Raw genomic sequence first — 115,343 nt, forward strand, 5'->3', positions numbered from 1 at the left:
GAAGCCCCCATCAGAGACAATCAAGATCCCACTGATACGCCAGCATTTCAGCGCGATCCCCCGCTTGCCCTCCTGCCAGCTTTCAGCCTTGGCATTGACGAGAATAATTGGCTACGCGTAGCATGCAAAATCAGCATGCCGCGTATAGGCTAAAATTGCGCATAAGGATTTTCATGGCTAAAGACCTTTTCCTACAACGTAGACGCTTTCTCAAAGGTCTGACTTCTGCGGGAACGGCTGCCAGTATGGGCTTGGCTGGCCTGAGCCCTGCCCAGGCCATGTCTTTGCGCTTGTCCACCGGAGGCACTGACTGCTGCACAATCATTGATGTCGACCTCTGCACAGGCTGTGGCGCGTGCGTCTCCGCGTGCCGCTCCCGCAACCTTTCGCGCCTGCCCTTACCTCAAAAGCCTACTCCAGCCCCAACGCCAGCATGGATTCCCATCAGCGACTGGTCAGATCGCCGGCAGATAACGAACCGCCTGACGCCGTACAACTGGATTTACATCCAGAGCTGTACACTGCCTGCTTCGGACGGGTCACGGCGGGTCTTCATGCCACGCCGTTGCCTGCACTGCCTCAACCCGCAATGCGTAAGCCTGTGCCCTTCGGGGGCAGCCCGCCAAAGCCCCAGGGCGCAGCATATATTGATGAAAACATCTGTTTTGGCGACGGCCCATGCCAGAGAGCCTGTCCCTGGCTGATCCCCCAACGCCAGTCAGGTGTTGGGCCGTACCTAAAATTTGCCCCTCGTTATATTGGGTATGGCCTGGTTTTCAAGTGTGATTATTGCCACGAACTGCTGGCACAGGGGCAGCCGCCCGCCTGTGTTGCCGCCTGCCCAGCCAAGGCGCAACATTTCGGCATCAGAGACGAGATGATTGCCCAGGCGCAGGAAATGGCGCACCAAAGAAACGGTGAAATTTTTGGGCTCAAGGAAAATGGGGGCACCAATACGCTTTACGTTTCGTCAGTTCCCTTCCGCGATATTGAGGCTGCCATGCTGCAACAGGAGCAGGTTGGCTTTGGCAAACCGAGCTTACGCCCCGCAGGAGCCAGCATGAAAAAAGAAAACAGCCTGGTCGACATTGTGCTGGCTGCGCCATTGGCCGGGGTGGCCTTGGCTTCTCTGCGTCTTTGCCGCAACTGGCTGAAGGCTCGTAAGTCATGATGCGCTCTCAACGCACCCCAACCCGGCTTTTTTCGGGCACGTTCTGCGCGCTTTGGACAATCGCCCTTCTGACTGCGACGCTGTCCGGCTTGGCCCACCTGCCCGTGGCCGTTCGTTACAGCCTGATTAACATAGATAATCAGGCGACCGTATGGCACTACTATGCAGTAGCCTTACTGCTCATGCTTGAAACATATGCCGTCATTATCTGGTGGGTCCAGGGCAGAGGCATGTTTTCCTTTACACGCTGTGGAGCTATCCGCACGGCGCTGCTTGCCACACTGTCTGTTACAGGGCTGATACTCATGCTGCATAATCTGCCAGACGTGGCTGTTTTTGGGCGCGCATACACGACCGTAAAACTCTGTCACCTTTTCAGCGGCCTGCTGCTTGTACCCATTCTTCTGGTGCAATGCTGCCTGTGGCTTGCCGGAAAACCCAGCGCATTGAAAATTTGCGCATCTAAAAAAAACCGCTCCTCGCTGTAAACGGCAATGCAGTTTACAGTGCAAAGAGACGCCGTTTCTCACCGGAATAACGGATAAAAACATATTTCAGGTAATTTGAATGCACTTTTTTGCGCAGGGCAGCCGTTGAGCCTTGGGACGCAACGGCGGTTCTGAGTTTGATACAATTGTCGCGGTCATCTCTCCACAACGCATGTGACTTTTCGCTGGGCGGGCTTTTATGGACAACCTGCGAAAAGGCATAACTGTACTGCCCACATAGCCCGGAATTCTAGTTGTGGAAGCTGGCGAGCAACCTGTTAGAGCATTTTACCTTTAAAAAAATTTAATTGCTCTAACGCTGGCAAGAGGGCAACACGCCGCAACTCGACGTGAATCTTGCCGGAAATCACATTTTTCTGCAGAATGACAGAGTTGAGGTGAAATGCATTTCACAGCCAGTCTGCTCTAACGACACAAATGCAAAAGGGCGGAATACTCCGCCCTTTTGCATTGCACAGATTTGCACTGAGCCTTTTGCGCTGCCAATTTACTCTTTCAGAGACATAGGCAGGCTATAAACGTCTTATCTTATGCGCGCCTGACAAAATATATTGAAAGCGCGCCCGTGCGGCTCAGCGGTCCAACTGAACCATTCTTTCGCTATGAGCGGTAATCCGAGTTAAGCGTCACATACTCATGCCCCAGATCCGAAGCCTTGAAAGTGTACGCTCCCGTTCCGCTGCCAAGCTCGATGTCCACCTGCACATCCTTGCCCTTGAGCAGTGCAGCCAGCGCGTCTTCCTGATCTTCATTCACAGGACAGCCCTGCCGGAAACGCTCTATGCCGCAAAGCTTCATGCTGACTTTGGTGGGGTCAAACTTTGCGCCGCTGTAACCCACTGCCGTCACAATGCGCCCCCAGTTGGCATCGCCGCCATAGATGGCGGTTTTGACCAGCTGGGAATGCCCAACGCTGCGGGCCACAAGCTCTGCGTCGGCATCACTGCCTGCACCGCTCACCGTAATATGGATAACCTTGCTCGCGCCTTCGCCGTCCTTGACCAGCATATACGAAACCTGCGCCAGAATGGCCGTCAGGGCCTCTTCAAGCAAGGCCATATCGGCGGTACTTTGCGCGGCCACGCCAGAAGCCCCGTTGGCAAGCCCAAGGATGGTGTCGTTGGTGGAGGTGTCGCCGTCCACACTTACGCGGTTAAAGGTCTTGCCCACGGCGCGGCCAAACATGGCCTGCCAGGAATCTCGTTCCACCTGCGCGTCCGTGAGCGCGACACACAGCATGGTAGCCATGTTGGGGCAGATCATGCCTGCGCCCTTGGCCATAACCGTCAGGCGAACCGTACCGCCCGCAAGCGTGACTTCGCGCATGGCGAACTTGGGAAAGGCATCTGTGGTCATGAAGGAACGGGTGAAGCCTTCGGCATCACGAGTGCCAAGGCTTTTTACCAGTGCAGGCACAGCGTCGACCCAGCGTTCCATCTTGAGGTGGGCCCCAACCACGCCAGTGGAAAGAGGCAGTATTTCGTCCACTGCCAGCCCCGTAAGCCCGGCAACCATGCTTTGAGTGGCGCGGCAATTGGCAAGCCCTTCGTCGCCAGTGCAGGCATTGGCCTGCCCGGCATTGGCAAGCACGGCCCGCACGGTGCCAGCGCGGTTCAGTATTTCCTGACAGGCCAGCACAGGGGCGGCCTTGAAAAGATTTTGGGTAAACATGCCTGCCAGTACTGCGGGCGTGTCGGAAACTATGAGACCAAGGTCGTCCCGTCCAGCTTTCTTGAAATTGGCTGCAGCGGCTCCGGCCCTGAAGCCCTTTGGCAAATCGTTCTGCATGGCGCTCTCCTGAAAGTATGCCGTCCGCATTTGTTCCGGGCGTACGACCCAGCCTGCGGCTATGATGTACCGTACTTGATGCGGGGCATGGCCCGCGCCTGTTCCGTCAGATACCTTCTCACTGAAAGTATCTCTTTTCAATATATTCTGAACGCCTGTCTCACATTGAAAAACTCAAACTGCGCACAAAAAAATTCCGCAGCGGCACAGTCTCAGTGAGGAGAACGCGGGCTGTGCCTAACAGTTACGCCCACACGACGCGCAACCGCGAGATTCGTCATGATGCGGGATCACTTCCATGGCACCACAAAGCGGCCCAGGCCCCAAAAAAATGCATGCAGTGGTTCTAGTGCCTCGCCAATTGTCGGCTATGTTGGCGTGGGGATTTCTGCCCGGCAGCAGCCAGACCGTTGTGAAATTACTTCAGCCAAAACCAAGGGGAAGGAATCTCGCCTATTCGCCAGATGTCCTTCCCCTGTCTTCGTCCCTGTGGATGGCAAAGCCAGCCCGGACACGAAGGGTACGGGCCGACGCACCAAGATGCGCCGGCCCGTTTGATGCCTATGTTCTGCTCTTCTGAATTTCGTCAGAAATGGCCTGGGGCACCTTTTCGTAATGGTCAAACTGCATGGTGAAGGTGGCGCGGCCCTGAGTGCGCGAACGCAGGTCAGTGGCATAGCCGAACATGGAAGACAGCGGCACCTGGGCACGCACGCTCTGTGCGCCGCCAGCGCGGGCTTCCATGCTCTGCACACGGCCACGGCGGCCGTTGAGGTCGCCCATGACGTCGCCGAGGTATTCTTCAGGCGTAACCACTTCCACGTCCATGATGGGTTCCAGCAGCACAGGGCCAGCCTTGTGCATGCCGTCCTTGATGGCCATAGAACCAGCCACATAGAAGGCCTGTTCCGAAGAGTCAACTTCGTGGTAGGAGCCGAAGACCAGCTTGACCTTCACGTCAACCACGGGGAAGCCAGCCATAACACCGGACTTCAGGGCGTCGTTGATGCCCTTGTCCACCGCGGGGATGTATTCCTTGGGAATAACGCCGCCGGTGATGCCGTTGATGAACTCATAGCCCTTGCCCGGATTGGGCTCAATCTCGATAACGACGTGACCGTACTGGCCGCGACCACCGGACTGCTTGGCGTGCTTGAGGTCAGACTTGGCAGGCTTGGAAATGGTTTCGCGGTAAGCAACCTGGGGCTTGCCCACGTTGGCGTTAACGCCGAATTCACGGGTCAGGCGGTCAACGATGATTTCCAGATGCAGTTCGCCCATACCGGCGATAAGGGTCTGGTTGGTTTCTTCGTCGCCCTTGACGCGGAAAGAGGGGTCTTCCTTGGCCAGCTTGTTAAGAGCAGCGGAAAGAGCATCGCGGTCGGGCTTGGTCTTGGGCTCAATGGCCACTTCGATAACAGGCTCGGGGATATTCAGGGATTCCAGAATAACCGGGCGCTTTTCGTCGCACAGGGTGTCGCCGGTGGAAGCGTTCTTGAGGCCCACCAGAGCCACGATGTCGCCCGCGCCAGCCCATTTCACGTCTTCGCGCTTGTTGGCGTGCATCTTGAGGATACGGCCAATACGTTCGCGCTTGGTTGTGTTGGAGTTGTACACGGTCATGCCGGATTCAAGGAAGCCGGAATAAATACGGAAGAAGGACAGATGGCCGATAAAGGGGTCGGAGAAAAGCTTGAACACCAGGCCGGCAAAGGGTTCTTTGTCGTCGCAGCTGCATTCAATGACTTCGTCTTCCTTACCGGGCGCGTGGCCGGGCATGGGCGGAATGTCCACAGGGGAAGGCAGGTAGTCCACCACGGCGTCAAGCAGGGGCTGCACGCCCATGTTGCGGAAAGCGGAACCGCACATGACGGGCACGATGGTACGGGCGATGGTGGCCTTACGGATGCAGGAAATGATTTCCTCTTCCGTCAGGCTTTCACCGCTCAGGTACTTTTCGAGCAGCACTTCGTCTTCTTCGGCTACGGCTTCCACCATTTCGTGGTGCTTTTCTTCGTAAAGCTCCATCATGTCGGCAGGCACGTCTTCAACAACAAATTCAGCGCCCTTGGAGCTCTTGTCAAAGCGAATGGCCTTGCCGGTCACGAGGTCCAGCACGCCTTCAAACTTGTCTTCAGCGCCGATGGGCAACTGCAGGGGCACGGCCTTGGCGCCCAGGCGGTCGTGGATCATGCCCACGCAACGGAAGAAGTTGGCACCCAGGCGGTCCATCTTGTTCACGAAGCAGATACGGGGCACATGATAGCGGTCGGCCTGACGCCACACGGTTTCAGACTGGGGCTCAACGCCGGCAACGGCGTCGAACACGCAGACAGCGCCGTCGAGCACGCGCAGGGAGCGTTCAACTTCAATGGTGAAGTCCACGTGGCCGGGCGTGTCGATGATGTTGATGCGGCAGTCTTTCCAGAAGCAAGTGGTGGCAGCGGAGGTAATGGTGATGCCACGCTCCTGTTCCTGCTCCATCCAGTCCATGGTGGCCTGGCCTTCGTGCGTTTCACCAATTTTGTGGTTAACGCCGGTATAAAAAAGAATGCGCTCGGTGGTGGTGGTCTTGCCGGCGTCAATATGGGCCATAATGCCGATATTGCGCTGTTTGTTTACAGGAACGGTGCGGGACACAGGGTTATCCTCCATACTGCGGATGCGGTGTGGTGCAAAACCGACGCCGCTTCCTTACGGATGCGGCGTCGGGATACATTCATGAGAAAATAGGGACGGCCTCTTACCAGCGGTAATGAGAGAAGGCCTTGTTGGCATCAGCCATACGGTGGGTATCTTCGCGCTTTTTCACCGCGCCACCGCGCCCGTTGAAAGCATCCAGCAGTTCAGCGGCAAGCTTGGCAGTCATGCCCTTTTCGCCGCGCGAGCGGGCATAGTTGATGAGCCACCGGATAGACAGCGAAACCTGGCGTTCAGGACGCACTTCCATAGGAACCTGATAGGTCGCACCGCCAACGCGGCGAGCCTTGACTTCCATATGGGGCTTCACGTTATCCAGGGCCTTTTCAAAGGCGCGCATGGGATCTTCGCTGGTCTTTTCGGCCAGGGTTTCCAAAGCGCTGTAGAAAATCTTTTCGGCGGCGCCCTTTTTGCCGTCATACATAAGCCGATTCACGACTTTGGTGACGAGACGGCTGGAATAAAGCGGATCGGGCAGCACTTCCCTCTTGGGAACAGGACCTTTACGGGGCATGGGGTTTCTCCTTCATGCGGGTTTCGGCGTCACCAACCCCGCAACGCGCCGGCGCTCCGCAATAGCGGGCGGCCAGGCGCGCCGCATGGCGCACGCCGTACAATTAATAAAACCTTATTTGGGGCGCTTGGCGCCGTACTTGGAACGACTCTTGCGACGATCGGCCACACCGGAGGTATCCAGGGTACCGCGTACAATGTGGTAACGCACACCGGGCAAGTCTTTTACACGACCGCCGCGGATGATGACCACGGAGTGTTCCTGAAGGTTGTGACCTTCACCGGGGATGTAAGCCGTAACTTCAATGCCGTTGGTCAGGCGCACACGGGCAACCTTACGCAGAGCGGAGTTAGGCTTTTTAGGGGTGGTGGTGTAAACGCGGGTGCAAACACCACGACGCTGCGGGCAAGCCTGCAGGGCGGGCGTCTTTTTGCGTTTCAGCACGGCCTTCCGCTCAATGCGGATAAGCTGGTTAATAGTGGGCATTCTTTCTCTCCATATTGGAATATTGCTCTAAACTAAATCCTAAAAGAGGACAGGTCATAGCCTGCCTGTTAAGAACTGTCAATAGCGCCACAGCATTGAATGCCGTGGTTTCTTTTTCTGGAAAAGCAGAAAAAACATGTTTTTGCAGCCTGTTGCCGCCAGTCAATTTAATGCGGCATGGACCCAGAAAAAAAATGTATGACAAGAACGCCCATCACAATAAGGCCGAGGCCAAGACAGGCGGCCATGTCCAGCTTTTGCCCAAAAAGGGCAAAACCCATAACGGAAACAATGACAATGCCAATGCCACTCCAGATGCCGTACGATATGCCCATAGGCACCACCTTGAGCACCTGCGCCAGCAGGTAGAACGAGATGCCGTATCCGCTCAGGGCAGCCACGGTGGGCACAATGCGGCTCATACCGTTGGACTGCTTGAGGCAGGCCGTAGCCACCACTTCAAGCAGGATGGCGCCGCCCAGTTGCAGGTAGGCTATATTGGCGGGACTCATACTTCACTCTCTCACAGGCAGAGTCTGACACGATCTGGGTTACAAAATTCTTACAATCCACAAACTTTTACGAGCCATGCGCCTGTTGGGGCAGATTACTCTGCTGCAACCACAGGCGGACAATATACGTCACGCTTGCTATGGAGTTTGCCCGTGCAAAAAGCAGCCGTGCAGCTTGCGCGGCTGCCTTTGCCTTGCAGGGCCGGAAGCTGCCAATAGCTGCGATACCGTCTGCAAAACTGGTTTTGACGCGCCAAGGGCACGCCAATGCAGAGGCTTGCTGGCAAAGACGGGGAAAGGGATCGCACGGCCATCCCCTGCGGCAAAGCTCGCCGGGTCAAACCGCGCGCGCCCTTTCCCGTAATGTTTTTACCTTGCCGGAATTATTCCTCGCTCAAGGCCTCGGCAAAACGGGCGCGCAGCGCCTCCAGCTTGGCCTTGGCATCCAGCAGTTTTCCGGCGCGTTCACGCTCACGCTCAACCACATCGGCGGGCGCGCGGCTCACAAAGCTTTCATTACTGAGCTTCATGTTGACGCCCACAATGTCTTTTTCAAGCTTGGTCAGTTCCTTGTCCAGACGAACCAGCTCACCGTTGAGGTCCACGGCTCCGCGCAGGGGCACGATAACCTGGCAACCTTCAACCACGGCCGAGGCCGAAGCCTTGGGCGCGGACACGTCGGCACCGACGGTAAGCCCGTCAAGGCGAGCCAGGGTAAGAATAAGATCGCGGTTTTCTTCCAGCAGGCTCTGCTGAACCGCATCCACCGGGTGCAGCATCAGGCTGACGCGGTGAGCGGGGCTGATGCCCAGTTCAGCCTTGATGGTGCGAACGGCGACGATCACGCCCTGAATAAGCTCCATGCTGGCAGCTTCCGCAGGACGCACGCAGGCAGGACGCAGCACCGGGTACAGCTCGCGGGCCAGGTCAGTGGCTTTTTCGCCAGCAGGCACAGGCAGCGCGGCCCATATTTCGGCAGTGACAAAGGGCATGATGGGATGCAACAGCAAGAGAATTTCACGCAGGGCCACCCACAGCACGTACTGGGCCGCAGCCTTGCGTTGCTCGTCTTCGCTGTACATATCGGGCTTGATCAGCTCAAGATACCAGTCGCAGAACTCGTTCCACAGGAACTTGTAGCCCAGCTGGGCCGCATCGTTAAAGCGGTAGTCCGTGAGGGCCTGATCCATTTCCAGCTTGACCGTCTCAAGCCTGTGCAGCAGCCACTGGTGGTGCAGCCCCTGAACGCTGCCAAGGTCCACATGGGCCGGAGCTTCTTCAGGCAGGTTCATGAGGGCGAAGCGGGCTGCGTTCCAGAGCTTGTTGACAAAGTGGCGGTAGCCTTCAATGCGCTCTTCTGAAAGGCGGATGTCGCGTCCCATAGCCGCAAAGGCCGTTAGGGTGAAACGCAGGGAGTCGCAGCCGTATTTGTCGATCATTTCCAGCGGATTGATGACATTCCCCGTGGACTTGGACATCTTGCGGCCCGAAGCGTCGCGCACCAGCGCATGCAGATACACGTCGGCAAAGGGCGGCTTGCCCATAAAGTGGATGCCCATCATCATCATGCGGGCCACCCAGAAGAATATGATGTCAAAGCCAGTCACCAGCACGGACGTGGGGTACCAGCGGTGCAGTTCCTTGGTATCAGAAGGCCAGCCCATAGTGGAGAACGGCCAGAGAGCCGACGAGAACCAGGTGTCCAGCACGTCCTCGTCCTGCTTGAGGCTGGCACTGCCGCAGTGCGGGCAAACGTCCGGGGCTTCTTCGGCCACGATAAGCTGACTGCACGCCTCGCAGGTCCAGGCGGGAATGCGGTGCCCCCACCAGATCTGGCGGCTGATGCACCAGTCGCGGATGTTATCCAGCCAGTGATTGTACGTCTTGAGCCAGTTTTCAGGCAAGATGCGGGTCGTTTCGGGCACAGCGGCGCGGGCGGCAGGGGCCATTTTGGTGGCGGCCACAAACCACTGGGTCGACACATGCGGTTCCACAACCGTATGGCAGCGGTAGCAGTGCCCCACGGCGTGATCCAGCTCTTCAATGCCTTCAAGCTGTCCGGCGGCCTCAATATCGGCCACGATTTTTTCGCGGCAGGCTTCCTTGGTCAGACCTTCATAAATTCCGGCTTCGGCCTTCATGATGCCGTTTTCGTCAATGGCCTGAATAAAGAGCAGGTCGTGCTTTTTGCCGAGCATCCAGTCGTTGTGGTCGTGGCTGGGTGTCACCTTGAGCGCGCCCGTGCCGAATTCGCGGTCCACATAGGCATCGGCAATGACGGGAATTTCGCGTCCAAGCACGGGCACAAGCGCCGTCTTGCCTACCATGTGGGCGTAGCGCTCGTCTTCAGGGTGCACGCAAATGGCCGTGTCGCCAGGGATGGTTTCAGGCCGCGTGGTGGCAATGGTGATGGAACCGGAGCCGTCTTTCAGAAGGTAGCGCACCTTCCAGAGTTTGCCCCTGCTCTGCTCGTGTTCCACTTCGTCATCGGCCAGGGCCGTATGGCAGCGGGAGCACCAGTTGATGATATAATCGCCCTTATAAATAAGGTCTTCGTTGTAAAGCTGCACAAAAACCTTGCGCACGGCGGCAGAAAGGCCTTCGTCCATAGTGAAACGCAGGCGCGACCAGTCAACGGAAGCACCCAGCGCGCGAATTTGATCAAGAATGCGGTGACCGTAGTCTTCACGCCATTCCCACACGCGGTCGATAAAAGCCTCACGGCCAAGATCTTTGCGGCCCTTGCCTTCCTTGGCCAGAGCGCGCTCAACCACGTTCTGCGTGGCAATGCCCGCGTGGTCGGTACCGGGCACCCACAGCACATTTTTGCCCTTCTGGCGGGCATGACGGCAAAGCACGTCGATAAGCGTGACGTTGAGGGCATGACCGATGTGTAGCGCGCCAGTGACGTTTGGCGGCGGAATAACTATGGAATAAGGCTCGCCAGGGGCGTCCGGGTCAGGCGTGAAGGTCTTGTCTTCTTCCCAGTGTTTGCACCACCGGGCTTCCACGTCATGGGGCTCATAGCCCTTGGGGAGGGTATCCGCCATCTTGCATTCTCCGTAAAAGGCGGCAATAGTGCAGCACTATGCATGCTGCTCAGCCAATCTGTATTTTATGGGATTCGTCCCACATCTGGGGCCTCATGGCCTGGCGCGCTGTTCGCGCGATGGGACTGCCCTGCCGCCTGGTTAAGGGACAAGAAATAGCGCAAGGCGTTCTTTTAGGCAAGCCGCCCCGTTCTCAGGCCTCTGGCCAGAGCCAACGGGTTGCGCCCGCAGACAAAAATTCGGGTGGCCGCGCCGCCCTGCTGCTGGTTCCCGGCGGCAATGCGCGCCTCAAGGCTGCCGGATTGGGCGACGCGGGAAGGGATGCCGTACGTCAGTGGATGGAAGCTGGCGGCAATTATCTGGGATTTTGCGGCGGGGCCGGGTTGGCCCTGAGCCATGCCGCACCCCAGGAAGGCCTTGGCATCTGCCCCTGGTCACGGGCGGCCTACCCTGAAAGACTGCACCACCTCATTTCGGGCCATACGCGGGTGCGCCTGCTCAAGGGCGACGAGTTTTCCTTTTGCCCGCAGGAGCGCGCAGAAAGCAGCACAACAACAAACGCCCCGGCAGCAGACAGCGCCTCCAGCCCATGCGGCTGTAGCGCCCGTGCGGCGGCCTCGTCACCGGGCGGAGCATCAGCCGCCGAGGCTGCTCCCGCGTTTGTCCCGGCCTCTGAAACAACCCCGCGCGCGGCCCTTGCATCAACTTCAGCCCCTGCATCTGGCACGAAGTCTGCGCCAGCGCTTGAAAAATCCAGCGCATGCCCGAGCCAACGCCAGAACCAGCCGTCAATGGACCCCCCCCATGCCCCCAGTCTGCCCGTGTGGTGGCCGGGGCGCTTCGCCGCCGAAGAGAACCCGCAGGTGCGCGTTCTGGCGGCCTACGATGCGCCCGATGCCGATTTCTGGCTGGCCGACCTGCCCTTGCAGAGCATACCGCCGCACATATTTGAACAGTGGCAGAGCTTGTACGGCGTCAATCTTTCGGCAGATTTTCTTAAAGGCCAGCCCCTTGTGGTCAGCGGTGAATACGGCCAGGGACGCTATGTGCTGAGTTATTCCCATCTTGAAACGCCGCACAGCCCCGACGCCAACTTGTGGCTGGCCCAACTGCTGCAACAGCTCACAGGGCTGGAGCCATCCCGCGCCGACGTGCCGCTGTGGCAATTGCGCCACCCCTGCCATGCCTGGCCGGAAGGCAGCCGCAGCGCCGCCCTGCTGGACGCTTTGCGCCACATGCGCGGCCTGCTGGATCTGGCCGTTGAGCACCACCTCTTTTTTGGCCGCACCCACTGGCTGTGGGGCTGGCGCACGGGCCTGCCGGGGGCTGCCTGCAACAATCTGCACGCTGCCCTGTGTACGGCTGCCAGCCTTGCGCCCTCGCCTGCGGCACTGGCCTACTGGCAAGAAGTGGAGCCGCATTTCAGCAAGCTGGCCGACCTCTTCGCCGCCGGGGCCGAAGGGTATTTTCTGGCTTGCCGTCTAGCCGAGACCCTGCATCCCACATTGCCGGACGCCGTGGACAGGCACGGCCTGGACCATCAGAGGCAGGCGCTTTTCGGCCATCCAATGAGCGGCGGCGGCCTGATGGAAGAGTTGCTGGATATTACGGAAGAGCTGATTTTTCTGTCGCAGGATGCAACCCCCTGCGACCTCCAGTGAGGGATTGAGCCAAACGTGCGCGCACTCCCTTTCTGAAACGATTCAGGCAAAGAACAGCCCGGTTCGACCGAAAGTGTGTAAAAGCTCTTATGCCAGCACGCCCTGAAAGCAGATACCGCGCGCATTTCAGCAGCGCCTGCAATCAGGCCCGTTCAGCCCGCTGGTGTTGCTGGCGATACACCGTATGTAAGGTTCTTGTAGTACAAGACAGGTCTGTAATCAGCCCACGAACATAAACCACGGCATGACTATGTTTGCATTTGACTTGGGCCGCATCGGCTATCTTGACGCCTTTGCCCTGCAAGAGCAGGTGCAGGCGTGGGTACAGGCGGGCGGGGACGACGTCCTGCTTGTGCTGGAGCACCCGCCCACCGTGAGCGTGGGCAAAAACTCCGGCGCGGAAAATGTGCCGCCCCACCTTGAAGCCCTGTGCAAGGGCCATGTGGATGTGGTGCACAGCACCAGAGGCGGCAACGTGACCTGCCATTTTCCCGGCCAGCTGGTGGCCTACCCCATTATCAACCTGAAAAAACGTTCTGGCGGCATTCGCGCGTATGTGCACGACCTTGAAGAGGCTGCCATACACATGCTGGCATCTTTTCAGGTAGACGCCGCACGGCGCGAGGGCTTTCCCGGCGTGTGGACAGAAGGCAGAAAAATCGCCTCGCTGGGCATTGCCGTAAAAAGATACATCACCATGCACGGTCTGGCCCTCAACGTGGCCGAAGATCTTTCTCTTTTTAATTTTGTCACGCCCTGCGGGCTGGACGGCGTTTCAGCCACGTCCATCGCCAGAGAATCCGCACAGGCCGCGCCCCAAATGGATGCGGTCAAGCTGGCGTTCATCAAAGAATTTTACGCCGTTTTTCAGCCCGCTGCCCACGGGGAGCCGCCCGTCATGCAGCCAGGGCACAGGCTTATGACATTGCTTCACAGCGCATAAAGGACGGAAAAAGTGAACTGCAAAACCTCCGCCACCGCCCCTTGCGGCGCTGGCACGCAAAAGCCTCTGCGCATGCCCCCCTGGCTGCGCCGCCCCCTTGCCTCGGACAAGCGTTTTTTCACCACCACAGGTCTGGTGGATGATCTTGGCCTTTTCACCGTGTGCAAGGCGGCCAACTGCCCCAACAGGCAAGAATGCTATTCTTCGGGCACAGCCACATTTTTGATTCTGGGCGAAACCTGCACGCGCAACTGCCGCTTCTGCAACATCCACCCCGGCCAGACCGCCGCGCCCAGCCCTGACGAACCGGAGCGCGTGGCTAAGGCGGCTCTTGCCCTGGGGCTCAAGCACATTGTCATAACGTCCGTCACGCGGGATGATCTGGAAGACGGCGGCGCGGAGCACTTTGCCCTCACCATTGCAGCCGTCAGAAGCGCGTTGCCCAAAAGCAGCATCGAGGTGCTCATTCCCGATTTTCAGGGCAATGAAGCTGCCCTGCGCACAGTCATGACCGCCGCGCCCGACATTATCAATCACAACGTGGAAACCCATCCGGCCCTGTACAGCAGCGTGCGGCCTCAAGCCCGCTACGAGCAGAGCCTTGAACTGCTGCGCCGCGTGCATGCGGCAGGTCGTGTGGCAAAAAGCGGCCTTATGGTGGGATTGGGCGAAACGGACGATCAGGTGCGGCAGGTGGTGGACGACCTGCACGCGGCGGGCTGTTCCATCATCACCATCGGCCAGTATCTGCCGCCGAGCAAGGAACACCACCCGCTTGACCGCTATGTGACGCCGGAACAGTTTGAAGCCTATGCCGCTTACGGAAAATCCCTCGGCGTAAAGCATGTCTTTTCCGGCCCGCTGGTGCGCAGCAGTTATCAGGCAGGGAGTTTCATTTAATATTTTGTGGGAGGTAGAGTGTTTTGTGGGGGAGGGACCCTTTTGTAAAAGGATCCCTCCCCCACGCCCCCACCCCCTAAAACTTTTATTTTTTGTATAGCACGAAGCTTTCTGATTCGAAGCGGCCAGAGGCGGGGTTTAAGAGACGGCGATCTTCAGGCATCACGCGATCTCAAAAGTATCATGCTCTCGCGCTGCGGGGCAGGCATCTGCTGCCGCGAACATGCCACAGGCGGCATCCGCGCCACGGTGCTGTCGTCTGTGTAGGAATTGACATTTTGCGCCAAGGGAATAAGCTTACTTAACGGGGATGGAGTTCCCCTTGAACCGCATTTGCTGATAACTCCTATCACTGCTTCGGCGTTGGTAGGTATTTTTTTAGGTAACCACGCCCAAGGGTGTAGTTACCTTTTTTCATTGGAGCATCCCATGTTGCAAACTACCATGCCTGACTGGAGCACGCCTGTAACAACAGGAGCATATTTCCAACACACTGTAATACTAAATCCATCGTCAGTGCGGTGCGCCACGGGTACACATCAGGCGCAACCAGTTTGTATGCGCGGCAATGCGAACAGGAGCATTTTCATATGCTGAAATCAGTAATTGCCATAAGTGTGGGAGCATCCGCTGGCTCGGTTCTGCGCTGGGGGCTGGGGCTTATGCTCAATGCCTTGTTTCCGCCCATCCCTATGGGAACGCTTGTGGCCAACCTTATCGGGGGATACTGCATCGGCCTGGCCATCAGTTTTTTCGATTTTTTTCCTGCCTTGCCCCCAGAGTGGCGGTTACTGTGCATTACCGGATTTTTGGGCGGGCTGACGACGTTTTCCACATTTTCCGCAGAGGTGACCGTTCTGTTGCAGCAACAGCGTCTTGTTATGGCAGTGGGCGCAATTGCGCTGCACGTCTTCGGCTCCCTGTTGATGACGCTTTTGGGAATCGCCACATTCGCCCTGTTCAAAAACCTGCATGCTTAGGAGGTCGCCCATGCACGGCTATCAACTGACGTTCTTCACGCAGCAGACTCGCCTTCACGGTTCCCTCACCATTGCGGAATGGCTGACTGCTGAAGCCAAAAAACTTGGCATCAGCGGCGTAACGGTGACTGCGGCACAAAGCGGTTATGGCCGCGACGGCAAGCTGCATTCCGCTCATTTTTTCGATCTTGCCGAGCAGCCTGTGGAAATTACGATGGCTGTGGACACGGAAAAATCAGACCAGCTGTTTGCCAAAGTAGCCGCAGAAGGCCTTAAAATTTTTTATGTGAAAACACCCATTGAATTCGGCATCACCGGTGAAGAATAGCGCCGTTTGACCTGAGGAAAGTGCAACATGATAAACGGCATCTTCAATCTGCCGCGCAACATCTGGCTCATCGGCCTGATAAGTCTTTGCAATGACAGCGCGAGCGAGATGTTATACCCGGTCATTCCGCTATACCTGTCTTCTGTGCTGATGGCCGGGCCTCGCGCGCTTGGCGTCATTGAAGGAATAGCGGAGGCCACGGCAAGCCTGCTGAAACTGTTCTCTGGTGTCATCATGGACCGCACCCGTTCAGCGAAGCCGTGGATAATCCTGGGCTACAGCCTTGCGGGTTTTGGCCGACCCCTCATCGCCTTTGCCGGAAGCTGGGGCTGGCTTTTGCTCATCCGCTTTGCCGACAGGGTGGGTAAAGGACTGAGGACTTCTCCACGGGATGCGCTTTTAGCCTCCTGTGCGGCCCCCGGTCAGCGTGGGCTGGCCTTTGGCCTGCACAGGGCTATGGATAACGCAGGAGCCGTTATCGGTCCGTTGCTGGCCTTCGCGCTGCTGTCGTGGAAAGTTCCGCTTGAGCATATTTTCTTGCTGGCCGTTGTTCCCGCGCTCATTTGTCTTTTTCTTTCGCTGAAAATTCAGGAAGCCGCCCCGGCAAGGCCCGTGGCAAAACACGTTACTTTTGACTGGCGCTTGGGCGACATGCCGCCAGTATTCAAGAAATACCTGGTGGTTGTGGCTATTTTTACACTGGGCAATTCTTCAAACATGTTTCTGCTGCTTCGCGCCAGGGAAGTTGGCATGCCGTCAGAGTATGTGCCGCTGCTGTGGGCGGCGGTATCTGCGGTTGCCATGATTTTTTCCGTCCCGCTGGCGGCGTTGTCGGACAAGATCGGGCGCATCACGGTCCTGCTTTGCGGCTACACGGCCTACGGCATATTTTATTTTGGCGTCAGCGCCATAGACAACAGCACCAACATGCTTTTTCTTCTGTTCGGCTTTTACGGCCTGTTTATGGGGGCCACCGAAGGCGTTGAAAAAGCCCTGGTGGTTGATCTGGTGGCAGAAGACCGCCGGGGAACAGCCTTCGGCTGGTTCAATCTGACCGCGGGCCTGTTTCTTCTGCCCGCCTCCATAGTATTCGGCTTTTTATATCAGGGCATATCGCCAGCATGCGCATTTGTGTTTTCAGGCAGTTGCGCCATTGCGGCGGCCTTGTTGCTTGCATTTTTTGTGGGGAACAGGCGTGCGTCATGTACCTGCCCGCCACGATAATCCCCGGATAGCAGATACGGCGATAACGTCAGACGCCCGCCACGGATACAAGGCCGTGGCGGGCGTCTGTAATGGGCGGTTTTTCCGGGCATCCGTGACGGCATGACCGCCGCCGTGTTCCCTTCGTCAGGTGCAAAAAAATGTCCGGCAAGCCGGACATTTTTCCCGCAGACGCCTGCGTATATTTTTATGCGTCCTGCCCGCGCGAGGCGGTCAGGCATTCAAATCTCTCAGGTCTTAAAGCATACCCAGCGCGTGGAACAGCCACACAAAACCCGTCAGGGTCAAAATGCTTGCGCCATTGGTCACCACGGCTGTAAGCGCGGCCTCTTCAGGCACGGCGCTGTAAACCTGGGCAATAACACTGACCAGCAGGGCCGTTGCCGTTGCGCTGATAAGCACCGGAATAACCAGCCACAAACCCGTGATTCCCATAGCGTACATGATGCCCCAGCACAGCAGGGGATGCAGCACCAGCTTGCACAGGACGAACCATGCCTGACGAAGCACTACGCCGCCCTGCGCCCGGCGGGTAGCCACGGCAAGCTTTTGCCGCAAGTCCAGACCAAGGGCCAGCAGCATGCAGGGAGCCGCCGTGTAGCCCACAAGACTTATGGCGCGGTCCAACGGTTCCCACAGGCCGATCCGCGATACGGAAAGCACCACGCCCACCAGCGTGGAAAGCAGCAGAGGATTGCCCAGAATGAAAATACGCACCAGGCTGCCCGCAAACGTCAGTACACTGCCGCCCTTCCAGGCCAGAGAGCCAGCCAGAATGTCAAGCCGGCCCTGCGCCAGAATAATGACGACATTGGGTGTAAGAATGGCAAGTCCGGCCACAAGCATAGCTTCGCTGTTGCCGGGCCAGAGGTTGGATACAATGGGCAGGCCCACAAAAGCCGCGTTACAGGCCGAACAGGAAAAGCCGCTGATGACAGCGGGGCCGATTCCCCGGCGGCAGAACAGCTTGTCCCCCATATAGCCGAGCACATACATGACCAGCTGGGAGCCAATAAGGGCCAGCCAGAAGCCGCCTCTGCCCAGATCTTCGGGGCTCGCCCCGGCCAGCAGGTGCAGGATGAGCAGCGGCAGAGCCACCTTGAGCACATACACGCCAATCACGGGCCCGGTATTTTCGGGCAGCACGTCGCGCGCCCGGAGCAAAACGCCAAAGCCAATGATACAGAATACGGGAATCACTGCAAAAAGGGCATGAAACATATCAACTCTCGACCATTGCGAAAAGGTAAGATTTTTGGGGCAGGTTCACCTTGAAGCTGCTCTGGTTCTGCACACGCAGCCACCGCCACGCAGATGCAGGTTGAAACATTTTGTGTCGCCAAACGACGGGTGAGGTCTTACACCTCAGAAAACCAGCCGTCAAAGGCCATTTTTCTGTGCATATGAGGGCGCTTCGCCGCACGCGAAAAAGCATGCTCTTCCTTACAAGCTCTGTCCAGTATGGCACAGAAACGTAACATGAAACGGCCCCAGGCCTGTTTGCTCCAGCGCCAAAGAAAACCCCCGATCCTGACGACCGGGGGTTTTACTTTGTCGCTGTCCGGCATGAGCCGGTCACGAAAAACCGTGATGCGAAACTTATTTCTTTTCAGCGGGCTTGGCGGGCTTTTCAGCAGCCTTGTCCGCAGGCTTTTCAGCAGGAGCGGCGGCCTTGGGCGCTTCTACCGCGGGGGCAGCTGCGGCATCGGCAGCGCCTTCGGCGGCTGCGGGCTTGAAGTCCACCTTCTGCTTGTTCATGGCCGCGATGATGTCCGTGGTCACGTCAGCCTTGGGGTCAAAAGAAGCGGCGGCTTCAGAGCTGATAATAAGCGCGTAGCCCTTTTCGGTGCGGTAAGCGTTGATAATGCGCTGCATGGTGTCATACAGAACGTTAACCACGTTCTGCTGCTCAACCTGCATGCGCTGCTGCGACATCATGTAGACGGTCTGCAGCTCTTTCTGGGCGTCAGCGTCGTTGGCGTTCTTTTCCAGACGCCCCTGGATGGCGTTCAGCTGTTCCTGCATGTCGGCCTGAAGAGCTTCAAGGTGTTTCACCCCGGCCTTTCCGGCTTCGCTGTCGCGCATGATGCGCGTCATATCCACGACCGCCAGCTTGGGCTGGGAAGAGCCTTCGCCCTGTTGGCAGGCAATAAGCATAAGGCTCAACATCAGGGCCAGCGGCAGAAAATAACGAATTCGCATGGTAATGGATACTCCTCTCAGAATTGCCGCGTTACGCTAAGAAGCCCTCACGGCGTGTTGTCAATGGTGTACGTTGTTTTTATTGGCACCTCAACCGTTTTTTCCCTGCCAAACCCCGCTGTCCGTAAAAATATCCAGACAAAAAAATTACCGCATCCCCTTGCCCTCGGCCTGGGGGGCAAAAAGCCTGTTGTACGGGCTCGCCCCTATTGCAGGGCGGCATAATGCCCTTTCATACGGGCAACCTTGGCAACATAGGCACGGGTTTCGGCAACGGGAAGACGGTTGGTAAGGTCTTCGTACAATTGGTCGGCGGTCATACCGTTGATAACATCCACAGCTTCCTCGTTGGTCTTGCCAAAAAGCCGCAAAAAACGGTTGGGGCCCATATTGTACGCCGCCACAGCGCAGTATTCGCGGGCAAGCGGGTCATACACCCCGGCAAAGTAGCGTGTGAGCAGTATATGAAGATAGGTGGTGCCGTAGCGGATATTGATTTCCGGCACGCGCAATTCTTCAAAGCTCACGTCACCAGTATGACCATACAGATACTTATGCACTTCACCGCTGGCGGTGTCAGGCAGTATCTGCATGAGCCCCATGGCCGATTTGTGGCTTACGAGGGTGGTTGAAAAAGAACTTTCACTGTGAATGATGGCGTATACGAGTTCGGTACTGAGGTTGTACCGTCTGGCAAAATTTTCCACCAGTTGCTGATAACGGGCGGCTCTGGCAGGCAGGTTGCCGTAGCTCAAGTAGCTGTCGCCGGACAAAGCGCCGTCTCTTTCCATCTGGCCCGCACGCCCCTTGCTGCCTGCGCGGAAAATGACCGGGCTATAGCCCTCCAGCAGGGTTTCGGCGGCAAGCCAGCGCAACGGCTGCCCCCGGGAGTCCAGCGCGTCGCCATACTGCGGCGGCTGCATGGTCAAAAGAAAAGGCATGGAAACCCCGTCCAGCGCCAGCACAGAGGCAAGCTGCGCCGACGCCTCAGGAAGCTGCGAAAACAAGTCATCCTCCACACCGCTCGGCAACGCTGCTCCCGCCACAGCCACCACGGGTGAAACCGCCCGGCGCAGCGACCACTGCCGCGAGCCGTTGCTCCATGATACAATGGGCGTGGGCATGTCCTCTGGCCGCAGGCTGACGATTACGGGACTCGCCCGGCGTCGCAGTTCATGCCCTTCTTTTTGCGGCACAAAACCCGCCAAAAGCCCCAGAAGTAGCAATGCGCTGCCAAGGCAAGAGGCTATGATGAGAATGGTTTTGTGACGCTTCATGAGTATTCCTGAAATATACGGGCCGTGCCCTGAGCTTACGGTGTTTCTAACAAAATGGTTTGCTGCGCAGTCCGGTGAATGGCAGAGGTGTAGATCTTGTCCATGCCTGACCACGCCGCGCGCTATTGGCGCACGCGATTACCGCATATTATTGGCGCATGTAATTGCCCGGCGGCTTCATTGCCGCGCCCGCGCACAAAAGCACGTTGCGGGCCGCATTTCGTCAGTTGCAAATTCACTGCCATTTGAAAAATCAATTGTTTTTCAAGTGGGTTAAGAATCTCTCTCCAAGCTCTGCGGCAGCAGGGTCAAAATAATGAATGCCGTTGACCTGCCGACCATTCAGGACTATGCTTGGTAATCTGAGGTGAGCCCTGTTTTTGTCTGACATCAGGGCTTCAAGCCATAAAAAGCAGATCTGCCTCTCAATAAAACACGTCCAGGCGGCTGTGGCTTGACAAGGCCGCAGCCTTTTGTCTTTTTCTACCGCGGCCAAGGTCACCCTGCGGAAAATGGAGCACACAGTGCCACAGCACACCAAGGAATATATCCGCGAGGAGATCATTCGGCTTTTAAAATACGCCCCGCCCGAAATGCGCGCGGCAGTTCTGGGCCTGATTCCTGCCGCCAAGCGAACCCTTACGCAGGGCTACAGACCCTCGGTGCGCGGCGTGCCTCTGCGCAGCTGGCGCTGCCTGCTGCACCTGCTGTCTTCAGTAGCGTCCATGCAAAGCGATACGGAAATGCTGCTGCGGGTTTCAAGCGATCTGCTTGCCATTGCCGACCGCATGGCTCCTCCTGGTGAAGTGCTGCGCCAAAGTGCCGAAATTCTTGTGCATGCCATGCACGCTGAACTCTATGTCTGCCGCCTGCGCAATAAAGAAGGCGAATGGGTAGCGCGTTCAGCCAACCATGTGAACGGCAAATCCATTCCCATCGTGGCTCCCATGCTGGAAGAGTCCCTGCGCGAGCATCCTGTGATGAACGCCATTTTGCAGCGGCACACGCGCTATGTGGTCTCCAACAACCTTCAGGCCCTTGATAGAGGCGGCGACTCCTTTGACTGCGTGATCTACAAGGAGGGTTTCCGCTCGCGCCTAGCCTTTGTGCTGCGTGACCGCAGCGACAAACCGCCCTTCGGGCTTGTCATGCTGTACACCACAAGAGAGTATGGCTTTGAAAACTATGACGAACGCTTTCTGGCCAAGTGTGCCCGCCTGGTGTCTCTTACCGTGGGCCGCCGCATAGCCGTAGCCCGCGACGCCTTGGAAAAAGCCGCCGGAGCTATGGCCCATTACGGCAACAATGCCCTCAACGTCATGCGGAACCAGGCGGAATACTGCGGCGAGCTGGTGGAAGACATTGACGCCACCCAGGCCCGCGCCCTGCGCCTTACACGCGAGCTGATGGCCGAATTTGCCGAAGGCACCAGAGGCCGTATGCTGGCCCTGGAGCTGGAAAGCGCCCTTGCCCGGGCAGACCTTACCGAACTTGCGGGACACCTGGGCGGCGTGCTGGAAGGCACAAGGCGCATGACCCGCATCATCAATTCCCTGAAAAAATCCGTGGAGCGTCCGCGTCTCATGCATTACGCCCTGGGACATGACGTGCTGCGGCTGGAAGACGACCCGCCAAAGGAGGACTAGCATGCGCCTGACGGGCATCTTTCCTTTTCTGACGACACTAAAGACATACTCACCACGTGATTTCAAGGCAGACCTCATGGCTGCCGTCACAGTCACGCCCATGGCCGTTCCACAGGCTATGGCCTATGCCATTATTGCGGGCGTGCACCCGCAATACGGCATCTACGCGTGTATGCTGCCCGTCATTCTGGCGGCTCTGTGGGGATCGTCGCGCTTCATGGCCGCCGGGCCCACCAACGCCATTTCAATGGTGATCTTTTCCACTATGGCCACGGTGAGCGTGGGCGGCGTATACATCAGCAGTATGCCGGAAGAAGTGCGCATGACCTACATTTTCGGTCTTGCACTCTTTTGCGGGCTCATACAGGTGGGCATGGGGCTGGCGCGGTTGGGCGACCTTGCCAACTTTATTTCGCATTCGGTTATGGTGGCCTTTACCACAGGTGCGGCCCTGCTTATCGGCATGGGGCAGCTCAAAACGGTTCTCGGCATACCCGGTCCCAAGCAGGCGGGCTTTTTTTTCCAGATATTCGACGTGCTGCATGGGTTGCCGCAGGCCAATTACTGGTGCGCGGCGCTGGCTGGCCTGACCATTTTATTGGCCATAAGTTTCAAGCGTATTTCACGCCGCTTTCCCGCCTCGCTGGCCGCTTTGGCCGTAGTGACGGCCATTGCGTGGCTTTTCAGGGCAGACCAGTACGGCGTTCCCCTTGTGGGAGCCATCCCCAGTATTATCCCGCCGCTGTCTGTGCCTCCTGCCTTTGATCTCGCCGCCGTGCGCGACCTCTTTATGCCCGCACTGGCTCTGGCCCTGCTGGGTACGGTTGAATCTCTGGCCATCGGCAAGCAGCTTGCCAGCGTCAAGAACGACAATTTTGACGGCAGCCAGGAACTCATAGGCCAGGGGCTTGGCAACATGGCCGCAGGCATCACCTCCGGCATACCGGGCTGCGGTTCCTTTACGCGCAGCGCGCTCATGGTCACATCAGGCGGCCGCACCCGCATGGGCACGGTCTTTTCGGGCATACTGGCCTTGCCAATGCTCTTTGCCCTGGCCCCGTTCATCTCATGGTTGCCCTTGCCTGCCCTGGGCGGCATTTTGCTCATTATCGCTGCACGAATGATCGACATCGAGGCCATACGCCTGTGCCTTGTGGCCACGCGCATTGACCGCATCGTGCTGTCAATGACCTTTGCCTCCACCCTTATTTTCGACCTTGAAAAAGCCATTTTCATCGGTGTGCTGCTGTCTTTGGTGCTCTTCATTTATAAGACCGCCCACCCGCGCGTGCGGCGGCTGCGCGCCAACGACCCGCTGCTGCGCGACGCCCCCGCCGGGCTGCCCGAAGGCATCGCCGTGTATGTCATTGAAGGCACGCTCTTTTTCGGCGCTATCCACGAGCTGGAACGCCAGCTCTATGAGGAAGACGAAGAGCCCGCCCGCCTTGTGGTGCTGCACCTGAGCCGCGTTTTCTGGCTGGACGCCTCCGGCGCGCACGCCCTGTCGCAATTTGTTGAGCGCTGCTACGCCCGCAGCATCCCTGTTATCCTTGTGGTGGGCAGCCGGGCCGTGAGCCGCATCCTTGAACGCACGGGCATACTTGAGCACCTCAGCAACGGCTTTGTGGCCGAGACCACCAATGACGGGCTGCGTCAGGCGGCCTCCCTTCTGGACCGGGTCACCTGCCGTGACGGCCAGTGCGTCTATCCTGTGCCCGGCCTCGCGGTTCAGGCGGCGTCATCCGGTGCAACGGCGTCTTCACAGGCTGGCATTGTCACCTCCTCTACCGGGGATGGCAGTGAGGGCGAAGAAGAGGAACCGCCAGTTCTTAACGCAACAGAGGCTGGAGCTGCAGCCAGTACCGTACCCACGCAGATTGACCAGATGCCGCTGGATGTTCGCGAAGAGGCAAAGGCAGAAGAATCCCACGCCACTGGTGAAGCAAGCGAAGCGGATCAGGCAGATGGCGCGAGCGTGGAAGCTGCCCAAAGCAGCAGCGCACCCAGCAGGGCGGGCGACGACGCCCCTGACCTTTCGGGTGAAAACGCGCCCGGCCTGGCAGAAACGCAGGCAGCCCCCCAATCTGGCGTGACCGGAATGCCCGATCAGGTTGCCGAAGCCAGTATTACCATTGTCGGGCCGCGCCCTCCTGCGCCCTTTGCCGGAACAGATGAACTGCAAGGCCCGGCCATGCCCGCCGGAGAATCCGAAACCCCGAAAAAATAGCAAAAGGCATCAGGCCTGAGAGTTGCGTCAAAACCGCAAAAAAGCGCGGGTTGATGCCATACCTGTTTTCCGGCAAAATTGGCGCATCGCGTGCTGACGCTTTTGCGGCACTGCCTGCCGCCAATGCCTCAATGGCAGATCAACTCTGAAACACTTTGCGTTCAACGTTGTCCTTCTGCCGGGCAAGGCACTTTTGGCGGGATCTGCACTGCGAATCCACGCCGCGTCACGTCACGCTGCCCCTCATTCAGGGGCGGAGCACATAAATTTCAAAGTTAAAATGCCCACTACGACAAGGCTGTTACGCCACCGCACAGGGCAGCAGTCCGCACAACCGTATAACACAGACATTTGTCAGTAATTTTTAAGGATTCCCGTGAGCAAGGCCTTTTCTCTGCCCCCCTGCCCCTGCAACCCGCCAAGCCTGCCCATAGGCCGGGAGCATCCCTGGCTGGCCCCGTTGGCCGGATACAGCGACTTGCCCTTTCGCCTGCTCTGCCGCGAATACGGGGCCGCCGTCTGCGTGACGGAAATGGTCAGCGCCAAGGGGCTGGTCTATGAAAGTCCCGGCACCAACGAACTGTTGATGAGCCTGCCCGAAGACCAGCCGCTGGTGGTACAGCTTTTTGGAGCCGAAGCCTCCTTTCTGAGCCGGGCTGTCAGCCTGTTGCGTGAAGCCGGGTACGGCTGGTTTGACCTCAACATGGGCTGCTCTGTTTCAAAGGTGCTGCGTCAGGGCGCGGGCGCTGCAATGCTTGGTGATACAGACAACATCCTTGAGGTGGCCCGAGCCATGCTGGCCGCCGCCGGGCCGGGAAGGGTGGGCTTCAAGCTGCGTCTGGGCCTGGACGACGCGCGCCCCGTATTGCCAGATTTGGCACTGCGGTTGGAAGACGCGGGCGCTGGCTGGCTGGTGCTGCACCCGCGCACGGCCCGTCAGGGCTTTGGCGGCACAGCCCAGTGGCAGGCGCTGGCAGATCTGGCCCCGCGGCTGTCCATTCCGCTGATGGCCAGCGGCGACCTGTTCAGCGCCGCCGACGGCATGGCCTGCCTGGAACAGACAGGCGTTGCCGGGCTTATGTACGCACGCGGGGCCATGCACAACCCGGCCATTTTTGCCGACCATGCAGCCCTTTGCGCGGGCAGGCAGCCGCAAATTCAGGATGCAGACGGACTCAAGGCCATGATTTTACGCCATATGGAGCTTGCCCAGCTGCACTGCCCCGGCAAAGCGGCCATATGGAAAATGCGCAGCGTCGTGCCGCGTTACGTTCGCTCCTTGCCCGGTGCACGGGCGCTGCGGCAGGAACTCTGCCGCTGCTCAAGCTGGGAAGAGCTTGAAGAAGCACTGGACAGATGCCTGACTGTTTGAGACGCTGCCCTTCTACAGGAAAATTGATTGTGACGATCATGCCCGTCTTGCGGCGCAAAACGGCATCGGCACAGCAGGAGAACACATGAACGTTTGCCGCGCCAAAACAGCGGGTTTCTGCATGGGCGTCAGCCTGGCCCTGCAAAAGCTCAACTCCGCTCTTGAAGGATCTTCGGGACGGGTTAAGGGCGTGGAGCCGGGCCGCATATGCACGCTTGGCCCCATCATCCACAACCCGCAAGTACTGGCCGATTACGAAGCCCGTGGCGTTGTCTGCGTCAAGGACCCCTCGCAACTGCAACCGGGCGATGTTGCCGTCATCCGCGCGCACGGCATCACCCGGCAGGTGGAACGGCAGGTCTTTGAAAGCGGTGCAACCGTGGTGGACGCCACTTGCCCCAAGGTCAAAAAGGCGCAGCTTTCCATAGCGCGCGCCACTGCCCAGGGCGCAACCCTGCTGCTTTTCGGCGAAGAAGATCACCCCGAGGTACGCGGCCTTATTTCTTACGCCAGTGGCCCGGCCCATGTATTTGGCAATGCCGAGGAACTGGCGGCCCTGCATCTGGACCCGGCCTGCCCCTACGTTCTGGCCTCGCAAACCACACAGGACCGCGAAATTTTTACGGCCATACGCGAAACGCTGTCCAGCTCGCTCAAGGATCTTGCAATCCTGTCCACTATTTGCGATGCAACCCGCGAGCGGCAGGAAGAAGCCCGAAATATTGCCTCCTCGGTAGATGTCATGGTAGTCGTTGGAGGACGCCAGAGCGGTAATACGCGACGTCTGGCGGATGTGGCAGCCCTTAGCGGCATCGCCACCTACCATGTTGAAAGTGCCGAAGAGCTTGAAGCAGCAAATTTTGCAAATAAGTCGCAGGCAGGCCTTACGGCTGGCGCTTCTACGCCGAAAAGTCTTATAGACGCAGCCGAGGCATGGCTTTCGGCCCTCTAGAGCTGATTACCTTTGAAATGCAGCACATTTCAAAGTTTCAATGCCCTAGTACAGAGTAAAGTTGAAAATACGCATTCACAAAATTTAAGACACGCCCGTTCCGGCGCTTAACCGCGCAAATAAATTGCGCTTACGCTCCACGGCGGGCGTCTGCTCACGCAGCCGCCACAGCATTTCAAAAGTGAAATGCGCTAACGACCCGCCTGTGCGGCACGACCCTGGAGAGGCAGCATGTCCCAGTCCAATATTCTACTTGAAGCCGGCACCAACGAACTGGAAGTGGTGGAATTCTATCTAGACGAATTCGTTGCCCCTTCCGGCGAAGCCCCCCAGCTGGATGAAAACGGCCAGCCCGTTCCGGCACCCTCTTACCGTGGCTACTACGGCGTCAACGTGGCGAAAGTGCTGGAAATCATCCGTATGCCCAAGGTTACGGAACTGCCGGAAGTGCAGCACCCAAGCGTGCTTGGCGCGTTCAACCTGCGGTCGCGCATCATTCCGCTGGTGGATCTGGCCATGTGGCTTGGCAAGACCCATCCCATCAATGAAGAGCAGCCCAAGACCATCGTAACGGAATTCAACAACGTCACCACGGCCTTTATGGTGTCCGGCGTCAACCGCATCCACCGCATCAGCTGGGAGCAGGTAGAACCGCCGAACAAATATGTGGCCGCTGTTTCCAACAATACGGTCATCGGCGTGGTCAAACTTGAAGACCGCATCATTTTTCTGCTGGACCTTGAAAAGGTTGTGGCCAACCTCAATCCCAAACTGGGCCTGCGGCTGGACGACCTTGGCAAGGACTGGAGCAACTCCGGTTACCGTGCCCTGGTGGCGGACGACTCTGCCCTTGTGCGCGAAATGCTGCGCGACCTGATGGAAAAAGCGGGATTTACCGTTGAAGTCGTCTCCAACGGGCGTGCTGCCTGGGAAAGACTTGAGGACATCAAGCGCCGCTGCGAAGAAGACGGACAGCCCATTTCGGATTTTGTGCACGTTGTGGTTTCAGACATCGAAATGCCTGTGATGGACGGCCTCAACCTCACCCACCGCATCAAAACAGATCATGTGCTCAGCAAGCTGCCCGTGATCCTGTTTTCGTCACTCATTACGGACAAGCTCCGCCATAAGGGCGACAGCGTCGGTGCCGACGACCAGATATCCAAGCCCGAAGTTACCCAGCTGGCCCGCCGCGCTATGGTTCTTATCAAGGCGCGTGAAGAAGAGGCCGCTGCTGTTGCTGGCGGGAAACACATGACAAGCCAGGCGGTATAGCTACCGACGAATCGGTTTTGCTAACGCGACATGGAATCAAGATAAAAGCGGGGCGTTTTCGCCCCGCTTTTTGCGTTCCACTTCGCCAGCTTGCATAAAATCTGCCCCAACCTGGCTACATATTTTTCTTACGAAACTGCCTGATTTCAGAAAAACCGCACGGTATTTACCGCAAAAATCCAGATTTTCGCGCATTTGCAAATGGCCTTTACCGCATGCTATCTTGAGGCAACAACTTCAGGGGGTATCATATGGCTGTAGTGCTGGGCACAGCCGGTCATATCGACCACGGCAAAACATCATTGGTTCGGGCTCTTACCGGCATCGACTGCGATCGGCTGGAAGAGGAAAAGCGCCGGGGAATCACCATTGAGCTTGGCTTCGCCTGGGTAGACATGCCCAACGGCGAACGGCTGGGCATAGTGGACGTACCCGGACACGAACGATTTGTAAAAAATATGGTGGCCGGGGCCGCTGGCGTTGATTTTGTCATGCTGGTCATTGCGGCTGACGAAGGCGTTATGCCTCAAACCCGCGAACATCTTGAGATATGCTCTCTGCTCGGCATCCGTAACGGCTTTGTGGCTCTGACCAAGGCCGACATGGTGGAAGCCGACTGGCTGGACATGGTTACAGAAGACGTGCGCGGCTTTCTGGCTGGCAGCTTTCTTGAAGGCGCGCCCATTTTTCCCGTGTCGTCAGCCACGGGGCAAGGCGTGGACGCGCTGCGTGCGCACGTCTTTGAGCAGGCAAAAGATCTGCCCGCCCGTCGTCGCAGCGACATCTTCCGTCAGCCTGTGGACCGCGTGTTCAGCATGAAGGGCCACGGCACCGTGATTACGGGAACCGTTGTTTCCGGGGCCGTCAAAGTGGGCGATGAGGTGCGCTTCATGCCGCCAGACACCCCCACGAAAGCACGCGGCCTGCAACGCCACAGCAAAAGCGTGGACGAAGTGCAGGCAGGCCAGCGCTGCGCCACCAACGTGCAGGGCCTTGAAGTTGGCGACATAGAGCGCGGTCAGGTGCTGGCCCATCCCGGCGAGCTTTTCCCGGCCAAGCGCTGGCTCATGCGTCTCACCTGCCTTTCTTCCGCTCCGCGCGCCCTGCGTCAGAGAGTGGAAATACATTTTCACCACGGCACGCTGGAATGCCCGGCGCGCGTTGTTTTCTGGGACAGGGACAAACTGGCCCCCGGCGAAACAGCCTTGGCGGAAATCCGCTTCAAGGACGATATGGTGGGCATCTTTGGCGACCACTGCGTCGTGCGCGCCTATTCGCCCCTGCGCACCGTTGCGGGTGGCATTCTTTTAAGCCCGCTGCCGCCCGATCTGCGCCGCAAAGATCCGGGTTTGCAGGCAAAGCTGGCCCTGTTGCAAAAGCTGCCCGCTCTGGATCAGGAAATCGAAATGGCCCCGGCGGGCAAAGCCGGAGCCAAGGCGCGGGACGAAGCCAGGGCTGGCCTCATTGAAGCCGTGCTCACCCTGCGCGGAAGCGAAGGGGCAGACGAAGCCCGCCTGCGGGTGCTCACTGGCTTTCCCCGTTCTGCACTGGAATCGGGCCTGCAACTGCTTTCCACCCGAAGTTCGGCCCTGTGCTGGGACAAGGAAGGCCGCCTCTGGATTGCCAGGCAGCCTTTCGACAATCTGCTGCAAGCCTGCCTTGCCCGTGGTGCGGAGCTGCACCAGAAAGATCCTCTCAAGCCCGGCTTCACGCGCGGGGCCCTTTGCGCCGGTTGGAGCAAAACCCTGCCCCAGCGCCTCATTCAACGCGTGCTGGATACGGCGCTCAAGCAGGGGCAGCTTGCCCTTGAGGGCGAAGGACTACGGCTGGCGGAACACAAGGTCAGCCTTGCGGCCGATCAGGCGGGCCTGCGGCAAAAATTGCTTGATGCACACACCGCTTCCCCGCTCACGCCCCCCAACATCAAGGATGTTCTTGAAGAGCTGGGCGTCAGCGCCAAGGAGGCCGCCCCCGTGCTGCGCCTGCTTTGCGAAGAAGGCGCGCTGGTCAAGATCAAGGACGGCCTCTATTACCACGGCCCGGCCCTTACCGATATTCTTGAGCGTGTGCGGCGCTGGTTTGAAAGCAACGACAATCTGGACGTGGGCAGCCTCAAGGAAATACTGGGGCTTTCGCGCAAGTACCTTATCGCCTTGCTGGAATATATGGACAACGAACGCATCACCGTGCGCGTGGGCGACCAGCGCCGTTACCGGGGCCGCTGACATACCGCCAATCTGGCGGGGCAGCGCAGGCAAAGGCCAACTCAGCCAGACCATCCGCCTCGCCCTGGTCATAAAAATATCGGTTCCCTGCTACTGTTCCTGTTGCAAATCATGCTTAGAATACGTTAATAATGCTCATTTGCTCATAATACATTCACGTAAGGAGCGCAGAAATGTCTGAAAAAATTCTGGTAGTGGGCGGCGTTGCCCTTGGCCCCAAGGCTGCGGCCCGTTGCAAACGTCTTATGCCTGAAGCGGAAGTAACCCTGGTGGATGAAAACGTTTTCATCTCCTACGGAGGCTGCGGCATCCCCTACTATGTGTCGGGTGAAATCCAGAATCTGGACGATCTGCGCTCCACGCCCTACCACACGGTGCGCGACGCGGAGTTTTTCCGCGACATGAAAGGCGTCACCGTGCGCACACAGACCCGCGCAACAGCCATTGACCGCGCGGCCAAAACCCTTGCCGTAAAAAATGTCGTTACCGGGCAGGAAGAAAAGCTGCCGTATGACAAGCTGGTGCTGGCCACTGGCGCGACACCACGCGTGCCCCCCGTTGAGGGCAAAGACCTCAAAAACGTCCTTTCCCTGACCCGCCTGGAAGCTGCCGGGGCCATCCGCAGTGCCTGCCAGGAAGGCAAGATTACCGAGGCCGTTATTGTGGGTGGCGGTTTTATCGGCCTTGAGGCCGCCGTGGCTCTGGCCGACATGTGGGGCGTCAAATGCAGTGTAGTAGAAATGGTGGACCAGATTCTGCCCGGCGTGCTTTCGCATTCCGTGGCGCAGATGGCCGCGCATGACTGCGTTTCCCACAGCGTCGACGTGTACACGGACGAAAAGGTCGTACGCCTTGAAGGTAAAGACGGCACAGTAAGCAAGGTCGTAACCGACAAGCGTGAACTGAATGCCCAGCTGGTTATTTTTGCCGCTGGCTTTATTCCCAACGGGCAGATCGCCAAGGAAGCCGGGCTGGACGTGGCCCCCTTTGGCGCTATCGTCGTTGACCAACACATGCGCACCTCTGACCCGTCCATCTATGCGGGCGGCGACTGCGTTGCCATCAAAAATCTCATTACAGGCAAGCTGGGTTATCTGCCACTGGGCAGCATGGCCAACCGCCAGGGCCGCGTTATCGGCACCAATCTGGCTGGCGGCAAGGCCAACTTCCACGGCTATGTGGGCTCCTGGGCCGTCAAACTTTTTGATATGTCTTTCTGCGGCGTGGGCCTCACGGTGGATAATGCGCGCAAGGAAGGCTTTGACGCCATCAGCGTCAGTGTTGAACAGTTCGACCATGCCCACTTTTATCCCGAAAAGGCCATGATGACCCTGGAACTGGTGGTAGACAAAGCCACCAGCCGCGTGCTCGGCATGCAGGGGGCCTGCGCCGACGGCGACTCGCTCAAGGCGCGCGTGGACGCAGTAGCCGCTGCCCTGCAATACTCCAAACCTACAGTGGAAGACATTTCCAACCTTGAAATCGCCTATGCCCCGCCCTTTGCATCAGCTATGGACGTGGTCAATGTGGTGGGCAACGTGGCCGACAACGTTCTGGCCGGGCGCTTCACCCCTGTTACTGGCGACAAGTTTATGGAACTGTGGAAAAACCGCAAAGAAAACCATGTGTTTTTCATTGATGCCCGCCCCGCCGCCGCTGGCCGCGCCGTGCAGGAAAAACATCCTGACTGGCACGCTATTCCGCTGGAAGAAGTGGCCGCCCGCATCAATGAAGTTCCCAAGGACCGCCCGGTGGCCATCATCTGCAATACGGGCCTGCGCGCCTATGACAGCCTGCTGGTTCTGGCCCGTCACGGCGTCACCGATGTGGTGAACTCCACTGGCGGCATGCAAGCCGTGCTCAAGATGGGGCTTTCCGTCTAGACAGTCGCACGCAGCATCTGGCGCATACTTTCGCTAAAAATGCTCTGGGGAAGAGATCCTTTTGCTAAAGGGTCTCTTCCCCACTTCCATTAAAATCTTCTTATTTCATTTTGTTGGAAACATCCTTCCTTGGAACGGCGTTCTCAACAGCAATGCCTTCCACATACAAAGATAGAGCCAACTGGAGCGTTTTAACTTTTACCTGTGAATAAGTTTAAAAGAAATATGCTCTGGTCTGCTCTGGATTGCTCGGACCTTTCTTCATTTGGGCCGCCTCGCGGCGTGCGGCAGAGGGGGTCTGTCAGGGGCTTGCCGCCCCTCCGAGGCCCCCTCTGCACTCCCCCCGGACGACCCCGCTGGGATTTTCGTATATCTCCATCCTACGGGTTAGTTTTCAAGGGCTTTCCAAATTCCACCGTTCGCCGAGGGCTGCGCGGGCTTTGCTTCGGGAGCTTCCCTTCCTTTGGTCGGGTGATCTCCCTGCGCGCCGCGCAATGCCATCAACGGGCAAGCGCTGATGCTGTTGGAAAATGTAACGCAGCTGAATTCCATAAAATTGCATTTTTCGGCAGAACGACAACGTTACCATATGAAACTTTTTAACGTTAATATGCTCTGACTATGTCTTTTATACCGTTGCCAACAATAAAAGATTTGCGCGTACGCTTCCACGGCGGGCGTCTGCCTACGCAGCCACCTGAACATTTCATAGTTAAAATGCTTTAGAGTCTTTCAACATTGAAACACACTGCCTTCTGAAATCAGGCCAAAGAAAACCCGGCGTCCGTTTGTGCGGTCGCCGGGTTCTCAGGTATTTTACTGTAAATGCTGATGCCTTGCAGCGTTATTCCTGCGAAAAACGGTGCAGACGCACAGCCAGGGGTTGCATGCTGCCCTTGTTCATAGCAGAAACAACAAAGGCAAAGTCCTTGATTTGCCCGCTGGGTGGGCAGGGGCCACGGTAGTGGCGGGTCAAGCCGCCTTCAGGTATGGTACCGGAACCGTCGTTGTTCCATGTGCCGCCGCCAAGAAAAAGCTCCTGGGAATCACCGGTGAACTCCACCAGGCGCACATCAAAGTAATCCGTGCCATTGGGAGCTTCGGCCACAGTTATTTCAGGAGAAATACGCGAGCAGCGGTGAACGTCGCGCAAATTTACCATAATGGTCATGCCAACGGGAACCTCTTCGGTTTCCTTGGCAGCGCAGGCTGGCAGCAGCAGCGCCGCGCAGAGCGCGGGCATAAGGACGCGCAGGGCTTTGCCAAAAATATCAAAACTCATCAGAGCCTCCAAATGACATTTGCTTTGTGCAGCTTTTGGAAGCATAACCAATAGTCATGTCGAATACAACAACCACTGGGAGTCGTTTTATGTCTATTCTTGCCGAAAGCGTTGCCGGTTATCTTGAACACGCTTCCTGGATACGCCGCATGTTCGAAGCCGGGGGACAGCTCAAGGCCCGTTACGGAGCGGAAAATGTCTATGACTTCAGCCTCGGCAACCCCGACCTGCCCGCCCCGCCCGCTGTGGCTGAAGGCCTGAAAGCCTTCGCCGAGCACGCCCATGAACCTTTTGCCTTTGGCTATATGCCCAACGGCGGTTACCCGTGGGCACGAGAAAAACTGGCCGCCCACCTGAGCCACGAACAGGGCGCGCACATAGCGGCGGAAGACGTGATTCTTGGCTGCGGCGCGGCTGGTGTGCTCAACGCTTTCTTGCGCGCGGTGCTGAACCCCGGCGAAGAAATGCTCGCCTTTGCCCCCTATTTTGTGGAATACGGCTTCTACGTCTCCAACCACGGCGGCGTGTTCAAGGCCGTGCCTAGCAAGAAAGACACATTTGCTCCCGACCTTGATGCCCTTGAGGCAGCCATTACCGAAAAAACCCGCGTGGTGCTCATCAACTCGCCCCACAACCCCACGGGCGTCGTCTACAAGCGCAAGGAAGTAGCGGCCATTGCCGACCTTCTGCTCAACAAAAGCCAGCAATACGGCAAACCCATCTGGCTGATATCTGACGAGCCGTACCGCTTTCTGGCGTATGACGGCGTGGAAGTGCCTTCGGTGCTGCCTCTCTATCCTTATGCTGTTGCCATCAGCTCTTTTTCCAAGAGCCTTTCCCTGCCGGGCGAACGCCTGGGCTATGCCGCGGTTTCGCCTTTGTTGCCCAAGGAAGAAAAAGCCCAGCTCATGGCCGGACTCACCCTCACCAACCGTATTCTGGGCTTCGTCAACCCGCCTGTTGTGGGGCAGCACATCATGGCCGCCGCTCTGGGCTCGCAGGTAGACCTTTCCATCTACGCCGCCCGCCGCAAAGCCATGGCTGAAGTGCTCACGGAGGCAGGCTACGAATTCCAGATGCCCGCTGGCGCTTTTTACTTCTTCCCCAAGGCTCCCGGCGGAGACGACGTGTCCTTTGTAAACGCCCTGCTTGAAGAGCGCATTCTTGCCGTTCCTGGCACGGGCTTTGGTTGCCCCGGCCATTTCCGGCTGGCATTCTGCGTGGATGAAAGCGTCATTCGCAACGCTGCCGAAGGCTTTGCCAAGGCCCGCGCAACAGTGAAATAAACGAGGCAATTTTTCAGAGCATGTCTCCCGGAGCAAATGGGTTTTGAAATTGGCTGCCATTCCAAAGCAGACCGTCAGCTAAAAGCGAGGTCTTCGGATAAACCCACGATGCGTTGCGGCGAACGGCTCGGTCCACTACACCGAACGTTGCAGCATTTTAAACGTTGGAATGCTCTAAAATTGCAATGGAAGCATCATGAAAAACACTTTCCACCGTATCTCGGCCCATATTCTTTGTCTTCCGGCTCTGCTTGTGCTCGTACTGCTGGCGGTGCCCGCGCTGGCCAAGGATATCAGCGTGCAAGACGCTGACGCCCTGTTGAAAAATCCGCCTCAGGGGCTTGTTATCGTGGACGTGCGCACTCCGGCGGAATTCCGCGAGGGGCATCTGCCCGGCGCGGTAAATATGGACTACTTTGGTGGGCCTTTTGAAAGCCAGATTGAAAGCCTGCCGAAAAATGCCCCAGTGCTGCTTTACTGCCGCACTGGCAACCGCTCGGCCAGCGCGTATGAAACCATGACCAAGGCCGGCATAGGGAACATTTTGCATATGCACGAAGGCATCAGTGCATGGCAACGGCTTGGCTTGCCTGAAGAAAAATAATTTCAATATCTGGCATACTCTCTGCATTATTAGGGCGGGGAGGAATATTTTTCCTCCACCGCCCCTGCCTGACGACGCATCGGCATATTTTTCATATGGCCGGTTCGACCCGTCCTCGGCGGCATTGCCGCCAGACGAAAAGGCATAAAAACAGCGCATGGGTGCGGCAATGCCGCAGCCTGCCCGCAGTTTTCCGGATACGTTGACGTCGTCAACAGCCAGGGGCAGCAAGGGAATTACTTTCCTTGCCGCCCCTATTTTATTGGAGGCTAGCGTGAACTCGTCATTATACATAGGCGCCACTGGCATGAAGGGCCTGGCTGAGGGCATGAATGTTACCACAAATAACATCGCCAACATCAGCACCATTGGCTACAAGCAGCAGGGCATCCTTTTTTCCGACATTTTCTATGCCGAGCAAGGCGGCATGGGAAACTGGTGGAACGCGCAGCAAGGTTCCCGCGTGGCTCTGGGCCAGGTGGGCATGGGCCTCCAGGTTGAGTCTGTGCGCACGATGTTCGGCCAGGGCAGCTTTGACTCCAGCAATACCGTTACGGACATGGCCATCAGCGGCAAGGGCTTTTTTCAGGTCACGGACGGCGTGGACCTTTACTACACGCGTGCCGGAGACTTCCGCACGGACAACGAAGGCGTTTTGCGCACGCCCTCGGGCATGGCCCTCAACGGCTATAAGTACAATGCCGACGGCACCAAGGGGAGCCTGCAACAGGTCACCATCGACAAGTTCTCCAGCATGCCCGCCAAAACAACCACCGCTGTGGATATGCGCTTTAACCTCGGTCTGACCACGCAAAACTCGGTTGACGCTACCAATCCGTATTTCAGCCTTCTCGGCAACTATGACGCCACCAACTCACCGGCCATTTCCAACACGGCATACGGCTACGCGCAGGGCATTACCCTGTATGGCGCGGACGGCAGCCAGCAGCAGGCCACCATATACTTTGATTCCGCTGCCAGCAGCCAGCCCGGCAGCGTGGTGCAGTACCTCATCGCCACGGGCGATACAGCCAAGGACGGCAGTGCCACCGCAGGCACGGGCGCGCTTATGACAGGCACGCTGACCTTTGACTCCAAGGGGCAGCTGACCGACATGACGGCCTTCACGCCTTCCACGGCGGGCAGCACCGATCTCGCAAACTGGGTTCCTTCCGCGCTTTCGTCAGACGGCCTGCCGCAGATGACCGTGAACGGGGTTGCCACTACGGTGAACCTGGGCATCAGTTCGGCTGGCGGCTGGCAGAATGCCCCTGCCAACGCGGCGGCCGTGGGCACCAGTCAATCCGCTCTGGGCGGCATGGGCACTGGCGCAACCGTATCCGTTGATGCCACCACCAACTACATCGGTTCCTCTCCTGTCACACGGCGCAACACTCAGGACGGCTACCCGTCCGGAGCCCTGAGCACCATCAACATCACCAGTGACGGAACAGTCGTGGGGACGTTTTCCAACAACCAGAGCATGAACCTGTGGCAGATACCCGTCTGCCGTTTCACCAGCGAAGACGGCTTGCACCGCGAAGGCAACAATCTCTTCAGTGCCACCCCCGACGCCGGAAAGATGGAAATGGGCGAGGCCGGAACAGAAAACTACGGCACCATCCGCGCCTATAACACTGAAAACTCCAACGTGGACATGGCCACGGAAATGACCAATATGATCATCACCCAGCGCGGCTTCCAGTCCAACAGCAAGGTGGTCACGACAGCCGACCAGATGTTGCAGAAGGCCGTGGAACTGAAGCGCTAGCCAGACATTCGTTTCTGACGCTTTTTCTGACGCAGCGCAGAGCTGGGATGCCATGCCGCAACAAACGGTTTTTCATGAGCGCCGTTGCGGAAAAACAAAAATATGGCAGCCAGAAATGGCGATATATCCAATAAAACAGACTGTTAATGAATACATGGCACTTTCTATGTTTAAAGCCCCCTTTGAAGGGGGCTTTTTTATTATTTTCACAAATGGTATACTGGTGACACCGAATGCACAAAGCGCGGCATGTTGTGCAAAAATGTCAATTTTGATACGGGGTTGTTCTCATTGCACGAATGAGTTGCAACCCTGTCTTCGACAGTCTGCCCTTTCATCGGCGGGCCTGCCAGAACAACGCAAATAGAGTCGTGATTACTGGCGTAAACGTTATCCCGGGTCAGCCACGGGCCACACTGCCGCATCCATTTTTTTCAGACGGCGGCACGGCAATCAGCATGGAGAAGCCGAAGCCATGAATGCTTCCATTCCGTCAGACATCTCTTCATCAGGATCGAAACCTCTTCAGGCTGACCCACAAGCTGCCGCAGAAACAGTTCTTTACGGCGTCACGGGCTGGCCGCTGGCCCAAAGCCTTTCCCCTCTTTTGCACAATACGGGCTTCAGAACGCTTGGCCTGCCCGCCCTGTACCTGCGCTGGGAAATTCCGCCGCAGCGGCTGCCCGCTTTTGTAGACAGCGTGCGCACCCTGCGCATCGGCGGCTGCTCCGTCACCATTCCCCACAAGGTTGCCCTGCTGCCCCTGCTGGACGAGGTGAGCCCTCTGGCCCGTCAGGTGGGCGCGGTCAATACCATCTACTGGCACGACGACAAGCTTTGTGGCGAAAATACCGATGTGGCAGGATTTATGGCTCCACTGGCACAAGAAGACCTGCACGGCGCGGACGTGCTGCTGCTGGGCGCGGGGGGCGCGGCCAGAGCGGCTGCGGCGGGGCTCATGAGCCTTGCGAAAGACCGCAGGCCGGGCAACGTCTTCATCTGCACACCTTCTGATTCCTCGCATCTGCCCCTGGCCGAAGAATTTGGCCTGAGCCCCATACTGTGGGCACAGCGGCACGACATCCCGGCCCGGCTTGTGGTCAACACCACGCCTCTTGGCATGCGCGGCAAGGCCGAGGATGAGACACCCTACTTTTTTGATCTTGCGGATAAAAAAAACGGAAAAGATGCAGCCGAAACAACTACTTTGGCTTACGACATCGTGTACAACCCGCTGGAAACGCTGTTTTTGCGCGATGCCGCCCGCCACGGCAGACGCTGCCTCTCGGGTATGGACATGTTCTTCGGCCAGGGCGACGCCCAGTTTCGCCTGTGGACGGGGCGTAACCTGCCCCTAGAATCACGGCTCGCTCTGGAAGCGGCCCTGAACTCGAACTAGCGTATTTTTACTTTGAAAGAGTTTAGAAGCTCCAGCGCTGTATGAGTGTGCAGCGCGCCGTAACGAGGCGTGAAATTTTACCGGAAACTATATTTTCCGGCAAAATTGCAACGTTGAAAATGCTCCAAAGTCTGAGTGGCTGGACCATAACACCATTCCACAAGCGTGCTTGCGGCCGCCGTGGAGTACATACAGGGCGTAAAGCCCAGGCCGCCGGATGCCCCCCATCGTCGGTCAGACGCAAGCGAGGTTCATATGCGCATACTTATTTTGCATGGCGTCAACCTGAATATGTTCGGCAGGCGTGATCCCGCCCAGTACGGCAATGCCACGCTGGCCCAGATAGACTCCGGCCTGGAAGCGCTGGGCAGGGAGCTTGGCGTTACGGTGGAATGCTTTCAAACCAATCACGAAGGCGAAATGGTAGAACGCATCCACAAAGTTCTGGATGAAGAGGTTCAGGCTGTGGTCATCAATGCCGGAGCATGGACCCACTACAGCCACGCCATTGCTGATGCTCTGGCCATCTTGAAGATACCCGTGGTGGAAGTGCACATGTCCAATGTTCACGCCCGTGAAAGCTTCAGACACAATTCCGTACTGTCAGCCGTATGCACGGGCAGCATCTGTGGCTTTGGGCCAGCCAGCTATCTGCTTGGCCTTCGGGCCGCGCGCAATGCGGTCATACACATGAACAAATAGGCAAAAGCTAGTTCCAGTACATTCCACTGCACTGGAACTAGCTTTTTACATATTTCTGCGTTACTGATTATAATATTATCATTTGTCCAGGGGGTCCCCCTGTCAGCCTCTAACCAGAGAGTTCTCATGAACGACGCCATCAATCTGAGCCGGATGCGCGATACCGCCTTTACAGCGGAAGTGGAGGCGCTAAGCGGCCAAAACGTGTCTACCTGCTATCAGTGTGGCAACTGCACAGCCGGCTGTCCGGCAGGGCTCGCCTATGACCTTCAGGTCAACAAGATCATGCGCGCTGTGCAGCTTGGCCTCAGAGATGAAGTGCTCAATTCGCGCTCCATCTGGATGTGCCTTTCCTGTTCCACCTGTAGTCTCCGCTGCCCCAACAACATTGACGTTGCGGGCATAATGGAAACCCTGCGCCACATGGCCCGCAAGGAAGGCCGCGTGACCGTGCCCAAGGTGGAAAAGTTCTGGTTTTCCTTTCTGGACACCGTGCGCGCCTTTGGCCGCACCTATGAAATCGGCACGATGGCCCTGTTCATGATGCGCTCCATGCGAGTTTTCACCGACGTGGACCTGGCCCCAGAAGCCCTCAAAAAAGGCAAGCTTGGCCTCAAGCCCCATGTGCTGCCCCAGGGAGCCGCCCCGGTTTCACGCATTTTTGAGCGCTATAAAGAACGCGCCAAACGCGAGGGGGTACGCCCATGAATTTTGCCTACTACCCAGGCTGCTCGGCCAGGGGGTCTTCCAAGGACTACGAAATGTCCACTCAGGCCGTCTGCAAGGCCCTGGACATCAACCTTGTGGATATCCCGGACTGGAACTGCTGTGGTTCCACCCCGGCCCATGCCGTGGATACCGAACTTTCCGCCGCGCTCTGCGTGCGCAATCTGGACATAGCCGCCCAGCAGCAGGCCGAGCTTTTGCTCACGCCCTGCCCGAGCTGTTTGTCCAACCTCAAGCTGGCCGCCAACCGCATGCAGGACGCCGCCTTCCGCACACGTGTGGACGAACTGCTTGACGGCCCTTCGGCCAAAAACTTCCCGCCCGTGACCTCCGTCATGCAGGGTATTGCCGAAACCATTGATATGGACGCCATCGCCGCCCGCGTGCGCAAAAGCCTCAAGGGCTTGCGACTGGCCGCCTATTACGGCTGTCTCATGAGCCGCCCTGCGGAAATCATGAACTTCGGCGACCCGGAAAATCCCACGCTTATGGAAAGCATGCTGACTGCCTGTGGGGCAGAAATGGTGGACTTTCCCCTCAAGACGGCCTGTTGCGGCGCATCGTTCGGCATTCCCGAACGCGTCATGACGGCCCGTAACTCGGGCCGCATTCTTGACCTTGCCACCCAGCTTGGCGTGGACGCCGTTATCGTGGCCTGTCCTCTCTGCCAGATGAACCTTGACCTGCGCCAGCCGCAGGCCTCCAAGGAAATGGGCACGACCTTCAATCTGCCCGTGCTCTATTTTACTCAGATGATGGGCATAGCCTTTGGCCTTGACCACAAGGAACTGGGGCTCAGCAAGCTGCGCGTCAGTGCTGAAGGCCTCATCCGCAAGCTGGACGAACTGCGGCGTAACTCCGCCGCCGACTCCAAGGCCGCTGAAGGAGGCAGGTCATGAGAATAGGCGTTTTCATCTGCCACTGCGGCAGCAATATCGCAGGCACCGTCGACTGTGCCAAGGTGGCGGAAATTGCCCGCTCCTACCCTGATGTTGTCTATGCCGACGACCCCATGTACACCTGCGCCGAACCCGGCCAGGCCGCCATTGAAGCCGCCATTCACGAGCACAAGCTCGACGGCGTGGTGGTTGCCTCCTGTTCGCCCCGCATGCACGAACCCACCTTCCGTCGCACGGTGGAACGCGCGGGCCTGAACCGCTACATGCTTGAAATGGCCAACATCCGCGAACACGTTTCGTGGATTGGCCGCGACATGAACGCCAATACCAACAAGTCTGCGGAACTGGTGCTGCTGGCAGTGGAAAAGCTGCGTAACAACAGGCCCCTGCTGGCCAAGAGCTTTGACGTCAACAAGCGCGTGCTGGTCATCGGCGCCGGCGTGGCGGGCATTCAGGCCGCTCTTGACTGCGCCGACGGCGGCGTGCCCGTGGTGCTTGTCGAACGCGACGCCACCATTGGCGGCAAAATGGCCAAGCTGGACAAGACCTTCCCCACGGTAGACTGCTCGGCCTGTATTCTTGGCCCCAAGATGGTGGACGTGGCCCAGCACTCCAACATCACGCTCTACGCCTATTCCGAAGTGGAAGACATTTCGGGCTATGTGGGCAACTTCACGGTCAAGATCCGCAAACGCACCACCTATGTAGATTGGAACCTTTGCACGGGCTGCGGTGCCTGCACCGAAAAATGCCCCAGCAAAAAAACGCCCGACGGCTTTAATGAGCTCATAAGCAATACCACGGCCATCACCATCGCCTTCCCCCAGGCCATTCCCAAGAAGGCCGTCATCAACGCCGCCCATTGCCGCCAGTTCGTCAAGGGCAAATGCGGCGTGTGCGCCAAGATATGCCCCACCGGGGCCATCAAGTATGACATGGAAGACGAGATCATCACCGAAGAGGTGGGCAGCATCGTGGCCGCCACCGGGTATGATCTTATGGACTGGACCATATATCAGGAATACGGCGGCGGCGCGTACCCCGACGTTATCACGTCCTTGCAGTACGAGCGCCTGCTCAACGCCTCCGGCCCCACCGCCGGGCACATCAAGCGCCCCTCGGACGGCAAGGAACCCAAGAACATCGTTTTCGTGCAGTGCGTGGGTTCGCGCGACAAGTCCATCGGGCGTCCCTACTGCTCGGGCTTCTGCTGCATGTACACGGCCAAGCAGGCCATTCTGACCAAGGACCACATCCCCGATTCCCAGTCCTACGTCTTCTATATGGACATCCGCGCCGCAGGCAAGATGTACGACGAGTTCACCCGCCGCACCATGGAAGAATACGGCACGGAATATATCCGCGGGCGCGTCTCGCAGATTTATCCCGACGGGCAGGGCCAGCTTGTGGTTATGGGCGTGGACACGCTCATGGGTCAGGCCATTGAAGTCAAGGCCGACCTCGTGGTGCTTGCAGTGGGCATCGAGGCCAGCAAGGGCGCGCCCCAGCTGGCTGAAAAGCTGCGCATCTCTTACGACAGCTACGGCTTCTTTATGGAAAGCCATGTGAAGCTCAAGCCTGTGGAAACCAACACCGCAGGCGTATATCTGGCTGGCGTGTGCCAAGGCACCAAGGACATTCCCGCCTCCGTGGCCCAGGGGTCGGCGGCGGCGGCAAAGGTGCTGGCGCTCTTCTCCAAGGACAAGCTGGAAAGTGATCCGCAGATCGCCCAGGTGGACATGCGCCGCTGCGTCAACTGCGGCAAGTGCATCCAGTGCTGCCCCTTCGGGGCCATCAAGGAAGTGGAATTCCGGGGTGAGGGCAAGGCTCAGGTTATCGAAACCGTCTGCCAAGGCTGCGGCCTCTGCACGGCCACCTGCCCGCAGGGCGCCATTCAGCTTTCACACGCCACAGACAACCAGATCCTTGCGGAGGTTAACGCGCTATGCCAGTGTTAGAAGGCAAAGAATTGCGGATTGTGGGTTTTCTCTGCAACTGGTGCTCCTATGGCGGCGCCGACACTGCTGGTGTGGCCCGCGCCACACAGCCCACGGATCTGCGTATCATACGCGTGCCCTGCTCGGGCCGCATCGACCCCTTGTTCATCGTCAAAGCCCTGCTTAACGGGGCGGACGGCGTGCTGGTTTCCGGCTGCCATCCGCGTGACTGCCACTATGCGGCTGGCAACTTCTACGCCCGCCGCCGTCTTGAAGTGCTCAAGCAGTTTTTGCCCGTGCTCGGCATTGACGACCGCCGCTTTGAATACACCTGGGTTTCGGCTTCCGAAGGCCAGCGCTGGCAGCAGGTGGTAACGGTCTTTACCGACCGCATCCACAAGCTTGGCCCCGCGCCCAGCCTGGAAGACCCCGAACCGCTGCTCAAGATTGCCGACATGGCGCTGACCTCCCTGCGGCCTCTGGGCACAGGACAGGCATCGGCCCTTGGCGAACTCAAGGACGCAATCAAAGCCAAGCTGCCCGAACTGGATATGGTTCTCGGCTGGGGCGAAGGCTACGACGCCGCCCACACCGTGCCCATTTTCATGAAAAAGCCCGAAGACGTGGACAAGCTCGTGTGGGGGCCATTCAACGTCAACAACCTTGCCGTGTACCTGCCGTCCTTCAAGGGCAAAAAGGTGGGCATCGTGGTCAAGGGCTGTGACTCGCGCTCTGTGGTTGAGCTGCTTCAAGAAAAGCTCATCCGCCGCGAAGACGTGACCATCTTCGCCATGCCCTGCGAGGGCACGCTGGATATGGCCCGCGTCAATCAGGGCCTTGGCCGTTATACAAAGATCGACAAGGTGGAATATGACGAAGCCGGGGTTACCATCACGGCTGACGGCAAGCCCACCCGCTTCTGCATGACGGATTACGCGCAGGGCAAATGCTACGGCTGTACCACGCCTTCGGCTGTTCTGGCCGATACGCGCCTTGGCGTCCCCGCCAAGGTTGAAGCTGGCCCGTACACCCCGCCGGAACTGGCCCTGCTGGACTCAATGAGCCTTGAAGAGCGCATGGCCTTCTGGCGCGGCCAGATGGACCGTTGCCTGCGCTGCTATGCCTGCCGTAACGCCTGCCCCATGTGCGTCTGCCGCGACTTCTGCGTTTCTGACAGCCGCGACCCGCACTGGATGACGCAGGACGACAGCGTGAAGGAAAAACTGTTCTTCCAGACCATACACGCCATGCATCTTGCCGGGCGCTGCACGGGCTGCGGCGAATGCCAGCGGGCCTGCCCCGTGGGTATTCCCATTCTGGCCCTGCGTCAGCAGATCGGGCGCGCCGTGGGCCAGCTCTTTGACGGCTACAAGTCGGGCATCAATGCCGAGGCCGTGCCGCCGCTTCTGGGCTATGAAGTGGAAGAAAAGAACATCCATGAGAGGGACTGGAAATGAGCATGACCCGATTTGTAACCCCCGACGGTTTGCCCGCCTTTCTGGCCTTTCTCTCACAACAGGGCAACCGCGTGCTTGTGCCCGTGGAAAAGCCCGCGGCCAAGCGTTCCATAGTGTTTGAACCGTGGCGCGAAGGCATGCCCTTTACCCTTGAAAAGGCCACCGTGCCCGCCAAGGAAGCCGTGCTGCCCCAGAGTGAAACCCTGGTGCGCTACAAGAAAAGCAGAGACCCGGAAAATCCCAGCCGCATATCAATGCAGCTTGACGACAAACCCGAGGCCGAAGCCACAGTGGTTTTTGCCACACGTCCCTGTGACGCGCGTGGCTATGCCATCCTTGACCGGCCCTACCTCAAGGGTCCCTTTGCCGACCCTTACTACAAGGCCCGGCGCGAGGCGCTTACCGTCATCAGCCTGACCTGCAACTCCGGCTGCAACACCTGCTTCTGCCACTGGGTTGGCGGCGGCCCCACCTCGCCTGAAGGTTCGGACATTCTCATGACCGAAATCGAAGGCGGCTATGTGCTTCAGGGCATTACGCCCAAGGGTGAGGAACTGCTGGCTGCATCCACGCTGGAAGACGGCGCAGACCGCTTCTCCAAGGTTGAGGAAGTGCGCAAGGCGGCCTGGGCCAGTCTTGTGCCTGCCCCCAATATCAAGGAAGCCCCGGAAAAACTGGCGGCCATGTTTACGGATGTGGAGTTCTGGCAAGACCAGACCGACCGTTGCCTGTCCTGCGGCGCGTGCACCTACTTCTGCCCCACCTGCTACTGCTTCAACATCACCGACGAAGGTGAAGGTTTGAGCGAAAAAGGCGGACGCCGCCTGCGCAGCTGGGACAACTGCATGTCGTCGCTGTTCACGCGTGAGGCCAGCGGGCATAACCCCCGCACCATAAAGGCCTTCCGCATGCGCAACCGTGTTTCGCACAAGTACTCCACCTATCCTGAAAACTGGGGTTCATTCTCATGCAGCGGCTGTGGCCGGTGCATCAGCAACTGCCCCGTCTGTCTGGACATCCGCGCCATCGTACTGGCAGCGCTGGAAGCCAAGCAGCCCAAAGCCGAGTAGGAGCAGACATGGCAACCAAGAAGAATACTACCAAAGCCAAAAACGACTCCAAGGTGGCTGCTCCCGCAGCCGAGGCCAAGGCCGCTGAAGTTCAGACCAAGGCAGCCGAACCCGCGCCCGCCGCACAGGCGGCAGCGCCCAAAAACCAGCCCAAGGCCCAGGCCAAGGGCGGCATGCTGCGCGAAGTGACGGCCCGCCCGCAGCCTGCGGGCAACCCGTATCTGCCTATGACCGCCACCGTGGCTGAAGTCATTCAGGAAACAGGCAACATCCGCACCCTGCGCGTGGTGCTCGACGATGCCGAAGCCATGAAGAACTTCACCTACGAACCCGGTCAGGTGGGCCAGCTCTCGGTCTTTGGATCAGGCGAATCCACCTTTGTTATCAATTCGCCGCCGTCGCAGAAGAACTACCTGCAATTCTCGGTCATGCAGGCCGGGGAAGTAACCGCCGCCATCCACCGCCTGTCGCCCGGCGACAAGGTGGGCGTGCGCGCGCCCCTGGGCAACTACTTTCCCTACAATGACTGGAAGGGCAAAGACGTCTTCTTTGTGGGCGGCGGCATAGGCATGGCGCCCATCCGCACCATCATGATGCACGTGCTGGAAAACAGAAAGGACTACGGCAAGGTGAGCCTGCTTTACGGCGCGCGCACCCCCCGCGACATGGCCTTCAGCTATGAAACTGAAGACTGGCTGCGCCGCGATGACCTGGACTGCACGCTGTGCATCGACGCCCCCTTTGAAGGATGGGAACACAAGGTCGGCCTTATCCCCAACGTGCTCACCGAGCTGAACCCCGATCCCAAAAACTGCGTGGCCGTGCTTTGCGGCCCGCCGATCATGATAAAATTCACGGTGCAGGCTCTGGAAAAGCTGAACTTCGCTCCCGAGAACATCGTCACCACCCTTGAAAAGCGCATGAAGTGCGGCGTCGGCATCTGTGGCCGCTGCAACATCGGCGGGCGCTACGTTTGTGTGGACGGCCCGGTGTTCACCTGGAAGGAACTTCAGGAACTGCCGCCGGAAATGTAGAGAAGATTGATACTGGAATGACTTGTGGGGGAGGGGGCCTTTTTTAAAAGGGTCGCCTCCCCCACAAGTCACACCACCTAAAGCATTTATTCCTCTGACTGCCTCTTGCAGAAAGCCTGTGCCCCGGATCGGACGCGCAGAAGGCAGATCCGCCCATTCTTCAAAGACAAAAGTACCCTAATTAACAGTGATTTTTATCTCTCCACAAGGCAAGAGAAAAACACTGGAAATAATTCCTGAAATGTGTTTTCATACTAAAAAAGTATGAAAACACGCGGTCACACATCGCAACCACTACAGACGATTATGGAGGATACATGCGCCACCCCCACTCCACGGGTTACTCCACGGCTCAGGCCCTGCCCCGTTCTTTTGATTTTCAGCTTCGCGCTCTGGTTCTGACAGCTCTTGCCCTTTGCTGTGCGCTCTTTGCCGTTCCGGCTCACGCTGGCCCTTTTGGCAACCTGTTCAGCAGGGAAACCACACTTGAAATCAAGGACGGAACCGTTTCTCTGCCCGTGTCGGACATAAGCGCCAAGGCTTCGTTCTATAAAGTGAAAATCGAAGGCGTTGACGTCATCTTTTTTGCTCTGCTGGACTCCGCCGGAAAGGTGCGCGTGGCTCTGGATGTTTGCGACTCCTGCTGGCAGTCGGGCAAGGGCTACAAGCAGCAAGGCGATTCAATGGTCTGCCAGAACTGCGGTCTCGCCTTTCACAGTGACCGCATCGGCCTTCGCAAGGGCGGCTGCAATCCGCACCCGGTAGCCTATTCCCTTTCAGATAATTCCGTTGTCATTCCTGCGGCGGAACTGGAGCCAGGCGTCAAATTTTTCGGGTCCCGGTAAGACATGAACATCATAACCATCCCCTTACGCTGCCTGCGGCAGAAGTGGGGGCGCTCCGCTGCGCTGCTGTCAGTCTTTCTGCTTGGCGTGGCGGCCATTACTGCCCTCAACAATGTATCTTCCTCCGTGGCAGAAGGTTTTGAAAAAAAACTCAGCGCCTTCGGAGCCAACATCGCCATTACGCCCAAAAGGGAAACCTTGCAGATTTCCTATGGCGGCATTCCCCTTGGCAATGCCACGGTGGACAGCGGCTATATTCCACTGGCCGAAACCCTGCGCGCCATTGAGGGCATTCCCCTCAAGGACAGGATATCCGTGGTTGCTCCCAAGCTTGCGGGGCTTGTCTCCTTTGCAGGAAAAACGGGCGACGTCACGGTGCTTGTGCCTCTTGTGGGGGTAAATTTCGAATCTGAAGTGGAGCTGAAGCAGTTCTGGCATGTGCGGGGTTCCATCCCCGGCGTTGAAAATATGCATGCACCTGACCCGCTTATGCAGCGCCTGGAAGAACAGCACGCCAAGCATGCCGATCAGGCAGACATGGCCAGCGCAACAAATCAATCCAGCCCAATGAATTCTGGCAAGACTGCTCAGGCAGACAGCATGGGCCAAACTGCGCAGGACGCGCAGACAGATGTGGCAGCCCCGGCAGGCCAGTCTGAAAGCCCCGTCCCTGCCGCAAGCGGCATGCAGCAACACCAGACAGATGGTGATTACAGCGCCTTCTTTGCAGGCATAAACGAAGCGCAGCAGTTTCTTTATACCCCCGGCCCCATTGATTTTAGCAACCTTTCCACCGCCTCAGAAGCTGCTGGTTGCTCCGGCATGACGGGCGGCTCCACTGACTATGCCGGGCAATCTTCCCAAGCCGCACATCAGGGGCACGAGGCAGCGGGAACAGCCAACCTCAACGGCAACACGCAGCACGCCACTGACCCGACATCTATGATGGGAATTGCGCAGCATACCGGACAGGATGCAAGCCATAATCCCCAAGCCGCACTGCACGGCCAGACCCGTAATTCAAGTGAAGGCATCACACCCGGGCGTCATCTGCTGGCTGGAGCGTCCGTGGCAGAACGCTTGAATCTGGCTCCAGGTCAGACAATCTGGCTCAACGGGGGACAATTCCTTGTGGAAGGCGTGCTGCAATCCACAGGCAGCGATGACGACAACGTGCTCTTCGCCCACATGGCCGAAGCGCAGAAGCTTTTTCACGCGCCTGATGCCGCCAGCTTTATAGAAGTGGCCGCGCTTTGCTCCGGCTGCCCCATTGAAGACATCGTGGACGAATTGAGCGCATCCCTGCCCGGCCAGGATATACGGGCCTTGCGGCAGGTGGTGGCACAGCGCATGTATTCCATTTCCTTCGCACAGAACATGGCCCTTGTGGTTACTGTGGTCATTCTGTTCTCTGCGTGTGTTATGGTGGTTATGTCCATGCTGGTTTCCGTCAACGAGCGCCGTAAAGAAATCGGCTTGCTGCGAGCTGTGGGTTTTTCACGGCGGGCGGTCTTCTTTGTCTTTGCCGCCGAAGCGCTTGTTATCGGCTTTCTGGCAGGCACGACAGGGTACGCGGCGGGATATTTTGCGGGAAGCAAGGTTCTTGTGGCCATGCAGATAGAAGCCGCGGCCTATCCGGCTTTTTCCTTTGCGGCCCTGTTCGGATACGGCCTGATGGCAAGCGCCCTTGCTGTGCTGGCCGCCGCCTTTCCCGCGTGCAAGGCAGCCCGCGCCAACCCGGCGGAAGCGCTTACTTCACTGTAGCGCCTGCCAGAGTACCCTTGAGAAAATATTTCCTCAAAGTTACAGGCACGCCCGCTACGGCATTTTCACACGCAGACAAACTGCGTTTATGCCTGTTCGGCGAGTGTCTGCACGCAGCAGCCACAGCATTTCAGAACCGAAATGCATTAAAAGGATGCATATATGCTTGAAGCAGTTGATATAGTTAAATCCTACAGCGTGGGTGGACAGTCCACACCAGTGTTGCGCGGGGTGAACCTGCACATCAAGGAAGGCGAATTTGTGGCAGTAACAGGCCGCTCCGGGTCTGGAAAATCCACCATGCTCAACGTGCTTTCCACCCTTACGGAACCGGACAGCGGGCAGGTGCTGTTTCAGGGGGCCGACATTCGCGCCATGCGCGAAAAAGAGCGGGATCATCTGCGCAACAGCGCCTTTGCCATGATTTTTCAGGCGCACCACCTCATGCCCTATCTGTCGGTGCTGGAAAACGTTCTGCTGCCGGGGGCCAACAGGTTTCGCGGCATAAACGCCCAGCAGCGCCAAAGAGCCGCACATTGTCTTGAGCGTGTGGGGCTGGGGCACAAAAAAGACAGCCTGCCCTCCGCACTTTCAGGCGGCGAACAGCAGCGTGTGGCCATTGCCCGTGGTCTGGCATCCGACCCGCGCATGCTTTTTGCCGACGAACCCACGGGCAGCCTGGATATGGCCACCGGGGACTCCATCATGCAGCTTTTGCGAGAACTCAACGGCGAGGGCCTGACCATCGTTATGGTGACCCACAATCCCGATTATGCTGCGCTGGCTGGCCGTTGTGTTCAGATGCAGGAAGGAAGCGTGCTGTCCAACGGCAGTAACGGATAGCCGGCAGCGGCTCAGGTTCCGGAAGCAAAGAGAGAAAAGGCTGGCCGAAAATCTGTGCCCTGGGCAGCCGCCACAATTTGGCGCGTGGCGCGGTAGACGTGCTGGAGTGGCAGAAGCAGCCGTTATCGGATGCTTTTGCCAGTTGACAGATGCGCGCCTGTGAGTAATGGAAGAACAAGTCTTTCACCAAGGGAGTTTCCATGAAGAAAGTTCTTGTTCTCTGTTGCCTGCTGCTGGGCCTGCCTGTGGCGGCTCAGGCCGACAATGACAAAATCGCGCCCGATACCTTTATTTGCGCAGAACTTGTGACCATGCCCATGACGGACGGCGGCCAGCCGCCCATTTTTGAAGCGCTTCAAATCGACGGCTATGCCAGCGCCGGTCTGGGCGATACAGTGGCTCACCCCGACATTCTGGCCCCGCTTCTTACCGAAGTATATACGTACTGCCAGAGCCACCCCACCGATAAGGTGGCCGATGTCTGGACCAAGGCGCGCAAGGCGCAGACCATGCCAGAAGGCGACACCTGGCAGGCAGACAAGACCAAGTGCAGCGACTACAACGCCGACCCGGACAACGGCAGCGGCTTTGTGATCTGGCTTGACGGCTACAACCGGGGCAAGAATAAAACCGAGGCCTCTGTGCTGGAAAGCGACGACACCCTCAAGGCATTTCTTGACGCCTGCGTCAAGCAGCCCGACGCCCTTATGCTGGACGTAATGGCCAAGAGCGCCAAGTAGCTCATACGCAATATTTATTGCATGGAAAAAGGGGAGACATTGCTGTCTCCCCTTTTTCCATGCTGGTGCTTCTAGATCAGATTACTTTGAAGCGTAACATTTCAAAGCTGCTATCCTGTTGAACATGCACTCTCCGGCAACCCCAGGCCACGTTACAACGCCTATCACTCCGTGCAATATCCAGGTATTTAAGCATATTCAAGGGCAAGATGCTCTGCACCCATCTGCCCTTGACCCTAGGCCTGTTACGTTTACAAAGTCCGCATAGCGAGCTCTACAGACTGGGCCCGCACGGTAGCCAGAAGAGCTGTTCCGTCCGCCCTGCGGCTGGTCAGCCTGGCCGCGCCGCGGCTCATCACAAAATGGTCATATACAGCGGCACCGTAAAAATGCAGAGCATGGTCGACATGGTCACCGCCTGCGCGCCGAACTCCGCATCCGTGTGGTAATGGGCGCTCAAAATGGCGGTCTGGGCCATCACCGGCAGTGAAGCCTGCATGATGAAAACTTTGCTCATAAGGCCGCCCACAGGAAAGAACATCAGCAGCGTATACATGACCAGCGGACCGAGCATGATGCGGCCCGACAGGGCCAGGGCCATGTCGCGCGTGATCTTGATGCCCCGCAAGCCCATGTCATGCATGGTGATGCCTATGAATATGAGCGCCAGAGGCGTTGTCATATTACCAAGATAGCGGGCTGCATCCTGCAAAAAATAGGGCAATTCCACATTACAGATAATCAGCAGCACCCCGGTCAGAAAGCCCAGCAGCGGCGGCGAAAAAATCTGCATGACGCGGGTGCGCAGGGGAATCAGCCTTGCCTCGCCCTCAATGTCGCGGGTGATGGCGTACTGCCCCACTGTCCAGAAAAAGACGGTACTGGCGAAGTAGTACAGAAGCACATAGGGCACGGCTTCTTCGCCAAACAGGGCAAGGTTGACGGGAATACCCACGAAAATGGTATTGGAATTGGCCACACAGGCGCAAAAAAGTCCGAAGTGCTGCCGCTTCACTCTGGCGATCTTGCCCAGAATGATAGCCAGTATAAAGGTCAGAATAACTGAGGCCAGAGGCAGCAGCGCCCCCTGCATGAATTCCAGCAGGCCATCACGGTTGAAAGACCGCATGATGGTGGACATAAGGTAGGGTGGCAAAGCCACATAGGTGATGAGCCGGGGCAGTAGAATGCGCGTTTCAGGGCCAAACCAGCCCCTCCCCGCCAGAACATAACCCACCATGCCCATAAGAATGAGGCCAAACACGCCGCCCATTGCATGCAAAAAAGCCATGAACGTACTCCGTATAAGAACTTTCGCAGGCAAATCATGCCCGTCAACTCAAAACATCCCGGCAGGTTCGCCGAGCCGTTTCAGGCCGTCCTCCGCGAGGTTCTTCCAGGGGAGCGCGGTCGTAAAACCCCACGGGCACGGAGGCGCGTGGAGCTTAGAACTGTAAAAAAACAGAGGCACAGTCACGCGGGGCATATACGCCCTGTGCCACTGGGTCCTCAGGCGACTTTAGAACAAATTGTTTTTTACATTGCTCTTGGATCTGCATCTAACAAAACGATTTTACAGGAAATATCATTTTCGGCAGGATGGCAACTTTGAAATGCCGTACATTCCAAAGTCAACCTGCTCGAAAGGCAACTCTGGCGCTCCGGCGGAAGCAGCTATTCCGGCACAAAGCTTTCGCCTTGCCGCCAGTAAAACAGCTGCCTCCACCGCGTTGGAGCGCTGAAGAGCCTTTTTATATGAGCAAAGCTAAATGTCCCTGTATCTTGCGCCGTTGGCCGCAGAGCTCACAAGGTGGGCGTAGCGGCGCAGCACAGGATAGGGGCTGCGTTTTTCCACAGGTTTATGGCCCGCGCTGCGGCGTTCCAGTTCAGCTGCGTCAACCATAAGGTCCAGTTTGCGGTTGGGAATGTCGATATGGATCATGTCCCCTTCCTGCACCAGACCGATAATGCCGCCGTCTGCCGCTTCGGGCGAAATGTGCCCGATGGCAGCGCCATTGGTGCCGCCAGAGAAACGCCCGTCCGTCAGCAGGGCCACATCCTTGCCAAGGCCCATGCCTGTGATGGCCGCAGTGGGCGAAAGCATTTCGCGCATGCCGGGGCCGCCACGCGGGCCTTCATAGCGAATGACCACGCCGTCGCCGGCTTTGATCTTGCCGTCAAGAATGGCGGCCATTGCGTCTTCTTCAGACTCGAATACCCGCGCGCGCACGTCGCGGCACATCATTTCAGGAGCAACGGCAGACTGCTTGACCACAGCGCCGCCGGGGGCAAGGCTACCGCGCAGAATGGCTATACCACCCTGTTTGGAATAGGGATTTTCCACACTATGAATGACATCGCTGTCCAGCACACGGGCGTTCATGTCGCGCAGGTTTTCGCCCACGGTCTTGCCAGTGACGGTCATGCAGTCTTTATTGATGAGGTTCAGCTTGTCCAGCTCGGTCATGACCGCAGGAATGCCGCCCGCATTGTCCAGATCCACCATGTAGTGCTTGCCCGCAGGGGAAAGTTTGCACAGGTTGGGGCTCTTGCGGCTTACCTCGTCAAAAATTTCCAGGCCAAGGTCAAGCCCGGCTTCGCCGAACACGGCGGGCAGGTGCAGCACCGTGTTGGTGGAGCAACCCAGCGCCATATCCACGGCCACGGCGTTGGCCACAGCCTTGGGGGTGACGATGTCCCGGGGGCAGATGCCGCGTTCAAGCAGATCCATCACGCGCATGCCTGCCGTCTTGGCCAAACGGATGCGCGCGCCGCTCACGGCGGGGATGGTACCGTTGCCGGGCAGGGCCACGCCGATGGTTTCGGCCATGCAGTTCATCGAGTTGGCCGTAAACATGCCAGCACAGGCTCCGCAGCCGGGACACGCGCGTTCGGCCATATATTCCAGCTCTTCTTCCGTGATGGCACCGCTGCGTACCTTGCCCACAGCTTCAAACACGGTGATGAGGTCGCCGCGCTTGTTGGGGCCGATATTGCCAGGCAGCATCGGTCCGCCGGAAACCATGATGGAAGGAATATTCAGCCGCATCATGGCCATGAGCATGCCGGGCACGCATTTGTCGCAGTTGGGTATGAACACCAGAGCGTCAAAGGCGTGGCCCCGGGCCATAATTTCGATAGAATCCGCAATAAATTCGCGTGAGGGCAACGAAAAGCGCATGCCTTCATGGTTCATTGCCAGGCCGTCGCACACGGCAATAGCCGGAAACTGCAAGGGCGTGCCGCCGGCCATACGTACTCCGGCCTTGACCGCATCAGCTAGAGCATTGAGGTGCAGGTGACCCGGCACTACTTCACTGGCAGCATTGACCACGCCTACCAGAGGACGGTCCATTTCTTCTCTGGTCAGGCCCAGAGCGTAGAGCAGGGAGCGGTGGGGGGCTTTTTCAAGGCCGGACTTCATCTTTTTACTGCGGCTCTCATCCATGACGGCATCCTTACGTTGTGATAACGGGCTTTCCCGCCGCCACACGCGGCGTGCGGGCAACGGTCCAGTCATACGGCAAAAGATTGCGCGCGTAAACAATATCGGTTCCTGACGCCCCGCTGGGGACAGCCGCTCCGCAATAAAAACATATCCGCCGTATTTTTTTGCGTCAGAAGGCTGCGCGCTCTTGAGAGCCGGGAGGAAGTGGGATAGTTTCCGGGCATGCAAAGCTCCACCCCGACGCTGGCGCGCCGCTATATATTCAAGCTTCTGGCAAACATCGCTACCGTGCCCGTCTACCTGGTCATGGAGGCTATTTTGCCGCGTGCTCTGGGCCCCCAGATGTACGGCAACTACAGCTTTGCCACCAACCTTTTCCAGCAGCTTACCGGCTTTCTGGATATGGGCACCTCCACCTGCTTCTACAACGCCCTGTCCCGCCGGCAGAACGAAACCGGCCTGGTGGGCTTTTACGCTCGCGTGACGGTACTGGTATTCGGCATCATCCTGCTGGCGGCTCTGTTTCTGCAAGCACCCATGCTGGGCGATCTGCTCATGCCCGACGTGCCCCTGTGGCTGGCCCCTCTGGCTGCCCTGTGGGCCTTTCTTACATGGTGGGGGCGGGTGCTGCGCTCGATGAACGACGCCGTGGGAGCCACTGTTGCTTCAGAAATGGTGCGCACGGTGGTTTCACTCTTTATGGTGGCCCTGCTGGGCCTCATGTTCTGGCAGGACTGGCTGAACGTCCACACCCTTTTTGCCCAGCAGTATCTTATGCTGGGCCTCATGGCTCTTGGCTACTGGCTGGTGACGCGCCGCCACTGGCGCAGCCGCGAAGTAGCCCTGACGTTCAGCCTGCCTGACGGGCAGGGCAAAGCCTACCGCCGGGAATTTTTCAATTACAGCCACCCGCTTTTTGTTCAGGCGCTTTTGTCCTTCCTGTTGCTCACAGCCGAGCGCTGGCTTTTGCAGTGGTTTGACGGCAGCGTGCAGCAGGGGTTTTTTGCCTTGTCCCAAAAAGTGAGCATGGCCTGCTTCCTCTTTGTTTCGGCCATGACCCCGCTGATAATGCGCGAGCTTTCCATTGCCTGGGGCCACAATGACCGCGAGGCGATGGGAAGGCTGCTCACGCGGTTTGCCCCGCTGCTCTATGTGGTGGCGGCCTATTTTTCCTGTTTTACCCTGGTTGAAGGCTCTGCTCTGGTGGATTTTTTCGGCGGCGCGGAATTTGCCGCAGCCACCCTGCCCGTGCAGATTATGGCCCTCTACCCCCTGCATCAGGCATACGGCCAGCTGGCAGGGTCGGTCTTTCATGCCACGGGGCGCACGCGCGTGCTGCGCAACATGGCCGCCCTTGAGTGTGTTTACGGCTTCACTACCGCATGGTTTCTGCTGGCCCCGCCGGAGTATATGGGCCTGAATCTGGGTGCCGTGGGTCTGGCTATCAAAACCGTGGCCGTACAGATTATCACGGTCAACGTATACCTTTGGCTGGCCTCGCGCTTTCTGCCCCTGAGCTTCTGGCGCAACTTTGCGCATCAGATCTGGAGCCTTGCAGTTCTGCTTGCCCTGGCATGGCTATGCCGGGAAGGAACTATGATGGCAGGTCTGGGCGACCTCAATACCTTTTCGCGGTTTCTTATTTCAGGCGTGCTGTACAGCGTGGGCGTAGGGATGCTTTGTCTGGCACTGCCCGCTGTTCTCGGCCTTTCACGGCAGGATGTGCGCGAGCTTGTGGCACGCTTTAAAAAATCCCGCCAAAAGGCTGCATAAGGCTGCGCGCTGCTACTTTCTAAAAGAATGACGTCGTTTTTATGAAGCTATTCGTGCCCTGCGGGTACGACGGCTTTTCTTCTCTTTATTCCTGCCGCCTGCGCGGCGTGCGGCAGAGGGGGAGTGGCTGCGGGCGCAGTAGAAGAATGGCGTACTTTTTTATGAAGCCATTTATACCCTGCGGGTACGACGGCTTTTCTTCTCTTTAGTTCCGCCGCCTGCGCGGCGCGCGGCAAGGCGGGGTCGGTTATGGGGCTTCGCCCCCTTCTCGGCCCCCCTTGCATCCCCCCCGAAGCACCCCCTGTTCTACCCCGACCAATAACTGTTTTTTCGGTGGCTGCTGCGCACGAACCTCGCCGACGTGGCGGCTTCGGTTCTTTATGACGCCGCCCCCGGCAATGGCTCGTGCCTTGGTTGAGAAGCTGCAGTATCCCAGTCAAATTGCTTATGTAGGTGCACCCACAGCCTTCGAAAATTTGGGATTCACGATGGGAGTTTCCTTCTCTGGATACCCCAGTCCTGCTGAAAATTATCAGAATTCCCTTTGCACTCGAAAGTGGATGATGACATTACGCGGTGCAATTTTTTTCATAACTGGCTGCTCTCATTCCGCCCTCACTGACCCTTCTTAAAACAGCCATTCGCCTCCGACATATCCGTGCCTTCAAAACGCACTCCCCTCACAACACATTCCGAACTTTCACGCCCCCCCCAAGTCACCCAGACGCTCCCAACTTTCACTCAACGCGAAAACGCTCGATGGCATTGCGCGGCGCGAAGGGAGATCACCCGACCAGCGGGAGGGAAGCTCCCGAAGCAGATGCCGCGCAGCCCTCGTTAAACGATGGAATATGGAAAACCCTTGAAGGCTCACCCGTGGCCGCGAAATATACGAAAGCCCAGCGGGGTCGTCCGGGGGAGTGCAGAGGGGGCCTCGGAGGGGCGGCAGCCCCTAACAGGCCCCCTCGCCGCCCGCCGCGCAGGCGACCAAAACAACATAGACGAGAAAGCCTCCGTGCCCGCAGGGCACCAATCGTTCCCGCAAAAGCAACTTCATTCTTTCCCTTCCGCTCACCGCACAAGCCTGTTCCCACAGAGCACAACACTTTTATCTCAAAGACCAATCCCAAACCTTTGCGGCCCCCCAACCCAAACCAACGAGACTCCCCCAGCCCCTCACCCAACTTGAAAACACTCGATGGCATTGCGCGGCGCGCAGGGAGATCACCCGACCAGAGGGAAGGAAGCTCCCGAAGCAATAGCCGCGCAGCCCTCGCGCAATGATGGAATTTGGAAAACCCTTGAAGGCTCACTCATGGACGCGGAGATATACGGTAACCTAGCGGGGTCGTCCGGGGGGAGTGCAGAGGGGGCCTCGGAGGGGCGGCAGCCCCTAACAGGCCCCTTCTGCCGCACGCCGCGTAGGCGGCCAAAACGACAGAATCTGAAAAGCCTCCGTGCCCGCAGGGCACAAATCATCTCAGCAAAAACAACGCCATTCTTTGCCGCCCGCCGCGCAGGCGGCCCAAATGAAAGCAATCAAATCAAATGGACAGTAAAACAATTATTGTCACTGCAAAAACCTGCATCACTCGTCAAGCAAGCAATCTGCCCCCTCGACGGCTGCAGCATCGTCCCCAAGCCCATTACCTCTCCACGAAAAAAGGCCCCGCTACGCAGCGGGGCCTTTTTCATTATTCTATCAGGCTATGCCAATTCTCAACCATTGGCACTCAGGCTGGCAATAAGTTTTTCCAGTTCACCCGCCTGCTTGGACAGATCAGCGATGGCAATGGTGCACTGGGCCATGCCCTGATCCGTGGCGGCAGCAATACTACTGATGGAGCTGATGGCCTTATTGATTTCTTCTGACGTGGCAGACTGCTCTTCAGCCGCAGTGGCGATGGAATGCACCTGATCCCCGGCAGCTTCCACCATACGCACCACCTGGGCGATGGCTTCGCCCGAACGTTGCGCAAGGCTGGTAGCCTCGCTCACGCGCAGCACGGCAGCTTCCATTTGCGTTACGGCGTCCTTGGTGCCGTCCTGAATACCGCCGACCGCATGACGCACTTCGGTAGTGGCCTGAGCGGTTTTTTCGGCCAGCTTGCGCACTTCGTCGGCCACCACGGCAAATCCGCGCCCGGCCTCGCCCGCACGGGCGGCCTCGATGGCGGCGTTAAGCGCCAGCAGGTTTGTCTGGTCGGCTATGTCGGAAATAACGCCCATAACGGCCCCAATACCCCGGGCCTGCTCCCCAAGATTGTCCATTATACTGGTCAAACGCGAAGCTTCGTCATGAATGGACTGCACCGCAGCCGTTACTTCGGCCACCAGATGCGCGCCGCTTTGCGCTTCTTGCTTGGCGGCGTCTGCGCTTTGCGACGTGGCGGCAGCGTTTTGCGCTACTTCCATAATGGTGGCGTTCATTTCTTCCACAGCCGTGGCCGTTTGGTACACGCGGGAACTTTGCTCACGCGCGCCCTGACTGGAATGGTCGATTTGTTCCGAAAGCTGCTTGGACGCATCGGCCATATGCTCCACAACCTGCGCAGCCTCTACGGCTGCTCTGGCGATGGCTGCATTCTGGTCTTCAATACGGCTCTTCTGGGTGTAGATTTCTGTAAGATCGTTCCAGAAAGCTATGGACCCCAGCAGCGTGCCGTCAAGATTGTAGAAAGGCGTGGTGTGTACGTCTATGCGCAGCTGGCGTCCCGAAACGGTGGTGTAGTCGAACTCGTGCGTAAGGGCCTTGCGTTCCTTGATGGCATGGTCAGACAGGGTTTCACTGTTGGCGTCGTTCTGGAAGAACAGGCCGGAACGTTGCCCGATATAGGATTCGCGCGGCCCGGTCTTTTCAAGCAGACGGCATATTTCGTCATTGACCCAGATCATGTTGAAATCCGGTCCCACTATGCCACAAGGCGTGGGAATGCCGTCCAGTACCCCCTGCGAAAAACCAAGGCGCTTTTTGAGCTCTTCAACCATACTGTGCAGATACCCGGCAAAGGTCGCCATTTCTGCCCTGAACTGGCCGTGCATTTCTGCCTTGAGGTCGCCCGCAGCCACTTTGGCCGTAAATTCGGACAAAGCCCGCAAAGGCCGGAACAACAGGCGCTGGTTGATAAGTGTCAGCAGACCGGCCAGAAGCACGATGGCAAACAGCCCCACCGCACACAGCACTGTGCGCTGGGTCAAAGCGGGAGCAGCCAGTTCCGCGTCATAGGCGCTCATGCACACAAACCAGCCCGTGGCCGGAATGGGGGCCACGGTCATAAATTTTTTCTCGCCTTCCCATTGATATTCAATGGTGCCCAATTGAGCCTTCATGGCTTTTTGAACAAAATCCTGCCCTGAAAGGTCTGTCAGTATCAATTTTTTATTGGTGCTGTGGGCGATGATGCGCCCCTTGGTATCCAGAGCAAAGCCATAGCCCCGCTGCCCGAGACGGATGGGGTCAATGGTTTTTGCGGTAAAATCGCTCCAGCGGGGGCAAACAGCCACAGCGCCAAGCAGGCTGCCGTCAGGGGCATACACGGCCTTGGCCGCCACATACACCAGCACGCCCTCATGAGTGGTGGCCGTCATGACGCTGCCGCTGAAAGCCAGGCTTTTACCGCCGAAAATGGCTTTGCTGTAATCGCGGTCAAAACGGTCGCCGCCAGTCATGTCCTTGAGGTCGGCGTTCAGACCCGCAACAATGCGTCCCTTGGTATCAAAAACGAAAAAAGACCAGTAGGACGGAAAAGCCTTCACATAAGTATGCAAAAGCTGCTGCACATCCTGCGCGGCGAGGGTTGAACCATCCAGGGCATCGCGGACAGATTCCTGCCCAGCCAGGGCTGAAGCCACATCAACGGACTGCTCGATGTAGTTCTCGGCAGATTGGGCCACAATCCTGCCGGTCTGGTCCAGAGCCTCGCTCTGTACGCCAGACACCATCTGGTAAGAAGATGAAGACACATATACGATCAGAATCGCTATGATGACAAAAATGGATGCCGTTATGGACACTGTACAGATGGTATTGATGCGAAGCTGTCGCATTGTGCGCCCCCAGACGCTGAGGTGAATCAGGTACCCCCGCATGTATGCCAAGCCGAAGGCGTTGACAACTGCTTTTGATACGCAAAATCTAATATTTTCGGCAAACCCGGTGTTCATTCATATCGTTGAACTGCAAAAAAACATTAGACCCGGCAAAAAATCTCTCCTGGCTAGGCATTTTGCCCACAGGAGACACGGATTTTTATATGGCATTAACTGTAATTTCATGATTATATGGTCTGGCTTGCAAAAATGGCCCCAAGGGCAGCATACCAAGGCATAAAACAGGAGGGAGCATGAGTACACATGTAACGTGGGCACTGGTGGGCTTCGGCATCGCCCTACTCTTTATCTGGGTGTACCACATGCTCAAAAAACGCGGTTTCAAATTTTTCTGGTACCACCCGCTTTTTACTGGCCTGTTCCTGCTTTTTGTTCTCTATTTATTGGAACGCATTTTCGCCGACCTGTCAGATTTTGAAGTGCAGGAAAGCTGGAATATGCTGACGTACCTGGGCATTCCCCTGGCTGCGGCAGCCATTTTCTTTCTTTTCCGCAGCTGGAAAGCCAAAAAAAGGCAATAGCGCCGCCACCTCATTCTTTGTGTCGGGCACAGCCCAATGACAACACCACTGGAAGAGCAGGATACCCTGCTCTTCTTTTTTTCGGCATAACACTTGCAAATTGCCCGTTAATGCCCCGATGAAGCGGTACACGGCAGCCTGAATCAGGGCGCAACCACAGCGCGGCAAACCCGCAAATAATTTTGCGATCTTCAACTCGCTGTAGCGTAAGGAGAAATAGATATCATGCCGGCGCAACATCCCCCCACACTATTTGCCTGTTTTCTGCTGTAGGGCTTAGCTGGCAGAGTGGGAATGATGGCTTGCGCCAAATTTTCTACAATAATGTATAAACAATAACCGGACAGTAACATACTAATTTATAAAATTTTTTATTTAAATTACAGGAGGACAATTTTCCTAACCTAATATTTTTCTACATTAATGTATATATATTTAAACCGGCCTTCAAAGCTCTTATAAATGTAAACACTTAATGATTTTAGCTGGTTGTATAACCATTCAGCCCCAAAATCCGCCATTTGCCCTCGCCAGATAACATTTCGTTTTCGCAAAATTTTATTCAATAAAATTAGTTCTCTACTTGCATTAGTCCGTTTTTTCACAACATTTCTTCACCTGCGCTAGAAAGCACACCCCTGATTCTTTTCTGGCGACAACACATATTATCGCTATTTTCTACTGTTCCGTAACAACTTCAAGAATAAAACTACTGTTTAGTAGCTTTTTTTCATGCTTGTTTTTAATTACTCCTTTATTTTAAGCACATTACTAAAATGGAACCCTTCTTGCTTATGTGCATTCATGGATCGAATATTTCAATCCTGCACGTAAACCACTGGGAGGCTTTCATGAAATTGTTCAAGTTGGCGACTGCTTGTGCTCTGACACTCTTTATGGGGCAGGCGGCCCTTGCGGCGGAACAGCCCATCAAAATTGGCTTCCCTATTCCCCTTACGGGCGAAATTCCCAAGGTAGGCGAAGGTTCCAAGTTTGCAGCTGAAATGCTGAAGGAAGAAATCAACGCCAAGGGTGGCCTGAAGGTCGGCGACAAATATTATCCGCTTGAATTCATCTATGAGGACAATGAATCAAAGCCTGAATCTGCGGTTAACGTCACCCTCAAGCTGATCGAACGCGACAAGGTTCACGCCATCGTCGGCCCCCAGTCTTCGCGCCAGGCCGTGCCAGCAGGTGGCGTGGCCAATGACGAAGAAGTACCCCTCATCACCCCTTGGTCCACCAACCCTGATGCCACCAACGGTCGCCCCTGGGTGTTCCGCGGCGCGTTTCTTGACCCCTTCCAGGCTCCTGTAGCCGTGGATTTCGCCAGCAAGCAGTTTAAAGCCAAAAAAGCCGCGGTGCTCTTTGAAGTGTCCAACGACTATTCCAAAGGACTGGCCGACAACTTTAAGGACGCTTTCGAAAAAACACACGGCAAGGGTTCCGTGGTTGCTATGGAATCACACGGCCCCAAGGATCAGGACTTCTCTGCCCAGCTGACCAAGATCATCGCGGCCAAGCCCGACTTCATCTTTGTGCCTGAAAACTACAGCTTTGCAGCTCTTATCGTGCCGCAGGCGCGTGACCTTGGCTACAAAGGCCCCTTCATGGGTTCTGATGCCTGGGGTTCGGCGGAACTGTTCAACCTTTGCGGCAAAGACTGCGTGGACCAGTACTTCTCCACCCACTACACAGCCGAAGGCGCTACGGGCAAAACCAAGGAATTCATCGACAAGTACAAGGCCAAGTACGGCTATGTGCCTGACGACGTTGCCGCCCTTACCTGGGACTCCATCAACATCGTGCTGAAGGCCATTCAGAACGGCGGCAAGATCGACCCCGACCTCAAGAAGCAGCGTACGATCATTCGCGACAACATGGCCAACCTTGAAAACTTCGACGGCATTACCGGCAGCATGAAGTTCGACGCCAACCACGACCCCATCAAATGCGCCGTTATCGTGCGCGTTACTGACAGTGGCAGCTTCGCCTTTGTTGAATCAGTCTGCCCCAAATAGCCAGACCTGCTGACAAGCCTGGGATGGCAGGCCGTGTGTGCCCGCGGGGGGCGGGCACACACGGCGCACACTGCCTGAGGGTTCTTCCGGCACTGGCCGCGCATATGGGCAAAGGCCCATCCCCTCTGCGTGACCTGACGCCGCAACGAACCCCAACTGCTGATACCGAATCGGGTGCCCTATGGACTTTTTTTTGCAGCAGATGCTCAACGCACTGCAATGGGGAAGTTTTTACGCGCTTATAGCCTTGGGCTACACCCTGGTGTACGGGGTGCTGCGGCTCATTAACTTTGCCCACGGCGATATTTTCATGGTGGGCGCGTACATTGCTTTTTTTGTTTCAACCTGGCTCATTTCCGGCGACGGCCTTGGCCTGCCGCAACAAACAGTGCTCTGGCTGACCATTCCTCTTACAATGATACTCACGGCTTTTGTGGGTGTAACCATTGAGCGCGTGGCCTACAGGCCTCTGCGCCGCAAGGGCGCGCACCGCCTTTATGTGGTCATAACGGCACTTATGTGCGGCCTCATCCTTGAAAACGGCAACCTTGCGATTTTAGGTGCCACCAAACGCAAACTGCCGGAACTTATTGATAAGACGGTCTATTCCATCGGCCCTCTGGTTATCACCAACCTGAAGCTCTGGGTCATTGTGGCGGCCATTCTTGTCTTCATCGCTTTGCAAACCATAGTCACACGCACCAAGGTGGGCATGGCCATGCGCGCCGTGTCATGGGACCGTTTTGCCCTGCCCCTTATGGGCATTCCTTTGGACAGCGTTATTGTGGTCACATTTATTCTCGGCTCGGGCATCGCCGGGCTGGGGGGCATGCTCTTCGCCATGTGCTATCCCACGCTTGAACCTTACATGGGCGCAATGATCGGCTGGAAAGCCTTCATCGCCGCCGTTGTGGGAGGTATTGGCGACATACGTGGAGCATTTGTGGGCGGCTTTTTGCTGGCTTTTGTGGAGATTATGGTGGTGGCCTTTTTGCCATCTACCTATATGGACCTGTTCTCCTTCACAATCTTGCTGCTCATTCTGTGGATGCGGCCCACAGGCATTTTCGGAACCCCCCAAACGACCAAAATCTAGCCGGAGTCTGAGATGCTCACTATTGTGCAAACACTACTTGCGATCCTCGCCCTGCTCTGCTTCGGTTATGCCATAAAACGCGTCGTCAGCCAGAAAAAGCTCGATTGTCTGCTGTTCCTGATCGTCGGCGTGCTGTTTATCTGCGCCGAACAATTCTCGTGGCTGGACGGTTACTGGCTTTCAGTGCTCAAATTTATGGGAATAAACATCGTCTTTGCCGCCAGCCTCAACCTGGTTAACGGCTACATGGGCGAATTCTCATGTGGGCACGCGGGCTTTATGTGCGTGGGCGCCTATGTGGGCGGCCTCATTTCCGTCATTTTGTTTACCCAAAACAAGCTGCTTGGCGCACCCTTGCTGCCGCCAGAAATGGCCCCCCTGCTCTTTCCCTTAATCATTCTTATTGCAGGAGCCGCCGCCTCCATCTTCGGACTGCTGGTGGCCCTGCCCTCATTCAAAACCCGCGACGACTACCTGGCCATCATCACCATCGCGGCCAACTACATCATCATTGCCCTTATCATCAATATTGATCTGGTGGGCGGCCCGCGCGGCCTTTCGGGCATGCGTGCCACAGTGCGCGCAATGGAGCGCGTGGCAGACATCCCCTGGATGATGATCTGGGTTGTGCTGCTTGTAATGGTGTCTGTGATGATGCTCTATCGGCTGGTTAACAGCACTCTGGGCAAAGGCATTCCCGCTGTTTGCCAAAACGAGGTTGCCGCTGAAATCATGAGCGTCAACACCAAGAGGGTCAAACTTGTGGCCTTTATGGTGTCGGCGGGCATTGCGGGTATGGCGGGCGCGGTATACGCCCACATGTTCAGTTCCATTTACGCCAACAGTTTCGGCATCATGAAGTCCACCGAGGCTATGGTAATGGTTTACCTCGGCGGCATGGGCTCCCTTTCGGGCTCAGTGATGGCGGCCATTCTCTTTACCCTGCTCATCGAGGTGCTGCGCTTCGCCCTGCCCGCCCTGAGCGACCTCATGCACAATCTGCCCTTTGTGCCCGACAGCTTCATGATCAGCCAGGAATGGAAGTGGGTGCTCATTCCCCTTATTCTCATCCTGCTCATGCAGTTCCGTCCCGAAGGCCTTTTGGGCAACCGCGAACTTACCCAGGTCTTTCCCCGGCTGAAAAGACTGCTCACCACCGCGCGCGTGGAATAACCGGCGGCGGCAAATCTTGGTTGTACGGACAAAATCCTTGATGACCGACAACATACTGGGGGCAAACCTTGGCACTGCTTGAAATGAAGGACGTGACGCAACGCTTCGGCGGTCTTATCGCGCTGTCATGCTTCAACATACGTATTGAGGAAAACAGCCTGACGGGCCTTATCGGGCCCAACGGTGCTGGCAAAACAACGGTATTCAACCTGGCTTCAGGATTCTACCACGCAAGCGAAGGGGACATCGTTTTTGATAATTACGCCTATCACTCCAAGCTTGAACCGCATGAAGTGACCAATCTGGGCATGGCGCGCACCTTTCAGAACATCCGCCTGTGGAGCGACATGACTGTTCTGGACAACATCTGCGTGTCGCAATACAGCCGCCTGGGCTATGGCCTGCTGGACGCGTGGTTCAACACTGGCCGCTACGGGCGTGAAGAAAAACGGGTAAAAAACAAGGCTTCCCACATTCTTGAGGTAATGGAACTCAGTGATGTAGCGAACGAACTGCCCAAAAACCTGCCTTACGGCCTGCAACGCCGGGTGGAACTGGCCCGCGCGCTTTCCACAGACCCCAAGCTGCTTTTGCTGGACGAACCAGCCGCCGGGCTCAACTCTTCGGACGTGGACGGCCTTATCAAGCACATTGGCTGGATTTACGACCAGTTCAAAATCGCCATCTGGATGATCGAGCATCAGATGAAGGTGGTCATGTCCCTTTGCCAGCACATCACGGTGCTGGAGTTCGGGCAGATCATCGCCAGCGGCACGCCGCAGGAAATTCAAAGCAATCCCGATGTCATCAAGGCATATCTGGGCGACGAAAACGTGTAAGGGGGCCACATGTTGCTGGAAGTTGAAAATCTCTACGCGGGATACGGCAAGATCGAAGCCCTGCACGGCATATCCTTTCATGTGAACGAAGGCGAAATTGTCACGCTTATCGGGGCCAACGGCGCGGGAAAATCTACCACGCTCAAGGCCATCATGCGGCTCACGCCGCCAGAATCGCCCACGGTGTTCAGCGGCGACATCCGCTTTAAAGGCAAATCCATCCTAAAAACAGAAGCGCACAACATTGTGGCTCATCTGAAAATGGATCTTGTGCCCGAGGGCAGGCATATTTTCGGCAACCTCACCGTGCACGAAAATCTCAAGCTCGCCACCTGGACCCGCAAGGGCAGCGGCATTGAAAAGGACATGGACAGGGTTTTCGATCTCTTTCCCCGTCTCAAGGAACGCATGCACCAGCGCAGCGACACCCTTTCTGGCGGCGAACAGCAAATGCTGGCAGTGGGCCGGGCGCTAATGACAGACTGTTCGGTCATCCTGCTGGACGAACCCTCTATGGGCCTTTCACCCCTGCTTATGTACGACATGTTTCGCACGTTTAAAAAGCTCAACAGCGAAGGCCTTACTGTTATCGTGGTGGAGCAGAACGCCCGCCTGGCCCTTCAGGTTGCAGACCGCGGATATGTGCTGGACACAGGGGCCATTGTGGCTCAGGGCACTGCAGCGGAACTGGCCGACACACCTGAAATCAAGGCCGCCTATCTGGGCGCGTAACAGCAAACACCGTTGCCGGGTTTCGTTTTACCTTTCGCGAAATCCGGCAACGCTATACGGAGCCAGCATGCCTCCGCCCCGGCCGGGAGTTACAGCTTCCGTATACAGGGACGGCACAAAGGGGTATGCTGGCTCCGTTACATTTTCGTATTGAATTGAATTGTGAGCCTGTAACGCACCTGCCAACGGCGTCACAAAGCAAGCGGAGGAAGCATGAGCCAAGAACAAGCCCCCAATCCGGCCCTGACCCAGCTTACCGACTGGCTGCGCCAACGGCACAGCCAGGTAATGCAGGCTGAAGCGAAAGCTCTGCAATGCCTTGAAACTGGCGACACGCCCGGACACAATGCCTGCATGCGCCAGAAGGCCGAACTGCTGGCCTCTATGGCTGATGATGCCAAACCCATGCTCGAATTTCTGCCCGGGGAGCAGCGTTTTAATCTGGCGATGGCGCTTGAAAATTTTTCTGCCAGCGCCCGCATGTCCTTGCGCCTCAATTCGATCTTTTATATGGGTGCCCTGCTTTACCCAGATGACCACCAAAAGGGCGAGCCGGACAATCTGATTCGCTGCATCGAGCGTATGGAAAAAGAAGGGCCGGATTTTCGCCACGACTAGGCAGAGTTACACCACAAAGGCCGGGATACCGGCGCCCAGCAGGCTGGCCGCCTGACACGACACGTCGTTGGTGCAGTACACGGAATGCCGAAACTGCGTTTTCTGTGGGGGCACCTCTGAAACGCCCTGTTTTTCAAAGGTATGCTGTTTCAGTTTTGTGCTTCTGGCATCAGATTTTTGTTTCTGGCTTCAGCTGTTGGCTGACCGCACGGCGCATCGAATTTTTGCCGCCCACACGGGATACATCCCGAAAATAAAAAGCTGGCAAAACATCGGCACAAGAGGTTTATCGGAACACTTGTCAAAGCCTTTTACGAACTTATTTCAAAAGTAGATGGCTGTCTGCATGACAGCACACCCCCAAAACAGCACCGCCCGGCATGGGGCCGCGCGGCTTCAGAACATTCAAGGAGTACCGCATGACGCGCACCCTGCATTTGCCCGACATTTCAGCCCTGCTGAAAATATCTCTGCTTCCTCTGCTGGCGGCTCTCGTGCTTATGGCCTCCCCCAGCCACGCCATGCCCGGCATGGGCAGCGGTTCCGGCGGCATGGGCGACAAATTCAGCCAGATGGATGCTGATAAAGACGGAAAGGTCAGCCGCGAAGAATTCAAGGCGCTCTTTCCCAATATGCGTGAAGAAGCCTTTGTGGCCATCGACAAGGACGGCGACGGTTTCATCTCTGTTGACGAGTGGAACGGCTTCATGAAGGAGCACTCCTCCGGCATGCGCCCCAATACAATGAATGACGGCCCCATGCCCACCGTTCCCGGCAACCCGATGATGCCAAACCCCGGCAGTGCTGAACTGCCGCTGGTCATGCCCCCCAATGGCAACTAAGCGCTCTGCATCGGCCTTTTCCGAGCCCCGGCGTTCCACTGCGAATGCCGGGGCCGCTTCTGTTTCCGGCCCGAAACTCGGGAACGGGCAGCCTCTCTTCGTGCCTATGAGCGCTGAAGAAATGCATGCGCTCGGCTGGGACAGTCTGGACGTGCTCTTTGTCACTGGCGATGCCTATGTGGACCACCCCTCGTTCGGCAGCGTTCTGCTGGCCCGGTGGCTTATCCACCACGGCTACCGCGCGGGCATAGTGGCGCAGCCACGTTGGGAAAATCCCGAAGACCTGCTTGTTATGGGCAAACCCCGCCTGTTCGCTGGCGTCAGCGCCGGGGCGCTGGACTCCCTGCTGGCCCACTATACGGCATTTCGCAAAAAGCGTCATGACGATGCCTATACTCCGGGCGGCAAAGCTGGCGCACGGCCCAACAGGGCCTGCTTGGTGTACGCCAACCTGGCCCGCCGGGCTTTTCCCGGTTTGCCCCTGGTGCTCGGCGGCATTGAAGGCAGCCTGCGCCGTGTGAGCCACTACGATTTTTGGACAGATTCGCTGCGCAAGCCCATTCTTATGGACGCCAAGGCCGATCTGCTCATCTGGGGCATGGGCGAACGCGCCACGCTGGAATGCGCACAAAGGCTTGATGCTGGCGAAGATCTGCGCGGCATCCCCGGCACTGCATGGCTCGACAAGCTGGAGCAGACGCCCGAAGGGCCGCGTCCCGCCAATCTGCCAGAAAGCATGGCCCAAGCTCCCTGTATGCCGCTGCCCAGCCACGACGAAATTTTGGCTGATCCAGTACAACTGCTGACCATGACGCAGGAACTGGAGCGCCAGGTTCACAGGCTGGATGCCTGGGCCTTTCAGCCCGTGGGCGACCGTGCGCTGGTACTGGCCCGTCCGGCTCCGCCCCTGACAACGCAGGAAATGGACGCCCTGTACGAAATTCCCTTTACCCGGCGGCCCCACCCAAGCTACCGCGAAGCCATACCTGCGGCTGAAATGATGCGCACCAGCATTACCAGCCATCGGGGATGCGGGGGCGGCTGCTCCTTCTGCTCCCTGGCCCTGCATCAGGGCCGCCGCATCAGTTCCCGGTCTGAATCTTCCGTGCTGGAAGAAGCCCGCAGGCTTGGACAGGAAAATATGGACCGCGGCAAGGGGCCAGTGGCCATTTCAGACGTGGGCGGCCCCACGGCCAACATGTGGCAGGGGTACTGCGCTCTGGACAAGGCAACGGCAGAACGCGGCTCTTTCGAAGAAGCCGCTGATGCGTTGCCCAGGGAGCGCGGTGAAAACAACGCTGCGCACGCCCCGGCAGACGCGCCAGCCAAAAGCCGCTGCCGCAGGGCCAGCTGCTGTTATCCCACTGTCTGCAAGTTTTTCACGACGCCACAGAACAAGCATGTGAGCCTGCTGCGCAAGGTGGCGGCCCTGCCTGAAGTTAAACAGGCGCGCGTTGCCAGCGGCGTGCGCGCTGACCTTGCACTGCGTGACGCCGCCGCTCTGGCTGCCTACACGGGCGAATTCACAGGCGGGCAGCTCAAGGTTGCACCGGAACACTGCGCCACAGGCGTGCTGTCGCTTATGCGCAAGCCGCCTCTGGAGGTTTTTGAAGCTTTTCTGGCAAGCTTTGTGCGTCAAAGCAAGGCTGCGGGGCGCGAGCAGTATGTGGTGCCGTACCTCATGAGCGGCTTTCCCGGCTGTACGGACGACGACATGCGCACCCTTTCCAGCTGGCTGCGCCAGCGCAATTGGAATCCGCGCCAGACGCAGTGTTTTATCCCCACGCCCGGCACCATCGCCACTGCCATGTTTTACTGTGGCAAGAACGAGGCCGGGGAAGACATTTATGTGGCCCGTACCGATGCCCAGCGGCTGCGGCAACACGGCCTGCTCATGCCCGGCAGAAGTGCGGGCGATGAAGACGGCAACCGCCCGCGCCGCAGAGACGGCCAGGATCATACCCGCAAGGATGCGGGCCGGGGTGAAGGGCGGGATGCGGGCCGGAATGCGGCCAGGGGGGCGGCCAGAGATACGGACAGGGATGCGGGCAAGCCCCGGCAACGCACGCCCGGTAATCGGGACAGCCGCGATGCCCGTCGCGGCAGGGATGCGGATCAAAGCCGCAGACCCGCCGAAAGGCCGGGCCAAAAACCCGGCAAGCAGGGTGGGCGCTCCAATGAAAACAGGCAGGATAGCCGCAAACTTCCGGCCCCTGGACGCCGCGCCTAATGAACTGAAAAGTGACGGACAAGAGAATGCTGGGTAGGAGAATATATGTCGCAAAATCTTGATGATCGGCTTACTCGCCTGGAAGAACTGACCTTCTTTCAGGAAGAGCGCATTGAAAAACTTGACGCAGCCCTCACAGCCCAGCAGATGCAACTGGACAATGTGGAGCAGGAGCTGGCAAGCGCCCGTACGGTTATTCGCGCTTTGCGCGACAAGCTGTCCCAGCAGCCGGAAAACAGCCTGCCGCCCCACTCCATGCCCGAGCGCTGGTAAGTCCCTGCAGTGCGCTTCACGCTTGGCGGTGGCGTTCGCTTGTGATGCACACTATGCGGGTACAGCAAGCTCCATTGGGTACGGTGAGGCAAACAAATTGAGGGTGCTGTCATGATAAGAAAAGCCGTGCCTGGCGACGAGGCTGCCATTCGGGAATGCGCTGACCAAGCCTTTTCGGGCTATATTCCCCTGATAGGCCGCCAACCTGCTCCAATGACAGCAGACTTTTCAGCTCAAATTGCAGCGGGCCAGATATATGTGGCTTTGAATGATGACGGCGACCTGCTGGGCTACATAGCTTTTTTCCCACAGGGCAACCATATGAACCTCGACAGTATCGCGGTGCTGCCTGCTGCTTCCGGGCGCGGCATCGGCAAAAAATTGATTACGTTCTGTGAGGGTGAAGCCAGACGCCTAGGTCTTGAGGCGGTGCATCTTTATACCAATGAAATGATGACCGCCAATCTTTCCATCTATCCTCGCCTTGGCTACGTTGAAGTTGATCGCCGCACAGACGAAGGATTTAACCGCGTTTTCTTTCAAAAAAAGTTGGCCTGAATAAAAATCAGGCGACATATATCTCTGCAAAGCCGCGACCTGTTCGCCATTTTCGGCGCTGTTACCGGACGCAACAGCAAGAGGCCCGCACTTCTAACGAAGTGCGGGCGATTTACTTGATGACACCCGCGTTTTTCCAAACCGCTGGGTACGCCGCCATCGGCGGCCATGCCGCCGGGCGGAAAGGCACGAAAACGCCTCACTTACGGCGCGGCAAAGCCGCGACCTGTTCGCCATTTTCGGTGCTGCTGCATGACGCAACAGCAAGAGGCCCGCACTTCTAACGAAGTGCGGGCCTCTTTGAACAAGTTCAACTTTGAGATCGTTACCGTTTCAGAACAGAATATTCTTACAAAGTCGAAATAAAAATAAAATATCAAAACAGGGCACGGGAGAGGAGATCCTTTTTAAAAAGAACTCCTCCCCGCAAACGTCTCAAAGTAAACGCGCTCTAGAAACCAAAACCGTCCGAATTCGAGCCAGACGCGCCAAAGCCGAAATCATCGGGCACGGCATTTTCATCAAGGGCTTCAGCCACAGCTTCGTCGCCAGAAGCAGCCAGAGCCGCGCCAGCGCCACCAGCCATAACCATACCTTTAAGGCCGTCTTTGATGGCGTCCTTGATATTCAGGAGCAGGTCGTCGTGGTTAACGGCAACCTTGCCCTGGTATTCAGCCGTCTGACGGCGCAGGCCGCCGATGTCGGCATTCAGGGTCTTGATCTTGGCTTCCAGCTCATCAACCTTTTTGGACAGAGCTTCGGCACGGGCTTCAGCGGGCTCAAGGGCGCGCACGCGCTCTTCAAAAGCAGTGGCAGCGGAGGTCTGGGCGACCATGCTGTCATAAACTTCGCCCAAAAAGTCCAGCACCTGATCCACCATAGCCTTGGTGTGACCGTCCATGCTGGGAAGGGAAACATTGTCGCCAAGCAGGCTTCTGCCGTTGTTTACAAAAGCGTCCCAAGACTGGCCTTCTTTCCATTCCAGATCCATAAACTTGGGGAAACAACGGGCCAGCCAGGTAGCGGCGAAGGGGCCCACGGCCTTGGCGCAAGTGTCACAGACAACGGTGCGTCCGGCCACAAAACCGGCGATTTCCTTTACGTCCACGCCATCCTTGCCCACCACCAGGGCAAGCACGGACTCAACAGGAAAAACTTTGCGAGCTGTATCGGACATGGCGGCCTCCTCCTCGGAGATCGTTTTTTTATTCATGAAAACTCAGTTCCAACAGTCCAAACTTTGCCGTCGTTCCCGGCCAGCATGATAGCCAGCCGGGAGCCGTCGACTAACTTCTACCGTACATGCGTGCGTACAGCAGCGCCACCGTGCGGTATACAATATGCCCGAGCTTGGACCAGGGCAGATAGGCGAAAAGCATCCACACAAACACCAGGTGCAGGTAGTACACCAGGAAGGCGGGCACAATGGCGTCCGCCAGGCGGAAGCCCTGAGCCATAACGCCCGTAAGCGCCACTACCCAGATGATGCCAAGCAGATACCAGTCGTACCAGCTGGAGCCCTGGAACTTGGGATTCAGGCGCAGACGGCGAACCGTCAGCAGGCCCAGACCCAGCAGCAGCATGAATGCGCCAATGTTGGCCAGAATCTTCACCGGGAAGGTCAGCGGCATGGGGGTTTCGATCTTGATGAGCGGAATAACCTTGCCGCCCCAGTGCCCCAAAGCCACCACAGCCGTTACAAAGGCCAGAATGGCGAAGCTCCATACCAGCAGAAGGTGTCCGTTCTTGCGATTGGGCGTTTCCTTGCCGGTAACAGGGCCGTCTTCACAATCGTTGAACTTGCGGTGCGTGATGATTTCATCCCACAGCACGTCCCACAGATGCCATATCCAGCATTTTGTCTTGCCGATAACGGTCATCTTGCCTTCAGGCTTGAAGTGCGACCACAGCTTCATAGCCCCCCGCGCCAGAATGAACAGCGCGGTAAAGAAGGTCAGCATGAAGATGGGGTCGATGGTGTAATCGCCATAGAATATCTGGCCGAAAACAATGCGGCCATCGGCAGCGCGGGGGAACCACTGGCCGCCGTTAAAGCCGGCGCGGATCCACCACACGATAAGCCAAAGCACAGCGGGGATGGCGAAGAGAATGGGCAGGCCAGAAGGCTTGCTCATCCACTTGCCAACAATCGAAGGCTCAGTCAGATCTTTATAGATGACATTGCGGGCCGCGCCCATAAGATCGGCGGGCTTGGCGCCACGGGGACACAAGTCAGAGCAGTTACCGCAGTTGTGGCAGAGCCACAGGTCGATATCGCTGCGCAGCTTGTCCTTGAGGCCCCAGGAGGCCCACACCATTTCTTTGCGCGGATAGGGCGCATTGGCAGGAGCCAGGGGGCAGGCCACGGAACATGTGGCGCACTGGTAGCACTTCTTGAGGGACTCGCCCCCTGCTTCTTCCAGCGCCCTGGCAAACTCCAGGTCAGGTTTGATTGTAATTTGTGCCATTGCTGCCTTCCTCCTACATGCCCTTGAACGGGTTGGGGCCCATTGCCATGATGCGGTCCACAAAGCCGTCGATGAGGTTGGGGACCTTGTCGTATTCGTCAATGGCCACTTCAAGCAGTTCCACCCGTTCAGGCTGCACGCCCAGGCGGTTGAGAGTCTCGGCTATGTTGTCCTTGCGCTTGGCGCAGATTTCGGAGCCTTTCACAAAGTGGCACTGGTAGTCGTCGCCATACTTGCAGCCCAACAGCATCACGCCGTCATAGCCTTTGCTCATGGCGTCGGACACCCAAATGGCGTTCACCGAGCCGAGGCAACGAACCGGGATAATGCGGCAGTAGGGGCTCCAGGGCTTGTGACGTTCACCGGCCATATCCAGGGCAGGATAGGCGTCGTTTTCGCAAGCCAGGATGAGCACGCGCGGGCCTTCTTTCTTGAAGTCCTTGGGCACCTGCACTTCACGAATCATAGAGCCAATCTGGTCGATGTTGTAGTTCGCGAAGGAGATAACGCGCTCGGGGCAGGCACCAAAACAGGTGCCGCAACGGCGGCAACGCGTGGGGTTGAGCCTGGGCGTACCCTTTTCGTCATCGTCCAGCGCGCCGAAGGGGCATTCTTCAGTGCAACGCTTGCACTGCGTGCAGCGCACCATGTTGAACAGGGGGTACGACAGGTCGCCCGAACGGGGATGCACGGCAACGCCGTGGCTTGACGCTTCAATGCACTGCACGGCCTTGAGAACCGCGCCCTTGGCGTCTTCTTCGCAAGCGTCCATGGTCAGGGGCTGACGTACGCAACCCGCAGCGTACACGCCTGTGCGGCGCGTTTCGTAGGGGAAGCAGATGTAGTTTGAGTCGGCAAAGCCGTCAAACAATTCCAGATCGGGGAAGTCGGGGCCCTGACGGTAATCGAAATGGATGGTCACGTCCTTGGCCGTGGTGGGCACAAGGCCCGTAGGCAGAACAACCATGTCCACATCAAGGTCAAAGTCCATACCCAGCAGGGTATTTTTGCATTCCACAACCATGTGGCCGCCGGCTTCACGGATGTCCGTCACGTCGGCCTTGGTCATCATGACGCCCAGGCGGTCCTGCATCTTCTTGTAGAAGCGTTCCAGAATACCGGGAACTGTCATGTCCTTATAAAGGATGAAGGTCTGGCAGGCATCGTTGGTCTTTTCACAGACCGTATTGGCAAGGCGCAGCATGCCCACGCTGTTGACAGCGTTGGAGTAAGCCAGATGGCGGATGCTTTCGAGGTCTGCTTTCACAAAATCTTCTTCACCTTCCGCAGCGGCCGGAGCAGCTTCAGCAGGAGCAGTTTCGGCAGAGACCTCACCATCGAGGGGGCAGCCTTCCGCAGCCTTGGCCACGGCCTCTTCAGCCATGGTGGTGTCCAGCACAAAAGCAATGCGTGTGGCCTTCACCTGGTCGGCGACCAGCATTCTGCCAAAAGCGGCGGCATCCACCACCATCGGGGTTTTGTCGAGGCCCATGGGCGCAAGGTACTTGTGATCCAGAGGCACCCAGCCCGTAGCCAGCACAACAGCGCCCACTTCCACTTCCACCGTGCCGGTGGCTGTGGCGATGGCCGCTTTGAATTCGCCCGGCTGGCCTTCCAGCTTCTGCATCTGGGCGTTCATGTGAATTTTGATCTTGGGGCTGCCCATGGCCTCGCTGACCTTGGCAACGATGTTGGTGGGCTGCTTGTCTACCCAAGGAGAAGCCAGAGGCGACGCCATGGGAATGTTATTGGCTGCGCCGCCCAGCCTGTCGCTCTTTTCCACCAGCACAACTTCGTAGCCAGTGGCTGCAGCTTCAAGGGCCGCCGTAAGGCCGGTCCATCCGCCGCCGATAATCAGAATGCGCTGCACGCCCGGCACTGAAGCGGCTTCGGGGGCTTCACACTTTTGCAGCTTCACAACGCCCATGTTCACATAGTCGCGGGCCATGAGCGTCAGCAGTTCAGGCGCGCCCTTGGCAGTATCCGTAGGGCTTCTGTCAGGATTCTTGTAGGCCTGCACACACTGCTCGCGCAGGTTCACATGCTCTACCAGAACAGGCAGGCGATAAAGTTCGCCATCCACGCGCGGTGAAGCGCCGCACAGCAGCACGCCGTCCAGGCTCTGGGCCTCAATGTCGGCCTTTATTTCATCCAAGGCCAATGCCAGCACGGGAACAACCTTGACCACGGCAGTGAGATCGCCCCACTTTTGCGCGGTTTGTTCGGCAAGCGCCTGTATATCAAGGCCGCCGCCAATGTTCTGCTGGTCAAAATAGACGCCAATCTTTCCGGCCATGCCGCCTACCTCCCTTTCACCGTTTGTACCGCCTTCAGGGCGGCGGCTGTACCGGACTGGGCCGAACGCATCACATCCAGGGGCATGCGCGCGCAACCAGCAGCAAAAATACCGGCCTCTTCGCCGCCCGCCACAAAGCCTTCTTCATCAAGAGGCAGAGGCAGAGGCGCGTCTTCTCCGGCCAGCGAAGGCTGCATGCCCGTGGCCAGTACAACAAGGTCATAATCAAGGGTGAGCTTTTCAGCACTCACGGCGTCTTCGGCAGTGAGGCGAACCTTGTCGCCTTCGGCCTGCACGACGTCAGCCACCTTGCCCTTCACGAAGCGTACGTTGGGCATGGCCCTGACCTTTTCAAGCACTTTAACGTAGCGGCCAGGAGCACGCATATCGATGTAATACACCGTAATCTGCGTTTCGGGGCTTTGCTCGGCCAGGTACTGACACTGCTTGAGCGTGGCCATACAGCAAATGTAGGAACAGTAGTTCAGGTGATTCTGATCGCGTGAACCGGCGCACTGCACAAAGGCCACATGGTGGGGGCGGCGTCCATCGGTGGGGCGCACGATGCGTCCGTTGGTGGGGCCGCTGGGCGCGGCGAGGCGCTCAAGCTGCATGTTGGAAATGCAGTTCTTCACGTTGCCCGCGCCAAGGTTGGTGAGGCGGGTCACGTCATAGGGCTTCCAGCCAGTGGCTACAACGACAGCGCCCACGCTGAGGTCAATCTCGCGCGGCTCTTCATTCACGTTCAGGAACTGGTTTCCGGCAATGCGGGCCTTGTCGGCCTTGGAAAGAGCCTGCTTGTCCAGCGTGTAACGGCTGGGGAAGGCAAAGGGCATAGCCTTGAAAAGAGCCTTGCGCCGGGAAAGGCCAAGGTCAAATTCGCTGGGGGTTTCACCGTCCAGACTGGATGCCAGCAGGCTGAAATCCACGTTGTGGGGCGCCGTGTGGCGCGGTTCAATGCGCACCTTCACGGAATAATCGCCCTTGACCCCGCTGAAGCCGACGACTTCCGCCTGGGTAAAGAACTTTACACGCGGATTTTTCCTGATGCGCTGGAACTGGATTTCCAAGCCGCAGGAGGGAGGACAAAGTTTGGGAAAATATTTGTTGAGCTGAGCCACGCGGCCCCCGAGCCAGGGCGACTTTTCGACGATATAGACGTCGTGCCCCAGTTCCGCCGCTTCAATGGCGGCTGTAAGGCCTGCAAAGCCGCCGCCCACGACGAGAATGGCATTGGACATCCTGGATATCCTCCTGCGTTGTTGCATAGCGGCTTGAAGAAGTGCCAACGGCCTTCCGCCGCAGAAAAAGGAGTGGCCGCATCCGGCCGGTCCTTACGGGCTCCGGCTCAAACCGGCTGCCGTCAGTCAGCCGCATTGCATGAATGCGGCGACCCAGAGCCGTGCCCGATTGCCCTCAAGACGCTGTCTCCCCATAACCGGCAAAACTCCCGCTGGCATTTTCCGTCCAGCGGGGAGCGTGAAGGCCAAGCATAACACAAAGTTGCAGGCTTGGCATCCGGACTGAACGTGCCGGAGCCGGACCGCCGCCGCATCCACGGCAACGCCCTTGTCTTCACACTCTCTACGTTTTTTCGCACAAGATATGGCTGCGCATATGCTCCAGCCAAGGGGGCGGCCATAAGGCCGCCCCTTTAGTGCTACAATGCCGCCGACTAGTCGGGGATGATCTGGTGATAGGGCTTCTTGAAGATCTTGGTCTCGCCAGTGGCGGGATCATACTTGGAGTTCACGAAGCACTTCCACTTGGTGTCGTCCAGGGCCATGAAGTCCGCACGGTAGTAGAAGCCGGGGTAACGGGATTCTTCGCGGAAGGAGATGTGCTGCATGTGCAGGCGCACCGTCCACAGGCGATGATAGTTTTCCCAGCAGCGCAGAAGTTCATGCAGGTCACGGGAAGCCAGCTTGAGGGAGTCTTCTTCCATCATGGCAAGCAGGTTGAAGCCCGTGTCGAGCAGAGCCTTGGAGGTGGTGTAGTATGTGCTCACGCCACCGCCGTATTCGTCGGTGCACTTCACGAGACGCATCATGAAGTTCTTGGGCGTGATGTAGTGCGGGTTCACGACGGGGTCGGTGGAAGCGTCTTTGCCCGCCAGGAAGTTGTAGTAAGGACGGTAGATCAGCTTCTTCAGTTCGTCGGCGGTTTCCTTGAACTCGGGCTTGAAGTCCTTGTGATCAAGGCACCAGCGCACCATCTGCTTGCCGGCGATGCGGCCTTCAGCATGGGAACCGGAAGAGAACTTGTGGCCGGAAGCGCCCACGCCGTCGGCGCAGGTGAACAGACCTTCAACGGTGGTCATGCGGTTGTAGACCTTACCGTTGGCAGCGCGCACCTTGTAGTCTTCGGGCACCCAAGCTTCGTCGGGACCGGACACCCAGATGCCGCAGCAACCGGAGTGGGAGCCGAGCAGGTAGGGTTCGGTGGGCATGATTTCGGAACCGCGTTCTTCAGGAGCGGTATTGGTGCAGGCCCACAGGTTGGCCTGACCAACGCACATGTCGAGGAAGTCTTCCCAAGCTTCGGACTCAAGTTCCTTCTGCTGTTCTTCATTAAGAGTAGCAAAGGTGGTCTGCAGGGCAGTCTTGGTGTCCATGTAGATGGGGCCACGGCCTTCGCGCATTTCACGAAGCATCATGTGGTTACGCAGGCATGTCGGAATGACATGGCCCTTGGCGTAGCCGCGATCTTCGTAAGGCTTCAGCATGGCACGGTTGGTCACGCAGTAGTCTTCGCCCTTGCTGTTGGTGGCTTTGGCCTTGAACAGAAGGAACCACGCGCCCACGGGGCCGTAACCGTCCTTGAAGCGGGCGGGCACGAAGCGGTTTTCCATCATGGTCATTTCAGCGCCAACCTGAGCGCACATGGTGTAGGTGGAGCCGGAGTTCCACACGGGGTACCATGCACGGCCCATGCCTTCACCAGTGGAGCGGGGACGGTACACGTTCACCGCGCCGCCAGCGGCCACCATGATGGTGTTGGCTTTGAAGATGTGCACTTCGTTGGCGCGCAGGTTGAAGCCCACGGCGCCGGCGATGCGATTGGGGGTATTTTTGTCGAGCAGCAGCTTCACGATGAAGATGCGTTCCATGATGCGGTCTTCACCCAGCACGTTCTTGGCAGCTTCGGCCACGATGCACTTGTAGGATTCACCGTTGATCATGATCTGCCAGCGGCCGGAACGCACGGGGGCGTCGCCTTTGCGCAGGCTCTTGCCAGCGGCCTTGGCAGCGCCGCCGTTCATGTTGTGGCCGTCGTCACCCTTGATCCAGCAGGGCAGGCCCCAATCTTCGAACAGATGTACGGAGTCGTCAACGTGACGGCCGCAGTCGAAGATAAGGTCTTCGCGAACCAGGCCCATAAGGTCGGTGCGGACCATGCGCACATAGTCGTCAGCGCTGTTGTCACCCAGGTAGGTGTTGATGGCGGAAAGGCCCTGGGCCACGGCGCCGGAACGCTCGAGGGAAGCCTTGTCGCAAAGCAGAATTTTCAGGCCATGCTTTTCGCCCCAGCGCACTGCTTCGAAAGCGGTGCCGCAGGAACCCATGCCGCCGCCCACGATGAGCAGGTCAACCGCATGTTCTTTCACTTCGGGTTCGGCAATGGCTACGCCCTTGGTCGCTTCCTTGACGGGAATCATAGGCATAATGGTATCTCCTTATCGCACTAGCGGTTGCAAAAGCCTAGCGGCCAATTTCCATGCAGGTGAGAACCTTATCGGCTTCCAACATTTCAAACTTCTTGCCGAGCACTTCCTTGGGAGCAACCAAGGCGGTTTCGGTGAAGAGCAGTTCGTCTTCGATGTTGGCACCTTCGGGATGGCCTTCAAAAGGCTTGATGGAACCTTCCGGCGTGGTACGAATGGGGAACTTGAAACGCTTCACATTGCCGTTACGGAACTGAACCGTCCACATGATAGAGTCGGCCGAGCGCATGGGGATACAGGTTCCGCCCATGGGAGCGAAGTCAGCGTAGGGGCGAGCCGTAATGGCACCCTGGGGGCAGATCTTCACGCAGGAATAGCATTCCCAGCAGGCATCGGGTTCCTGGTTGTAGGCCTTCATTTCCTCTGCATCGAGGATCATGAGGTCGTTGGGGCAAATGTACATGCAGGCCGTCTTTTCGCCACCCTTGCAGCCGTCACATTTGGACGGATCGACATAAGTCGGCATACGTATCCTCCAACTCAGTAAAAGTGTTTGAAAACCCGCCGGGTTCGGCGTGGCGTGGCGGCAGAAACCGACACGCCGGGGTTAGCCGAGCGCTTTCGCAACGATTGTTGGGCGAATGGCTTGCGCAATTAGTAACAAGCACTTGGCGTCCGAGTCAACCCCCCTCTGCAAAATTTCGTGGAAACTTCACAACGCCAAACCACGAATAATCAATAAAACCGGTTAGATAACACTCTTGTGAAAAAAATTCTAAACCCCATTTCCAGACGCTCCCACGCAGAGTCCTCGCGAGCCAACCCTTGCAAGAGAAGCCATTTCAAGCTAACACGCTTGCACAGAGAAAGGAAGACTGTGACACCCTATTGTCACATATTTCCGCCAACCCTCTGGTATTTCTTACAACGTATACGCATTTGCGATACCCTTCCATTTTTCCTACAGGAAAGAGCATGACTGACCATTCCAACGATTCACGCGGCTCACGCCCCGCTCGTGACGCTCGCGATTCCCGCGATTCACGCGGCCCCCGTACTCCCCGAGACGCCCGCGACAGCCGCGATTCCCGAGGTCCCCGTCCCCATCGGGATGCCCGCGACGCACGCGACTCACGGGGCCGTGACGACGGAACGCAACGCCGCCCCCTGCGCGAAACTGTCTGCGAAATAGACCGCGACATCCTGCGCCTGCTGCTGCGCCGCCACAACATTCTGACCCGCATGCGCGGCGACAAATCACGGCTTGATTCCGCCGAAGAAAAAATGCTGCGCGAATCGTGGGAAGGCGCAGTGGCCCGCATCAGCCGCGACGCACGCCTTTCTGGCCACTTTTTCTCGCTGATGCAGGAAGTGGAATTTTTGCCCCGCCCCCTGGGCGAACGGCTGGTTGAAGCCGCTGAAGGCTCTGAGAATGGCGCAGGCCGCGATGGCGAAGCTCCTGCGGCCCAGGAAGGCCCCGACAAGCGTATTGCTTTTAACCTGGCTCCCCCTGCCAAACCTGTGCGCCTGCGCATGCAAGCGCCCCTGGCCTGCCGCGCCACCCGCGCGTGGCTTATGCTGGCCGCAGCAACAGGCCAGCCTACGCGCCTGAACCCCTGCCTGATGAACGATCCCATTGTGGACTGCGTCAAGATGCTTATTCAGGTGGGCGCTTCCCTTACCCGCGAGGACGACGGCGTCACCGCCCGGCCCGCCGTGGCCCTGGCCGCGCCCGACAAGGTTTTTTACGTAGGCGACAGCGCGTGGAACTTCTATCTCTTGCTGGGACACTATCTAGGCCGCCCCTCCCGCGCGAAGTTTATGGGCGAATCCAGCCTGAAGCTGGCTGATCTTTCCGCCGTGCGCCATTTTCTGCCCGTCATGGGCGCGCGCCTTGTGCATGTAGTGCCCAAGAGCGATGGCCTGCCCGCCCGGCTTGAGTGCTCGGGCATCATTCCCGATTCCGTGGTCATGCCTGCGGATACGCCCGCAGAACTGGCCGAAGGCATCCTGCTGGCCGCGCCCGGCTACGAACACAGCCTGATGATGGACCTCACGAACCATCCGGCCCAGAAGACCATTCTGGCCCGTACCCTGCCCATACTGCGCACGGCTGGCGCGGAAGTGAGCGTTGAGGGCGGCGTGGTGCGCATCCACCCGACAAAACTGGAGATTCCTGCGCAGCCCGAGCTGCCGATGGAACCGGAACTGGCCCTCTTTCTGCTGGCTCTGCCCCTTGCTCTGGGCGGCGAAACCAGCCTTGCCGGGCAGTGGCCCCAATGGCCGAACGCCGAGGCTGGCTGGAAGCTCCTGCACAGCCTGGGGCTTGACCTGCAGCAGTACAATGGCAAGGACGGCAACGAAGTCAAGGCTGCCAGCGCGGCTCCTCTCAAGGACTTCAGCCTCGCCGCACTGCCTGCTGATCTGCCTGCTGACTGGGCCCCGCTTGCTGTGGGTCTGGCCGCCTGTAGCGCCCTGCGTGGGGGACAACCCACTTTGCCCGAGCTTCCTCAGGGAACAGACCCGTATGAAGTGGAAAGTTTTCTTAATGCTTTGGGCCTGGAACAGACCAATGAAAGCAGATTGTGCAAAAATGAACAATCTGGAGTTAAGGCCGGCTGGAACGCCCCGTCTCCGGCATGGGCGATGGCCTTCTCATTGGCCGCTTGTGCCAAACAGCACCAGAAGCTCGGCAACCCCGGCGTCATGACTGGCCTGTTCCCGGCATTCTGGGTCTTGTACAACTCCTTGCCCGAACCCCAGCCGCGCCGCGCCGCTGCCGAAGCCGCCCCGACTGCTCCGCCCCGTCGGCGCATCATCACAGCCTCAGTGGCCGTGCCGCCAGAACTGAAGGAAGAAGACGATTATTAAAGGCTGGTCTCTAGAGCAGATTAACTTTGAAAATATGTATTTTCTAAGTTGAAATACTCTAGCGGATCCGCCCCGAATATAAAAAAGCGGCCCTTTTCATGACGGAAGAGTACTTTTGTACTCTTCCGTCATGAAAAGGGCCGCTTGACGTACAAACCAGATAAAACGTGCCAGAACAGATTATTTTTGAATGCCACACGATGCAAAGGAGTCATGCAGCCGAGCATACAATGTTCGGCATAATCCACACAATGTTGCGTCGCACGGCGCTTCCTACAGGGTCAGAGCATTTAGGTTTTTCAAGGTGAAGATGCTCTAAAACCGCTCCTGACCAGCTCGACGTCAAATTGCCAGAACATCCGGCAGCGTGCCATTGTCGCCTTCCGGCGGATTCGAAATCGCGTCCGCACACATATGGAGGCACAGCCTGCGAGGCTGCTGACGGTTCGCTGACTGTGCCCCTGCTTTATTGCTGCCTTACAGAAACATGTGTTACTTGGTCAGAACGTGGCTACGCCAGTTCCAGTATCACTGCAGCCCTCCAGAAGCCCTGTGACTAGGGTGTCCGCCGCCAAGAACAGCACGCGACGCTTCAACGAACGGACAAGCACACCTCGTTGAGAGTCAATCCAGAAGCCCGCTGCCCACACAGGAGAAGTGCCACCATGCCCTGCCGTCTCTTCAGGCCCGCCGCCTCAATCTGCATGTTTATTTTGTTTTTTTTGCTTGCTGCGCCCGCAGTGAAGGCCTGCACCCTGTGGGCAGCCGCAGGAAACGTTGTACAGGGCGGCGGCACGATTATAATAAAAAACAGAGACTGGACGCCGGGTGAAAGTCAGCGCCTTGAAATTTTCAGGCCAGCGGGCGGCTATTCCTATGCCGCGCTTATGGCCACGCGCGAGATAGTAAAATCCACGGGTAGGCAAGAAGAAATCGACCGCCCGGTGGCGGGCATTAACGAAAAAGGGCTCACGGTCATCAGCGCAGCGGCAAGCAGCCTGCCGCGCAGAGACCGGCAGGCCGCGGGCGGTAACACAAAGCTTATGGCGCAGATACTTAACCTGTGCGCCACAGTGGACGATGCTATGGCTCTGGATCGGTCCCGCTTTCGCGGCCCGCTTTTTCTGATGCTTGCAGACAAGAATAAAATAGCTGTTGTTGAGATTGGCCTGGAAGGAATGGTGGCTTGGCGCACACAGACAAACGGCGTGCTGTACCATACGAATCACTATCTTGAGCCTGCCCTGCAACGGTTCAACAGAAGCATCGGCGAAAGCAGCACCGCCCGGTACGCGCGTATTGCCGCTCTGCTGCAAAACAGTCCCACGCCCTACACTTTTTCCGACTTGCTGGCCTTTACACGCGACCAGGATGCCGGGCCGGACGACAGTATCTGGCGCACGGGGTCCACGCCGACATCTACACGGACAGTGGCGGTTTTTGCGGTTTCTCAGCCCAAATCCGGCGAAGCGGAAATCTATGTGCGTTTGCTTGAGGAAGGCAAACCGGAACATGAAGAAACGTATTCGCCGGATTCGCTGTTGCAGCCCGCTGGCAAAAGGCAGTAGGGGCTGATTCCAAACAAATAATTTTGTGCCAAGGGCAAGAAAAAGGGGAGTTTTACGGGCGAAGTGCACTCTCAGGGCACATCACTGAAGTAAAAACGGCCTTTTGACGCAGCCACCTAGACAAAAGAATTGTTTTGAGACAGCCCCTGCCCCGGCTCATGTAAAGATTTTCTGGCTCAACGGATAAAACTGACAAAACAACTTTGACAACAACGGCCTGTGCCTTCCTGTCATACAAGAAAACAGGCCGCAGCGGCATCCTGACGGCAATGCGCCCATGCAGCCTGCAGAAAATCCCAGCTTGGACGCTTGCCAGCGTTCAGGGGCCAACTCAGGCCGTTCTTGCCCTTAGCTCCTTCTGACCGCGCCTTCTCACACTACCCACGGCCTTAGAAATAGCCGACGCTGGCGAAAGTGACCGAAATTCCCTAGAGCAGATTAACTTTGAAATGCACTACATTTCAAAGTTGTCATTCTACCGAAAATGCGATTTTCGGCAGAATCCACGCCGCGTTGCGGCGCGCTACACGCTTGTGCAGCGTTAGAGCATTTAAACTTTTTCAAAGTTAAAATGCTCTAGGTAATGGCCGGACAGCTTTTGCCAATACATTTCCGCGTAAGGGGGTGTGTTCAGTTGCAACCAGACTGAAACGACAAAACCTCCGGGGTTGCCTTGTTGCGGCGATCCCGGAGGTTTTGCTGCTATAAAAACTTGTGGCGCAGACGCTTGAAACAAGCCTGCCCTGCGCAAATCAACGTTGAAAACCTGCCCCCGAGGCTCAAGGCACGCTTGTAGTACCGCTCATCGCGCAAATACAAAGCATTCACGCCGCCACGAAGGAACGACCGCTTGCGCAGCCCCAGAGCATTTCAGGGCAAAAAGGCTCTATTTCTTGGGTGCGGCCTTTCGTTGCCAAAGCGCAAAGTGCGCCAAAGCCATGCCGCCGTGGCCAAGCACATACAACGCCACAGACCACACAAAGAATTTGTGCACACTGAAGACGGTCAAAAGAGAGCGATCGTTGCTCCAGTCATCAAACCACCACAGGCCTGAAAAAATAGCCAGCAACAGGGCGCACATGCCAAGCCCCTGCACACAGGCGGGCAAGCCCTTGGGCCGGGGGCCGACGATCTTGAACTGCGCAGCCGTGCGCAAATCCTTGACCAGCTGGTCGGTGTCGCCCCAAAGATAGGGAAAAAAGTTGCGCAGGCCGCGCTTTTTAATGCTGAGCACCACAAGGCTGATACCCAGAACGCACAGAAACATGCCTATAATGATATGTATCCAGGCCAGGGGCGAGGGGCCGTAAGGCATCACGACCATGACCGTACTGAGCAAAAATTGCAGTAGTACCAGCACTATGACGCTGGCATGAATACAACGCAGCAGGGGCGGCTGAAAAAAACCCAAAAATTTCCACAGCAATGCGCCCTGATCCACAATTTTTTCTTTTACGGTCATGCATTTCTCCTGAGGTCCGGGGCCAGGCATTCATGCCGCCGCCAGCCGCTGTCCGATCGCGGCATGGCACCGTGTCGCAAGAAAGGCCGAGCCTGTTATTTGAAAGGCAATCCTCCACAATGACGCCATAAAATTTTGTTCCCGGCGGGACTGAGTCCGCCGGGGCAATTTTCAGTGCAGCAATACCCCGGCAAGCGCCGGAGCGTCGTTTATCGGAGGCCAGCCACTTCGTACTTGTGACCAGCCAAAAGAGCGGTAAGTTCTATGGCTCCGGGCAACTGCAACCGGAAGCATTTTACGCAAAATATTCCGGGTGCTTCCGTGGGCAGATCAGCTTTGAAATGCATTACATTTCATCGTTGTCACTCTGCCGAAAAATGCGATTCTTCGGCAGAATCCACGTCACGTTACGGCGCGCGTCACTCGTGTGCAGCGCTAGAACATGTAAACTTTTTCAAAGGTAACATGCTCTAGTGGCTGCAAGAGCAATGCAGCATATGCTCCATTTTTTCTTTCTTGGTGCGCAGGTAGTATTCGTTTTCAGGGCAGGCTTCCATTTCAATGGGCACGCGCTCGACAATTTCAATGCCATACCCTGAGAGACCTACGATCTTTTTGGGATTGTTGGTCAAAAGCCGTATTTTGTGGATGCCGAGGTCTACCAGCATCTGCGCGCCAGTGCCGTAGTCGCGCAAGTCCGGGGGAAAGCCCAGTTTGCGGTTGGCTTCAACGGTGTCGTAACCCTGGTCCTGCAAGGCATAGGCGCGGATTTTGTTGGCCAGGCCAATGCCTCGCCCTTCCTGACGCATATAAAGCAGCGCGCCGCGCCCTTCTTTTTCAATCTGGCGCAGGGCCGCGCCAAGCTGGCCGCCGCAGTCGCAACGCAAAGAGCCAAGAGCGTCGCCCGTGAGGCATTCGCTGTGCACGCGCGTGAGCACCGGTTCCGGCCCGCTAAGATCACCCTTGACCAGGGCCAGATGCGTGCCCTGCTCCATTTCGCTCTCATAGGCATATACGGTGAAGTCGCCGAATCTGGTGGGCAGATGCGCCTTGTCCACATTGCGCACGGAAACCTGACCGCGATTCAGGCGGTGACGAATGATGTCCTTCACTGCCGCTATCTTGAGGCCATGCTCTTCGGCAAAAATTTCCAGATCGGGCATGCGCGCCATAGTGCCGTCATCGCGCATGATCTCGCAGATAACCGAGGCGGGCTTGAGGCCTGCCATTTTTGAAAGATCCACGCCGCCTTCGGTCTGCCCGGCGCGTGAAAGCACGCCGCCCGCTCTGGCACGCAAAGGAAAGACGTGCCCTGGCGTCACGAGGTCTTCAGAACGCACGTTGTCAGCTACTGCCGCCAGAATGGTAGTGGCGCGGTCAGCAGCGGAAATACCAGTGGTAACGCCCTCACGGGCTTCGATGGATATGGTGAAGTTGGTGCCGAAGCGTGAACCGTTGCGCTGCGTCATCAGGGGCAGGTCTAGACGGTCAATGAGCTCTGGTGCCATTGGCAGGCAGATAAGACCACGCCCGTACTTGGCCATGAAATTGATGGCCTCGGGGGTCACAAACTCGGCGGCCATAGTCAGGTCGCCTTCATTCTCCCGACCTTCGTCGTCCACAAGAATGATCATCTTGCCCTGCCTGATATCGGCAATGGCTTCCTCAATGCTGCACAGTGGCATGATGCGTCCTTCGTTTAACCCGCACTCGGGCTGTGAATATTGTAATTTATCTAAACTATGGCTGGTGCGGCCTTCTGTCAACCGCGCGCCTGCCCTCAATTTTCTTCAGTGGCAGATGATGTGGGGCGCAGTCCCACTTCGGCCAGCAGATCCTGCAAAGGCCGGCCCAGAAGAAAAGGCAACAGGGCAGCAGGCACGCCAGCACGTTCTACGCAAAGCTGACGAAAGGCAGCGTCTGCACGCACAGCCTCGCCCAGATCACCCAGCAGGGCCTGCCGTTCCTCCCCTTCTTCCATCCCCTCGCCGTAGCCTTGTGTGCCGCGCGGGGTGAAACCAAGGCGGGCGGCTGCTTCAAGTACTGGAGCCACGAGGCTTTGCTCTTCGTGGGCGGCAATAAGGTCGGGCAAAAGTGCGCGCGTTCCCGCGTTGAGATCAGGAAAACCGGGCAATTGCGCTTCCCCGCCCAGGGCTTTGAGGGCTCCGGCACGGTCCAGCAAGGGTTCGCTGCCCAGCAGGGTTTCCAGCGGGGCCGTGTCCATACAGAAAAGCGCCGAACACTGGACCGGGCGCTGGGCATAAATGGCGCAGCCAGACCCGTCGCGGTAATAGCGGCAACGCCAGGGATGCGCCTGCCCGCCGAGACCAGCCACCTTGATGTGTTCTTTTTCCAGCGGGCGCAATTCACCGCGCGCGTCGTCACGCGCCCATTCGCCCACTCTCAGGCAGACCAGACTTTCCAGCGTCAAAACGCCGCCCACAAGGCGCGGGGCGTCTTCCACCATAAGAGTGGGGCCGCCACGCAGACAGCACATGCCGCAACGGCGGCAAACAGGGGCCTCAAGGGGCGAGGACATGTCTTGTGAAATCATTGTATCTCCGAATTGGCATGCCCGCCAAAGTTTGGGGGCAGCGCGCATGCCTGTGACAAGCCAACATATACGATAATTGCTCTAGGTGTAGCACCGCACAAACTTGCAGCGCGCCCTGAACATCGCTGAGGATACTATCCTCAACGCAAAAATTCCCTGGTTGGTCCGAGTGCCTACCCGCTTCACGGATTTACGGCAAGCCCCGGAACCGTCTTCCTTCACGGTTACACAGACGCGCCGTGCGCGGCATCGCCGCCCGCAGTGGTGCCAGTGCCGCTGTTCTTTCCGCCAGTTCCCGTGGTTTTGTGGAACCGCCCGCCCCAACGCTTGCCCAGGTCGCGCGAGAGCTTTTCCATATAATAATAGTAGACGGGCGTAATGTAGAGCGTGACTATCTGCGAAAAACACAGACCGCCAACCACTGCCATACCCAGAGGCCGCCGGGCCTCGGCCCCAGCGCCAATGCCGATGGCGATGGGCAGAGCGCCCATAAGCGCAGCCACTGTCGTCATCATGATAGGCCGAAAACGCACATGACAGCCGCGCGTAATGGCCTCCAGCGGTTCCATGGCCGGGTCATGCCGCTGCGCCTCAAGGGCGAAGTCCAGCATCATGATGGCGTTTTTCTTCACGATGCCCAACAGCATAATCACGCCCACAAATCCATAGAGGTTCAGGTCCATGCCGAACAGCCAGAGTGTCGCCAGTGCGCCAAAGCCAGCCGAAGGCAGACCTGAAAGAATGGTCAGCGGGTGAATGAAACTTTCATACAAGATGCCCAGCACCAGATAGATGACCACAATAGCCAGCACCAGCAGCCAGCCCATACCCGTCAGCGAGCTTTGAAACGCCTGGGCCGTGCCCTGGGATTCTGCGCTCACCGTGTCGGGTAGCAAGGGCTGCGCTGCGGCTTCAACTGCGGCAACGCCCTGCCCCAGCGATACGCCGGGGCGCAGGTTGTAGGAAATGGTCACCGAGGGGAACTGGCCGTTGTGGTTCACGGCAATGGGGCCTACGCCCGGCTCCATTTTGACAAGGGTATCCAGGGGCACAAGGCTGCCGTTGGCAGCGCGCACATATAGCCGCGACAAGGCCGAACTGTCTTGCTGAAACTTTTTCTGCAATTCCACAAAGACCGTGTAGTCGTTGGTGGGCGCGTAGATGGTGGAAATTTCACGCGAGCCGTAGGCCGATTGAAGCGCCAGATCTATCTGGTGCGGGCTGACGCCCAGCGCCGCCGCACGGTTACGGTCAATGGTGACGCGCAATTCGGGATTTTTCAGTTGCAGGTCGCTGTTCACGTCCTGCACCTGCGGCAGGGCGCGCAGGGCGTTTTCTATTTCCTGGGCGCTGTCGTACAAGGCTTCCATATCTGGCCCGGAAAGCGTGTATTGATAGAGCGCCTTGGACGAACGCCCTCCCAGATTGATGGCCGGGGGCACGCGCACAAAAACCCGCATGGAAGGCGAAATATTGAGTTCACGCCGCAGCTGTTCCGCCACCTGCTCAATGCCGGGCCTTTGGTCGTGGGGTTTGAGCGGCATAAGCAAAATGCCGTTGTTCATGCTTGGGCTGCCGCCAACAATGCCCACGATGGAATTGTACATGGCCAGATGCGGATTTTTTTCCAGCAGCGGATCAAGGCTGTGCTGCGCGCTGACCATGCCCTCGTAGGATACGCCCTGTTCCGCCTCGGTGCTGGCCACCAGCATGCCCAGATCCTCCACGGGCAAAAAGCCCTTAGGCATGGCCATGCCAAGCCAGACCGTAAGCGCCAGCAAAACCAGCGAAGCCGTGAGTGTTTTCAGGCGATGGTGCAGCACCACGTCCAGAGAGCGGGCATAGAGAAGGTTAAGGCGGTCAAAACCGCGTTCAAGCCAGCCGTACAGCCCCTGCCCGGCGCTGCGGCCAGCCTTGTGCGCCCCTTGCGCCTTGAGAAAGTACGCGCAGAGCATGGGCGTAAGCGTAAGCGACACCACGCCCGAAGCCAGAATGGCCGTGATGATGACCACGGCAAATTCCCGGAACAAACGCCCCACAATGCCGCCCATAAAAAGTACAGGAATAAACACCGCCGCCAGAGAAATAGTCATGGACACAATGGTGAAGCCAATTTCCGCCGAACCGTCGTAGGCCGCGGTGAGCGGATCCTTGCCCATCTCCTGATGGCGCACGATATTTTCCAGCATGACGATGGCGTCATCCACCACAAAGCCCACGGCCAGAGTAAGGGCCATTAGCGAAAGGTTGTCCAGGCTGTAGCCCAGCACGGCCATGATGGCAAAGGTAGATATGACCGACATGGGCAGGGCAAGGCTGGGAATAATGGTGGCGGGCAGATTGCGCAGAAAAATGAAGATAACAAGCACCACCAGAAAGACCGTGAGCACCAACGTAAATTTAACATCCGCCACAGAATGGCGGATGGACTCTGAACGATCATAAAAAACTTCCAGTGATACAGAAGGCGGCAACTGGCGCTCAAGACCCGGCAGCAGCGCGCGGATGGCGTCCACCACCTGCACGGTATTGGTGCCGGGCTGACGTTCCACGGCAAGGGTAATGCTTGGCACGCCGCCGTTGCCCCAGGTGATCTGCTTGTCCTGCTTGACGCTGTCCACCACCTGACCAAGATCGCTCAGGCGCACGGGCGCACCGTTGCGGTAGGCCACCACCGTATCCTGAAAGGCGCGGGCATTCAGCAGCTGGCCGGAAGATTTGATGGCGCTGGCCCTTTGCGCGCCTTCCAGCGCCCCAGTGGGCAGCATGCTGTTGGCAGCGGCAACAGCGTCAGCCACTTCATCAATACCCAGACCTCGTGAGGCCAGTTCGTCCGGGTCAAGCTGCACGCGCACGGCGTATTTTTTCTGCCCGTACACCACCACCTGCGCCACGCCGTCCACCATTGAAAGCCTTTGACCTATAAGGGTGTCGGCATATTCATTGAGGGCATACAGTGGCAGGGTCGAGGACGACACGCGCAAGTACAGGATGGGCATGTCAGCCGGGTTGACCTTGCGGAAGCTGGGCGGCGTGGTCATGCTGGACGGCATGCGCCGCTGGGCGAGGCCTATGGCCGATTGCACGTCCAGAGCCGCCGCATCGATATTGCGGTCAAGGGCAAACTGAATGGTAACGCGAGTCCGGCCTGTGGAGTTGACCGAAGAAATGGAATCAATGCCCGCAATGGTGAAAAATTCCTTTTCCAGCGGAGTGGCCACGGATGCCGCCATTGTTTCCGGGTCAGCTCCTGCCAGATCGGCCATGACCTGAATGGTGGGAAAGTCCACATTGGGCAGATGGTTGACGGGCAGATTTTTGTAGCCCGTCATGCCGAAGAAAAGCATGCCGAGCATAAGCAGCACCGTGGCTACGGGGCGGCGAATGAATATGGCGGCTATATTCATAATTTTTCCTACGTCAACTGAGTATCAGGCGCAAGAGCAAAAACAGTCCAAGACCGCAGCACAGGCCGCCAATAAGCTTGCGCAGCACTCCTGTGGGGATGCGTTTCGCCACGGCAACCCCGGCAAAAAGTCCCACAAGGGCCATGAGGCAAATGTAGGGCAAAATGGCAAAATCCACATGCCCGTCAGCCACGTTGCCAATGGTGCCAAACAGAGCCGTGGTCACCTGATAGGGCATGGCAAGCCCCACTGCCGTCATTGGCGAAACCCCGGCGATAATCATCCAGGGAATGGACACCACAGGCCCGCCCGCGCCCGTCAGGCCTGCCAACAAAGCCGTCACGGCTCCGATGCAGAAAAAACCCTTGCCGCTCTGCCAGAACACGCTGCCGCTTCCCGGCTTGGGAGGGCGCAGGGCGCACAGTCCGGCGAAGATGATAATACAGGCCAGCAAGGCCACCAGAGGCCCGGCGGGCAGTATGGCGTTGAGCAGGGCTCCGGGCCAGGCTGCCAGGCTGCCTGCCATAAAGGGCAGCGCCTTGCGCCAGTCGATATGGCCGAGACGGCGGTACATGAACGTTCCCACCAGACCCACAGGCAAAAAAGAAGCCAGGGCCGTGCCCATAGCCATGTGCGTTTCCTGCCCGCTGAGCAGGATAAGCGCCGGAGGAATAAGGATGCCACCAACCCCGGTTATGCCCACCAGAAAACCCACCAGCAAGGACACAAAATACAGCACGATCATAAGCATGAGCAAAGCCTCAAAAAATAAAAAGACACACAAGAGCCAGAAGCCACAGGGCCAGTCCGCCGTAAAGCGCGCTTTGCCGTAACAGAGCGCACAGAGCCAGCAGGCGGGGCGCATCCCACACAGCCAGCGAAACAGCATGCTCTTCCCCTTGCGGGGGCGGCCCCAACCAGGGTTTGTTCACCAGTTCTCCAAAATACACCGAAGGCCCGGCCATACACGCTCCGCACAACCATGCGCACGCCGTCATGGACCAGCCGGAATTGGGGCTGGGCATGCCCGCAGCCTGCCGGGCCACCACTGCCAGCCCGGGCCAGCCGCCATCCCAACGGCCGGGTAAATACGCAGCGCCCAACGCTGTTGCAGACAGTGACAGGCCGCAACCTTGCGGTTGGTTGGCGTTACAACCTGTGTCATGCCCCGCGCTGTGGTCAGCATTACAGGCCGTACCATCGCCAGCGCCCTGCCCTGTGCCGCAGGCTCCGTCATGCGCCGTGTCGTCCTTGGGGCGGCGCGCCCGGTTCTGCGATAAATAGTGCCCCATATTTAGCGCCATATTTCGCACCAGGCTCCAGCGCTTGAACAGCGCACCTGAATCGCCGTGCCTGCCAGCCTGGCATTCAGCTTCAAGCTTTTGCCGCACCAGAAAAAGAACGTGGACCAGCCCGGCGCTCAACGCCGCCAGCCGCGCGGGCACAAAGGCCAAAACGTCATCGGACCGCGCCCCGGCCCAACCGAGCCAGCGCCACTTTTCCGTCATGTAGCCCCACATGGAATCCGTGGTACTCACGGCCTTGTAGCACCAAAGGGCTACCGGACCACCCACCAGCAGCCAGAAAAACGGCGCGGTAAAGGCATCCGTAAGATTTTCAGAAAGCGTGTCGGCCAGCGTTTTGCGCATGAGGGGCCGATCCATTGCGCTGGTGTCGCGGCTTACCAGCCACGAAAGCGCTTCGCGGGCCCCGTTTTCCGGCGCATGCTCCACTCTTTCCAGAACCAGCTGGCCCGTTTGCAGCAGACTGCCCATAGCCAGCCCGGCCCAGGCAAGATAGACAGCCGCCAACAGACCCAATATGGGCAAAGATACCGCAACCCAGACAGCAAATCCCGTACAGGCAATGAGCGCCAGCAGAGCAACCGCTCCGGCCAGCCTGCCCCGGCCACGTTCACGCTCGGGTCCTGCCGCCCGCATAAACCGCCGCGCAGGGCGCTCCAGCAAGTCCAGTAGCTTGCCCACAAGGCAAACCGGGTGCCGCCAGGGCAAAGCAGGATCGCCGAGCCATAAATCCAGCACAAGGGCCAGAGGGGCCAGCCACCAGCACTCCCACACAGACCAGGGAAAAACAAGAGACAGCCCGTGAGGCAGGCTCACTCCCAGTTCTCCATAAGATTCGCCTTGGCCAGAGCCGCATACAGCACAATGCCTGCCGACGTGGACAGGTTGATGCTGCGCACGCGCCCCTCCAGCATGGGGATGCGCACGCGGTGTGGCGAAAGCGCCAGAATGTCTTGCGGCAGCCCGCGCGTTTCAGGCCCGAAAACCAGAAAGTCGTCGGGCTCGAAGGCAAACCGGTGCACCGCCGCGCTCGTTTCGGCAGCTTTGGCCGAGGTGAATATAAGCCGCCCCGCCTTGTCACCCGCACCGGAGCCTTCCATAAAGGCTTGCCAGTTGGGCCATACCTTCAGATTTACGTTGGGCCAGTAGTCCAGGCCAGCGCGCTTGAGGTAACGGTCTTCAAGCTTGAACCCCAAGGGTTCGATAAGGTTGAGCGTCACGCCTGTGGCGGCGCAGAGACGGGCGACATTGCCCGTATTGGGGGGAATTTCCGGTTCGTAAAGAACTATCTGCATGATTCTTGTACTCGCACGCCCGCCAGCTTTCTGCGGGTAGATTTCTTTGGGAGTGCGATACTAGGGCGTATATGGATGCTTTTCAAGGGGCGGGGCAATACGCGACTCTGCCGCTGCCGCATTTCGGGCGACATTCAGGCCGCGACGCTGGTCGCCTCCCCGCCTGCCATGCCATAAGGCCGCGCAAAACAGGGAGCTGACTGTGCAATACCGTCACGAGGGCCTTTGCAGCCGAATCCTTTATGCAGGGCGCCTGTCCTGATGACGCTCAGCCGGAATAAAAGAACAAATCCGACGCATAAATAACTGAAAAGGTACCCGCAACGCCACTGCACTCGCGGCTTTTCTGTCTTGAAAATCCGCCTCAGGATTCTTGAACCACCAACCCTGCCAGCCCCGGCACTGCCTGACACGACACGCGCATGTCTTTGTTGCCAAAGCCGTTGTCGTCCAGCGTGGCAAAACTTTCGGCTTCGGTGATTTCCACGGTAGCGCCGTCTGCTCCGGCCAGTTCCAGCCTTTGGAGCAAAAGTTCCCTTGCCCGCTCGCCAAGGGCATCAAGGCTGAATCCTCTGCGGATGCTTTCCGTCAGATCCAGCGCCGGAGCCCGCAAATGGCCGGAGCCAGTATCCGCGTAGACTTCCAGAGAATCGGTGGGCAGGGTAAGGGCCGCGCCAACGGCGTTGGCCACTGCCGTGTGGGGCGGACAGTCCACAGGCATGCCCAGGGCGGCAGCCAGATGCGGCCCGATGCAAGCCGCCGGGCCGCCCACCAGCCATGCCCGCGAGGGATGCGCCTCTTGCAGTGCCCGCAAGCCAGCCAGCGTGTAAATAGGCTGGGCGTTTATGCCCTTCACCAGATTTTTTGCTGCGCGGTTGATCTGCTCCAGAGCATCTTCCACGGTCATCCGGGCCAGATCGTGCGGTGCAAGACCGCATTGACGCGCCAGTGCTTCCATACCAGCCAGAGAGGCGGATACGTTTCCTGCCAGTTCTCCGGCCAGTTCGCCAGCCTCCTGACTCTGCGGAAAACTGTGCAGGGCATTGAGCGCGTCCAGCAGCGTCGGAAGGCTGCCCCCAAAGGCCATTGCTGGCCCCTGCCGTTCCGGCCCCACGCGGACGGAAGCCTCGGCCCCGGAGCCGTCAACGGATAAAAGAGAGTCGCCGCCCACGCCTATGGAAACTGAAGCCAGTGCGCGCACCAGTGTACGCCGCCCCTGAAGAACCATACCGTCCCTGTCCACCACGGGAGAACCGTCCACCACCAGAGCAATGTCTGTGGTAGTGCCGCCCATATCCAGCAGCAGGGCGCAGCCTTCACGGGCCGAGGGGCACAGGGCCAGAACGCCCATAACGCTGGCAGCCGGGCCAGAAAGGATGGACTGCACAGGCTCACGGCGCGAAAGGCTCAGTGGCACTGCCCCGCCGTCTGCCTTGAGCAGCCGCACGGCAGCCCGCACCCCGGCCCCTGCAAGGGCGTTTTCCACAGCATCAAGAAATCTGGAATGCAAGCGCTGCACAGCGGCATTAAAGTACGCTGTGGCAATGCGCCGGGGAAAATTCAGACGGCCCGAAAGCCTGTGCCCCAAGGTGACGTGCTGCGCGTTTGGTGAGGCTGCGTCCCGACTGTTTTGACCGGATGTTTCAGCTCCACGTGCCACGGCCTGCGCCATTTTTTGCTCGTGCGCTGGGTTACGCGGCGAAAATTTGCCCACGCAGGCCACGGCGGCAATGCCTTTTTCACGCCAGCGGGCGGCCTGATTTTCCAGTTCGCTCACATCCAGCGGGCTGATTTCCGTTCCCCTGTGGTCCAACCCGCCGGGGACAATGCACACATGCTTTCCCAGGGCGAACCGCCGGGGATCAAGCCCCGGCCCGGCAGAAAGCGCAAGTGCCACGGCGTCGGCCTTGTCTTGCACAAGGGCGTTGACCGCCAGGGTTGCCCCCAGGGTCACGCGGCTGACGCGGCCCAGCAGGGCGGCCCCTTCGGAACACTCATTTGGGGAACTTGCAGAAGAAACGCTTTCATTGAGGGCGCGGGCCAGCGCCGCCAGCACTTCGCTTACCGAGGCAGGCAGGTCGTCGTGCTGTGTCGGCACCTTGGTAGCGGCCAGCAGATGCATGCGCGCCAAAGGCGTGTGGCCCAAAGGCGTGTGCGCCAGATCCATGCGAGACAGGCGCGTTGCCGGATCGGCATTGTCCAGCACGCCAGATAAAGCTGCGGGGGCTTCTGCCAATCCAGCCTGATCCTGCGCAAGAAGAACCGCGTCCGTGTGGGTTCCTCCGGCATCGATGCCCAACAGAAAAATCTGTCCCCGAGGCGCGCCGTCACTATGTTTCTGCGTCATGATCGCTTGTTCCTTTATGCCAAAAGGAAACGCTGAGTTATTCCGTTTGGCTGCGTTGTTTCACTTTTTTTGAAACAGTCGAGGTTTGAAACAGTCGAGGCCGGAAGAGTCCACTCCTGCTTCAAAAAAAGATCGCGCCTTGCCAAACGAAATAACTGCGCGTTTACAGGAGGCTCTTTAATCAGTGCTTCCATAAGTATGGGGCAAGCATACGGCATGCCTCTTCACAGGGCCAGACCTTTCACCCGGCCTGTGGCGGCAAGGCTCGCAAAGCCCGCCCGCTCACGGCCTACTGCTTGCCATACGCCGCGCTTTACAGTAAATTTTTTCTCTTGCGGCCTCAGGCAGCCATGTGCGCCGCCGGAGATGCCGCCCTACTATGAGGCTTGCGGAGGACAGCATGCAAAAGATGAAGTACATCTGGGTTGATGGCAAAATGGTTCCCTGGGATCAGGCTCAGGTTCACGTGCTTACCCATGCCCTGCACTATGGCAGCGCCATTTTTGAGGGCATTCGGGCCTACGCCTGTGCCGACGGCAGTTCCGCCGTATTCCGCCTTGAAGACCATTGCAAGCGCATGCTCAACTCCGCCAAAATTCTACGCATGAACCTTCCCCTCACCGCCGAAGAACTGGTGAAAGCCTGCATAGAAACCCTTGAAGCCAATGAGCTGAAAGAAGGCTATGTGCGCCCGCTCTCCTTTGTGGGCTACGGCGAAATGGGCGTCTACCCCGGCAACAACCCGGTGCAGACCATCGTTGCCACCTGGCCCTGGGGCGCGTACCTTGGCGCTGAAGCCCTTGAAAAGGGCATCCGCATCAAAACGAGCACCTTTGCCCGCAGCCATGTGAACACCAGCATGTCCAAGGCCAAAGCCTCGGGCAACTATATCAACTCCATTCTCGCCAAGGTGGAAGCCAAGGACGAAGGCTATGACGAAGCCGTCATGCTGGACACCAACGGCTACGTTTCCGAAGCCACTGGCGAAAATATCTTTATTGTGCGCGACGGCGTAATCAAGACCACCCCCTGGACGTCCATTCTTGGTGGCATCACCCGTGATTCCGTTATGAAGCTGGCCAAGGATCTTGGCTATGTTGTGGAAGAACAGCAGTTTACCCGCGATGAACTGTACATCGCCGATGAAGCCTTCTTTACGGGCACCGCTGCTGAGATCACCCCCATTCGCGAACTGGACCACCGCCAGATCGGCGTGGGCCACGCTGGCCCCGTGACCAAGCATTTGCAGACCGAGTACTTCAAGATCGTCAAGGGCGAAAACCCCAAGTACGCCAGCTGGCTGCACCACTATAAAGTCTAGTTACTCTGGCGCGCCCGGTTTCGCCGGGCGCGCCCATAAAAACTCATGAAGCATCTTTCCCTCGCATCACGCTACCGCCCCCAGACCTTTGCTCAAGTGGCGGGACAGGATATGGTCAAGGCCGTCCTTTCCCGCGCTGCTGCCGAGGACAGGCCTGCTGCCGCCTATCTCCTGAGCGGCACACGCGGCGTGGGCAAGACCACCATCGCCCGAATTTTCGCCAAAGCCCTCAATTGCGAGCACGCGCCAGGCCCGGAACCCTGCAACGAATGCGCCCAGTGCCGCAAGATCACGCAAGGCGTACATGTAGACGTGACGGAAATCGACGGCGCTTCCAACAACAGCGTTGAAGACGCCCGTTCACTGCGCGAAACCATCGGCTACGCCGCCATGGAAGGCCGCTACAAGGTCTTCATCATCGACGAAGCCCACATGCTCACGCGCAACGCTTTCAACGCCCTGCTCAAAACGCTGGAAGAGCCGCCAGAACGCGTGGTTTTCATCTTCGCCACCACCGAGGCGCACAAATTTCCCATCACCATTGTGAGCCGCTGCCAGCACTTCGTTTTTCGCCATCTGGGCGAGGACGCGCTGGTGGACCACCTTTCGGGCGTGCTGCGCAAGGAAGGCGTTACTTTTGAAGAAAACGCCGTGCGCCTTCTGGCGCGCCGGGCCGCTGGCAGCGTGCGCGACAGCATGTCCCTGCTGGACCAGACGCTGGCTCTGGGCGGCGCGGAACTGACGGCAGCCGCAACCCGTCAGGTGCTCGGCCTTGCCGGGCAGGAAATGTTCGGCAATCTTTTTGACGCGCTGCATGTGCAGGACTGCGCCGCCGTGGCCGATCTTTGCAGTCAAATCTTGCAGCAAGGCGTTGATATTGGATTTTTTGTACGGGAACTCGCTGGCAACCTGCGCAATCTTTTTCTTCTGCGCCAAGGCGGCGAAGCCATGTTGCCAAGCCTGCGCCTGCCCGCTGACGAAGCCGCCTTGTGGCAAAGCCTTGCCCCGCGTTTCTCCACGGCCCACCTGCACGCTGCATGGCAAATGACGCTGGACTCGCAGCGCGGCATTGTGCAAAGCCCGGAACCCGCGGCGGCCCTTGAGCTGTTGCTGCTCAATCTGGCTCTGCTGCCACAATTGCTGCCCGTTGGGCAACTGACGCCCGACCAGATGGCTGGTCAGGGTTTGGGCCAAGCATCAGGTCAAGGATTGGGCCAGCCAGCAGGGCAATCATCTGGCGCGCAACAAGGCGCCGCACCTGCAAGGCCATCAGGCCAGCCAGCAGCCCCGGCACAAGCCGTGTCCCCGGCAGCTTCCCACGCCGCCAGCCAACAGCCCACGGGGCAGACTGGCGGGCACGCTGCACCGCAACAGCCCCATGCCGGAGGCGATCCTTCCCGCAATGGCTATGGCGCACAGGGCGCAGGCATGGGCAGAAGCCCGGCGCGCCCGCGTGATGCGGCCACGGCTCCCGGTCCTGCCGCTGACGGAGATGAAGCAGAAGGCTCTGACCCTGCCGCAAGGCGCTTCCCGCAGAGCAGCACCAACCACAACAGCGCAGGCAGCGCGTCAACCGCGCATGCTGATACGGGGCACAGGACCGATCCCCCGGGCATGCCCGCCTCTCTTGTGGAAAACGATGCTCCCTGGGGCGACGATGCGGATGGTTCGTGGGGCGCTCCGCCCTATTCGGATGAGGAAATTGAATCCGAAGCTGGCTCTGACTTTGCCACCGGAATTCCCTGGGATGAGCCTGAAACGGATACTACGGATACTGCTGTTGCAGCATCGCCGGGTCCAGCCCCAAAAGCGGCAGGCAGTTCCAGCCATGACTGGCAGAGTTTTTACGCTTTTTGCGTTGCCGAGCAGGCTGCTGCACGGCTGACCCTGGCTCCGTATCTGCTTCGCGGCATTGGCGTGCAGTGGAGCGACGGCGTCCTTCGGCTGCAGCCAAGAACAGAAACACAGCTGAACCAGCTTGAAAAACAGAGCAAAGCACTGTATGCGGCATTGGCTGCCTATGGGGCGGGGGACACGCAGGTGGAAATCATCGCCCCCAAGCCACATCGGCCAGAAGCCGAGCTGATTGAAGAATTCAGGCGTAAAGAGGCTCTGCAACCCTGCTTTGAAGTACTCAACGCTTCATTGAAGGGCTGCCGGCCCATAGAATAGTAGAGTCCGCACGCCAGTCGGCGGAGAGCATACCCGCCGCAGGGCAGTTATCCTGCCATATGGCAGAATGCTCTGGCGGAACAACACGTTGAACAGCCCTTTCCGGCGAGGTTGCGCCATCTGCCTTGCAAAGCAGCGGCACCGCGCGCCGGATTTTTGCGCCACTACATGGTACTCGGCTTTAACCACAATATTTAAGGAGAAACACATGCGCAACATGAACGACATCCTGCGCCAGGCGCAGGTTATGCAGAATAAGATCGCCAAACTCCAGCAGGAAATGGGCGACCACAGCTATGAAGCCACCAGTGGCGGCGGCATGGTCAAGGCCGAAGTTTCCGGCAAGCAGGAACTGCGCAAGATTACCATTGACCCCAAGGCTCTGGAAGGCGGCGATGTGGAAATGCTGCAAGACCTCATTCTTGCTGCCGTCAACGAAGCCGGACGCATTGCCCGTGAAACTATGGACCGCGAAATGAGCAACATTTCCGGCGGCATCAAGCTGCCCGGTCTTTTCTAGGTTCATGAACACACGTATTCCCGAACCGCTCAAGGCCCTGGTAGAGCAGCTGGCGCGCCTGCCGGGCCTTGGCCCCAAATCCGCCATGCGAGCGGCCATGGTTTTGCTGAAATGGCCGGAAGCCGAAACGCGCCGCCTTGGCCGTGGCATCCACGACCTGCGCGACAATCTGCACCTGTGCTCGCGCTGCGGCGGTCTTTCGTCCACAGACCCTTGCCCGGTCTGTGCCGATGCAGAACGCGCCCGCGACACGCTTTGCCTTGTTACTGAATGGGACAGCATGCTGACCCTTGATGAAGGCGGCTTTTACCGCGGCCAGTATATGATTTTGGGCGGCCTGCTGGCTCCTCTGGACCGGGTGGATTCTGAAAGCCTTGATACGGACAGGCTTGTGCATCGCCTGGAAGAAGGCGAAATAGCAGAACTTATTCTTGCTCTTGGCGCAACCCTTGAGGCGGAAAACACCGCTACCTTTATACGCCAGATGGTAGCCAAGCGTTTTCCGCAGGTGCGGATTTCACGTCTCGCCCAAGGCATCCCCCTTGGAGCCGAGGTAAAGTATATGGATAAGGAAACCCTGCGCCAGTCTTTGCAATACCGCCAGGATCTCAAATAATCCTGGGAAGATTGATTTAGGATATCTTCTTCAAGGTTAAGACATGCGCGTTTCAACTGGCGTCTGTTCAGGCAGCCGCCAGAGCATTGCAACATAAAATGCCCTGGCAATCCCCATCTTTCGTCCGGCGGCGTCCGCCCGCCACGCTTTCTGCAAAAAACATCTTCTCTACCGCCGGGAGGTCCCGATGGAACTAACCAGTTCTTCCGTCCAATCCGTCATGTTGCATCCGGTCATGCAAGCCACTGTGGCGGGCCTGTTTTCCTGGCTTTCAGTAACGCTTGGCGCGGCGTTCATATTCACCCGGCGTGAGTTCTCGCGCAAAGCTATGGACTGCCTTCTGGGCGCGGCTGGCGGTATGATGCTGGGCGCGGCGTTTTTTGGACTTTTGCAGCCCGCGATGGAAATGGCCGGGCACGCAGGGCGCCTAGGATTTTTACCCGTGGTTTTTGGCCTTTTGCTGGGCGCAGCCTTTCTTTTGCTTCTGGACCGCGCCCTGCCCCACCTGCATCTGGTTCAGGGCACCACCGAGGGCATCTCCACCAGCTGGAGGCGCAGCGTGCTTCTGGTTACAGCCATGGCCCTGCACCACATTCCTGAAGGACTCGCCATTGGCGTGGGCTACGGCGCTGCCGCCGCTGAAAGCGCAATGAGCGCCAGCATCGAAAGCCTTGGCATGAGCACGGCTTTGGTGCTCACTGTATCCATCATGCTGCAAAACCTGCCCGAGGGCATGGTTGTTTCAACGGCTTTGCGGGCCGAAGGCTATTCGGCAAAAAAATCTTTCTTTTATGGCATGCTCTCTGGCGTTACCGCGCCCATTGGCGCCATACCTGGCGCTCTGGCCGCAGGCGTGGCGGCGGGTATATTGCCCATAGCTCTGGCCTTTGCCGCGGGCGCTATGATCTATGTGGTTTTTGAAGAAGTCATTCCTGAAGCCAATGCGTCCGGCAATGGCAATGCCGCCTCAGTTTCATGTATTTTCGGGGTTTGCCTGGTTATGGCGCTCACAACACTGCTTGGTTGAACCGCCCATACGCATGTGAAGAGGTATTTTTTCAACTGACATGCTATAAATTTTTTTCAGGGACGGCCGAAAGAATATGTAAACAGCTGACCAAAAACTGCTAACCTTGCGAGGAACGTGGTTTTACCGCTTGCAGCCATGTTTTTTTTCAATTACTATCGAACAACTCATATTTAAAATTGGTGTCCTAACTTTCACGCTGAATGCGGACCTCATGACTTGTGACTTTATGCACAGAAAAAAAAGGAGCAGAAATGCAGCAACTCGTGCATGGAAGCTCTTTTTAAATACAACCTTCCCTCTGCCTCTAGAGCATTCCAACTTTGAAATGTTCAGGTGGCTGCGTGAGCATACGTCCGCCGTGGAGGCGTAAGCGCGACTTCAGCCTTTGAGACGCAGGAAGCTACGGATGAAAACAGCACCGCTATTTATTTGCGCTATTAAACGCCGAGCGCGTATTAAACATTGAGAATACACCTTCTCAAAGTTAATCTGCTCTAAGTTAACACGAAGATTTCGGGCTGCATCTGCGGGCAGCTCCGTACGATATAGTACCGCCAGCACAGGCAAACCTGAACGTTTCCTCCGCACCTTGTGCCTCTGGAAGCGGCGACCAAGGATGAACTGTATGAATCTTACCCTCAGCCTTCGCATGACCATCTTTTTCTTCATAGGCCTCATACTGGCCTGTGCAGCTATGCTTGTAAGCTTCAACATGACTTTGGGCGACAGCCTTTCTTCCACTCATATGTGGAAGGCCCTGGCTGGCGGCGCTGTTGCCATCGTTGTTTTAGGAGCCATCGGCGCCCTGCTTATCAACAACTGGCTTTCGCCCATTCGGAAATGCGTTCGCTACGCAGAAGCCATTTCCTCAGGGCACGAAGACGCCAAGCTTGATGTATACCGCACAGACTGCCTTGGGCATCTGGCCGAATCACTTCGTATCATGGTGTCAAAACTGGAAGGCCAGGCCCACTGGTACGAAAGCATTCTCAACACCCTGCCCCTGTCCGTTTCTGTTACAGACAACGATATGATCTGGACATTCTGCAACACCAACGCGCTTGGAACGATGAGCAAAACCTGTCAGACCGATGTGGTTGGCAAACACTGCTCCGAAAAGAAGGGCAATATCTGTAATACGCCCGAGTGCGGCATTGAGCAGCTGCGCCTGGGCAACAAAAGAGTCATCAACCATATGCCCAACGGCAAGACCATGCAGATAATGCTGGACTACCTGAGGGATGCTCAGGGCAAGCACATCGGGCATGTGGAAATAGGTGAAGACATCACCGAAAAGGTACTTCTTGAAAAGAAGGCAGCAGCCGCAGCCCACAAGGCCAGAATGGACACCGTGACCCAGCTTGAAGGCGTGGTAGCTCATCTGCAAAAAGCCGCCGACACTCTCAATGCGTCGTTGGGCGATGTGCGCGACAAGGCAGACGTTGCCGCCGACCGCATGGCCGAAACAGCCACGGCCATGAACGAAATGAACGCCACGGTTCTTGAAGTGGCCCACAATGCCGAAGCAGCGGCTGAAGCCGCCACCTCGGTGCAAGGGAACGCCCAGGATGGCGCTGCCATCGTGCTGCGCACCATACAAAGCATGCAGACCGTGCAGCAGCAGTCCAGCGGCCTCAAGGGCGACATGCTCGACCTCGACAAGCAGGCCAGGGATATCGGCACGGTGCTCACCCTCATTCGTGACATTGCCGACCAGACCAACCTGCTGGCCCTCAATGCCGCCATTGAAGCGGCCCGCGCGGGTGAAGCCGGACGAGGCTTTGCCGTAGTTGCCGACGAAGTGCGCAAGCTGGCCGAAAAAACCATGAGCGCTACCCGTGAAGTGGAAACCGCCATTGCGGCCATTCAGGAAGGCACGGGCAAAAGTTCCACCACTGTGGACGGCACGGTAAATTCCATTGATGAAGTAGGCCGTATGGCTGAAGAATCCGGGCAATCGCTGGAGCGCATCTCCAGCCTGGCTGGCGACTCCAGTTCGCGTGTGTCTGCCATTGCCGCCGCTGCCACGGAACAATCCGCGGCCTCCGAAGAAATCAACCGCAATATTGCCGAGGTCAACACGCTGAGTGCCCACATTGCCGAATCTATGGACCTGGCGGCGCGTCAGGTCAGTGATATGGCAGGTCAGGTTAGCATTGTCACAGGCATACTGGACAACATCCGGCAGGAAGACAAAGATCAGGCACTTGCCGCTGAAAACGAATCCAGACCCCACGCTGCCTGACAAAGCCGCAGCCTTTTGCCCGATCCGCACAAATTTTTGGCTGCTCAAAACGCCACAGTGTGCGCTGTACAGACAGGTCAGACAAACATCCGCTGGAGCAACCGCCCGGCGGATGTTTTTTGTTTTTGAACGCGGTCAGGTCTGCCCTGATTTCGCGTTTGCGCCAGGAAAGGCAATGTCTATATGTGAATTTTAGAGCAACAACCTTGTGAGCGCGTATCATCACAAAAACAGACGGGCAGCCCCTGTCAAAGGGGCTGCCCGTCTCAACAATCGCGTCACGGGGTGAGGTTTCTGGTTATACTTTACCAAGCAGATCATTTATCCAGGGCGCGGCCCCTTATGCCGCTCGGCCAGAATAAAAATACCCCTTCACAAAGCTCACCAGAAAGCCTTTAGCAACTCTGCCGCCTATGGATGATTCAAAAACTTGTTCTGTGTAGCTGCCGTGCCGCTGTGGCACGGCGTGCAATCCATGATGCCCTTGGCCCAGTTGGCATCATTGCCCTTGGTCATATGGCATTCGCCACAGTAGGTCACGGATTTCTGCATGGGAAAGGCGCTCTTGAAATCCTTGCCCTGATCAATTTTGGCATTGATGATTTCAGCGGCCTTGAAAGCGGCGTCAGCAGTAAGACGCCCGCAACGTTCGCTACGCTGCTTGCTGTCAGCTTCCACCTTGTTTTCGTAACACCATTTGGACACGGAAATGTGGCAAAGTACGGAATCAGAGGCGCTCATGGGCATATCACCCTTGAAGCCCTGCGCCGCATCGCCGGGATTGTAGACAGGCAGTTTGGTCACTTCGTACCAGCGGAACAGTTCGTTAACCATTGGATGTACTTCCTTGCGGCCCCAGAACAGCGAGAAGGAAGCTGCGGCTCCGTAAAGAGCTCCGCAAATGGTGCCCCAGTCAGAAATTCCTCCTTTGTTGGCTTCAAGCATGGCAAAGGGAAACTGATTGTAAGGCGCCCCGTATTTTTCGCCCATCAGGCCGACAATACTGTAAAAAGCGCCGAAACCACAGCCGAAGCCCTTGTGCCAGTAGCCTTCGTAAGCCACCTGGGCGCATTCCTTGGGGTCAAGCTTGTGGGCTTTCCAGCCAAAGGCTCCACCCACCTGGTCAAAACGTCCTGCGGCCTGCTGCGTCTGCCCTGCAGCCTTGGCCTCAACGCCTCCCAGTCCAAGCATAGCACCACCCACTGCAAGCCCGCCAAGGCCGCAGATAAGATCACGTCTGCCGATGTTCACTTTTCTCCTCCAGGTTATGTGTCTGCCGTGACACGGTTAGTTCATTAATTCACTACCAAGATTGAGAAAGAAAGGTCAATTATAAATACCCCCCCAAAAATGGTCTTTTTAAAACCTGGCTAAACACTTTTTATCGTTTTTTTTTGGCAATACTCTGGACGACCCGCAAGAAAGACTTACATATACCTCGCAGTTGGGCAGCCAGCTGCCAGAATTTACAGCGCGCGCCGTTCCAGCAGTTCAATGGCCGGGCCGGTCGCAGCGCAAATACACACGAGAAAAGCTTTCCCCGAGGAGGATCACCATATGTCCAAGATTATCGGTATTGACCTGGGTACCACCAACTCCTGCGTATATGTTATGGAGGGCAAGGACCCTAAATGCATCACCAACCCTGAAGGCGGCCGCACCACCCCTTCCGTGGTGGCCTTTACAGATAAGGAACGCCTGGTGGGCGACATCGCCAAGCGTCAGGCTGTTACCAACCCCACGCGTACCGTCTTCGCCATCAAGCGTCTGATGGGGCGCAAGTATGACAGCCCCGAAGTGGAACGCTGGAAGGAACACAGCCCTTACGACATCGTCAAAGCCCCCAATGGCGACGCCGGTGTTGAAGTGGATGGCCGTACCTACAGCTCCCCTGAAATTTCGGCTATGATCCTGGCCAAGTTGAAGGCCGACGCGGAAGCCTACCTGGGTGAAACAGTGACCGAAGCCGTTATTACGGTTCCGGCCTACTTCAACGACGCCCAGCGTCAGGCCACCAAGGACGCGGGCCGCATTGCGGGCCTTGAAGTCAAGCGTATCATCAACGAGCCCACGGCCGCTTCGCTGGCCTACGGCGCGGACAAGAAGGCCAACGAAAAAATCGCCGTCTTCGACCTTGGCGGCGGCACGTTTGATATTTCCATTCTGGAAGTGGGCGACAACGTTGTTGAAGTGCGCGCCACCAATGGTGACACCTTCCTGGGCGGCGAAGACTTCGACCAGCGCATCATCAACTTCCTTGTGGAAGAGTTTAAGAAAGAAAACGGCATTGACCTGTCCAAGGACAGCATGGCTCTGCAACGCCTGAAGGAAGCCGCTGAAAAGGCCAAGAAAGACCTTTCCACCTCTATGGAAACCGAAGTCAATCTGCCCTTTATCACTGCTGACCAGAACGGCCCCAAGCACATGCTCATGAAGATCAGCCGCGCCAAGCTGGAATCCCTTGTGGGCGATCTGGTGGAAAGCACCACCGAACCCTGCAAAAAGGCCCTGGCCGACGCTGGCATGACCGCCGATCAGATCGACGAAGTCATCCTCGTGGGCGGCATGACCCGTATGCCCCTTGTGCAGCAGGTCGTTGGCAAGTTCTTCGGCAAGGAACCCAACCGCTCCGTCAACCCTGACGAAGTGGTGGCTATGGGCGCTGCCATTCAGGGCGGCATCCTCAGCGGCGACGTGAAGGACGTGCTGCTGCTCGACGTGACCCCGCTTTCCCTTGGTATTGAAACCATGGGCAGCGTGTTCACCAAGCTTATCGAGCGCAACACCACCATTCCCACGCGCAAGAGCCAGGTGTTCACGACGGCTTCGGACAATCAGCCCTCGGTGTCCATCCACGTGCTTCAGGGTGAACGGCCAATGGCTGGCGACAATATGACCCTGGCCCGTTTCGACCTCACGGGCATTCCCCCGGCGCCCCGTGGCGTGCCGCAGGTTGAAGTGTCTTTTGACATCGACGCCAACGGTATCGTTAACGTGTCCGCCAAGGATATGGGTACCGGCAAGGAACAGTCCATCAAGATCACCGCTTCTTCCGGTCTGTCCGAAGACGACATCCAGAAGCTGGTGCGCGAGGCTGAAACCCACGCTGATGAAGACAAGAAGAAGCAGGAGCTCATTGAAGCCCGCAACCACGCTGACAGCCTTATTTACGGCACTGAGAAATCTTTGGCCGATCTGGGCGACAAAGCTGATGCCGCGCTCAAGAGCGATATTGAAACCAAGATCACCGATCTGCGCAAGCTGATGGAAGGCGAAGACGCTGCTGCCATCAAGGCTTCCACGGACGAACTGGCCAAGGCATCGCATAAGCTTGCCGAGCAGCTGTACCAGCAGCAGGCCCAGCAGACTGGCGGCCAGCCTGGCCCCGACGCGGGCGCGGCCGAAGGCCAGCCCCACGGCAATGCCGCAGACGACGTAGTTGACGCCGACTACACGGAAGTGAAGAAGTAAGCACGGTACCATCCCGTCCGCTCACGCCAGCGATGCGTCTTCGTCCAAAGACAGGCCGGGCCGCTAGATGCGCTTGAGTGAACTTGCCTCAATTCCTCCACTGTACTAAAAAGGTCTGGCTCCCTGTGAGCCAGACCTTTGTCGTTGGTAGGCATGAGGCCTTTCGTTTGTCTGGAGCAGATTAACTTTCAGAATATGTTTTCTCAAAGTTTACGACACGCTTGCTACGGCGTTTCACCGCGCTAATAAATAGCGCTTACGCCTCCACGGCGGGCGTCTGCTCACGCAGCCACCTGAGCATTTCAAAGCTGTAGTGCTCTAATAATTATCCTGCCGGAGGATACTGTGCGTATATCCACGACGTGTAGCCGCGCCCTCACGCGCCTGACGCTTGGCCTACTGGCTCTCATGCTGCTCGGCAGCCTCAGCGCCTGCAAAATGCCTTTCACCGGCCAGCAATCCCCCGTGGCCCCTGCACGCCCGGTTGCCCCGGCCAGTGCCGGAACCTGCGTGGCCTTGGCCCTGCCCGCCTCTGGCCCATACGCCCCCATTGGCAGCAAAATCCGCCAGGGCGCACAAATGGCCCAAAAAGAAATGGCGGCCAATGGCGTTAACATGCGCCTTGAAATCGTCAATACAGAAGCCCCGGACTGGCTGCAAAAGCTCAAGGCACTGCCGCCGTCCTGCGCAGTGGTGGGCGGCCCCCTTCAGGCATCCAATTACGCACAGGCCCGCAATGCCGGAGCCACGGCCGAACGCGCCTTTTTCACATTTTTACCATCGCTGGAGCAGGGTGACGAAGGCACGCGTGCCTGGCGCTTTTTTCCCAGCCCGCAGGACCAGATTGACGCCCTCATCGGCTTTGCCTCGGACGGCCTGAACATCCGCAGCTACGGAGCCTTTTATCCTGCCGACGCTTATGGCGCACGCATGACGGGCCTGATGGAGCAAACGCTCTACAAGCGCAATATGGCGTTGCAAAAGGCCTCCTATAACCCCGGCGATCCCACTTCGTGGAGCACGGCTGTGGCTCCGCTCATCAACGCCAAGACGCCCGAAGGCAGCAGCACGCCCGTGCCGCAAACCGCCTTTGAAGCACTGTTTTTGCCCGATTCGTGGAAAAATATGGAAATGCTGACCACAAGCCTGCTCTACAACGGCGAAGACCGCCTTGTATTGCTTGGCACGACATTGTGGGAACAAGGCCTTTCCGGCAAGGTTGTCAACGCGCCTGAAAAGTATGCTCTGGCGGTCTTTCCAGCTGCCTGGAACCCCGCCCGCGCGCCTCGCGCGCTTCAGGGCCCCGGTTCGGACTTCTGGACAGCTCTTGGCTATGACTTCGCCCGCTTCGCAGTAAGCCTTGGCCTCAATTCGCGTCTCAGCGCACCGGAAGTGACGGCCCGCGCCCAGCGCGCCTCGCAGATGGTCTGGGGCATGGCCCCCATCACATGGGACAATGCCGGGGTGGCGCACCAGAACCTCTTTGTCTTCGGCGTGTCTTCCACGGGTATGGTTCCTGTCAACCTTGAAGAGTTCCGGCAGACGCACAGCAACATACTGCAACAGTCGGCGCTGCGCATGCAGGGCCTGCCGCCAGTGGATGCCACGGGCAATCCGGTTACGCCGGGTACAGGGCAGCAGCCGACGCTGCAGCCCATCGGCACGACGCCGAAGCCCTCGTACAAGCTCAGCCTGCCCTCAAGCATGTAGCGCAGAGGAACTTTGAGAATATGCATTCTCAAAGTTCAGGACATACCTGTTGAGCGGCCTGACCGCGCTAGAGCAGAAGAACTTTGAAATGCACTGCATTTCAAAGTTGTCATCCTGCCGGAAGATGCGATTTTCGGCAGGATCCACGCCGCGTTGCGGCAGCCGCTGCCCGCAGGGCTTGCCTGAAACAACGTTTACAGCCTCCACGGCGGGCGTCTGTTCACACAGTCGTCAGAGTATTTTCAGGGTGAAGGTACTCCAGAATATCATCCCCAGCCCGGCGGCCTCTTCTTGGGAAGCAGCCGGGCCAGGGCAAAGGACCTCATAATGTCAGAGAACAAAGGTATCGGTTCAAAAGAAGTGGCCCACATGGCCCAACTCTCGCGTCTCAGCGTCAGTGAGCAGGAACAGGAACTTTTCGCCCGGCAGCTGGGCGACATCCTCGGCTATATGGACGTACTGGCCAAGGTGGACACCAGCGCGGTTGAGCCCCTGTACAGCCCGGTGCGGCACGAGTCTGCCGCACGGCAGGACGTGGCCGCCCAGGTGCGCACCCGTCAGGAAGTGCTGGCCAACGCCCCTGAGGCCGACGGCGAATACTTCATGGTGCCGCGCATCGTCTAGGCAGCGGCCGGAGCAGTTATTTTTATAGTGCTCTGAAGCCCTACTTCTGGCGTCCTGTTTTTTATTCACGCAAATACTACAAGCGGAACCCTTGAGAAGACCCATGACCGACATATGTTCCCTCTCCCTTACGGCTGTGGCCCAGGCGCTGCAAAAAAAAGAACTGAGCGCCGTGGAAGTGACGACCGCCTGCCTTGAGCGCATAACCGCCACTGAACCCACCGTGGCCGCGCTGCTGCACATTGACGCAGAAAACGCGCTGGCCGCAGCAACCGCTCTTGACAAAACAGGCCCTGACGCCGCCTGCCCCCTGTGGGGCGTGCCCGTCACCATCAAGGATGCCCTTTCCACCAAGGGCATGCCCACCACTGCCGGATCACGGATGCTGGAAGGCTATACCCCCTTTTATGACGCCTTTGCCGTGCAAAAGCTGCGCGAAGCCGGAGCCGTCATTCTTGGCAAGGCCAATATGGACGAGTTTGCTATGGGCTCCAGCACGGAAAACTCCGCCTACAAAACCACCCGCAACCCCTGGAACCCCAACAAGGTTCCCGGCGGCTCCAGCGGCGGTTCCGCAGCTTCGGTGACGGCAGGCCAGTGCTTTGCCTCTCTGGGTACGGATACGGGCGGCTCCATTCGTCAGCCCGCCGCCTTTTGCGGCTGCGTGGGCCTCAAGCCGACCTATGGCCGCGTTTCGCGCTATGGCGTCATTGCCTACGGCTCCTCCCTCGATCAGGTTGGGCCGCTGACCCGCAATGTTGAAGACTGCGCGCATATGCTCACCGCCATTGCCGGGCCGGACGCCAGAGACAATACCTGCGACCCGCGACCCGCCGAAAACTATGCAGCCGCTCTGGGCAGCCGCTCCCTCAAGGGAGCCCGCCTGGGCATTCCCCGCGAATTTTATGGTGAAGGTCTGGCCCCCGAGGTTCGTGCCGCCTGCGAAGCGACCATGCAGGCAGTAAAGGCCCAAGGCGCTGAACTGGTAGAAGTGGGCCTGCCCCATACGGACGCAGCCATTGCCACCTACTATATCATCGCCATGGCCGAAGCCAGTTCCAACCTGGCCCGCTTTGACGGCGTGCGCTTCGGCCACCGCGCCAGCGACATTAAAAATCTTGAAGAATTGTATGTGCGCAGCCGCACCGAAGGCTTCGGGCAGGAAGTCAAACGCCGCATCATGCTGGGAGCCTATGTGCTTTCTTCCGGCTACTACGATGCCTACTACCGCAAGGCCGCTCAGGTGCGCCGCCTTATCCGCGACGAAATCCTGGCCGCCCTTGACCAGTGCGACGCCCTGCTGGCTCCCGTATCGCCCGTCACGGCAAGCGATATGGGCAGCAATACGGCTGATCCGCTGCAAATCTACCTTATGGACGCCTATACGCTGTCCCTGAATCTGGCGGGCTTGCCCGGCCTTTCACTTCCCGTGGGACTTGGCGAAGAAAGCCACATGCCTGTCGGTATGCAGCTCATCGGCAAGCCCTTTGCTGAAGCGGACCTGCTGGCCCTTGGGCACAGCATGGAACAGACCTTGCCCGGCATTGGCAGCCCCAAGCTGTAAGAGTAAATCGTAATACATAGAAAATGCCGGGCGAAGTAAAAACACCAGACGAACAGTGATGTCTGTTGCATGACATCTCATGGAGGTATGACGTGAAGAAAGCTCTTGTCATAATCGACGTGCAGAACGATTACTTCCCCGGCGGAAAGATGGAACTGGAAGGAAGCGACAAGGCCGGAGCCAAGGCGGGCCTGTTGCTTGAAACGTTCAGGAAATTGCAGCTGCCAGTCATACATGTGCAGCATGTGGCCCTGCAGCCTGGTGCCACGTTTTTTCTGCCGGACACTGAAGGGGTTAAAATCCACAGCAGTGTGCAGCCGAAAAGCGGCGAAGCTGTGGTCATCAAGCATTTTCCCAATTCGTTTCGTGAAACGACGCTGAAAAAACATCTGGATGACAACGGCATCACGCAGCTGGTTCTGGCCGGAATGATGTCGCACATGTGCGTGGATACCACGATTCGTGCGGCTTTTGACCTCGGCTATACCTGCACTCTCGCACACGATGCCTGCGCCACAAGAACACTGGCCTTTGCTGACAAAAGCGTGGCGGCGGAACAGGTGCATCTGTCTTTCATGGCCGCCTTGAACGGCGTGTTTGCAGCCGTGCGCTCCACAGAAGATATACGCAAAGAGTTATTGGCATAACGACGAAAAAGCACACCTGCGGGATGAATGACCTGCTTTGCCGGCGTACTGCCCAATGATCCAATAGACTGCACACCGCCAGCCCGTAGAACGCAGGGCGGTTTCAAAAGATTTCGGCCAGCCTTCTCTCAATGTAATGAGGAAAGCTGGCCGATTTTTTTTTGTTATGTGGATTCTGTCGAAAGTTACATTTTCTGGCTGAATGACAATTTTGAAATGTACGGCACAAGCAAGGGGCTTATACGGCCATGCCGGGACCGATGGTCACGAAGAAAACTTCATCATTACAAGCCCTGTCACAATAAGCGCTGCCGCGCCTATGCGCATGGCATTGGCGGGTTCGCCCAGCACAAGAATGCCCAGCAAAAATGCGCCCACAGCGCCTATGCCTGTCCAGATGGTATAGGCAGTTCCCAGAGGCAGACTCTTCATGGCGATAGACAGCAGCGTAAAACTGGCTATCATTGCCACAATGGTAAGAATAGAAGGAACGGGCTTGGTGAAACCAAGCGACAGTTTCATTGTATACGCCCAGGCGACCTCAAGCAGGCCAGCTACAAAAAGAAAAATCCAGGCCATCGCGGCTCTCCTTGTTCAGAGCCGGGTCGTCCCGGATTATATACCCTTGATGGGGGAGGTCGTCCTCACCTGCTTTCTATATAAGCGCAGATGCCGTGTTGTCCAGCTCGGTAAACCTTGCACAGCAGCAAAACTTGATACACGCGGATACAGCCAGAATACGGCAAGGTCAGAAAAATCGCTAATCAAGAATGTAGCGCATGGGGTTCACTGGAACACCGTTCAGGCGCACTTCGTAATGCAAATGCGGGCCAGTGGTTCTTCCGCTCATGCCCACATTGCCGATGACCTGCCCGCGCTTGACCCACACACCGACGGGCACGGCGCAACGCTGCATGTGACCATACTTGGTGATGACCCCGCCGCCATGATTGATTTCAATGCTCTGGCCGTACGCGCCGTCAGGCCCGGACTGTGTAACCAGCCCCTGCGCGGGTGCAACTATTGGCGTGCCTATGCGGTTGGTGATATCCAGCCCCTTGTGGAACTGCCCCCGCCCGCCAAAAGGCGACGAGCGCCAGCCAAAGCTGGAAGAGACAAAGCCCACCACAGGCCAGATTGTTGGCATGGAAGAGAGCGCATCGCGGTTTTCACGCAGGGCCAGCAAAAGATCCTGCTGGCGCACTTCTTCAAGCCGGGCGGATTCCGAAAGCCGTTCAAGAAAATCCTGCATTTTGCGGGCAGCAAGTTCCTGCCGGTGCAGGGGCAAATAGGTGCGGGAAAAATCGCCCACAACATCAAGGCCGCCGCCAGCATCGGCAGGATCTTTTTCCATATTCATCATGATGCGCAGCTTGGAGTCGAAGCTCTGAACCCGCTGCAAATCGCGGCTCACCTGTGAAATACGTTCGGCCAGATTGACAAGCTGACGGCGCTGTTCGCTGATGACGCGCTGGGCGCCTTCAAGGTCGTCGTCAAGATGGCGCGACTCGAGCCAGGCTCGTAGCAGCCAGACATTGCAGACCGCCAGCGCCAGCACAAAAACGCAGGCAAAAAAACCGAGCCAGCCGCGCATCCGAAGGTTGCGGCTGCCGCTGCGGCCTTCCTTGAATATGACAATATGATATTTGCCAAAAAGCATGTGCGGCAACATTAGGGGGCCGAGGCGGCACTGTCAATGCAAGAAAATTGGCCACCACACATTGGGCCGCCCAGCCTTGCCTTATTCATCTTCGGGTGCGTCCTGGCGGGCCGCGCTACTGCTTTTCTCCAGCTGCCAGCGGGTCAGACCGTTGAGAACACAACGGCGGCCATCCTTGGTGACGGCATAAAGATGTTCCAGAGTCTGCGCCATGTCGCTTCTGGCCGTCCTGCCAGCCGAAGGGCAGTCATTGGCCCACACGGGCAGCCCCCACTGGCGCGCCGCCTGACGGATATATTTTTTTTCCACAAGCATGAGCGGGCGGATAAGCTGCAACTGGCCGTTAAAGAACGGCTCGTTCATGCTCATGCCGTCCACACGGCCATTGCGGCAAAGGTTCATAAAAAATGTCTCTACCAGATCTTCGGCGTTGTGCCCCAAAGCCAGATGGGTGAGCTTGTACTGCGCGCAAAGCTCAAAGAGCCTTTTGCGGCGCAGCCATGCACAACGAAAACAGGCCGAGCGGCGCAGGTTTTTCTCTGAATGGGCATCAGGGCCGTGCGTCGTGACCTCAACATGAGCAGGAATGCCATGCTCGGCCAGCCAGGGCAAAAGAGCCGCATGGCTTTGATCGTCAAAACCGGGGTTGAGATGCAGGGCCATCATTTCAAAGCGAAAAGGTACGATTCCCTGGCGAATTTTAAGGGTCTTCAGCAAAACAAAGCTGTCTACGCCGCCAGAGGCCGCCACACCAACCCTGCAGCCGGGCCAGAGCATATTTGTCATCTGCATGGCCTTGCCTGCGCTTTTTACGCACACTTCCTGCGCGAAAGACCTTTTTTCTCTGCTCATGACTGGCAATCTCCTTCAAAATCGTCTATGTAACCGGGGCTTCCCGGCATGCTTGACAGTGTCAATGGCGGCCTATATCATATCTTATTTCAGCAGGCAAAGCCTGCTCTAGGCGTATTCCACGCCCGGCCCTTTACAAATGGTCGGGCGGTATTATTTCTCAAAAATGAACTGTGGCGGATACTTTTCGCCTCAGCCTGCGGCCCACAGCCGCACACACTACGGAGGCAGCATGGCCCGTATTACAGTTGAAGATTGCCAGGAACGCGTAGACAACCGCTTTCTGCTTGTGCAAATGGCCATCAAGCGTGTGCATCAGTACCGTGAAGGGTATGAGCCCCTTGTGGAATCGCGCAACAAGGAAGTAGTCACCGCCCTGCGCGAAATCGCGGCAGGCAAAGTGCTGCCCGACGACGACAGCCTTTACGTCCCCATTGAAGGGGAGCAGGCCACGACCGCCTCTGGAGAATAAGGGCGCGTAGCCATATTGTTTGCGCGGCGGCTGCCCTTGGGTAGCCGCCGCGCCTGTGAATACAACCTTTATACCAGGCGCACAAGCACGCAGCCACCGGAACACGGACCATGATGGAGCTCGATTATTACGAAGTGCTGGGCGTCAGCCGCAGCGCTGGTGAAGATGAGATCAAACGGGCTTACCGCAAGCTCGCCCTCAAGTATCACCCAGACCACAACCCCGATGATCCCGAGGCCGAACAAAATTTCAAGCAGGCGGCGGAAGCTTATGATGTTCTGCGCGACCCCGACAAGCGCGCCCGCTATGACCGTTTCGGCCATGCTGGCGTAAACGGGGGCGGAGGCTTTGGCAGCAACGAAGATATTTTCGCCCATTTCAGCGATATCTTCGGCGACCTCTTCGGTTTTTCGTCTGCCAGCCGTGGTCCCCGCCCTATGGCCGGGTCTGACCTGCGCTACAATCTCACCATTTCTTTTTCGCAGGCAGCCACGGGTGATGAAATCACCCTCTCCCTGCCCAAGCACGTCACCTGCAGCGACTGCAAAGGCAGCGGCGCAGCCCCCGGCAGCAAGGTTGAAACCTGCCGCCAGTGCAATGGCTCTGGCCAGGTGCGCCGGTCTCAGGGCTTTTTTCAGATCGCCATGCCCTGTACAGCCTGTCAGGGTACAGGACGCGTCATTACCAAGCGCTGCGCCAAATGCAAGGGCGAAGGCATCGTAACCGATACCCGTGAACTGGTGGTGCGTGTGCCTGCCGGTGTGGATACGGGAACCCGCCTGCGC

90 protein-coding genes and 1 riboswitch (1 of these 91 only partly in view) are annotated in these 115,343 nt (G+C 57.8%); of the genes, 59 read left to right on the top strand and 31 right to left on the bottom strand.

The features are described from left to right. The first annotated feature begins 278 nt into the window (after positions 1-278). From HNQ38_RS14180 to HNQ38_RS07105, 3 genes are read left to right on the top strand one after another with little or no spacing between them, the layout of a single operon-like run. Positions 279-704: a 4Fe-4S dicluster domain-containing protein gene (locus HNQ38_RS14180; RefSeq protein WP_246388053.1), complete on the top strand. Its 426-nt coding sequence runs from the start codon at positions 279-281 to the stop codon at positions 702-704. Further along, positions 590-1,171, top strand: coding sequence for a 4Fe-4S dicluster domain-containing protein (locus HNQ38_RS14185; protein WP_246388042.1), 582 nt, complete (start codon positions 590-592; stop codon positions 1,169-1,171). Before HNQ38_RS14180 ends, HNQ38_RS14185 begins: the two co-directional genes overlap by 115 nt. Then, positions 1,168-1,659, top strand: coding sequence for a FeS-binding protein (locus HNQ38_RS07105; RefSeq protein ID WP_183718882.1), 492 nt, complete (start codon positions 1,168-1,170; stop codon positions 1,657-1,659). Before HNQ38_RS14185 ends, HNQ38_RS07105 begins: the two co-directional genes overlap by 4 nt. Before the next feature lie 621 nt (positions 1,660-2,280). Here HNQ38_RS07105 and argJ read toward each other — a convergent pair. The 6 genes from argJ to HNQ38_RS07135 form a co-directional block, all read right to left on the bottom strand. Continuing rightward, on the bottom strand, positions 2,281-3,468 hold the full coding sequence (gene argJ, locus HNQ38_RS07110; RefSeq protein ID WP_183718884.1) for a bifunctional glutamate N-acetyltransferase/amino-acid acetyltransferase ArgJ: 1,188 nt from the start codon (positions 3,466-3,468) through the stop codon (positions 2,281-2,283). A 561-nt stretch (positions 3,469-4,029) separates the two neighbouring features. Further along, positions 4,030-6,108 (bottom strand): elongation factor G, encoded by a 2,079-nt coding sequence (gene fusA / locus HNQ38_RS07115; RefSeq protein ID WP_183718886.1) that lies wholly within the window; start codon positions 6,106-6,108, stop codon positions 4,030-4,032. A 103-nt stretch (positions 6,109-6,211) separates the two neighbouring features. Then, positions 6,212-6,682 (bottom strand): 30S ribosomal protein S7, encoded by a 471-nt coding sequence (gene rpsG, locus HNQ38_RS07120; protein ID WP_183718888.1) that lies wholly within the window; start codon positions 6,680-6,682, stop codon positions 6,212-6,214. Between the two features lie 114 nt (positions 6,683-6,796). Beyond that, positions 6,797-7,168 (bottom strand): 30S ribosomal protein S12, encoded by a 372-nt coding sequence (gene rpsL / locus HNQ38_RS07125; protein WP_012625691.1) that lies wholly within the window; start codon positions 7,166-7,168, stop codon positions 6,797-6,799. Between the two features lie 167 nt (positions 7,169-7,335). Next, the gene (locus tag HNQ38_RS07130; RefSeq protein WP_183718890.1) at positions 7,336-7,680 is read right to left on the bottom strand and encodes an SMR family transporter; all 345 of its coding nucleotides are present in this window, start codon (positions 7,678-7,680) and stop codon (positions 7,336-7,338) included. Positions 7,681-8,063: 383 nt separating this feature from the next. Next, positions 8,064-10,730 (bottom strand): valine--tRNA ligase, encoded by a 2,667-nt coding sequence (locus tag HNQ38_RS07135; protein WP_183718892.1) that lies wholly within the window; start codon positions 10,728-10,730, stop codon positions 8,064-8,066. 95 nt (positions 10,731-10,825) lie between these two features. On the opposite strand from HNQ38_RS07135, the gene HNQ38_RS14190 reads away from it, so the two are divergent. From HNQ38_RS14190 to HNQ38_RS07165, 6 genes are all read left to right on the top strand, one after another. Further along, positions 10,826-12,391 (top strand): BPL-N domain-containing protein, encoded by a 1,566-nt coding sequence (locus HNQ38_RS14190; protein ID WP_425485987.1) that lies wholly within the window; start codon positions 10,826-10,828, stop codon positions 12,389-12,391. A gap of 250 nt (positions 12,392-12,641) precedes the next feature. Continuing rightward, a complete protein-coding gene (lipB, locus tag HNQ38_RS07145; protein ID WP_183718894.1) occupies positions 12,642-13,334 on the top strand; it encodes a lipoyl(octanoyl) transferase LipB in 693 nt (230 codons plus the stop codon). 12 nt (positions 13,335-13,346) lie between these two features. Continuing rightward, positions 13,347-14,234, top strand: coding sequence for a lipoyl synthase (gene lipA, locus HNQ38_RS07150; protein ID WP_343060125.1), 888 nt, complete (start codon positions 13,347-13,349; stop codon positions 14,232-14,234). A 297-nt stretch (positions 14,235-14,531) separates the two neighbouring features. Beyond that, a riboswitch (Fluoride riboswitch) is annotated at positions 14,532-14,590 on the top strand. A 234-nt stretch (positions 14,591-14,824) separates the two neighbouring features. Continuing rightward, positions 14,825-15,214: a fluoride efflux transporter CrcB gene (gene crcB / locus HNQ38_RS07155; RefSeq protein WP_183718896.1), complete on the top strand. Its 390-nt coding sequence runs from the start codon at positions 14,825-14,827 to the stop codon at positions 15,212-15,214. Between the two features lie 10 nt (positions 15,215-15,224). After that, positions 15,225-15,542: a DUF190 domain-containing protein gene (locus HNQ38_RS07160; protein ID WP_183718898.1), complete on the top strand. Its 318-nt coding sequence runs from the start codon at positions 15,225-15,227 to the stop codon at positions 15,540-15,542. Positions 15,543-15,569: 27 nt separating this feature from the next. Further along, complete coding sequence (locus HNQ38_RS07165) at positions 15,570-16,766, top strand: MFS transporter (RefSeq protein ID WP_183718900.1); 1,197 nt, start codon at positions 15,570-15,572, stop codon at positions 16,764-16,766. A gap of 237 nt (positions 16,767-17,003) precedes the next feature. On the opposite strand, the gene HNQ38_RS07170 is transcribed toward HNQ38_RS07165, so the two are convergent. The 3 genes from HNQ38_RS07170 to HNQ38_RS07180 all read right to left on the bottom strand — a co-directional run bounded on the left by HNQ38_RS07170 (position 17,004) and on the right by HNQ38_RS07180 (position 20,245). Then, entirely contained in the window at positions 17,004-17,987 is a 984-nt protein-coding gene (locus HNQ38_RS07170) for an AEC family transporter (protein ID WP_183718902.1), read from the bottom strand. 378 nt (positions 17,988-18,365) lie between these two features. Further along, positions 18,366-18,968, bottom strand: coding sequence for an OmpH/Skp family outer membrane protein (locus HNQ38_RS07175; protein ID WP_183718903.1), 603 nt, complete (start codon positions 18,966-18,968; stop codon positions 18,366-18,368). Between the two features lie 206 nt (positions 18,969-19,174). Next, positions 19,175-20,245: a transglycosylase SLT domain-containing protein gene (locus HNQ38_RS07180; RefSeq protein WP_183718905.1), complete on the bottom strand. Its 1,071-nt coding sequence runs from the start codon at positions 20,243-20,245 to the stop codon at positions 19,175-19,177. A gap of 524 nt (positions 20,246-20,769) precedes the next feature. On the opposite strand from HNQ38_RS07180, the gene HNQ38_RS07185 reads away from it, so the two are divergent. The 7 genes from HNQ38_RS07185 to HNQ38_RS07215 all read left to right on the top strand — a co-directional run bounded on the left by HNQ38_RS07185 (position 20,770) and on the right by HNQ38_RS07215 (position 31,825). Beyond that, positions 20,770-21,891, top strand: coding sequence for a hypothetical protein (locus HNQ38_RS07185; RefSeq protein WP_183718907.1), 1,122 nt, complete (start codon positions 20,770-20,772; stop codon positions 21,889-21,891). Position 21,892: 1 nt separating this feature from the next. Further along, positions 21,893-24,118: a SulP family inorganic anion transporter gene (locus HNQ38_RS07190; RefSeq protein ID WP_183718909.1), complete on the top strand. Its 2,226-nt coding sequence runs from the start codon at positions 21,893-21,895 to the stop codon at positions 24,116-24,118. Positions 24,119-24,494: 376 nt separating this feature from the next. Further along, entirely contained in the window at positions 24,495-25,490 is a 996-nt protein-coding gene (locus HNQ38_RS07195; RefSeq protein ID WP_183718911.1) for a tRNA-dihydrouridine synthase, read from the top strand. Positions 25,491-25,575: 85 nt separating this feature from the next. Beyond that, complete coding sequence (ispH, locus tag HNQ38_RS07200; RefSeq protein WP_183718913.1) at positions 25,576-26,442, top strand: 4-hydroxy-3-methylbut-2-enyl diphosphate reductase; 867 nt, start codon at positions 25,576-25,578, stop codon at positions 26,440-26,442. Between the two features lie 231 nt (positions 26,443-26,673). Continuing rightward, positions 26,674-27,717 carry a chemotaxis protein gene (locus HNQ38_RS07205; protein WP_183718915.1) on the top strand — a complete coding sequence of 348 codons (1,044 nt, stop codon included), beginning with the start codon at positions 26,674-26,676 and terminating at the stop codon, positions 27,715-27,717. Positions 27,718-27,968: 251 nt separating this feature from the next. Next, positions 27,969-29,942: a selenocysteine-specific translation elongation factor gene (gene selB / locus HNQ38_RS07210; RefSeq protein ID WP_183718917.1), complete on the top strand. Its 1,974-nt coding sequence runs from the start codon at positions 27,969-27,971 to the stop codon at positions 29,940-29,942. A gap of 173 nt (positions 29,943-30,115) precedes the next feature. After that, a complete protein-coding gene (locus tag HNQ38_RS07215) occupies positions 30,116-31,825 on the top strand; it encodes an FAD-dependent oxidoreductase (RefSeq protein ID WP_183718919.1) in 1,710 nt (569 codons plus the stop codon). A gap of 844 nt (positions 31,826-32,669) precedes the next feature. On the opposite strand, the gene HNQ38_RS07220 is transcribed toward HNQ38_RS07215, so the two are convergent. Next, positions 32,670-33,107, bottom strand: coding sequence for an MbtF (locus HNQ38_RS07220; protein ID WP_183718921.1), 438 nt, complete (start codon positions 33,105-33,107; stop codon positions 32,670-32,672). An 89-nt stretch (positions 33,108-33,196) separates the two neighbouring features. On the opposite strand from HNQ38_RS07220, the gene HNQ38_RS07225 reads away from it, so the two are divergent. The 16 genes from HNQ38_RS07225 (at position 33,197) to HNQ38_RS07300 (ending at position 50,184) form a co-directional block, all read left to right on the top strand. Further along, positions 33,197-34,393, top strand: a complete 1,197-nt coding sequence (locus tag HNQ38_RS07225) for a pyridoxal phosphate-dependent aminotransferase (RefSeq protein WP_183718923.1) — start codon at positions 33,197-33,199, stop codon at positions 34,391-34,393. 196 nt (positions 34,394-34,589) lie between these two features. Beyond that, positions 34,590-34,997, top strand: coding sequence for a rhodanese-like domain-containing protein (locus tag HNQ38_RS07230; RefSeq protein ID WP_183718925.1), 408 nt, complete (start codon positions 34,590-34,592; stop codon positions 34,995-34,997). Positions 34,998-35,271: 274 nt separating this feature from the next. Continuing rightward, on the top strand, positions 35,272-36,768 hold the full coding sequence (locus HNQ38_RS07235) for a flagellar hook-basal body complex protein (RefSeq protein WP_183718927.1): 1,497 nt from the start codon (positions 35,272-35,274) through the stop codon (positions 36,766-36,768). Positions 36,769-36,820: 52 nt separating this feature from the next. Next, on the top strand, positions 36,821-37,135 hold the full coding sequence (locus tag HNQ38_RS07240) for a hypothetical protein (protein ID WP_183718929.1): 315 nt from the start codon (positions 36,821-36,823) through the stop codon (positions 37,133-37,135). 108 nt (positions 37,136-37,243) lie between these two features. Beyond that, complete coding sequence (locus HNQ38_RS07245) at positions 37,244-38,167, top strand: shikimate dehydrogenase family protein (protein WP_183718931.1); 924 nt, start codon at positions 37,244-37,246, stop codon at positions 38,165-38,167. Between the two features lie 255 nt (positions 38,168-38,422). Continuing rightward, the gene (gene aroQ, locus HNQ38_RS07250) at positions 38,423-38,869 is read left to right on the top strand and encodes a type II 3-dehydroquinate dehydratase (RefSeq protein WP_183718933.1); all 447 of its coding nucleotides are present in this window, start codon (positions 38,423-38,425) and stop codon (positions 38,867-38,869) included. 126 nt (positions 38,870-38,995) lie between these two features. Continuing rightward, the gene (locus HNQ38_RS07255; protein ID WP_183718935.1) at positions 38,996-39,577 is read left to right on the top strand and encodes a 4Fe-4S dicluster domain-containing protein; all 582 of its coding nucleotides are present in this window, start codon (positions 38,996-38,998) and stop codon (positions 39,575-39,577) included. Continuing rightward, positions 39,574-40,494: a CoB--CoM heterodisulfide reductase iron-sulfur subunit B family protein gene (locus HNQ38_RS07260; protein ID WP_183718937.1), complete on the top strand. Its 921-nt coding sequence runs from the start codon at positions 39,574-39,576 to the stop codon at positions 40,492-40,494. Before HNQ38_RS07255 ends, HNQ38_RS07260 begins: the two co-directional genes overlap by 4 nt. Beyond that, positions 40,491-42,452 (top strand): CoB--CoM heterodisulfide reductase iron-sulfur subunit A family protein, encoded by a 1,962-nt coding sequence (locus tag HNQ38_RS07265; protein WP_183718939.1) that lies wholly within the window; start codon positions 40,491-40,493, stop codon positions 42,450-42,452. The genes HNQ38_RS07260 and HNQ38_RS07265 overlap by 4 nt, the downstream gene beginning before the upstream one ends. After that, complete coding sequence (locus tag HNQ38_RS07270; RefSeq protein WP_183718941.1) at positions 42,440-43,888, top strand: hydrogenase iron-sulfur subunit; 1,449 nt, start codon at positions 42,440-42,442, stop codon at positions 43,886-43,888. The genes HNQ38_RS07265 and HNQ38_RS07270 overlap by 13 nt, the downstream gene beginning before the upstream one ends. Further along, positions 43,885-44,958, top strand: a complete 1,074-nt coding sequence (locus tag HNQ38_RS07275; RefSeq protein ID WP_183718943.1) for a 4Fe-4S dicluster domain-containing protein — start codon at positions 43,885-43,887, stop codon at positions 44,956-44,958. The genes HNQ38_RS07270 and HNQ38_RS07275 overlap by 4 nt, the downstream gene beginning before the upstream one ends. Positions 44,959-45,131: 173 nt before the next feature. Beyond that, positions 45,132-45,992, top strand: coding sequence for an FAD/NAD(P)-binding protein (locus HNQ38_RS07280; RefSeq protein ID WP_183719379.1), 861 nt, complete (start codon positions 45,132-45,134; stop codon positions 45,990-45,992). Positions 45,993-46,309: 317 nt separating this feature from the next. Further along, a complete protein-coding gene (locus tag HNQ38_RS07285) occupies positions 46,310-46,837 on the top strand; it encodes a DUF2318 domain-containing protein (RefSeq protein ID WP_183718945.1) in 528 nt (175 codons plus the stop codon). 3 nt (positions 46,838-46,840) lie between these two features. Beyond that, positions 46,841-48,601, top strand: a complete 1,761-nt coding sequence (locus HNQ38_RS07290; RefSeq protein ID WP_183718947.1) for an ABC transporter permease — start codon at positions 46,841-46,843, stop codon at positions 48,599-48,601. A gap of 162 nt (positions 48,602-48,763) precedes the next feature. Continuing rightward, entirely contained in the window at positions 48,764-49,444 is a 681-nt protein-coding gene (locus HNQ38_RS07295) for an ABC transporter ATP-binding protein (protein ID WP_183718949.1), read from the top strand. A 200-nt stretch (positions 49,445-49,644) separates the two neighbouring features. Beyond that, positions 49,645-50,184: an HdeA/HdeB family chaperone gene (locus HNQ38_RS07300; protein WP_183718951.1), complete on the top strand. Its 540-nt coding sequence runs from the start codon at positions 49,645-49,647 to the stop codon at positions 50,182-50,184. A 355-nt stretch (positions 50,185-50,539) separates the two neighbouring features. On the opposite strand, the gene HNQ38_RS07305 is transcribed toward HNQ38_RS07300, so the two are convergent. Both HNQ38_RS07305 and ilvD read right to left on the bottom strand, forming a co-directional pair. Continuing rightward, positions 50,540-51,475, bottom strand: coding sequence for an AEC family transporter (locus tag HNQ38_RS07305; protein ID WP_183718953.1), 936 nt, complete (start codon positions 51,473-51,475; stop codon positions 50,540-50,542). A 474-nt stretch (positions 51,476-51,949) separates the two neighbouring features. Further along, entirely contained in the window at positions 51,950-53,632 is a 1,683-nt protein-coding gene (gene ilvD, locus HNQ38_RS07310; protein WP_183718955.1) for a dihydroxy-acid dehydratase, read from the bottom strand. 222 nt (positions 53,633-53,854) lie between these two features. On the opposite strand from ilvD, the gene HNQ38_RS07315 reads away from it, so the two are divergent. Next, entirely contained in the window at positions 53,855-55,405 is a 1,551-nt protein-coding gene (locus tag HNQ38_RS07315) for a lipopolysaccharide biosynthesis protein (RefSeq protein WP_183718957.1), read from the top strand. A 1,719-nt stretch (positions 55,406-57,124) separates the two neighbouring features. Here the strand turns inward: HNQ38_RS07315 and HNQ38_RS07320 are convergent. Continuing rightward, positions 57,125-59,452, bottom strand: coding sequence for a methyl-accepting chemotaxis protein (locus HNQ38_RS07320; protein ID WP_183718959.1), 2,328 nt, complete (start codon positions 59,450-59,452; stop codon positions 57,125-57,127). A gap of 296 nt (positions 59,453-59,748) precedes the next feature. Here HNQ38_RS07320 and HNQ38_RS07325 point away from each other — a divergent pair, with 296 nt between their 5' ends. The 11 genes from HNQ38_RS07325 (at position 59,749) to HNQ38_RS07375 (ending at position 70,418) form a co-directional block, all read left to right on the top strand. After that, entirely contained in the window at positions 59,749-60,036 is a 288-nt protein-coding gene (locus HNQ38_RS07325) for a hypothetical protein (protein ID WP_183718961.1), read from the top strand. Positions 60,037-60,887: 851 nt separating this feature from the next. Continuing rightward, complete coding sequence (locus HNQ38_RS07330) at positions 60,888-62,057, top strand: ABC transporter substrate-binding protein (protein ID WP_183718963.1); 1,170 nt, start codon at positions 60,888-60,890, stop codon at positions 62,055-62,057. A gap of 181 nt (positions 62,058-62,238) precedes the next feature. After that, positions 62,239-63,153 carry a branched-chain amino acid ABC transporter permease gene (locus HNQ38_RS07335; protein WP_183718965.1) on the top strand — a complete coding sequence of 305 codons (915 nt, stop codon included), beginning with the start codon at positions 62,239-62,241 and terminating at the stop codon, positions 63,151-63,153. Between the two features lie 12 nt (positions 63,154-63,165). Further along, positions 63,166-64,326 carry a branched-chain amino acid ABC transporter permease gene (locus tag HNQ38_RS07340; protein ID WP_221277844.1) on the top strand — a complete coding sequence of 387 codons (1,161 nt, stop codon included), beginning with the start codon at positions 63,166-63,168 and terminating at the stop codon, positions 64,324-64,326. 68 nt (positions 64,327-64,394) lie between these two features. After that, positions 64,395-65,165, top strand: coding sequence for an ABC transporter ATP-binding protein (locus HNQ38_RS07345; RefSeq protein ID WP_183718967.1), 771 nt, complete (start codon positions 64,395-64,397; stop codon positions 65,163-65,165). Between the two features lie 9 nt (positions 65,166-65,174). Next, positions 65,175-65,897: an ABC transporter ATP-binding protein gene (locus HNQ38_RS07350; RefSeq protein WP_183718969.1), complete on the top strand. Its 723-nt coding sequence runs from the start codon at positions 65,175-65,177 to the stop codon at positions 65,895-65,897. A 213-nt stretch (positions 65,898-66,110) separates the two neighbouring features. After that, positions 66,111-66,515 (top strand): hypothetical protein, encoded by a 405-nt coding sequence (locus tag HNQ38_RS07355; protein ID WP_183718971.1) that lies wholly within the window; start codon positions 66,111-66,113, stop codon positions 66,513-66,515. A gap of 419 nt (positions 66,516-66,934) precedes the next feature. Then, entirely contained in the window at positions 66,935-67,357 is a 423-nt protein-coding gene (locus HNQ38_RS07360; protein WP_183718973.1) for an EF-hand domain-containing protein, read from the top strand. Continuing rightward, positions 67,347-69,587 (top strand): YgiQ family radical SAM protein, encoded by a 2,241-nt coding sequence (locus HNQ38_RS07365; protein WP_183718975.1) that lies wholly within the window; start codon positions 67,347-67,349, stop codon positions 69,585-69,587. The genes HNQ38_RS07360 and HNQ38_RS07365 overlap by 11 nt, the downstream gene beginning before the upstream one ends. 45 nt (positions 69,588-69,632) lie before the next feature. After that, complete coding sequence (locus tag HNQ38_RS07370) at positions 69,633-69,860, top strand: SlyX family protein (protein ID WP_183718977.1); 228 nt, start codon at positions 69,633-69,635, stop codon at positions 69,858-69,860. A gap of 111 nt (positions 69,861-69,971) precedes the next feature. Next, entirely contained in the window at positions 69,972-70,418 is a 447-nt protein-coding gene (locus tag HNQ38_RS07375) for a GNAT family N-acetyltransferase (RefSeq protein WP_183718979.1), read from the top strand. A 451-nt stretch (positions 70,419-70,869) separates the two neighbouring features. Here the strand turns inward: HNQ38_RS07375 and HNQ38_RS07380 are convergent, their stop codons facing one another. The 6 genes from HNQ38_RS07380 to aprB all read right to left on the bottom strand — a co-directional run bounded on the left by HNQ38_RS07380 (position 70,870) and on the right by aprB (position 79,372). Further along, entirely contained in the window at positions 70,870-71,595 is a 726-nt protein-coding gene (locus HNQ38_RS07380) for a DUF4200 domain-containing protein (protein WP_183718981.1), read from the bottom strand. A gap of 109 nt (positions 71,596-71,704) precedes the next feature. Then, complete coding sequence (gene qmoC, locus HNQ38_RS07385; RefSeq protein ID WP_183718983.1) at positions 71,705-72,886, bottom strand: quinone-interacting membrane-bound oxidoreductase complex subunit QmoC; 1,182 nt, start codon at positions 72,884-72,886, stop codon at positions 71,705-71,707. A 13-nt stretch (positions 72,887-72,899) separates the two neighbouring features. Further along, positions 72,900-75,182: an FAD-dependent oxidoreductase gene (locus HNQ38_RS07390; RefSeq protein ID WP_183718985.1), complete on the bottom strand. Its 2,283-nt coding sequence runs from the start codon at positions 75,180-75,182 to the stop codon at positions 72,900-72,902. A gap of 5 nt (positions 75,183-75,187) precedes the next feature. Then, positions 75,188-76,423, bottom strand: coding sequence for a CoB--CoM heterodisulfide reductase iron-sulfur subunit A family protein (locus HNQ38_RS07395; RefSeq protein WP_183718987.1), 1,236 nt, complete (start codon positions 76,421-76,423; stop codon positions 75,188-75,190). A gap of 434 nt (positions 76,424-76,857) precedes the next feature. After that, the gene (gene aprA / locus HNQ38_RS07400; RefSeq protein WP_183718989.1) at positions 76,858-78,846 is read right to left on the bottom strand and encodes an adenylyl-sulfate reductase subunit alpha; all 1,989 of its coding nucleotides are present in this window, start codon (positions 78,844-78,846) and stop codon (positions 76,858-76,860) included. 37 nt (positions 78,847-78,883) lie between these two features. Beyond that, the gene (gene aprB, locus HNQ38_RS07405) at positions 78,884-79,372 is read right to left on the bottom strand and encodes an adenylyl-sulfate reductase subunit beta (protein WP_183718991.1); all 489 of its coding nucleotides are present in this window, start codon (positions 79,370-79,372) and stop codon (positions 78,884-78,886) included. 449 nt (positions 79,373-79,821) lie between these two features. Between aprB and HNQ38_RS07410 the strand changes: the two genes are divergently transcribed. After that, complete coding sequence (locus HNQ38_RS07410; RefSeq protein ID WP_183718993.1) at positions 79,822-81,717, top strand: 3-phosphoshikimate 1-carboxyvinyltransferase; 1,896 nt, start codon at positions 79,822-79,824, stop codon at positions 81,715-81,717. A 665-nt stretch (positions 81,718-82,382) separates the two neighbouring features. Beyond that, a complete protein-coding gene (locus HNQ38_RS07415; protein ID WP_183718995.1) occupies positions 82,383-83,285 on the top strand; it encodes a carcinine hydrolase/isopenicillin-N N-acyltransferase family protein in 903 nt (300 codons plus the stop codon). Between the two features lie 886 nt (positions 83,286-84,171). Here HNQ38_RS07415 and HNQ38_RS07420 read toward each other — a convergent pair. The 8 genes from HNQ38_RS07420 to HNQ38_RS07460 form a co-directional block, all read right to left on the bottom strand. Then, complete coding sequence (locus tag HNQ38_RS07420; protein ID WP_183718997.1) at positions 84,172-84,747, bottom strand: cytochrome b/b6 domain-containing protein; 576 nt, start codon at positions 84,745-84,747, stop codon at positions 84,172-84,174. A 470-nt stretch (positions 84,748-85,217) separates the two neighbouring features. Next, positions 85,218-86,432 carry a bifunctional 3,4-dihydroxy-2-butanone-4-phosphate synthase/GTP cyclohydrolase II gene (locus HNQ38_RS07425; protein WP_183718999.1) on the bottom strand — a complete coding sequence of 405 codons (1,215 nt, stop codon included), beginning with the start codon at positions 86,430-86,432 and terminating at the stop codon, positions 85,218-85,220. A gap of 95 nt (positions 86,433-86,527) precedes the next feature. Beyond that, positions 86,528-87,301 (bottom strand): YkgJ family cysteine cluster protein, encoded by a 774-nt coding sequence (locus HNQ38_RS07430; protein WP_183719002.1) that lies wholly within the window; start codon positions 87,299-87,301, stop codon positions 86,528-86,530. Between the two features lie 224 nt (positions 87,302-87,525). Continuing rightward, positions 87,526-90,708, bottom strand: coding sequence for an efflux RND transporter permease subunit (locus HNQ38_RS07435; RefSeq protein ID WP_246388044.1), 3,183 nt, complete (start codon positions 90,706-90,708; stop codon positions 87,526-87,528). A 13-nt stretch (positions 90,709-90,721) separates the two neighbouring features. Then, complete coding sequence (locus HNQ38_RS07440) at positions 90,722-91,459, bottom strand: sulfite exporter TauE/SafE family protein (RefSeq protein WP_221277845.1); 738 nt, start codon at positions 91,457-91,459, stop codon at positions 90,722-90,724. Between the two features lie 10 nt (positions 91,460-91,469). Then, the gene (locus tag HNQ38_RS14195; protein ID WP_343060128.1) at positions 91,470-92,828 is read right to left on the bottom strand and encodes a CobD/CbiB family cobalamin biosynthesis protein; all 1,359 of its coding nucleotides are present in this window, start codon (positions 92,826-92,828) and stop codon (positions 91,470-91,472) included. Then, positions 92,825-93,307, bottom strand: coding sequence for a tRNA (cytidine(34)-2'-O)-methyltransferase (locus tag HNQ38_RS07455; protein ID WP_183719004.1), 483 nt, complete (start codon positions 93,305-93,307; stop codon positions 92,825-92,827). Before HNQ38_RS07455 ends, HNQ38_RS14195 begins: the two co-directional genes overlap by 4 nt. A gap of 364 nt (positions 93,308-93,671) precedes the next feature. Then, positions 93,672-95,654 (bottom strand): hydantoinase/oxoprolinase family protein, encoded by a 1,983-nt coding sequence (locus HNQ38_RS07460; protein ID WP_183719006.1) that lies wholly within the window; start codon positions 95,652-95,654, stop codon positions 93,672-93,674. A 400-nt stretch (positions 95,655-96,054) separates the two neighbouring features. Here HNQ38_RS07460 and HNQ38_RS07465 point away from each other — a divergent pair, with 400 nt between their 5' ends. The 6 genes from HNQ38_RS07465 to HNQ38_RS07490 all read left to right on the top strand — a co-directional run bounded on the left by HNQ38_RS07465 (position 96,055) and on the right by HNQ38_RS07490 (position 103,558). Next, positions 96,055-96,975 carry a branched-chain amino acid transaminase gene (locus tag HNQ38_RS07465; RefSeq protein ID WP_183719008.1) on the top strand — a complete coding sequence of 307 codons (921 nt, stop codon included), beginning with the start codon at positions 96,055-96,057 and terminating at the stop codon, positions 96,973-96,975. Positions 96,976-97,020: 45 nt separating this feature from the next. Further along, the gene (gene dnaX / locus HNQ38_RS07470; protein WP_183719010.1) at positions 97,021-99,147 is read left to right on the top strand and encodes a DNA polymerase III subunit gamma/tau; all 2,127 of its coding nucleotides are present in this window, start codon (positions 97,021-97,023) and stop codon (positions 99,145-99,147) included. Positions 99,148-99,355: 208 nt separating this feature from the next. Next, on the top strand, positions 99,356-99,667 hold the full coding sequence (locus HNQ38_RS07475; protein WP_183719012.1) for a YbaB/EbfC family nucleoid-associated protein: 312 nt from the start codon (positions 99,356-99,358) through the stop codon (positions 99,665-99,667). A 4-nt stretch (positions 99,668-99,671) separates the two neighbouring features. Continuing rightward, positions 99,672-100,283 carry a recombination mediator RecR gene (recR, locus tag HNQ38_RS07480; RefSeq protein ID WP_183719014.1) on the top strand — a complete coding sequence of 204 codons (612 nt, stop codon included), beginning with the start codon at positions 99,672-99,674 and terminating at the stop codon, positions 100,281-100,283. A gap of 187 nt (positions 100,284-100,470) precedes the next feature. Further along, positions 100,471-101,310, top strand: coding sequence for a ZIP family metal transporter (locus HNQ38_RS07485; RefSeq protein ID WP_183719016.1), 840 nt, complete (start codon positions 100,471-100,473; stop codon positions 101,308-101,310). A 628-nt stretch (positions 101,311-101,938) separates the two neighbouring features. After that, positions 101,939-103,558: a methyl-accepting chemotaxis protein gene (locus tag HNQ38_RS07490; RefSeq protein WP_183719018.1), complete on the top strand. Its 1,620-nt coding sequence runs from the start codon at positions 101,939-101,941 to the stop codon at positions 103,556-103,558. A 411-nt stretch (positions 103,559-103,969) separates the two neighbouring features. Here HNQ38_RS07490 and HNQ38_RS07495 read toward each other — a convergent pair whose 3' ends face one another. Beyond that, entirely contained in the window at positions 103,970-104,809 is an 840-nt protein-coding gene (locus tag HNQ38_RS07495; RefSeq protein ID WP_183719020.1) for a split-Soret cytochrome c, read from the bottom strand. Between the two features lie 306 nt (positions 104,810-105,115). On the opposite strand from HNQ38_RS07495, the gene dnaK reads away from it, so the two are divergent. The 5 genes from dnaK (at position 105,116) to HNQ38_RS07520 (ending at position 111,574) form a co-directional block, all read left to right on the top strand. Continuing rightward, positions 105,116-107,029, top strand: a complete 1,914-nt coding sequence (gene dnaK / locus HNQ38_RS07500; protein ID WP_183719022.1) for a molecular chaperone DnaK — start codon at positions 105,116-105,118, stop codon at positions 107,027-107,029. 345 nt (positions 107,030-107,374) lie between these two features. Next, complete coding sequence (locus tag HNQ38_RS07505) at positions 107,375-108,739, top strand: type 1 periplasmic-binding domain-containing protein (RefSeq protein ID WP_183719025.1); 1,365 nt, start codon at positions 107,375-107,377, stop codon at positions 108,737-108,739. A gap of 327 nt (positions 108,740-109,066) precedes the next feature. Continuing rightward, on the top strand, positions 109,067-109,363 hold the full coding sequence (gatC, locus tag HNQ38_RS07510) for an Asp-tRNA(Asn)/Glu-tRNA(Gln) amidotransferase subunit GatC (protein WP_183719027.1): 297 nt from the start codon (positions 109,067-109,069) through the stop codon (positions 109,361-109,363). 103 nt (positions 109,364-109,466) lie between these two features. Continuing rightward, the gene (gene gatA / locus HNQ38_RS07515) at positions 109,467-110,927 is read left to right on the top strand and encodes an Asp-tRNA(Asn)/Glu-tRNA(Gln) amidotransferase subunit GatA (RefSeq protein WP_183719029.1); all 1,461 of its coding nucleotides are present in this window, start codon (positions 109,467-109,469) and stop codon (positions 110,925-110,927) included. 92 nt (positions 110,928-111,019) lie between these two features. After that, entirely contained in the window at positions 111,020-111,574 is a 555-nt protein-coding gene (locus HNQ38_RS07520) for an isochorismatase family protein (RefSeq protein ID WP_183719031.1), read from the top strand. Positions 111,575-111,838: 264 nt separating this feature from the next. Here HNQ38_RS07520 and HNQ38_RS07525 read toward each other — a convergent pair whose 3' ends face one another. The 3 genes from HNQ38_RS07525 to HNQ38_RS07535 form a co-directional block, all read right to left on the bottom strand. After that, positions 111,839-112,153 carry a DMT family transporter gene (locus HNQ38_RS07525; protein WP_183719033.1) on the bottom strand — a complete coding sequence of 105 codons (315 nt, stop codon included), beginning with the start codon at positions 112,151-112,153 and terminating at the stop codon, positions 111,839-111,841. Positions 112,154-112,334: 181 nt separating this feature from the next. Beyond that, on the bottom strand, positions 112,335-113,234 hold the full coding sequence (locus tag HNQ38_RS07530; protein WP_183719035.1) for a M23 family metallopeptidase: 900 nt from the start codon (positions 113,232-113,234) through the stop codon (positions 112,335-112,337). A gap of 81 nt (positions 113,235-113,315) precedes the next feature. Further along, positions 113,316-114,086, bottom strand: a complete 771-nt coding sequence (locus HNQ38_RS07535; protein ID WP_183719037.1) for a tRNA lysidine(34) synthetase — start codon at positions 114,084-114,086, stop codon at positions 113,316-113,318. A 232-nt stretch (positions 114,087-114,318) separates the two neighbouring features. On the opposite strand from HNQ38_RS07535, the gene rpoZ reads away from it, so the two are divergent. After that, a complete protein-coding gene (gene rpoZ / locus HNQ38_RS07540; RefSeq protein ID WP_183719039.1) occupies positions 114,319-114,558 on the top strand; it encodes a DNA-directed RNA polymerase subunit omega in 240 nt (79 codons plus the stop codon). Between the two features lie 110 nt (positions 114,559-114,668). Further along, a protein-coding gene (gene dnaJ, locus HNQ38_RS07545) for a molecular chaperone DnaJ (RefSeq protein ID WP_183719041.1) crosses the window boundary here: on the top strand, positions 114,669-115,343 show its 5' portion. Its footprint extends 432 nt past the window's final position; only the first 675 of its 1,107 coding nucleotides appear in the window; its start codon is at positions 114,669-114,671; its stop codon lies beyond the right edge, outside the window.

Origin of the sequence: Desulfovibrio intestinalis (genome assembly GCF_014202345.1) — a bacterium.
Lineage (GTDB): Bacteria > Desulfobacterota > Desulfovibrionia > Desulfovibrionales > Desulfovibrionaceae > Desulfovibrio > Desulfovibrio intestinalis.

Coding starts and splice junctions, on each gene's coding strand:
- HNQ38_RS14180 (WP_246388053.1), top strand. CDS start 279: ATGTCTTTGCGCTTGTCCACCGGAGGCACTGACTGCTGCACAATCATT.
- HNQ38_RS14185 (WP_246388042.1), top strand. CDS start 590: ATGCGTAAGCCTGTGCCCTTCGGGGGCAGCCCGCCAAAGCCCCAGGGC.
- HNQ38_RS07105 (WP_183718882.1), top strand. CDS start 1,168: ATGATGCGCTCTCAACGCACCCCAACCCGGCTTTTTTCGGGCACGTTC.
- argJ (WP_183718884.1), bottom strand. CDS start 3,468: ATGCAGAACGATTTGCCAAAGGGCTTCAGGGCCGGAGCCGCTGCAGCC.
- rpsG (WP_183718888.1), bottom strand. CDS start 6,682: ATGCCCCGTAAAGGTCCTGTTCCCAAGAGGGAAGTGCTGCCCGATCCG.
- rpsL (WP_012625691.1), bottom strand. CDS start 7,168: ATGCCCACTATTAACCAGCTTATCCGCATTGAGCGGAAGGCCGTGCTG.
- HNQ38_RS07130 (WP_183718890.1), bottom strand. CDS start 7,680: ATGAGTCCCGCCAATATAGCCTACCTGCAACTGGGCGGCGCCATCCTG.
- HNQ38_RS07135 (WP_183718892.1), bottom strand. CDS start 10,730: ATGGCGGATACCCTCCCCAAGGGCTATGAGCCCCATGACGTGGAAGCC.
- HNQ38_RS14190 (WP_425485987.1), top strand. CDS start 10,826: ATGGCCTGGCGCGCTGTTCGCGCGATGGGACTGCCCTGCCGCCTGGTT.
- lipB (WP_183718894.1), top strand. CDS start 12,642: ATGTTTGCATTTGACTTGGGCCGCATCGGCTATCTTGACGCCTTTGCC.
- crcB (WP_183718896.1), top strand. CDS start 14,825: ATGCTGAAATCAGTAATTGCCATAAGTGTGGGAGCATCCGCTGGCTCG.
- HNQ38_RS07160 (WP_183718898.1), top strand. CDS start 15,225: ATGCACGGCTATCAACTGACGTTCTTCACGCAGCAGACTCGCCTTCAC.
- HNQ38_RS07165 (WP_183718900.1), top strand. CDS start 15,570: ATGATAAACGGCATCTTCAATCTGCCGCGCAACATCTGGCTCATCGGC.
- HNQ38_RS07170 (WP_183718902.1), bottom strand. CDS start 17,987: ATGTTTCATGCCCTTTTTGCAGTGATTCCCGTATTCTGTATCATTGGC.
- HNQ38_RS07175 (WP_183718903.1), bottom strand. CDS start 18,968: ATGCGAATTCGTTATTTTCTGCCGCTGGCCCTGATGTTGAGCCTTATG.
- HNQ38_RS07180 (WP_183718905.1), bottom strand. CDS start 20,245: ATGAAGCGTCACAAAACCATTCTCATCATAGCCTCTTGCCTTGGCAGC.
- HNQ38_RS07190 (WP_183718909.1), top strand. CDS start 21,893: ATGCGCCTGACGGGCATCTTTCCTTTTCTGACGACACTAAAGACATAC.
- ispH (WP_183718913.1), top strand. CDS start 25,576: ATGAACGTTTGCCGCGCCAAAACAGCGGGTTTCTGCATGGGCGTCAGC.
- HNQ38_RS07205 (WP_183718915.1), top strand. CDS start 26,674: ATGTCCCAGTCCAATATTCTACTTGAAGCCGGCACCAACGAACTGGAA.
- selB (WP_183718917.1), top strand. CDS start 27,969: ATGGCTGTAGTGCTGGGCACAGCCGGTCATATCGACCACGGCAAAACA.
- HNQ38_RS07215 (WP_183718919.1), top strand. CDS start 30,116: ATGTCTGAAAAAATTCTGGTAGTGGGCGGCGTTGCCCTTGGCCCCAAG.
- HNQ38_RS07220 (WP_183718921.1), bottom strand. CDS start 33,107: ATGAGTTTTGATATTTTTGGCAAAGCCCTGCGCGTCCTTATGCCCGCG.
- HNQ38_RS07225 (WP_183718923.1), top strand. CDS start 33,197: ATGTCTATTCTTGCCGAAAGCGTTGCCGGTTATCTTGAACACGCTTCC.
- HNQ38_RS07230 (WP_183718925.1), top strand. CDS start 34,590: ATGAAAAACACTTTCCACCGTATCTCGGCCCATATTCTTTGTCTTCCG.
- HNQ38_RS07240 (WP_183718929.1), top strand. CDS start 36,821: ATGCCGCAACAAACGGTTTTTCATGAGCGCCGTTGCGGAAAAACAAAA.
- HNQ38_RS07245 (WP_183718931.1), top strand. CDS start 37,244: ATGAATGCTTCCATTCCGTCAGACATCTCTTCATCAGGATCGAAACCT.
- aroQ (WP_183718933.1), top strand. CDS start 38,423: ATGCGCATACTTATTTTGCATGGCGTCAACCTGAATATGTTCGGCAGG.
- HNQ38_RS07255 (WP_183718935.1), top strand. CDS start 38,996: ATGAACGACGCCATCAATCTGAGCCGGATGCGCGATACCGCCTTTACA.
- HNQ38_RS07260 (WP_183718937.1), top strand. CDS start 39,574: ATGAATTTTGCCTACTACCCAGGCTGCTCGGCCAGGGGGTCTTCCAAG.
- HNQ38_RS07265 (WP_183718939.1), top strand. CDS start 40,491: ATGAGAATAGGCGTTTTCATCTGCCACTGCGGCAGCAATATCGCAGGC.
- HNQ38_RS07270 (WP_183718941.1), top strand. CDS start 42,440: ATGCCAGTGTTAGAAGGCAAAGAATTGCGGATTGTGGGTTTTCTCTGC.
- HNQ38_RS07275 (WP_183718943.1), top strand. CDS start 43,885: ATGAGCATGACCCGATTTGTAACCCCCGACGGTTTGCCCGCCTTTCTG.
- HNQ38_RS07280 (WP_183719379.1), top strand. CDS start 45,132: ATGCTGCGCGAAGTGACGGCCCGCCCGCAGCCTGCGGGCAACCCGTAT.
- HNQ38_RS07285 (WP_183718945.1), top strand. CDS start 46,310: ATGCGCCACCCCCACTCCACGGGTTACTCCACGGCTCAGGCCCTGCCC.
- HNQ38_RS07290 (WP_183718947.1), top strand. CDS start 46,841: ATGAACATCATAACCATCCCCTTACGCTGCCTGCGGCAGAAGTGGGGG.
- HNQ38_RS07295 (WP_183718949.1), top strand. CDS start 48,764: ATGCTTGAAGCAGTTGATATAGTTAAATCCTACAGCGTGGGTGGACAG.
- HNQ38_RS07300 (WP_183718951.1), top strand. CDS start 49,645: ATGAAGAAAGTTCTTGTTCTCTGTTGCCTGCTGCTGGGCCTGCCTGTG.
- HNQ38_RS07305 (WP_183718953.1), bottom strand. CDS start 51,475: ATGGCTTTTTTGCATGCAATGGGCGGCGTGTTTGGCCTCATTCTTATG.
- ilvD (WP_183718955.1), bottom strand. CDS start 53,632: ATGGATGAGAGCCGCAGTAAAAAGATGAAGTCCGGCCTTGAAAAAGCC.
- HNQ38_RS07315 (WP_183718957.1), top strand. CDS start 53,855: ATGCAAAGCTCCACCCCGACGCTGGCGCGCCGCTATATATTCAAGCTT.
- HNQ38_RS07320 (WP_183718959.1), bottom strand. CDS start 59,452: ATGCGACAGCTTCGCATCAATACCATCTGTACAGTGTCCATAACGGCA.
- HNQ38_RS07325 (WP_183718961.1), top strand. CDS start 59,749: ATGAGTACACATGTAACGTGGGCACTGGTGGGCTTCGGCATCGCCCTA.
- HNQ38_RS07330 (WP_183718963.1), top strand. CDS start 60,888: ATGAAATTGTTCAAGTTGGCGACTGCTTGTGCTCTGACACTCTTTATG.
- HNQ38_RS07335 (WP_183718965.1), top strand. CDS start 62,239: ATGGACTTTTTTTTGCAGCAGATGCTCAACGCACTGCAATGGGGAAGT.
- HNQ38_RS07340 (WP_221277844.1), top strand. CDS start 63,166: ATGCTCACTATTGTGCAAACACTACTTGCGATCCTCGCCCTGCTCTGC.
- HNQ38_RS07350 (WP_183718969.1), top strand. CDS start 65,175: ATGTTGCTGGAAGTTGAAAATCTCTACGCGGGATACGGCAAGATCGAA.
- HNQ38_RS07355 (WP_183718971.1), top strand. CDS start 66,111: ATGAGCCAAGAACAAGCCCCCAATCCGGCCCTGACCCAGCTTACCGAC.
- HNQ38_RS07360 (WP_183718973.1), top strand. CDS start 66,935: ATGACGCGCACCCTGCATTTGCCCGACATTTCAGCCCTGCTGAAAATA.
- HNQ38_RS07365 (WP_183718975.1), top strand. CDS start 67,347: ATGGCAACTAAGCGCTCTGCATCGGCCTTTTCCGAGCCCCGGCGTTCC.
- HNQ38_RS07370 (WP_183718977.1), top strand. CDS start 69,633: ATGTCGCAAAATCTTGATGATCGGCTTACTCGCCTGGAAGAACTGACC.
- HNQ38_RS07375 (WP_183718979.1), top strand. CDS start 69,972: ATGATAAGAAAAGCCGTGCCTGGCGACGAGGCTGCCATTCGGGAATGC.
- HNQ38_RS07380 (WP_183718981.1), bottom strand. CDS start 71,595: ATGTCCGATACAGCTCGCAAAGTTTTTCCTGTTGAGTCCGTGCTTGCC.
- qmoC (WP_183718983.1), bottom strand. CDS start 72,886: ATGGCACAAATTACAATCAAACCTGACCTGGAGTTTGCCAGGGCGCTG.
- HNQ38_RS07390 (WP_183718985.1), bottom strand. CDS start 75,182: ATGGCCGGAAAGATTGGCGTCTATTTTGACCAGCAGAACATTGGCGGC.
- HNQ38_RS07395 (WP_183718987.1), bottom strand. CDS start 76,423: ATGTCCAATGCCATTCTCGTCGTGGGCGGCGGCTTTGCAGGCCTTACA.
- aprA (WP_183718989.1), bottom strand. CDS start 78,846: ATGCCTATGATTCCCGTCAAGGAAGCGACCAAGGGCGTAGCCATTGCC.
- aprB (WP_183718991.1), bottom strand. CDS start 79,372: ATGCCGACTTATGTCGATCCGTCCAAATGTGACGGCTGCAAGGGTGGC.
- HNQ38_RS07410 (WP_183718993.1), top strand. CDS start 79,822: ATGACTGACCATTCCAACGATTCACGCGGCTCACGCCCCGCTCGTGAC.
- HNQ38_RS07415 (WP_183718995.1), top strand. CDS start 82,383: ATGCCCTGCCGTCTCTTCAGGCCCGCCGCCTCAATCTGCATGTTTATT.
- HNQ38_RS07420 (WP_183718997.1), bottom strand. CDS start 84,747: ATGACCGTAAAAGAAAAAATTGTGGATCAGGGCGCATTGCTGTGGAAA.
- HNQ38_RS07425 (WP_183718999.1), bottom strand. CDS start 86,432: ATGCCACTGTGCAGCATTGAGGAAGCCATTGCCGATATCAGGCAGGGC.
- HNQ38_RS07430 (WP_183719002.1), bottom strand. CDS start 87,301: ATGATTTCACAAGACATGTCCTCGCCCCTTGAGGCCCCTGTTTGCCGC.
- HNQ38_RS07435 (WP_246388044.1), bottom strand. CDS start 90,708: ATGAATATAGCCGCCATATTCATTCGCCGCCCCGTAGCCACGGTGCTG.
- HNQ38_RS07440 (WP_221277845.1), bottom strand. CDS start 91,459: ATGCTTATGATCGTGCTGTATTTTGTGTCCTTGCTGGTGGGTTTTCTG.
- HNQ38_RS07455 (WP_183719004.1), bottom strand. CDS start 93,307: ATGCAGATAGTTCTTTACGAACCGGAAATTCCCCCCAATACGGGCAAT.
- HNQ38_RS07460 (WP_183719006.1), bottom strand. CDS start 95,654: ATGACGCAGAAACATAGTGACGGCGCGCCTCGGGGACAGATTTTTCTG.
- HNQ38_RS07465 (WP_183719008.1), top strand. CDS start 96,055: ATGCAAAAGATGAAGTACATCTGGGTTGATGGCAAAATGGTTCCCTGG.
- dnaX (WP_183719010.1), top strand. CDS start 97,021: ATGAAGCATCTTTCCCTCGCATCACGCTACCGCCCCCAGACCTTTGCT.
- HNQ38_RS07475 (WP_183719012.1), top strand. CDS start 99,356: ATGCGCAACATGAACGACATCCTGCGCCAGGCGCAGGTTATGCAGAAT.
- recR (WP_183719014.1), top strand. CDS start 99,672: ATGAACACACGTATTCCCGAACCGCTCAAGGCCCTGGTAGAGCAGCTG.
- HNQ38_RS07485 (WP_183719016.1), top strand. CDS start 100,471: ATGGAACTAACCAGTTCTTCCGTCCAATCCGTCATGTTGCATCCGGTC.
- HNQ38_RS07490 (WP_183719018.1), top strand. CDS start 101,939: ATGAATCTTACCCTCAGCCTTCGCATGACCATCTTTTTCTTCATAGGC.
- dnaK (WP_183719022.1), top strand. CDS start 105,116: ATGTCCAAGATTATCGGTATTGACCTGGGTACCACCAACTCCTGCGTA.
- gatC (WP_183719027.1), top strand. CDS start 109,067: ATGTCAGAGAACAAAGGTATCGGTTCAAAAGAAGTGGCCCACATGGCC.
- gatA (WP_183719029.1), top strand. CDS start 109,467: ATGACCGACATATGTTCCCTCTCCCTTACGGCTGTGGCCCAGGCGCTG.
- HNQ38_RS07525 (WP_183719033.1), bottom strand. CDS start 112,153: ATGGCCTGGATTTTTCTTTTTGTAGCTGGCCTGCTTGAGGTCGCCTGG.
- HNQ38_RS07530 (WP_183719035.1), bottom strand. CDS start 113,234: ATGCTTTTTGGCAAATATCATATTGTCATATTCAAGGAAGGCCGCAGC.
- HNQ38_RS07535 (WP_183719037.1), bottom strand. CDS start 114,086: ATGAGCAGAGAAAAAAGGTCTTTCGCGCAGGAAGTGTGCGTAAAAAGC.
- rpoZ (WP_183719039.1), top strand. CDS start 114,319: ATGGCCCGTATTACAGTTGAAGATTGCCAGGAACGCGTAGACAACCGC.